The organism is Capnocytophaga sp. HP1101 (assembly GCF_054772415.1).
The window spans coordinates 173,015-285,646 of record NZ_BPUU01000003.1 but is presented as its reverse complement, the minus strand read 5'-3'; the positions used below and the strand labels follow the sequence as shown (position 1 = coordinate 285,646).

The following is a 112,632-nucleotide window of genomic DNA, read 5'->3' as shown; positions in this document are numbered from 1 at the left end:
CAATGGTTATTATAAGTCCCATATTTAATTAATAAATGTTTTTTTAGTGGATTTTATTTTTACTACTTGAGTTAAATCACTCCAGTCCTCAATTCTGAATACTCTTATATCTCTAACGGAATTGGCAAACCATTCGATATAAGCGAGGGCATCTATTGCTAACATTAGATTACCCATATCCTTATTATCAGTTACATAGGTACTCCCTTGTATCCTGTAAAAGTTATATTTCTCAAGTTCTGAAGCTATTTCATAATAAGCATTATTATACGGTTTACCATAATGCTTTTCTAAAGCTGATATATTCATATCAAAAGCTATAGCATACATAGTTTAAGATTTAGAGATTTTGAAGTAATCTTTGATGCCGAAAAAGATACGCCCTTGATTATCTTTGATAGCTATCTCATCTCCTATAAATGGATTTTTAAAGATTTTAATAACAGTGCCTGTTATCCAATCCTTTAGCATAGTTAAATCAGGCGACACTTCTACAACATCACCTACTTTAAATGGGCTTTTTGAGGTTTCTTTTTTCATACAATTTAGTTTTTATATCTCACTTATCACCACAAAAACTATGCCTCCAATGAGGTATTGAGTAATTAAAATCTTTTTTTAGTTTGGTTTTATCTAACACCGAATAGGCAGGTCGCGTTACTTTGCTTGGGAACTCATCGGAGCGACAGGGTAATACTTTACAATCGTTCCCCGATTGAGCTACAATAGCCATAGCAAAGTCATACCACGAGCACACTCCTTCATTAGAGAAGTGGTATACCTCACGTTTGCCTTTATACCAACCGTTCTCTACTGCTTGCACAATAAAATTAGCTAAGTCAGCAGCGTTGGTGGGAGTTCCTATTTGGTCGAACACTACTTTAAGCTCAGTACGTTCAGCACTGAGGCGTTGAATGGTCTTTACAAAATTATGACCGAAACGCAAGGAGTACAACCAAGCTGTACGGATAATGAGGTGTTCAATTCCCGCTTGCTGTATAGCTTGTTCGCCTGCTAATTTAGTACGCCCATAGACCCCGAGAGGAGCTGTGGGGTCGGTTTCAGTATAAGGAGTGTTTTGAGAGCCTCCGAAGACATAATCAGTGGAAATATGAATAAGAGACAAGTTGTTTTCTTTACACACTGTTGCCAGGTACTCTACAGCTGTATGGTTGATAAGCGTTGCGAGCGCTACATCGTCTTCGGCTTTATCTACATTGGTATAAGCCGCGCAATTGACGATAAGCTCGATATTATTATGCTTTACAAAAACACGAATAGCTTGGGCATCAGAGATGTCCAAGCTGTTAATATCCGTAAAATAATAATGACTTTTCTTATGAGGGTTTGCTTGAATTTCAGAGCCTAACTGCCCACTGCCACCCGTTACTAAAACATTCATTTATTAGTAACTAACGGCATAAGCGTTATTATCAACCTCTACACTTTGTTTATCGCGAAAGTTATTATATAATCTGTTTACATCAGCTTTGTACTTATCGGGCACATTATTGCCATAAGTTTTATTAAGCTCTATAAACTTTTGTTTTAATTCAGGAGTAACTGCAGTGTTAAAGTTCTCCATATACAAAATCTGTTCTACTAATTTTACAAATTCTTCCATAGTTCTATAAATGTTTAATCATTGTTTGACGAGGCAAAAGTATAAATAAATTTGCAATTGACCAAAAAATAGTTATTAATTTAAATCAACAGGTTATTAACAGAGTTATCAACAGGGGAGGGTAATTGGAAAATGAGAGAATTAAAAAAATGAAGCGGGGAATTAGTCGGAGAAACTCTGAATTTTAGGTGATGCAAGCTATACGACAGATGACGAATCAGCGAGTGATAGATAAACGATGAACGGCTCTACATCGGCTCTACAATAGACGATAGGCGAAGGAAGAGCGAAGGTAAGATACTAAAAACATCCCCCCCTACCCCCCTTCAAAGGGAGGAATAGCGACGCAAAGATGAACAAAAGACGGTGCGAGCCGCACAGGCAAATGAAAAAAGACGAACAATGGACGAAGGAAAGACGAACAAAACATCCCCCCTACCCCCCCTTCAAAGGGGGGAATAGCGACGCAAAGACGAACGAATAATAAATGTAAGGTGAATATAAGATGAAGAAAAAGAGATTGAAGGTAACTTCGATAGGGAATTAAAAAATATTGTTGGAGTTTATAGTATTTTTATTATCTTTGCCCTCTGTAAAATTTCATTAAAACATTCATTAAAAAAACATTCATCATTATGGGAATTTTTGACAAACGTGAGAACTACAAACCTTTTGAATATCCTGAGGTTATGGAGTTTGTGAACGCTATGCACAAATCGTTTTGGGTACACTCAGAAGTGGAGTTTACTGCGGATATTCAGGATTTCAAATCGGAGTTAACACCTGTGGAAAAAGAAGCTGTAAAGCGTGCTTTACTGGGGATTGCGCAAGTGGAAGTATCGGTAAAAACGTTTTGGGGAGACCTTTATGACCTCTTTCCCAAACCTGAGTTCAACGGATTAGGCGCTACTTTTGCCGAATGTGAATTTCGCCACAGCGAGGCTTACGCTCGTTTATTGGAGGTATTGGGTTACAACAACGAGTTTGAGAACTTATTGGAAGTGCCTATCTTTAAAGAGCGTAGTAATGTGCTGAAAGAGTATTTAGCGAAAAATCGTGAGAACGCTATGGAACGCATTCTGTTCTTCACCCTTATTATTGAGAATGCGTCGTTGTTCAGTCAGTTTGCTACTATTCTTTCATTTACGCGTTTTAAAGGGTTCTTGAAGAACGTTGCAAATATTATTGCGTGGACATCGGTGGACGAACAGTTACACGCTAATGCGGGTATTTATATTCTGAAGAAGATATTTGAGGAAAATCCGGAAATGAAAGCTAAAGCGGAGGAGGATGCGACTTCTTTCATCCGTAGCTATATTACTTTGGAAGACAAGATGCTGGATTGGATTTTTGAACAAGGGGAATTGGAGTTTTTCAGCAAAAAAGACTTGTCGAACTATATGCGTTATCGTTTGGACGACTCGCTTACGCAATTAGGCTTAGGGAAACCTTTTGGTATTTCGGGCGAAGAAGCAAAACCGATGATGTGGTTTGAGGAGGAAGTGTTTAGCAATGAGCTTGACGATTTCTTTGCAAAACGCCCTACTGCTTATACTAAACACGACAAGAGTATTAGCGAAAACGATTTATTTTAGATAAGAGATAAGAGGTAAGGAGTAAGTACCTTACTTCTTATCTCTTACTTTTTACTTTTTATTTATGAATAAACCTCATTATATGCTTCTTGATGGGTTGCGCGGAGTGGCTGCCCTAATGGTACTTTGGTATCACATCTTTGAAGCTCACGCAACTTCACCCATAGACCAGACGGTAAACCACGGTTACTTGATGGTAGATTTCTTTTTTGTGCTTTCGGGATTTGTGGTAGGTTATGCTTATAACGACCGTTGGGGAACAATGAGCATAGGCACTTTCCTCAAACGCCGTTTGATACGCTTGCACCCAATGGTTATTTTTGGAGCACTACTGGGGGCGGGACTATTTTATTTACAAGGCTGTGAGGCTTGGGACGTGAGTCGTATATCGGTAGGGGCACTGATAGGAGCTACTTTGCTGAACCTATTGATGATTCCGGCAACACCCAGCATTGAGGCACGAGGTATTGGGGAGATGTATCCGCTAAACGGGCCTACTTGGTCTCTGTTTTTTGAGTATATGGCGAACTTACTTTACGCTTTTGTTTTGCGGTTGCTCTCGACAAGAACTCTAGCTTTTGTTGTAGCGATTTTCGGTATTAGCTTAGGTTACTTAGCTATCTTTGGCGATGATGGTTATTTGGGGTACGGCTGGAGTATGACCTCTATAGGTACGCTGGGTGGTAGCTTGCGAGTGCTTTTTTCTTTTGGTATGGGACTACTACTTTCGCGTGTGTTTAAACCTGCAAGAGTGAAATACGCCTTCTGGATAGGAGCGGTTCTATTAATAGGTATAGCACTTATACCTCGTGTTGGTGGTACCGAGAAGCTATGGGCTAACGGTATTTACGATACTTTATGCGTGGTGCTTATCTTCCCACTTATTGTTTACTTTGCGGCGTCTGACCGACCTAAGAGTGCTTTAACTCATAAACTCTGTAAGTTCTTAGGGGAGCTTTCTTACCCACTGTATATGGTTCATTATCCTTTTATCTACTGGTATTACGCTTGGGTGAAGAATGAACAATTGAGTTTTAGTCAATCGGTTTATGGGGCATTGGCAGTAGTGATAGGCTCTATACTGCTGGCTTATATAGTGCTTAAAGTATATGACGAACCGATAAGAAAGTACCTTAGTCGTAGTAATATAGGTAAGAGATAAGAGGTAAGATTACCCCCGTTCCCCCGAAGGGGGACAATCTGTTAAAACGGGAATGTGTGGCGATTATTGTTGTACAAACCTCCCCCAGCCCCCTCGAAGAGGGGGAGCTGTAGCTACACAAAAGCGATTTTCAGTACAACTTCTTATTTTTTACTTGAATGCCAAAGGTCTATCGGTAGAGAAGACTTGTATGCCTTTCTTTGCCCACTCGAAATACAGATGGTCACCTTTGGTAGCTGCGCGCTTATCTAAGTTTCCTAATGTACCTAATATGGTGGGTATTTTTAGTTGGTTTAAACGTTCGTACAGCTCATCAGGAGCTAAGCGAATGCCTGTGAAAGCCAATAACTTCTCTTTAGGAATACCTGTTTGCAGGATGCGGTTTAGTTCGTCTTCATTACGCACGCTGACCGAAAGGAGCATCTCAGGGGCAACCTTGTGTAAGGCTTCGGCTTGTGCGGTATTATAACTGATAAGCACCACTTGGGCTTCCATCTTCTCTTCGCGCACTAAATCTACCACTTTTTGATAAGAAATACCCTTCTTGAAATCTAACATCAAATAACCGTTGTGGGTTTTACACCAGGAAAGCACATCTTTTAAAAACGGAATCTGAAAGGCAGTTACATTGCCAAACTCGTCTTTGAGTTTTTCAGCACGCAACTGAGCGGTAGTAAGAGCTGAGACGACTCCTTGACCTGTGGCAGTACGTCCTAACTTATCGTCGTGCATCAGGAGTAAATCGCCGTCGGCACTCTCGAAGATATCTATTTCAAAGCTATGCACTCCTTTCTCGGAGAGGTATTGAATGCTTTGTAAGCAGTTTTCGGGATAGCCTTTAAGTTGGTCTCCTCCCCCACCGCGATGGGCAGAAACAATGGGTTTAGAGGCGTAATACATTTGGTTAGTAATCTCCTGTTGAGGGATTACCTGTCCAGTTGAGGGGCTTTTACAAGCCATTGCGAGGCATAAAAGCCATAGGGTGATGATATATTTCTTCATTAAAAACATATTTTTTTGCAAAGATAAACAAAATTAGGAAATTGGAGAGTTAGCAAATGAGGAAATGAGGAAATAAGGGGGTATATAAATAGTTTTTGGACGAGTCGGATTTTTTTTCGGATAAGCCGGATAATTTGGAGGTACGGACGGCACAGATTAAGGGATGTTAAGAGGAGCGGAAGATAGCGAAGAGGGGTGAATGTAAAGGCTTAAAAATAAGGGAAAAATAGGATTTTGTTATATAGAACTGAGGTTAATAAAAAATTATTCGTATCTTTGCAGTTCATAAACTCTGAACAAAAAAGTGGAAAATATACAAGCTATCAAACAGCGTTTTGGCATCATTGGCAATGACCCTAAGCTAAACCGCGCCATCGAAAAAGCTATTCAAGTAGCCCCTACTGATATTTCAGTGCTTATCACGGGTGAAAGTGGGGTAGGAAAAGAGGTAATCCCACGCATTATTCACCAGCTCTCACTGCGCAAACACGGCAAATACATAGCGGTAAACTGCGGAGCTATCCCTGAAGGCACTATTGATTCGGAACTTTTTGGGCACGAAAAAGGGGCTTTTACAGGAGCTACCGCGACGCGGTCGGGCTATTTTGAGGAAGCCGACGGTGGAACTATCTTCTTAGACGAGGTGGGCGAATTGCCACTCACTACCCAAGTGCGCCTCTTGCGGGTATTGGAAAACGGCGAGTTCATAAAAGTAGGCTCCTCGGTAGTGCAGAAGACGAATGTGCGCATCGTGGCGGCTACCAATGTGCAAATGCAAGAAGCTATTAAAAAAGGTCGGTTTCGCGAAGATTTGTACTACCGACTCAGCACAGTAGAAATACACCTCCCGCCTTTACGCGAACGCAAAGACGACATTCACTTGCTGTTCCGCAAGTTTGCTTCGGATTTTGCCGAGAAATATAAAATGCCGCCTGTAAAGCTCACCGAAGATGCGGTACACCTGCTCGTAGGCTACCGCTGGAGCGGGAATATACGTCAGTTGCGGAATGTAGCCGAGCAAATTTCGGTACTCGAACAGCGCCGCGATATCAACGCTACCATTTTGCGCTCTTATCTACCTGAAGAGACCACCAGTTTGCCCTCAGTAGTACCCGCACAAGCACGCACCGAGAGCGATTTTAGCAACGAACGCGAATTACTGTACAAGGTGCTTTTTGATATGAAATCTGACCTGAACGACCTGAAAAAACTCACCCTTGAACTCTTGCAACACGGCAATTCCGCCCAAGTGCAACAGGACAATGAAGGACTCATTCACCGCATTTACGGCTCAGCCGATGTGCGCAAAAGCGACTCGACCCCTCCTTCGTACGCTTTCTTACCCATAACGCCTGCTGAGAATGGTATTTTGCCTCACGAAGAGGTATATGATTACGAGGAAGCTAATGAAGAAGAGCGCTTTTCACTCCAAGAGCAAGAACGTGAGATGATACGCAAATCCTTAGAACACAATGGCGGAAAGCGTAAAGAAACTGCTAAGGCTTTGGGGATTTCAGAAAGGACACTGTATAGAAAGTTGAAGCAGTATAATATGATTTAGGTTTTAGACCACAGGCATTGTCGCAGACTTTGTGAAAGTCTAAGGACTTTGATAAAGTATATAAATCTAATAATCAATTGCTTTTGTCGTCTGTTCTATAAGGGCGTTTGCCAAACGCCTACACAAAAATGCCTCCTTGTTAATTATTAATTGTGAATTGTTAATTATTTAGATGAAATCATATAAAATAGGTGTTATCGGGCTGGGTTATGTGGGGTTCCCCTTAGCCTGTCTCTTTGCTAAAAAATACCCTACCGTGGGCTTCGACCCTTACGAGGCGCGCATTGCAAGCCTCAATATGGGTGTGGATACTACAGGCGAAATCAGTAGTGAGATGCTGAAAGAGCGCCTCGCTATCCACCTCATTTGCACGGCGAAGGCAGAAGATGCTAAGGATTGCAACGTGTACATTGTGGCTGTCCCTACCCCCATCGACCTCTACCAGCAACCCGACCTTACCGCCTTGCGCGAAGCGAGCACAACCGTAGGTCGTCTGCTCAAAAAAGGGGATATAGCAATCTATGAATCAACGGTGTATCCTGGGGTGACGGAAGACGAGTGTGTACCTATTTTGGAAAAAGTATCGGGGTTGGTATTCAACCGCGATTTCTTTGTGGGCTACTCGCCTGAGCGTATCAACCCTGGCGACAAACAGCATACGGTGGAGAATATATGCAAAATCACCTCGGGTTCAACCCCCGAAGTGGCCCAGGAGGTAGATGCGCTGTACAATTCGGTGCTCACAGGGGGTACTTACTTAGCTTCGTCAATCAAAGTAGCCGAAGCTGCCAAAGTGATTGAGAACGCCCAACGCGATGTGAATATCGCCTTTATGAATGAGATAGCGAAGATATTCAATATTTTGGACATCGATACTAATGCGGTGATTGATGCCGCCAGTAGCAAGTGGAACTTCTTGCCCTTCCGTCCTGGACTGGTGGGCGGACACTGCATAGGCGTAGACCCTTACTACCTCATACAGAAAGCTAAACTACACGGTGTATCGCCACGCTTAATGATGGAAGCCCGCAAGACGAATGACTCTATGGGGGGCTATATCGCCTACCAAATTATCAACCGTTTGTGCTTGCAAGGCACTCCTGTGAAGGATAGCCGCATTTTGCTGTTGGGATTTACCTTCAAAGAAAATTGCCCTGACCTCCGCAATACGAAGGTAGTGGATATTTACCGTACCCTTGAAAACTTTACTAATCATATAGTGGTATACGACCCGTGGGCAGACCCCGAACGCGCCCTTGAAGAGTATGGCATTACGATAGCAACTGAACCACAAAACCTCCCTACCCATAATGATGTAGTGGCGCTTTGCGTGGCGCACCAAGAGTTTCTGCAAATGGATATAGGAAAATACTTAAAAGAAGACGGTATTATTTACGATGTAAAGGGGAAGTTGAAAATCAAGAAGAATGTGTTTAGGTTATAAAAGTTGTATAGTAAAAAACTTTTTTCTATCTTTGTCGCCTAAAATATCCATATACAATGAAGAAAATATACTTGCTAATGCTTTGTGCTTTTCCGTTTTTAGCAAAGGCACAATACACCGAAATTATCAACTCAAACCTCCCTGGCACTTCACAAAGTGCTTATGCAGTAGGAGCGAGAGTGTTGCAATTTGAAGGTGGCTTGTGGTATGAACACAACCACCATAAACAAACAGGCACTTCTATGGACTTTACGGGAGTGAACTATGCAGTGCGCTATGGATTTTATAAAGAAGAATTGGAGGTTATGCTCAACGGTACGCTTGCTTACGACCGTACGACTGCACCTAACAGTACAACCTCTCACTTTGGTTTTGTAAACAATACTATTGGAGCGAAGTATTTGCTCTTTAAGCCAGCTTTCTTAGATGAAAAGCCAAGCATTTACAGTTGGAAAGCTAATAACTCTTTTAGCTGGCGCAATCTCACACCTTCTATTTCGCTTTATGCAGGGGTGAATTTCTTACCAAACAAGCGGTATTACTACGAGGCTATACCTGCACTTTCTCCTAAAGTGGCTGCTATATTTCAAGCAGAGCCTATCCCCCGTGTGGTGTTGGTAGCAAACGGTATCATCGATAGGTTCTTAAGCGGAAAAAACACCGAATACAGCTATTTGTTCACCGTTACCCATAACTTAGACAATGGTTGGTTTAGTATTTTTGCAGAGCATCAAGGTATTCACAGCCAGCATTACAACGACCAGATTACGCGTCTTGGTGTTGCCTTCTTGCTTTCCGATAAAATACAACTCAATGCCGATATGGGCTTTGGCTGGAAAGATACTCCGCAACGCTATATGGGGCTGTTCGGGGCTTCTTATCGTATTGACAATCACAACAGCTATATCAAGAAGGTGCTAAATGAAACAATAGAAACCACCAAAATTAAACACAAGAAAAAACCTAAAAGAAACAGACCTAATGCCATTGATCCTGATTAAAGAACTCAGCACTAAGAAGGAACTTACTGAGTTTGTGAAGTTCCCTTTGTCCTTATACAAAAACCACCCTTATTGGGTGCCGTCTCTCATCAGCGATGAGGTAGCCTCTTTTGACAAAACTAAGAACCCTGTGTTTGACAACGCCGAAGCCTTTTTCTATGGAGCATACAATGAGAAAGGTGAAATGGTAGGGCGTGTGGTGGCTATCGTCAATCAGCACGACCTTAAACAGGGCATAAAGAAAGTACGCTTTGGTTGGCTGGATATGATAGATGACATTGAAGTAACCAAATCCCTCTTAGCAAAGGTAGCCGAAAAAGCCCGTGAGTATCAACTGGAGTATATGGAAGGACCGATAGGTTTTTCGAATATGGATAAAGTGGGATTGCTTACCGAAGGTTATGACCATCTCTCGAATATGATGACGTGGTACAACTATCCTTATTATAATCAGCATTTAGAGCAATTGGGCTTTACCAAAGAAAAGGGCTTTGTAGAGATGGAATTTTTAGTAAAGAACTCAAAACCTGAGCTCTTTAAGAAAACCGCTGAAGCCATAAAGAAGCGTTATGGCGTAAAGTTTATCGACACGCCCACTACTAAAGAGGTGCTCAAGCACGTTGATGCAATGTTTGACCTTTACAACGAAACTTATTCTAAGTTAGCCTCATATGTGCCTATAAGCGAACGTCAGCGAGAGTACTTCAAGCAGAAGTATATTCCTTTCATCAATCCTGAGTACATACGTTTTATTGAAGATAAGGACGGCAAACTGATATGTTTCGCCATTGTGATGCCTTCGTTTTCTAAAGCATTACAAAAGGCAAAAGGCAAACTCTTCCCTTGGGGCTGGTGGCATCTGTTACAAGCCAAAAAACATCACAATACGGTGGAGTTTTACCTCATTGGGGTATCCCCTGAATACCAAAGCAAAGGTATCCCTGCCTTGTTGTTCGACTATTATTATGAAGTGTTCAAACGCAAAGGAGTTACGAACTGTGTAGTCACCCCCGAACTCGAAGAAAACATTGCCATTCAGCAACTTTGGAAGAGTTTTGACCCCGTAGTTTTTGCTCGGCGTGCCACCTTTAAAAAACAACTGATAGAAAACTAATAATATTTCGTAAACTTACCAGTGCAATTTGCACCTGTCATTAAAATGAATTATTTTCTTCCTTTTTTGGCAGTGGTATTAGGCTACTCATTCGTAACCTTTTTTAAACCTGCCCAGCAGCAATACACCAAACTACTACTTTCTTTCAGTGGTGCTTACCTATTGGCGCTTACTGTATTTGTGCTGATACCCGAAGTATATCACTCTCACGATGAGCACACACACGATTTTAAATACATAGGGCTGTTTGTGATAATAGGAGTACTCCTGCAAATTGTCTTGGAGTTCTTTTCGCACGGAGCCGAACACGGTCACGCCCAGCATCCACACCCGCATCAGCATACTACTTTCCCGCTTTCACTATTTATTAGCCTTAGTATACACTCTATTTTAGAAGGGTTCCCGCTATCTCACGGGCACAATCACGACCTTGTGTATGGCATATTTGTTCATAAGTTGCCCGTCGCCATTGTGCTTACCACCTTTTTTATTAATTCAGGGATTGCCAAATGGAAAACAGCACTATTTCTGTTTCTTTTTTCGCTAATGACATCCTTAGGAACATTGCTAAGTAGTACAGTGCCCAGTCTCATTAACTATCACACCGAGCTTTCAGCTATTGTAATAGGTATTTTCTTGCATATATCTACTGTTATTCTATTTGAAAATGCCGAAGGACACCGTTTTAACCTGCTAAAGTTTTTAAGTGTTTGTGTAGGATTTACGGTAGCTTACCTTACATAACATAAAAGGTAGTTAATTTACAACACAAATATAGCTTATAATTAAAATAGCTGCTGTCGCTACCTCATTATCATAGCTAATAAATACAAAAACTATAATTTCTACCCCATTCTTTGGGGTAAAAAACGAAAAAGCTACTGTCGCGAGGTTATTCTTATAGATAAAAATAAAATAAGCTATTAATATTAAAATATAAAATAGCTTGCATATATCAAAAGTATTATTTACTTTTGCCGAATGAAACTTTAACATTAAAAAATCAAAATTATGAGCTTTAAAATTGACATCTCATTACCTAACGTTAGCAAACTCAACAATGATGAGTACGCTCAGTTTATTAAAGGGGTAGTAAAATTAGTGAATACTACCACCGTAGAAAAATTAGGCGTTAAGCCAGAACTTATTTCAGCTATTGAAAAGAATTTAGACCTCCTTACGGAGGCTTCTCGACAAAGCCGATCAAGTAAAGAGTCCGAAAACATCAATCGGTTAGATAAGCAACGTAATGAATTGCTTTCTTATTTACTCTCTTCTTTCAGATTAGGTAAGAAAAGTTCCTTACAAACCCAGAAGGATTCTGCGCAAATTCTTTATTTAGAGTTCAAAAACTATAAAGGTGTTGCCTCTTTGCCTACTCGGCAGAAGTCTCAAGCCATCGATGCTTTGGTTAAAGATTTAGAAAAGCCCGAAATCACTAAACATTTAAAGACCTTAGGCATCTCGCACGCCGTAGCTCCTTTGAAAGAAGCTAACACAAAATACCAAGAATTGGTAGACGTGAGAGCTGAAAACCAAATTAGCAATAAGGTAATCAATGTAAAGAAAGTGCGTAAAGAAACTGATTTGCTTTATAAGGATTTGGCGAGATTTGTTTTTGCAAATCACATTATCAATGCTTCTGCTGAAACCGATAGTTTCACCACCTTATTCAATAAGTTAATTGATGACACTATAAACGCTAACAAACAGCGATTAGCACAAGCTCTTATAACTAAGAAATCAACTAAACCAGCGGGAACTAAAAGTGTTTCAGAATAGTGTTTTCATATAATCTCAATTAGTATTAATTGTTATGAAAAGACTCCTATTTTTGCTATTTCTTTTAGTAGTTGCTTGCCAATCCTCTCATAAAGGGGTTACCTTTACCGAGAGTGACCTTAATATCATTCCGCGACCCCAATCGCTCACTCTGGGTAAGGGTAGTTTCCGGTTTACTAAAGAAACTGTTTTTGTAACCGCTCCTGAACTATATCCTGTGGCGAACTTGTTTGTTGAACGATACGAAAAGGCAACAGGCTTCAAACTTTTCTTTAGAAAGGCAGCTATACAAACGAGCCATATACTGCTTTCTCTTGATAAAGCCCTACCCGAAGAAGGCTATACCCTGGTAGTAGAACCTGAGAAGATTTCTATCACCGCAGCCGACCATAACGGAGCGCTCTATGCCCTCGAAACGTTGCGTCAGCTACTGCCTAAAGAGTTTGAAAGCCCTACACCCATACAAGCCGATTGGGTGGTTCCTACCATTATGGTCAAAGATAGACCTCAGTATGCTTGGCGCGGATTGATGTTGGACGTCTCTCGCCATTTCTTTCCAAAGGAATATATACTGAAAAACCTTGACCGTATGGCGATGCTCAAGCTCAACACTTTTCACTTCCATTTGGTGGATAACGAGGGTTGGCGCATCGAAATTAAAAAGTACCCTAAACTCACCGAAATAGGGGCTTGGCGTGTAGACCAAGAGGATAAGCTATGGGATGAACGCACCCCTAACCCTGCCAATGCCTTTGCCAATCCTGCGACAGCTCCTAAAAAATACGGAGGGTTCTATACCCAAGAAGATATTAAAGAGATTGTTGCCTATGCCACAGCTCGTGGCATTACGGTAGTGCCCGAAATAGAGATGCCTGCCCACGCAATGAGTGCCATTGCAGCTTACTCCGAACTTTCTTGCCACAAACGCCCCATAGGAGTGCCCTCAGGTGCGGTGTGGCCTATCACCGATATCTATTGTGCGGGGCAAGAAGAGACTTTCACCTTTTTGGAAGATGTACTTACCGAAGTAATGGCGCTCTTCCCCAGTAAATACATTCACGTAGGGGGCGACGAAGCTACCCACACCGAATGGGAAAAATGCCTTAAGTGCCAGCAACGTATGAAAGACCATCACCTCAAGAATGTGCACGAACTCCAAAGTTACTTCATCAAGCGTATAGATGATTTCTTAGTATCCAAAGGGCGCACTTTGGTAGGTTGGGACGAGATAATGGACGGTGGTTTGGCTAACAATGTCGTAGTGATGAATTGGCGGGGTATTGACATAGGACGCAAAGCTCTCGAACAAGGCAATCCCGTAGTGCTCACCAGCGATTGCTATATAGACAACTATCAAGGTCTTCCCGACTATGAACCTCAAGCCAATGGCGGCTACCTACCACTCAAGAAACTCTATACTTACAGCTTAGAAAAAGAAAACCTTACTCCAGCGCTACAGAAAAAGGTCTTGGGTACGCAAGCCAATTTATGGGCAGAACACGTGGGTAGCACTGAACATTCTGAATATATGATTTTCCCGCGATTGTTGGCGCTTGCTGAAATCAGTTGGACAGCCACTCACTTGAAGAATTGGGACAACTTTATAAACCGCACCCAAGCATTTATGCAGCGTTTGGATGTGATGAAGGTGAACTATGCCCGCTCTATGTACCAAGTAGTGCCTACTGTTGGAAACAATGAGGGAAACATCTCCCTCAAATTAGAATGTGAAGTCCCCAATGCCGACCTTCGCTATGCTTTGGGAGATATTCCTATAGAGAAAGCTACGAAATACCACCAACCTATTGCGTTGAATCAAAGCACTACCTTTAAAGCAACTGTTTTCGGTGGAAAGGCGACCAACACTATTACCACTGGCGAGGTAATCTTCCACAAAGCTAAAGGCAAAAAAGTGAACTACAGTCCGCAGTATCACAAGAGTTACCAAGGGCAAGGCGACGCCACCCTTACCAATGTTATTCGCGGTACCAAAAACTTTCACGACGGGCAGTGGCTGGGTTGGTTAGGTGATGATGTCACCCTTACCCTTGATTTAGAGCAAGCTACCCAGGTGAGCGAAGTGCGCATAGGCACAATGGACGCTCAGTCGTCAGGTATTTATTTCCCTATAAAGCTTTCCGTAGCCCTTCCCAATGATGGCAAAACCTACCACCAAGTAGCTACGCTTGAGCAACCTTGTGTGGTAAGAGGCAAAGCCGAGTTAAGAGATTTCGTGTTGAAATTCAATCCTGAGGAAGCCCGTTACCTCAAGCTCACTCTTAAGAACGTCAAAACCCCTCCTAAAGGCGGAGATGCGTGGCTTTTTATCGATGAAATTTTGGTATTTTAGAAAAATAATGTACCTTTGTTGCGTAAAAAACGTTAATTATTAATTGATATATATGGATTCAGTAAAAAACTATATTCAGCAAAACAAAGACCGCTTTATTGCGGAACTCATTGACCTGCTCAAAATGCCGTCAATCAGCGCTGACGCTGCCTACTCGCAGGACGTGCTCAACACCGCCGACGCCGTGAAAAAAGCCTTAGAAAAAGCGGGCTGTGACAAGGTAGAAATATGTGAAACCCCAGGTTACCCTATCGTTTATGGCGAGAAAACCATTGATCCTGCACTCCCTACGGTGCTAGTGTATGGTCACTACGACGTGCAACCCGCCGACCCTATCGAGCTTTGGGAATCCGACCCCTTTGAACCAGTGATCAAGAAAACCGACATTCACCCCGATGGCGCTATCTTTGCGCGCGGTTCTTGCGATGATAAAGGGCAGGTGTTTATGCACGTGAAAGCCCTTGAATATATGGTGAAAAACAACGTGCTCCCTTGCAATGTGAAGTTTATGATTGAAGGTGAGGAAGAAATAGGTTCAGGAAGCCTTAGTTGGTTTGTAAAAAACAACCACGAAAAACTCAAAAACGATATCATCCTCATTTCCGATACCGGTATGTTAGCCAACGATACACCGTCTATCACTACCGGATTACGCGGACTTAGCTATGTGGAGGTGGAAGTTACGAGCGCCAACCGCGATTTGCACTCCGGTTTATACGGCGGTGCTGTAGCGAACCCTATCAACGTGCTTACTAAGATGATTGCCTCTTTGCACGACGAGAATAACCGGGTGACCATCCCTCATTTCTACGATAAAGTAGAAGAGCTCTCACAAGCTGAACGCGACGAGATGGCTAAAGCACCTTTCTCACTCGAAGCCTACAAAAAAGCGTTAGACATTGATGAGGTATATGGCGAAAAAGGCTACACCACTACCGAACGTGCTTCTATACGTCCTACCCTCGATGTAAATGGTATCTGGGGTGGCTATACTGGTCAAGGAGCTAAAACGGTAATTCCCAGTAAGGCTTACGCTAAAATCTCAATGCGCTTAGTGCCTAACCAAGATAATCACGAAATCACCGAACTCTTTACCAAACACTTTGAGAGCATCGCTCCAGCAGGTGTACACGTGAAAGTAACCCCTCACCACGGTGGACAAGGCTACGTAACCCCTACCGACACTCCTGCTTACCAAGCGGCGGTAAAAGCCTGCCAGCAAACCTTTGGCAAAGAGCCTATACCCGTGCGTTCAGGTGGAAGCATTCCTATCGTGGCTCTCTTTGAAGAAGAATTAGGTAGCAAGTCTATTCTCTTAGGTTTTGGCTTGGATAGTGATGCTATTCACTCACCTAATGAACACTACGGTATTTTCAACTTCCTAAAAGGTATTGAGACGATTCCGTGGTTCTACCACTACTTTACCACAGGCAACAAGTAAAATATGAACTTTGCCAAAGGTCATAGCACGACACGCTATGAAAACTTTGGCAAAGTTTTTTATTATTAGAAATGAGCTACTTAACAATAAAGCAAAAAAATATTTAATATTTTTCTACCTAAAAATTTGTAGATTTTAAAATTAGTTGTACCTTTGCACCGCAATTAAGGGAAAACATAAGTAATAAATATTCCTCCTTAGCTCAGTTGGTTAGAGCATCTGACTGTTAATCAGAGGGTCACTGGTTCAAGTCCAGTAGGGGGAGCAACAAGGTAACGCACTTCCACTCAAAGCGTTACCTTTTATTTTTAGTGCAGTAATCCCATTTGTAATTATTCAAAAACGACAAGGTAAACGTCAATCTAAAATAATTACATTATGGTTACAAAAACAATGGACGGGTGTAGCTACTCCGAACTATGGGTGTCCCCTGCCAACTGGCAAAAAGCTACTAAAAAAGACTTGGACAAAGATTGGTACGTGCAATGCGTATTCTTTGACCCTCGTTTTGAGAAGAAATACCCTAAAGGCTTCCCATATCGCAAAAAGGCTAATAGACCTAACACGGTAGAAGAACGCAAGGCTATGATTTCTTTTCTTCTTAAAAATATTCCCCAGCAACTTAACAATGGTTTTAATCCTATCCTTAAAAAGTATGTGAGCGTACACAAGGAGGGACTTTACCCTGAATTACACTTTATTGAGGCTTTTAGGCGTGCGTTGGAAATAAAAGTAGGTACTAAAAAACACCTATACGAAATACAATGCGCTATTAATAGACTTGAAAAAGCGTGTGAAGCCCTTGATATGCAGACCGTCAAAATAAAGGACTTGCGAAGGGTGGACTTGAAGCGTATGCTTGATTGGTTGCGACTATCCGACAAATATTACAATAGGTTCGTGATATACTTCTCCAGCCTATATCGTGAGCTGATAGAATACGAATGCTGCGAAAGTAACATTACAAGGGATATATACCCTAAAAAGGTAATAAAGGAGGCTCGTACCATACTTACCGCTGACGAACTTACTAAGGTGAAAAATCACGTCCGATTTATCAATCCTGATTTTTATAGGTATATGATGATATTCCTATATTCAGGGGCACGCAATACCGAGCTTTTTAGATTGCAACGCAAAGATGTAGATTTAGAAAATCGGGAGTTTGTAATACTGCTCGAAAAAGGCGGACAATACAAACGCTGTACAAAGGTAATTTTAGCCCCTGCATTAGAATTTTGGAAAGAGATATGCAATAAGTGCAAAAGCGATAACGACTACCTTTTTGCACTTGATTTTGTCCCTAACAAGAAAATGGGTCATACCGAGATTGTTACCCGCTTTTGGAAGCGACACGTAAAGGATAAATTAGGCATTGAAGCTGATTTTTACGCCCTCAAACACTATATGCTTGATAACTTGGACAGCGATACGGCTATGCTTTTGGCTTCGCATACTAATCAAAATACTACCGCTATCTACCAAGTGAACAAAGCTAAAAGGGAGAGAGAGCGGTTAAAGCAGTTGGATATACAGATATAGAAAAAGCCCCTTAATTGGGGCTTTTATTTTGTAGGTCATAAAATATTAGGAAAATACCTACTTTTACAAGTATTTTTGCTAAGTATTTTTACAAACTTTTTTGCAAACTTTTTTGCAAACTTTTTTGCAATATCAAAATAATATTGTACTTTTGCACAGTCAAATCTACTAATTTTCTTTCTAATCATTTTAACTATAGATATTTAAATAATTATGAGTTATAACGTTATACAAGTAGCCAATTGGCTAATAGAAAAAGCTAATAATACTGATAATGGGGACTTTATAACTAACTTAAAACTTCAAAAGTTATTATATTACTTACAAGGGTATTATTTAGCAGTTTTTGAAAAACCTCTCTTTGATGATGAGATAGAGGCGTGGCAATACGGTCCTGTTGTCCCTAATGCTTATTACGAGTTCAACGCTTTTGGAAAAAACGCTTTGCAACCTACAAGTGAAGGAATTGCTCAATTTACTAATGATGAGGAGGAATTACTCAATGAGGTATTTGAGGTATATAATGACTTCTCTGCAGTAGGGCTTATGCATCGTACCCACAATGAGCCTACTTGGAAAAATACACCTACTGCTAAAGGAAGTGTTATTACTAAGGAAAGAATGACTAAATTCTTTAAAACTCGTGTAAATTGGGATGAGTAAGAAAAAAGTTAAACCAGTTGAAGAAGAAGATAGTGTTGAAAGAAAGTATTTCTACCCTCTATTTTCATTCAAACACTTACAAACATCTGTCTCTTATAAAAACAGTAATGACTCTAAATTTTTTGTGGACTTTTTAGAGCGTTTACACAAGTTGAGTGTTTTAGGCTGGGAAGAAATCAGAAAGTCTCAACGCCACGGTTTTGGAATGGAGAAAATTTCGATAGACAAAATAAAACCTCAATGTCCAAGTTTTATTACTCCTGACATAAAAGAGTTGCACGTGTTTCGTGCCACTGGCAGCAATAAAGTATTTATAGGACTACAACAAGGTAATGTTTTTCACGTTATTTTTATTGAGGCTGATTTTGGAGATGTGTATAATCATTAAAAATAAACTATGAAAAGAATAGTATTATTACTGATTGCCCTGCTCGCTGTGGGGTGCTCGAAAAGTGAGGATAAAATAGTTCCTGATGATTTAAAAGTTTCTTGGACATATATACAAGACAAAGGGGATGAATATAAAGAAAAATATATTAATCTATCCTTTACGTACGATGAATATTTACTAATTGTCATAGAAACAGGATTAGAAAATGGAAAATTTCAAAAGGTATCACGCACTGAAAAAGGAAAGTTTTCATATAGCTACCCTAATCTAACACTAAAAAGTAGTTTAGGGGTTGAAATAAGAGGAATTATTAATGAAAAACGAGACGAACTAACATTATATAATTTTCGTAGCATCCTATTTATTCCAAAGACAAACGATATTACACTTACACATTGATAATAGAAAAGCCCTCTTAATTGAGGGCTTTTCTATTATCTCATTTTAATTCCTCTTGTCTGCATATCACTTAATATTGCCTTAACACCCGTAAGGTCTTTTCGCATATCGTGCAACTGAAAAGTGTTTACTTCAATTCCCGCAAGATGTTTTAACTGTTGAGCCGACATAGCGTGTAAGTTCTTCAAATCTTCAGAAAGGAACCTTGTGCGCTCAGATATTTGCATAACACTGTCTTTTGTTAGTTTTTGAAGCTCTGTCATAAGCCTAAATTGTCCGTTGAGCTCATCGGCACTATCTTGAGACATTCTTGCAAAACCTTTCTCTACTGATTGACGCTGCTCTTTTAGAAAGTCGTAACCTAAATTACTACTCATTTCATTCCAATTTTTTAAGAATTGTTGCATTTCACCGATTTTGCCTTTCATCCTACTGGAAAATTCTGCTATAAGATTCGCAGTAGCATTAGCATATTCTTCACTACTAACACTCCCATCTCCTGCTACTTTGTGCATTTTCTTTTGAAATTCCTTAAAATCTTTCGCAACAAACAACTCATACATCAACTGCTTACCGAGTTTGCTAATAATGTTACCTACTGACTTAGAAAAGTTTTCAAAAGCATCTTCTCCTTTTTTTAACGAATCAACAACACTATCTATTATAGATGTCCCCATTTCCCCAAAGGTTTTATTAAGATATTCATCAAACTTTTTTTGTGCTTCTAATGCTTGTTCATACTGTTGTATGATGGTTTGTAGAGCTTGTTTCCCTGTTCCTTCAAACTCCTTGTTATTAACAATGCTTTTAGCTAAGTTTACATCAAATTCCCCCGCTTTATTAATTAGTTGTGGATACACTGAAAGTAGACTATTATATTCAGTATGAGATTTTTTCCAAAACCAAGCTCCTGTAGTATAACTACCTGTTGCAATTTTAATATTCTCTAAACCAAGATAATCATCGCCTTTCCTGTTAGGTGACCGATATCCATAACTACGGAAACTTGTGCCAGCGTCCTCATAACGTTTTTTTAGATTAAAACCCATTCTGCGCTCTAAATCGTTCCACAGTCTGTTGTATTCTTTTAAATCACTCAAAGCGTTATTGATGTCTTCTGTGCCGAATATAGATGTATTTTCTTTGTGTAACATCTTCTCTTCCCAAAGTAGTCGGTTGTATTCATTCTGTTGGTTTATTTTTGACTGAGCTATTTCTTGTAATTTTTTTTCGTGAGCTAAACGCTCTTTTGCAGCTCCCTCAAACCCTCCTACTCCTAAACCTACAACAGCACCAATAAGAGCCCCCCAGCCCCCTCCTACACTTGCACCCATTTGTGCAAAAGAGAGAGTTTTATTAAGTAAGTTTGCTGTGTTTTGCAAAGTACGTCCTAATTTCTCTAATGATGAGTTACCTGTACTTTGTCCTAATCGCTCAAACTCTTGCCCTAACTGTCCAAATTGTCCTGTGATTGATTGTGCTGATGACAACATACCGTTGAACGCTTCCTGCCATTCAGCGGTATTGGGTTTGGCTTTGAATAGATTTTTGATGTTTGTACCGAGTTTGCCAAAAACGGTATCACTACGCTCGGCTGTCTCTCTTGTTTGTTCAAGTTGCTGGCGTAGGCTTTGGATATATTCTACATTGTCCTTATCGCCCATATCAAGGTTGCTCGCCAACCGGTCTATTTCAGCTTCTGCCTCTGCTATGGTTTGGCGTATTTCCTTGATGGTCTTTTTGCGCATATTCTCAAAGAGTTTAGCAATGGCTGTACCCTCTTTTTTGTAGAGTATATCCAACTTTTTGAGTTCTCGTACTTTTTCATCTTGTGCTTTTTTGACTTGTGGAGCGTCTGCGCCTAATTTAGCTTGCAAAGCGGTAATATCGGCATTGTATTTCTCCTCAATAGATTTACGTTGGTCGGTGTAGGTTTGGTACTTTTCTAATAAGTCCTTATACACTTGTTCTTGCTGAATACGTTGGTACTCTGCATTGGAAGTTAAAAGCACCTTTTCGTTTTCAGCAAGGCGTGCTTTTTCGGCATTGATAGCAGGAGTATTGGTGTCAAAGGCTTGTCCCTTTTTCCATTTGCCTTGTGCTTCTGCTTTTTGTTTTTCGGTTTCGATGAATGCGTTTAGCTGGTCTTCTGAACGTCTTCTAATTTCCTCTTCTTGCTTGTCGTATTCCAATTGAATGATAGCAAGGCGCTTTTCCGCTCCGTCTTGCATTATCTTAATGCGGGCTTCTTCACGAGCAAAAAGGTCGTCTTGAATTTGGCGGTTGTGGTCTCTTTGGGCTTTTTCAGTGTCGAAATCAGGGAGGGTATTTTTAGTAGCTCTTGCCTTGCTACTTCCTGACGGTTTCACTGTGAAGTCGTTGTACTCTTTTTTTGCTTGTTCTAACTTTTCTTTGGCATCAGAGATGGCTTTTTTATAATCGCTTTCAGTTTTATACCCTGATTTGTTGTTGGTAATATCCGATAGTGCCTTTTCAGCATCTTTAACAGCTTTGGCGTACTTCTTAGATAGGTCAGTATAGTTGTAAGTTTGCTCGTGTAACTTGTCGATTTGTCCCTTTAACGCTTGTGTTTGTGCCTGTAACTCTCCTTTATCAAACGAATACCATTCATTACCAAATTTCACCCCGTGAGAAGCCCACTTTTTACCCTCTTTTTCTTGTTTTTGAAGGTCAGCAATGAGTCGCTGGCGGTACTGTAATTGTTGTTGGAGTTCGCTTTCTGGAAGGTTTTTTAAGCTCTTTTTCCAATCAGATACAGCTGTATTTTTGATATCTTTTCTAAGGTCTTTTTCATTGTTTTTAAGCATTGACTCTAAATACTCACGCTGTTCTTTTTCGGTTACACTTTGGTATCCGAACATATTTAACCACCCCATTCCTCTACCAGTGTTGATAGCGTTATTTAATGGTTTTAGGTATGCTTGTGGGTTCTTATTGAACTCTTCTAAGTCCCTTTTAGCTTTTCTGTAATCATTGATTTTATTTATTTCTGAGCGTCTACTATCCTCTTCTGCTATCTCTTTTTTGAGTTTGAGAATATCAGCAAGTTTAAGGGTCTCAATATCGTATTTCTCAAATATTTTAGGGTATGTTTTTATAAGCTCGTCAAGAGCGTTCCCCCTTTCTGTATCTGCGAGAGCTTGGTTATTAACGGTTTCAATAAGCTCATCGACGTGCTGTTTATGAGCTTTTTCACTCTCAATAATTTGTTGCTTTCTATCGTTGTAGTCTTTTGTAGCCTTTTCGGTGGTAGTAATATTATCTCTTAAAAGAAAATACGCAGTTCCTAATCCTATTACGGCTGTTGCAACTAATACGTAGGGGTTTGCCATCATTACAGCATTCAGTGCTCCTGTTGCTACTGTTGCTGTTTTTGTAGCGAGCGTCTGTATGCCTTTTGCAATAGCGTCCTCTTTGGCAGCAATAGCCCACCCCTTAGTAAGAGCAATATTTACCAATACAGCGGTACGATATGTACCATACGTGGCAATAAGCCCTGCAATGAGCTTCCCGACTGTTTGATAATTCTCAACCAAAAACGAGACACCCTGAATTGCTCCTGACACAATACCCTCACTTGATTTACCTATCTCATTAAGCATTTGGTCGAAATTATCACGCAAATTGGATATTTGACCACCTAAACTCTTGCTTTGCTCTGCCATTAGATTATAGAATAGTCCGCCCTCGTTGGTCATATTCTTGATAACAGCTTGCACTTCGGTAAATCCTATCTTGCCAGCGGTAACCATTTCCTTAATCTCGGTTTCGCTCTTACCTACAACCTTGCTTAATTCGGCTATGATAGGTATACCTGCATTCATAAACTGATACAAGTCGTTTGTAAGCAAACGCCCTTGTGCTTTTACCTGTCCGTATACGTGAATAAGTTGCCCCATAGGCACACCAAGCCCTGAAGCCACATCACCCATACGGCGGAGGGTTTCGGTAACTTCCTCAGCAGGCACTTGAAAGGCTAATAGACGTTTTGCCCCCTCTGATACTTCTTGTAGTCCAAAGGGTGTTTTTGCTGCAAGGTCAGTCATTTGCGCCATTAATGCATTTGCCTTTTCCCTGCTCTTGAGCATTGTTGAAAAGGATATTTCGAGCTGTTGGAATTGAGAGCGTACCTCAATTACTTGGTTTACGAAAGCCTTTGCTTGTGAAAAAGTGAAAAACGCTAATGCTCCTTTGGCGAGGGTATCAATAGACTGTTGTAGCTTATTGGTTTCTCGCTGGGAACTTTGCATAGACTCGTTGAAAAGTCGTTGCATTTTATTTAAATCACGTTCTAAATTATCAAGGCGCAAATGTGCCTCAAAGTCCATAGTTCCATTGTTAGTGTTCATTGCTGTAATGTATTAAGATTATAGTAAAAACGCCCCATAAAGAGGCGTTCTTCGTACAACTAAAAAATAAAATCACTTCAAAAAGCGTTTGAGTTTATCGCGTATGAGATAAAAGGCTACCAATAAAACAATGATGATAGCAATAAGATACAAATAGGAGGTTTTTACGTTTCTTGTTTTATGAGAAAAAGTCGTATCAGTAGCCTTTTGGGATATTAATTGCGTGCTTGCAGTTATCGTATTCGTAAGGGTAGCCTTCGCCACTATCTGGCTATTAGAAAGGTTGCTTTTAGTGCTTATCTTCACCTTTCCACCACTGACCCTTATAGTCTCCTTATCTCCGTCCCTAATACGTGTATAAGTCACTTCTTTGCTATTCCCCACGCTGTCCTTGTCACTCTCAACCGTCACCTCATATTCCTGCGAGGTTTGCGTATCGAGTTGCAAGGTTTGCGAGTTTTGCTGAAAAAGAGCCGTACTATCCTTGTACTTTATAATACGCTCCTTTTGCACTTGCTTTTGCTCGGTAGTTGCTACCTTGCGCGTTCTACACCCTAATAGCCCGAGCAATACCAGCGCTAATCCGAGAACTCCAAAAGCTCTGAAAATTCCGATGTAATTATACTTTCTCATAGCCTTCAATAGTTTTAATTACTTTCTTCAAACTATCAGCATAATTTATTGCCGTAGCATACCCCGCTTTTGCCACCTCCTCCGCGAACTTGCGAGGGTCGCTTTTCACTAACAACGCCTTAGCATATCGCTTATTCTTAAAGAAGAATTGTGCGTGGTCAGTAAAACATTCCTCTGGGGTATCATATTTCCTAAACCAATCTTTAACCGTGTATTTATATTTGCCCATATAAGGCACAATCTTTAACACTTGTGGAAACCTATACCCCTCGTTTTTGGTTTTGAGTATTTCAGTAGTAGTTAGTAACTGCTTCTTGTTAGCAGGTGTGTTTGCGCTCGCTTTCACGCCAAAAAACATATTCCCATACACTGCTCCTCCCCAACCGCTCTCTAACGCCGCTTGTGCCAAAATAAAGAGGTGTGAAATACCCGTTTTGCGCTCGGTTTCAAGGGCAAAGGGCTTGTACTGTTTTATAAATTCTTTCGGTGTCATTGTTCGTCTGTTTTAGGGTTTGTTTCCTCTGTTTTAGCACTTCCGCTAATCTCATCGAAGAAATCTTTCAATTTGCCTTTCTTCTCATAGTTGTACAATGCTTTCATTATCCAACTTGGTGGGTATTTGCCCCCCGTAAGTACAAAAACATTCTTTACTATCTTACTCACAGGGTACATCAAAGTCATAAATTGCACTGAGCTTTGAAATATCTTACCCGTTTCCGTTTCGTTAATCGGTATACTTAATATAGATAGCGATACATATACTACTGCTATCACGAGCATAATCGTAGCATTACCCATTAGGAAATCGTGAATATTAAATGTGCCCGCTTTAGCGTGATACACAGCACCTACTACCATATTCAGGAATAATATAAAGCTAATACCTACAAAAAAGAGTTCGTTTTGTTCACGCCAAACTGAAAAGTACGAATATAACATTAGTAGCGGTATGCTCTTTGCAAAAGCTACAAAAAAGTAATATACCCTATCCCTTAGGTGTATCTTATCATCAATGTAGAATAGTAATACCAATGGTGTAGCCCATATCGCAATCTTTATTTTGGCTTTCATTAGCCACTTCAGTAGTTTATTCATTTATTAGGATTGATTTATTAGTTTGTCTAATTCTTTGTTATATTCGGGGCTTTTGTCTGTTATAACCTCTCCTTTCCCTTTTTCTTCAGTAGAATAATATTCAGGTATTACGCTATTGTAGAGCATAATATTAGCAAAGGATATTTCATACAAAGCCTCATTAAATGTTACATTAGGATATTGTTTTAAAAATCCACCGACTATTGCCCAGACGCTGTCGTTTCGCTCACTTTCCTTGTCGGTTTCAGCAGATTTGCCTCGTGTAGGAAAGTGATAAGCATAAAAAAATCGGTGGTCTGCATTTTGCCAAGTTGCTGAATGAATATCGTCCCCACTTCTTGTATGCTTAGTGTATATAGCAATGTATTGGTGAGTTTTTTCAGTTGCTTTTTACGACTTTTAATTATACCTTTGAGCCGTTGCCACAGTGTTTTTTGTGGGTTGGGAGCTCCAAGTATCATAATAGCAAGGGCACGTGCGATATGTTTGCCATACACCGATTTTTGGAATGCTTTACCTAATGCTTTTTCTCGACTCAATTCTTCCATTGGTATATGGGCAATTTCTTGCGATACGAGTATAAGGGTTGCAATGGTAGGTTGTGGTACTTTATAGGTTGTGCCTGCTATCTCAATAGGCGTAGCGATTTGCAATATCGTTTGAGCTGTTTTTTCTTGAATATCCACGTTCTTAAAATTAAAAGATGAAAGGTAAAAGGTAATAGTAGAAAGCTAATTACCTTTTACCTAAATTATTATCCATTATACTCTTTGAGCATTTTGCCTGTTTTAGGCTTGAGAGCGTTGGCAGTGTATTTGATTTTACCCCCTACCTCGCTATCCCACGTTCTTACAGACGAAACACTTGTTTTGTCCATAATAAATCCTTTTGCGCTACTATTCTCAGGGGAGAGACGAAAAGCGTACTGTTTAAGGATAATCCCGTCTTCATCGGGAATTGGCACTACAAGGTCATCTGTTTCATAAATCTCAAACTCAAGTTTGTACTTACTTGCGTTTTTACGGGTGGCTATTACTTCTCCACCCTCAATTTTAGCTTCTTTGGTGTCGCCTTCTTCTGTTTCCAACTTGGTAGAGTTTTCAACAGGTGTAGGCATTGCTTTCCAAGTTGGTGAAGCGGGTAATTCTCCATTTACCAACTCCACATATTCTATTTTGGGTTTCCCCCAACTAAGTATATTTGCCATAATGTTTTGTTTTTTTTTAATTATTAATACTGAAACGCTTATAGAGGATTTGGGCATTGACGAGGTTTTCGGTATTGCTTTCCTCAAAGCTGTTAATGGTTTGTTCTTGCACAAAAAGATATTCATCGGGGGTGCGTTGCACAAGTTTTGTCATAAACTCCTCAATTTCCAAAATACGCGCAATATTCTTCACATTCTTTTGTGTTCCTATATTGATTTTAGGTACATAGAAATTGATATTTACTTTACCCTCTTGTACATCGTGATTGAGACCTGTAAGGTAGCCAATTACACAATCTTCCTTATTGGAATTGTGCGGGCGTGTGCCTTGCAGATACACATCACCTTTGATAAATCTTTTTATTTCGTCCTTGAATATATCAAAAACGTCTTTTTCGATTTGTGTACCTCCTTTTTTCATTACGAATAGAGTTTTGTTAAGATGTTTTTAGCCATTAGCTCGGCAGATGAGAGCACATTAAACCCTTTAGCTTCTACATAAGCAGCATAATTCATTCCTGCAACCACTATAAGCACCAAATCTTTAGGGTACTGGGCTTTTACTTCTTCAATGAGATTTTGGTTAAGGGTTGAAATTCTGCTTTTAGATTTTTCAGAACCATTTAATAGCACTACATAACCTACAGAGGAGCGAAGGTTGCCCGTCCTGTCGGTGTATGCCCCATTATCTCGTGCTTCTCTGATACATCGTTCGCCTACCTCAATGAATTTGTTTATAGCCTCATTGATATACTTTTCTCGAATTTCTCCAAGCCGTATGTTTAAGCGTCCTTGTATCATTTTATACAGTGATTTTGGTTCTACCTACTAAATCGGCGTGCTCAATACTTTGTACTTCAAACTCTCCTAACACCTCATTTTTATTATTAATAAGGCGTACCCTTTTGGCACTGAATACATACAAACCATAATCAAACCACACTGTAAAGGAGCTTTGTGTAAAGGTACTATCTTTAAATACGCCTCTTTGATTGAGAGTATTAGCTACAATGTGGCAAGGTATAGGTTCACTCCATTCAGCCACCCCTGCTTGAGGTATGCCGTCTATGAGACCTCCTCCTGTTATGGTTTGCACTTGTATTGTGCCGTTGTCTAATATCATAAAAATATTACTCTGGGTTTCTTAGAGAGTTCATCTTTAAGTCCTAACCGCTTACATTCGTTGCCATAGAAAGCGATAATATCATCTTTGCTGGCTCGTGATATACTTGTACCGCCCTCAGATATTGAGGAGGGGTGTAAGAGTATTTGAGGTATGAACTGAATGAAAGCGATGTACAATTTCTTCTGCTCTTCGCTTTTGGCTTCACCTTCTAAATCGGGGATATTAAAATCTAAAAGGTCAGCCTCAGTGAGTGAGAGCCCCAAAGAGGCAAACCTTTGACGGAAATAATCCTTTTTAGTCATATTATCCCATTTTAGAAGTGTCAATCACTGCCATACGTTGTGGTGTGGTGATGTTTGGTATCCACTCACAACCATACTCAACAAAACGACCTTCCTCTGTACGGCTGGTAGTGATGAAATGACCACCCTCTAATACAGTATAGGTTTTGTTAGGTACTCGGTCAGTAAGTTCATAAGGCTGATGCCACATCATCTTACCAATCTTGGCAGTAGGGAGCAACGCAATGCGCTCATCGGCAAAAATGTTGGTGCTTGTACCGTCTTCTTTTACTACGTAGTCTTCTACGATACGGAGAGGAGGCAATCCAATACCTGTAAGTAATTGGTTTGCCATTGCTTCGGTAATAATACCGCCAGCCACACCTATTTGTGCGTTACCCAATACCATTTTGTAGGTATTTTTGAACTCATCAGAGGCTACAATGCGCTTGTTGAAAGTGCTACGAGTCATTTCCATAAGTGCAAAAGTGCCTACTTTAGCACGTGTTTCATCAACTATCTTTTGTAAGTAGGCAATGAAATTAGGTTTTTCAGCGGTTGTAGGGTTAAACTTCATCACAGGGAGTTCCATTTCTAAGAGGGCGATACCGTCCTTGTTGTCGTCCAATTTTACTTCGCCCTTTCCTGTGGAGATAAGTTGCCCCACTACATAATCCATACGCTTGTGAGGCGCAAGGGTGCATTGACGAATATCATCAGCAAGGTAGTTGATAATTTCGGTGAGTACAGCAGGTTGTCCTACCCCTGCTTGGTTGTACTTGTCAATGAGTTGTTGCACGATACTAAGGCGTTCGTTGTCCATTTGGAACGAGTTACCTAAATCAGCTACCTCACCCATACCACTACCGAGTGTTTTGCGCTCACGAATAGGCTTGTTTGAGTTCTTATCAATGATAGACCCCATTACCACACCTGTAACCGTACCGATGTAGGTTTTGAATAAACGCGATTTGGTTTCCTCAAAATCTAAATAACGCTTCCACACGATAGTATCAAGGGTAGTTTGCATTACCCTATCAATTACCGCTTTGATGATGTAAGGGCTGTTAAAGAGTTTTTCTAATGTTAAAATCATAGTGTTTGTGTGTTTTTAGATGAACATAAAACGAGCTCCGAGAGTTTCTTTGTCCTTGTCGGATACGGGAGCGTAGAGCTTTTCGGTTTGGATTTCATAAGCCTGACCGAGAGCGGTAACAGTTGCGCCTGCTTCTTTCTTCACACGTGCATAGTTAAGAAAGTTAGCAGGGTTTTTGACTTCCTTACCTGTAGCGTCTTTGGCTTCAAAAAGAGTGTCGCCTGCTTTCACGCCCGCAATAGTGGCGGATAGGGTAAGGGTGTCGTAATCGGCATTGGTAGTGTCGATAGCTGAAATGGTTGCGCCTGCTGTACCATTTCCTAAGTGCATACCGACTTTGACGAGGCTGCCTTTGCGGATTTTGAGAGTGGTGGCACTGATGTTTTCAGACGCCTTTATGCTCTTTGCGACTTTGGCGGTGCGGGTTTTAAAGTCAATGGCGAGGGGAGCGAGGGGTGGAATAAATTGGCCGTCGGCAATATCCTCATCATTGATGTTAAAACCTCCTGCCAAGCGGTAGCCTGTTTTTACATTGTAGAGTTCTTTTTCTACTTCTTGACCTTTGAGATCGTACTTAATTCCTGCTGGCATTTTACTAATGATTAATTGTTAATAATTAATGATTAGCAGCAACTCTTTGAGCTTCTGCTATTTCTTTTGTTCCTTGCTCAATTTGTTTAGCAAGGGCTTCTTCCTCTTTTAGAGGATTGTCGGGGGTGTCAGGGGCTTTAGAGTAAGAAAACCCTAATGAAGCAAGTTCTTGTTTTTGCTTTTCAAAGCCATTGCTTACTTCGACAGTAAGAGCTTCAACGGCAGTATTGTCGGCAAAATCACGCCCAGCGAGTGCTGGTGTGTAGTAGCTTTCAGGAATGTTTTTCTCTTTCATTGCCCTGACGAATTGTTCTTTAAGGGTTTCGGAGGTTCTGCCTCTTTTGAACTCTGTAAAACTGTCTTGCAGTGCATTCAATTTTTCGAGCACAGCATTGATTTCGGAGTTAGGTTGATTGTTGCCCCCCTGTGTAGGTTGCGCACCATCGGCAGGTTCTTTACCCTTTTCAAACTTAGCTTTCCAATCTTCGGCTTCTTTCTTGTATTTTTCACTTTCAGTCTTGAAAGCATTTACCCGACTATCAGCAAATGACTGGAATTGCTTTAACATTGGTTCAGCCCCAGCAATAGCTGGTTCTAATTGATTTTCTTCAGTTACGAAAATGCTTAAATTAGTAGCGACTCCTTCAAGCACTTGCGCGCTCAACCCTAATGCTGCATACTTAGTTTTGAGTGATTGTAAGATTTTTTCTTTAAACATAAAATATTGATTTTTAGTATTATTATTTTATATTGCAAAGGTAAGGGGGATTTGTGTAGGTTGTATAGGTGAAGTTTGTCAAAAATTTAGCATATTTTTGAATAGTCATTTTTTAATGTTTTTTTGGTGATTTAAAAATATTGTTGTACCTTTGCAACGCAAAAGGGCTTAAATGAACTTTTGAAGGGCAATGCCCGCCAGAGCGTAATAGCGGTATAGTATCCCGAAGCTCATTAACTACCTTGAATGTGCATAAATTTAGGGTAGTTTTTTTATTTTAGAAAAAGCCTCTTACTAACTTTCTGTGTTTTCCTACATTAAAATCTTTATAAGATATTTCTAATATATCATTGTTCTTGTTTATTAGTATCATATTACCGAGTTTTTTGTTTTTTCTCTTCAATTCTTCAATAGACTGTATAAACAAATCTGTATTACCTTTCTCTAATTGCAATACAACATTATCCGCTTGTAAAAAACCCTTCTCAATATCTGCTTTTAAAGTTCCTATTTTTTTAGTTGTGCTGTGTTTAAAATCAGCAACTACTAATTTGTTTTTGAAATCTACAATAGCGTCTGCGCTACTCACATTGTCATATTCAGGTAGTAGGGCAACTGATTTCCCTTTGTCATTCAGTGCTTTTGCCATTGCTAATGTATTCTTTAGATTTTCTCCTTTGCCCTTGTGTAAGTCAAACATTACTGTTTTTGCGCCATTAATTTCATTGTGAAAGATTGTTTTCGCTCTGTTATCGTCTATGATTTCCTGTAATAACTTTTGCTTATCGGCGTTGTGCTTTATCTTCTTTAAATGCTCAACAATCACAGGTGAGAAAGGTTCAAAAGATACATAAGTATTTCTACTAAAAGGTTGTATGGCTTGTATAACCTTTTGCGAAACACCCTTACTTTGGCTATCCACTCCCCACAGGAACATCGGCATACTCTTAGCGTTGGTTATTCTATCTTCGTTATTCGCTATCCACTGGGTAAGTTCGTGGTTTATTGTGAGCCCCTTACCTTTGAGGTCGCTTTTAAAAATAGGTATCATATAACAACGGCAATTAGGGTGGTTACCTACCCAAACGAAGCTCTTAGGGTATATACCTTTCATCATATCGCATATTTCACATCCGTGAGGGTGCTTGCTTCGCTTGATTTCGTACCCTGCTACGCTGTCCATTGCTTGCCAGCGTTCTATATCGGCGGTGCGATAGGCAATATTAACCTCAGTACGTACAAGTCGCTCAGCGTTCTTATAGGCTGAACGATACACCCCCTGCCCACTGCGATACTCTTTAGCTTTTTGTGATAATTGTAACACTCCATTTTTGTCGCGGTATCGGCGAAAGAGGTCGTTAGGGTTATTGAGGTATTTTTTAAGTGTGGTTGCAACCTGATGAGCGGGAGTACCGTCGGAAATAGCAAGGTCAAGTGCCATTTCTATTTCAGTACGGTATTGCTTGGTTAAGTTCCATACCCTATCGGATAAGAGGCGTTTTTTCTCAGTGAGGATGATGTTTTGCAAGGTTGCCCTGTCTTTGTTTGTAGCTTCGCTGAATATATCTTTGAATTTATTTTTTGATATATTGTAATGTTTGTCAATATAATAATTTGTTCGATGAGTGAAGGAATGATTGAACCTATCAAAAAGGGCATTTATTTTCTTGTTGAGTACTGGATATAGTTCAAAAGAAAACAATCCCTTTTTGACGGTTTCTAATGTGAAGTATAACGCTACCATTTTGAGCACCTCGTCGAATAGTTTGAGAGCTTTAGCAACGTCTTTTTCAGCCTGATTTTGGTGATATTCATTCCACTGTTCAAAGTTCATATTTGCTAATTATTAAATATGTCTTTTCCTTTTTCTTTTTCGATTTGTGAGATTTCTTCATCTACGCGGTCGGTGATACCTGCCAAAATAACACCCTCTTTGAGAGAGGCGACTCCCCCTTGTACAGCACTAACTGCGTCGGCTATTTTTTCAGTAAGACTGTCAATCATATAAGGAACAATCTCGATATTAACCTGTGTTTTTTTAGCAACATCTGCATACTTAGGCATTAGGCTTACAATTGCGGATAATAGAAAATTAATGCGGCGTTGCAAGAACTCTTCGACCGTCTCAGCGTGGTTACTCACTGCCATATGTGTACCCATAAACATAAACTTAAATGCCTTCCCGCTGAGTGCATTTCCAATACCTTGCAAAGCCTCAAAGGTGATTTGCGGGGTGTTGGTAAGAGCATAACAACGTGAGGTAAGGTTGTCAAACTCTAATTTAGCCATATCGGGAGATTGTTGCCAAGTAAGGTAAGACACTTGAGCATCATTCTCAAGCTGGATTATCTCGCTTCCTGTTCCTTTGTTGCGTGTGCCTACGACTTCGCCTGAAGCTACTAATTTGGGATAGAAATTGTAGTCAAGGCAATCGGCAAAGTTTGATAGGAGTAACTCAAGGCGATTACGGAGGGTACGTATTTTGTCGCAAAGGGGTCGCTCGCGTTTCATATAGATTACGGGTATTTTAGAAAATCCGTGTTTGTACTGCTCTTTTTGTTCTCCATTGATGTAAATAGTTACATTTTGGTTATCAATGACCATTAAACGGGTGGAGGTTATACCTTTGCTATCGGTTTTGTCGTACTCACGTGAAAAGGCGATGAGGTCTCCGTAGTCGTCGTAGTAAGGGTATAGGGTGTCTCCACGAAAGGGAGACCATATCATTGATTTAAGGCGGTAGGTAGGGTTAGAGTCATTATTCTTTGTTGGTTTTACATACCAATACTCAGCTACTTCACACTCGGCAAACCACGAGCGTACAATGCGTTTGTTATCGTATTGCAGTTTGTTACGCTGATGAATGTCTGTAAGAAGTTTTACTAATTCTTCCTGCTCTTTGTTATCGGTATTTGCTGTGATTTTAGGAGGCATTCCAACAGTGAAAGCGGTGTGTATATTGACGATGTCCTGTTCTAAGGGTAGAGCAAGGCGGTTCACCTCTTCATCGTGAAATTTTGCGGGGGTGCGAATAGAGCCGTCTTTATTGTAGGTTGCTTCTTGAGTGAGTACTTTACGCTTTGGGCGGAGTTCGGGGTTTAAAATATCGTGTTGGGTATAGTCCCAATCTTTAAGTAAAAGATTTTTTTCAGGGCGTTTTGCGGGATATTTTTTGAGTTGCGCAATACGCTCAGATACCGGTAATGCAAGTAATTCTTGTAAGGTCATAGCTATTAAGGTTTAGATGTTAGGTATTTTTTGAATTGCCATATTTTTCTTGTATTGAGGTATACTAAGTTTCCTTGATTGCTGTATGCCTCACATTCAAAGACAATATTGCGGTATGCTTTTTGCCAATTGCGGTAGCAAATGAGCTTTACAAGGAAATCAATTGCATACCAAACAAAGAAAGGTAATATAAGTAGCTCCAATTGCTGGCGCAAGTGAATGCGTTCGTGATTGATAAGCACTTTATCGTACTTATCACTGCCGTTACGTACGAATATGAAAGGATATAGGGTGATTGCCCTATACCCTTTTGGTACGATGAAATTACTTACTCTTACCATTTTCCTTTTCTGTTTTTCCGTCAAGAATGGCGGCGCAAGTTTGCTGAATGTGTTTGTAGAGGTCAATATCCGATACTTGGAAATTGGAATTTTGGACATTGAAGTCGTGGGCGGTAACCGTGCCTTGCAAATAGGGGTAGTTGCCGTTTTTTTCGTTGGTAACTGAAAACGCTACTGCTATGGGATTAGCGTCGTTTTCACTTTCATAAGAGTACATTATTGTTACTCCTTGCACAGTTTCTTGTGCGGTAATGCGGGTTGTTTTTTGAATGATTTGCATAATGTTTATATTTGTTTTATAGTTATTTAATTTTATATTTGTAAACTCATAATGGTATAACGGTCGTGTGCAAAGCGTAATATAACAGCATCTCCCCCGCCCATTTCTAAATAGCCATAATCACCACCGAAAGCATTGCCGTTATTATCTATTAGTATTCCTCTTGAACTGCCAACTAATCTTATCTTTCTACCTCCAACGAAAGGCTCTAATGATATATGTAGTTCAAAAGTACAATGATATACAGATTGTCCACTGTTTCTTGTAACTGGTGTCATTCCTAAATAAGAGAGTTTCTGTTCTATTTGTGTCCAAGAAGGTAGATATATATTTGTATTCCCTGAGCCTATTATATTCCCAAACATAAAATGATGACAGAACCCTATATTGTCAATAATAACATTAGAATAAGCTGTTCCTAAGAATCCATAATCAAAATTAGCGTGAGCTCCAAAACTTACAGTATCACCATTAATTGTCATAGCACGATTATTGTCATATCTACTGAGGTCTATAAAGTCAGTTGGGTGAGGAGGTACATATATATCAACCCCAATAAATTTTGAAGCATCTCCTATTGTCTTTGGTTTTTTAGGTTTCCTATATAGAGCCATAAGAGATTTTGTAGCGGTATATGTGTTTCCTGCAACGCCCCCAAAATATGCATTAATATCGTTATCGTCTTCTCTGTATATTAATCCATCTCCTGTATACGCACTCCCGCTTATTACCTTATTTTCCTTCTCATTCCAATTTTCTGTATATATAGAACCTCTCATCTTTAATCTACCTGTAATTTCTCCTCCTTCCGCTTTTATCTTTTTAGTAATCATTGTTCCATCTTCTTGTACTAAAAAAGCCGATTGTCTACGTCTTTCTTCGGCTTGTTGTGGGGTTTCTATAGGTTGGGTTTTATCGGGTTCTCCTGCCCAAAAGCGTATGCTATCATTAGTTGCCCCTACTCCTGTAATGCCTGCTTTTGTACCTTGAGTATTACCAACTATGAGAGTTCCTGTAGCTACTACATTACCAGCTATTTGTGTGTCGCTAAAGATTTGCGTTTTGTTTTCAAGTTTCTGAATTCGGTCATTTGAATTTTTGATATTCTGCTTTTCAGCTTCGATGAGTGCTTTTGCGTTGTTGATAGCGGTTTTAAGGTCGGTTTGAATATCTGCCATTTTGTTTTCGAGGTCTTCAGGTGCAGGAGACCAATCAGTGGGTTTGTTGCCTCGTTCGAGTTTAATCCATTCTATGGTGCTATCTACAATAACCGTATGAATGGCAGTATATATTTCTATTTTTGTGTTATTAGCAGTATATCCATTCATTGTCAATGTCCAGTTGAATGTAGACTGATAAACACCATTCCCTTTATTTTCTAAGTTGGTTAAATGAACATACCCATTACTATTATGAACTGAAAACCCTACCTTTCCTACTCCTAATTGCCCTTTAAGTGTAAGTGTTACAGTTTCCCCCTCTTTTAAATCAGTAGTAATATCATAAGCAGCAATGAGATAACTATTGTTTGTTATTTTTCTGCCACTATTGCGCAATAAATTTCTTCCGCCTATATTCAATTCATTCACTTTTTGTTGTGCGAATGTTTTAGCTTCTTGTAACTTCTGTTGAAGTTGCAATATTTGTCGTTGTTCGGCTTCGGTAATTTTGCCGTCAGCGGCTGCTATGGCCTGTGTTTTAGTGAGTTCTGCTTGTGCTCGTGCGTATGCTTCGGTAGCAGTTTTAGCGGTTTCAACCTTGCCGTCAGAATATTGTTTAAGTTTATTCTCCAACGATTGCAAATCAGGATTAATAATCTGTTTTATCTCGGTTTTGTTGCCGTCAGTGATTTGTAGGTTTGCTTTGATGTTTATCCTATCGTCTAAAAGCTCGATGTACTGCTGGCCATTACCCGATGTGATTTTGTCGGTTTTGAGCTGTCCGCCAGTGATTTCGGTAAATCCGTTAAGTTTGGCAATACCTCGCTCGTTGTCGTATTCGGAATTGACAGTAGCGTATAGAAAATGATAATAACCCGCTTCTTGTTCTATTTCAATGGTGTTTTCGGATAGGATAAACTCGCCTACTTCATCGTTTTTGCTGGCTTTGATATAGAGATAGTAGGTTTTGCTTTTGTCGTCTAATCGCCCTGATACAAAGGCGGAGATATTCCAATATTTATAGTCGCCTGATGAGTGTGAGGGTGCTATATTGGTTGTTCCAATGGTGTAATGTTTGAGCCAACCGCTGCCCGCGTGTATTTGCTTAGTATTTTTGTCAAAATACAACGTGTGAGGAGCTTTGATAGGGTTTGCCTTGCTTACTACGAAATCGAACTGAGTAGCTTTGTTGCCTACGAGTAACATCATTGTTTGGACGGTTACGGGTAGTATGCTTTTGGTGTATTCGGGGAAGGCTTCCTCGATTTGCTTAATGGTTTCTTGAGCGTCGCGCCAACGGCGTTTGGTGAATGAGAGTGCGCGGCGGTTTAGTTCTCCAAAATATACTTCTTGATTTTGAATTTTGCGTATTTCGGTGGCGAAGGACTGACCTTGTACTTTGTTGGAAAGCTCTATTTGTGGGCTGTAGGGGTTGTTCACGTACTCTTTGAGTCCTACGATACGAATGGGTACGGGGGTGCGCTGAAATTCGTTGTCTGAAAAATTGATATAAGCCCCCATTTTGAGGCGTCCCCCTACGTTTGCCCATTTCTTTTTTGCCCATATGCCGTCAAGGTCGCCCGTGAATGTGAATAGGTCAGCACGATTTTCATAGAGATATTTGCAAGCCTCTTTCATCATCTCCCAACTTGCGCCTGACTTGGTGGCGTTGTCGCTGATGTAGGCGTTAGGCATTTGCATATTGTATACGGAATATTCATCACCTATTGATGGTTTGAATATATCGTTAGGCATAGTAACGCCGTCTTCATCTTTGGGGACGAGGGCAAAACGTTTTTGGGTGTGGTCATAGGTCGATACTTCAAACTCACGCCCTGATAGCATACCGCTTTCAAAGTATATAATCATCTTTTCGCCTTTGATTTGGAGGTCGGAGAAGTTTAGGGCTTGCGGTATGGTGGTGTCGGTAATATCGTAAAAGTTTTTAGCTTTATCTACTTCAAAGATTTGCGACACTGTTCCTTTGCGTTTGGGGTAGATGTGAGAGAGGTCAAGGCTTTGTTCGTTTACAAACCCTGCGTTATCAGCGTTCTTGATTGCTATAGATAACCCCTTGTCATCTGAAAGGAATGTTACGCCCTCATATACGTACTCTTGTGATTTAGGCAGTAATAATTCTTTATTGCCGTACTTGGAGCGGTCGATATTGCGGTCGCCCCCTTGCACGTATAGGCGTGTAATGCGTGATTGCTCATTGTTGCGTGTTACGCCCGTTTTGAAGCCTTTGCCTTTGCCGTATTGAAGTGGTAGGGGATTGTCTTTAAAATATTCTACCTTGTGGAGGTGAATGGTTTTTCCGATGATTTCGTATTCGGTTTCAAAGGCTTTGGCGACCATATCCAACGCTTCTAAGCAGTTGTTATGGTTGTAGCTGATGATTTTTTCGTTTGCTTCTATGCAATTACCAACCTGCCACCCGCTATCTATCATATTGAGACAATCGACAAGGATTTGCACGTGGTAGCGTGGTGAGGCTGTGAATGGGAATTTGAGGGTTTTATCGTTGGGGTTTCGGAATTTGAAATTCTTAAGGTTTGCGCCCTCGCTGTCCATAGTGAGGGTGTACTCAAAGTTGCGTGAGTTGTGTTTGGTGATTTTGGCGGGGGTGTTGAGGGTGTAGCGTTCGCCTTGAAACTCACACCACGCGCCTGTGGGTATATCGGTATAGGTGGAGAGTGAGAAATACAAATTAAGGGTGTGCTCGCCCATTATAGAGCGGTAGCGGTAGCTCTCATCAGTGGGGAGTATATCGAGGTGAGTGGTGTTAAAATGAATTTGCATAGCTTTAGTATTTAGTTGTTAGACAATCATTAGTTGTAAATCGAACTTGCACCATATTAAGGGGCTATCAATATATAGTTCTGTTATTTTACCGTCCTTATAAATACAAGTGTATTTCTTGTTGTTGTATTTGAGGGTTCGTGCGTTGGGGCGTACCAAATCATAAAGTAAGGCGTAATACCCTTTGAAAAAATCAGCAATCGGCAATTGCATAAAGCATTTGAGGGTTGCCACACGCTCCTGAAATACGATGGGTGCATTAGTCGCTATTAGTCCGCTCATAGTGCTATTTTGGGCGGTGTAGGGTGTTTTGGCGTTGCCTGCTGTGATGATTTCTTGCGCTGTACCCTCTAAGAGCGTAATGCCGTACTGGGTTAGGTTTTTGCCGTCAATGTAGGTTTCTACGTTGTAAGCGGTGAGGGCTGGGGGTTGGTAGGTGTATTTTTGTAACGGATTATCATCGGAAAGGCGAATATCGGCTACTATATAATTGCCGTTGGTCTGTACTTTATTAAGTCCTACGAGGCGGAGCTTGTAGGTGCGTTGTAGCTGCTTAAAGGTATAATCGGCATACGCATTAGCGGTAAGGAGGGTTACGAGCTGGCTGTATTTGCTTTCAGGCAGTAATAGCTGTAGGGTGAGTTCCTTTGCTGATAGTTGAGGGCTGTCAAGGTCGTACTCTGTACCGTTTTCCTCTGCCCAATCGCTTTTGTTGGGTACTTTCAGAGCAGGGTATGAGAGTAGGCTGGCGATTGAGCCTTCCACGAGTTGCGCGTTTAGCGTGATTATGTCAATGTTGTTGATTCTCATTAGTAAAATATACCTGTTAAGTCTTTCGGTTTGCGGTTGCGCCCTAAGATTGTTTCTAAGAATACGTATCGGGTGGCATCGATAGCGTGGTTAAAAGCGTCAATCGGAATGTTCAAGAATGTGCCGTTCTTATCTTGTGCGTAGGTGTAGTTCTTAAACTCCTTGATGATGTTTTCACTTCGGCGGGTGATACATATTTCATACTCTAACATTTTGGTTATGCCCTCCATTACTGAGCCTTGCCCTTTGGTTACGGCTATGATGTTATAACCAGCGTTCTTTATCTCTTTCACAAGGCGAGGGTCGGCACTTTCGGAAATGATTTTGTAGGTGCGGTGGGTGCGGAGGGCTTCGATGATGTCGCTGGTGAGCATTTGAGTGCGATAGCATACCTCATCTATATATACCTTGTTATCCAAAAAAGCAACCTCCACGATAGCGGTAGGGTCGTGTGTAAAACCAAAGTCAAGCCCGACAAAGCGTTTTTTTGCCCATATTGGGATTTCGTCTACAAGGGTTACTTTTTCAAAAATAAGCCCCTCAATCATCGCTTGCTGTCCCAGTCCGTAGACTTGCCATAGTGATTTGTTTTTGTGCTGTAGGCTCTCAATCTCATCAATAATAGTTTGTTCTAAAAAAGGGTTATCCTTATAGGTGGATATGAAATGATAGGTACGGCTGTCCTTATTCAACTCGCAAAGCCAGTGGTCATCAGAGAAGGAGGGGTTATAATCGACAATGGCGAATTGAGTAGTACGCATTTTAAGCTGTTGAAACTCGATAAACTTGAGCTCGTTGGCTTCGTTCACGTACAATATATCCCGCTTACGCCCCCTTAACTTCTGTTCGCTATCGGTGGAAAAGAACTCTACCCACGAGCCGTTAGGAAAGGTATATATCATTTCGGACTTGTTCAGGCAGGCTTCATCAAAGGCGTTCATCTTATAGAGTATCTCCTTAAAGTCGATAAATACCGAGCCTTTGAGAGCTGGCAAAGTAGCACGGACGATAGAAAGGCGGGTGCGAGGGTGGGTGAGGCAGTAGATAATGAGCCAAATGAGGATAGTATACGTTTTGGCACTACGGCTTGAACCTTGTGCGGACACGGTTGTAAACCCTTGTTTGATTGCTTCATCTATCTTTAAGTATATTTTAGAGCACTGAATTGTCTTCATCGTTTCGTACTTGTTCTCTTTTGTCGATTATCTCAATGGAAATGCCTTGAGAGAGGGGGTTGCCAGCGGTGGTTACATCTATATTCTCACCAAAGCCCTCTTTGCGCCCTAATGTACTCATTAGGTAGCGTACCATTTGCCCATCGGGGCGTTCTTCCCAGCCTACGATTTTCTTGTTTTCGTCTAAGATAGGAATGCCGCGTGCCAGTACGCGTGAGGTAGCGATACATTCGTCTAATATCTTACCGCGCTGGTCGTCAATCACATCTTGGAAGTCGGTGTCGCTTTTGCCCCATTCGTATACAGTTTTTCGGTTCACATTGAAAGCCTTTGCTATTGTGGATATATTACCGCCTGCTTTTTCGGCTATTTCAGTGAATTTTTTGAGTGTTGGTTTTTTGCAGTTTTTGACTTTCATAGTGATTGTTACTTTTGGGGTGTTTATTCTATCATATTAAGGACGGTTTCACCTTTGGCAAAACGTTCGTCGGGGTCTATTCCTATAATCTCACAGAAAGCAGATTTTGCTTCGTAAGATGAAAAGGATAGGGTAATAAAAGCGTCTTCGTTCTTTTGTTTCTCAATGGCTTTTTCTTTTACTTGCTGTTTCATTTGTTTGACTTGTTCCTTTTTATCCTCGTAGGTAGGCAGTTCTTTTGCTTCTACTTGCGGGATTATAAGGTCGTCAAAGGTTTCTACTTCGGGGTAGTAGTTGTTATCATCAATAACGAAATGAGAAAGTTCGTTTATATCGTAGTCGCTTAATCCTATATCGGTATAGTCTATATCGTTGATGTATTCAGCTACAAGGGAATAATCGGCATGTGTGTTACCAAGAGCTTCGTAGGTGAGTTGTTCCTTTTCTGTTTTTTCGTCAAATTCTACAGCTTCTACTTTTACTTGGTAATCAGTTTCGGGAGTGCCGTTGTACTTGTAGTATATATCCATTGCTTTCATACGCCTATGCCCATCGATGAGGTTGCCAGTGGTTTTGTTCCATTTGATACCTCCGTTAAAGCCTACTTTTTTAAGGTTGGCGAGTTGGTTTTTTATTTCCTTATCGGTATGCTTTTTGGGGTTGTAGGGGTTTAGGTTGATTTGAGAGCGGTTTATGGTAATGGTTTCAGATTGTTTTAGCTGTTTCATAGTCGTATTCGTATAGTTTGCGTTCTACTAAGGGGAACTCGGTTATTATCTTTTTCAGGTCGGAGGGGTAGTTGTGGCGTAGGAATAGCAAATAATGCAGGTCGGTTATATCTGTGCCTGATGATTGGCTATTGGCATACTTTTCAGGTGTGATGAGTTTTTCAGCTTTGATATAATCTATTATATCACTATTCTTGTAGGTAGAAAGGGGATATACTTTTTTGTTCTTTTCATTGATAGCCTCATTTTCGTAGGTGCGCAACATTACACGCCTATTCATACTATCGGATTGCTTAAAGCCGAATGCTGCCCATTCTATGCTTGTTTTTTCTCTTATCTTTTCGGTAAGGTCGGCAAGGGTGTAGGTGCGTTGTTTTTCGTTTTGGGTGTGCCCTAAGTGTCCTGTTTTGATGTATGAGAATACAGAGGAATGAGGTATCTGAATGATTTGCGCTTTTGGGTACTTTTTATTGATGTAGTGCATATATCGTGCTATGTGGTCGAGGTCTTTCACTACGTACATAAATACGCATACTACCTTTTCAAAGTGAGGGTATAGCAAGTTTAGCAAGGCGATACTGTCCTTACCACTCATTGAGTGAAATAGTATCACCTTGCTGGTTTTCTGAGCGATTTGCTCAATGACTTGCTGGGCACGGTTAAGCATAGACTAAAAAAGATTACTTAGCAAAAGAGGCATACAATCTTTGGTTTGTTCTACCATAAGATGAAAGTTTTGCCATTTCATAGTCTTTTTTCGTCTTATAGACTGTTCGTTTACCGTCCGTGTAGCGTACTGCATAAGGTTCTCCCATAATTGAAAAGTATTAAATATTAAACAATAAAAAAAGGTCTGCAAGCTGTTATACTTACAGACCTTTTTAGGCTTGTGATTTGTGGCTATTATAAGCCCTCGTGGCTAACGACTTTACTAATTACAAGTGCAAAGAAAGCAGGTATTTCGTCTAAGTCTTTACCCTCAAACTGTTGCCACTCGTTATCGTAGTCGTGAAAATCAAAGTTTTTAGCTAAAAACTCTATATCGTCTTTAACCATCGAACAAGTGGTAATGCCATCAAGTTCTACTACCAAATTCCACGTTTTGTTATAGTTGGTGAAAAAGATGTGCCTAATATCGTCTCTATAGACTTTATCAAACTCTAATACGCCATTTTCGTCGATACCTTGAAAGTCGGGTTCTTTGAGTTTTTCTTGATATTCTTTGTACTTTTCTTGGTCAATAAACATTGATAGGTATTTATCGGAAAAGGTGCGCATTTCTACTTTTTTAGTGCCTTTGAGAATATCAAGGGCGTTTTCTTTTTTCATTATGAGGTGATACGCCTCAGCTGGTTTGCCGTTTACTTGTATGGTCATATTGTTTTAGTTTTTTTGTGTTAAAATATGCTTTTAGTCTGTAAGTATAACAATAAATCAAAGTACTTGCTTGAATGTGTTTACATTCATTGCAAAGGTACGGTGATTATTGCTATATAGTGCCTTTTGACTTTGTCAAAAGTTTGACATTTTTTTGACGGGTAGCACCCGCAAGCGTTTTAGGGTGTTTTTTATGGTTATTTTGGTAATAAATCCCTCGTGGTTGAGGGCTCTATTTGTCAAATTAAAAATAATAATGTTAAGTGAATAGGGTATGCTGTGCATTGGTTTGTAAGTTCTTTAAAAACTTGTTCACAAAATACACTTGGCCGCGACCCGTCACTTTAGGTGTGATGGTGGTGTGCATTACCCCACCACTGCCTGAGCGTGTACCTTTCTTGAGTTCAAAAAGGCCTTGCTCTATGTATTTCTGATTAGGGATATTGTAATACTCGCCTCGTGTACCTAAGTAATGATTTTCTCTCAACCACTTAAATAGCCTCTTTTCGCCTATCTCATAGCCTTTTTGAGTGATAAGTTTTGCCAATTCACCAATAAGGCAGGACGATTGAGAGCCTATAACAGTGTCAGCAAACAATACCTTGGGGGCTTGTGCTACTAATTGTGCTTGTTGAGCCTCGTTCTCGGCTTGTAGACGTTCTTTTTCTTCTACCTCGATGAGTAACGACTGCAACGCCTCTTTGTAGGTTTTAGGTAAGGCGGGGGAGGTGCTTTGAGCCTCTAACTCAGCCCAACGGCGATTAACCTTAATACGCAACTCGGTGCTGTAACCTGTCATTAAGTCAAAGGTCTGAATTTTGGTGAGACGGTATTCTCGGTAAGTTTGCCCATTCTGTGGGTGGGTGTAGGGGGTCTGCCCAATTTTGGGCATACCCATATTTTCGTAATTTTCATTGAGATTTTCACAATCTCTTAATACGTGGCGGTGCTCTTTACCTGTTAGTTCAGCAATCTCACGGCTTGACATTGTTGCCTCGCCGTTGGCGTTTGGGATAAAATTCATTAACTCTTTCATAGTTACGCACATTTTTGAGTTAATAATTCGTCACAAACTAAGGTAACGCTTTGAAAATACTCACTATCTTCAGGCAGCAACCCTACTAACATTTCAAAGAGTGCCATTACTTTATTGACTTGATTGAGCAAATAAGTAGTGGGCTCATCTTCACTAATGCCGTCGTGAAGTGTTTCGAGTGTATCTCTTAATACTTCTGTTAGGTGCTTTAACTTGTAATCTAACAAGTTATCAGCGGGTTTAATTGACCGCAAAAGGTTTGCGAATCTTTGATTTTGCACAGCGTTACTGTTATTCACGCTTTGTGCTTGGTTTTGGTATTTGAACATTTGTTATAAATTTAACGGTGTGAGTAGGTGCTGTTCAAATACCACGATAATCGTTTTATTTGCTATACATTACTATATAGCTACACCCTCACACCGTGAGTTATTGATTTTTATTATTATCTAATTAAATAGGTATAAAATACCTACGTGATATTTGAACGTTGCAAAGGTACAACAATTTTTTGAAAGTGCAAATTTTTTAAGCACTTTTTTTTGATTTTTTTTTACTACATTGGCAGGATATTGAACTTGTAAAATGAACGCCATTCACCTTTGACGGTATCAAAATAGGTAAATAGATTTTCATTAGGTTTGCGGTGGCTTGTAGTAGGAGGAGTGTTAGCGAGCGTGCCAAAAGCCTGCCTAATTTCGCCATTTATCTTTTTATAGTGAAACTCTACAATGGAAGTTTTCATTTTTGCTTTGAGTTTGATATTTGCCCACGCTTTTTTAAGGCATTCGCTGAATGAAAGTCCAGTTTGTCGTGCAAATTGCCAAGCCAGCGTAAAAACGTTCTTTTTATCGGTGTTTTTCATTTTTGATATTGTTTTAAATTAATTATTACTTATTGTTTGACGGTGCAAAGGTAATTACATTTATAATAACACGCAAATATTTTGTGTTAAATTTTTGTTAAATGTAATTACATAGGTATTTTTATTAGATATTACTTATTATCTTTGCGCCGTTAATCATAAAGGAATATATTATGGCACGTGTTAAAGACAAAGTTTTTCAGATAAGAGCTTCAGAAACTTTTTTGAACCTCCTCAAAGAATTAGCAGACAAAAAAGGAATGTCGCAAGCGAACCTTATTGAGTACCTTGTACGCAAGGAGGCTGATAGTATGAAGCTGAAAGAACAGTTTCAGCAGGAAGAAGCAAAAGAAGGGGGAGAAATAAATTAGTTTTAATATGGAAAATAATCATAACATATCTCACGAAGGTATTTTAAATTTAGGAGGTATTTCTATACCTTGTTATGTGCTTCAAGACGGTACGAGGGTATTGTCAGGACGCGGTCTGCAAGAGGCTTTAAAAATGGTTGATGAGTCAGAAGACGGTAAGCAAACTGCAGGGACACGATTGAGCCGATATTTGAACCAAAAAAGCCTTAAACCTTTCATTTACAAAGACAAGGAGCCGGACCACTTTAATCCTATAATTTGCTATAAAGGTACTCAAAAAATCAATGGGTATGAGGCTACTATTTTAGCCGATATTTGTGAGGCCTTTCTTGAAGCACGTAAATCTATTGTGCTTTCTCCTCGCCAAAGGATTATCGCTGACCAGTGTGAAATTCTTATTAGAGGGTTTGCAAGGGTGGGTATTACAGCTCTTGTTGATGAGGCTACTGGATACCAATATGAAAGAGAGCGAGACGCTTTGCAGTCTATTTTAAAAGCATACATAAATGAGGAGCTTTTAAAGTGGCAAAAGTTATTTCCAGATGTTTTTTATTATGAAATATTTCGATTAAACAATTGGGACTACACTGTTAAAGGTATTCAAAAGAGACCTGGTGTAATAGGAAAATGGACAAATGAGCTTATATACAAGCAACTACCCAAAGGCGTATTAGAAGAATTGAAAAGTAAAACCCCTAAAAGTGCAGAAGGTAATTATACAGCTCGTTTCTTTCAGAGTTTAACACTGATATAGGACACCCCGCTTTGACTGCCCAAATCTATAAAGTTATTGGTTTAATGAACATTTCTAATAATTGGAATGAATTTAAGAGTAACTTTAATAGAATGGTTAATAGAAAGAATGGTCAAACTGAAATAGATTTTGACAGCGTGGAAAATGATGTGTAAAGTCTTTTAATAAAAACTACCGCCTCCAACATTCGTTAGGGGCGGTAGAAAAACCAAATGAAAAATAAATTAAATATATCAAGAAAAAGAGACACTATTCACAACGCTGGATAAGGTCGGACTCTATTTGCTTAAACATCTTGTTATATCCTATGTTTTTGCTCAAAGAGGTGTGGCGTTTGATACAGTAGGATACGTGAGAGCGGGACATATTTAGATACTCTGCTATATCTCCTTGTGAGACTATATCGTGCTTTATAGCAAGTCCGCAGAAGTATTTTAAATTCCAAGTCCTATCTTTAAAGTCTTTTCCTGTTACTTTTTCAATAGATTGTTTTATTTCTTCTAAAATCATATCTTTATAAATTAAGGTTATACATTTTCTTCTATTACTTTTACAAACTCCTCAAATGTGTAACACACCGCGTAGGCGTGCCCTAATGCGGCTACTTTCTTTTGAAAGTCCTTTTGATTGTCGGTTTGTCGGTTGCCTTTAACTTTCATCTCGATATATAGACTCTTACCTTGTGGGAGCATTACTACCAAATCAGCCACCCCTGCCAGTACACCCTCCGATTTTAGGCGTTGCGCTTCACGAACGTTTCGACTGCCACCGTTAGGAACGGCGTAAATAATGAGGTGCGGATATTGGTATCTGAACCAACGCACACAGGAGGATTGAAGTGTACTTTCTTGGAGTTTCATTTTTTATGTTTAAATCTATGCTGCAAAGGTACAAAACATATTAAATAATTCCTAATATTTTTTGTTGTAACTTTTTGATAGTGAGTACTTTGATTGCCGTTTTGTTAAGTAAAAAAGACTAAACAAAAATACTAACAAAAAGGCAAACGCCTGAATATCAAAACGCCTAAAAACAAAAAAGACGAACAAAAGCCCGTCTTATTGGTAAAAATATTTTGTTATATTTATAACTTTTCTATTTTTCTGAGTTTTTCGAGATAGAAATCCTTAATTCGTTGATAATCTACTTCAGTGAACTTGTTGTCTCGCAATCGCAATCGCTTGTGTGTCGCTGCCGATACGCTCTTCTGTATGGCACGTGCTACCTTGCTGTCGGATAATTCCAATTGCTGAATGATATATATTGTTTTGTCGTGTGGTGTCATAATTGTTCTTGTGTTATCATATTAGTACTGTACCATTCCCACGCTTCATCTAAGAATTGTGTTTCTGATATTTTGGGGGCTAACTCCCCTCCTGTTATCTTTACATTGTTCTGAAGTATTATAAGGTTAAAATTCTCTACATCAGTGTATGCATATAACTTCTGAGGTTTATGCACTAATTCATCGTTAAGTGCTACTTGTTGTGTACGCTCTCTAATTACCAATATCAGAGATAAGTAGAGAGGTGAGTAGATAAAATGAAATTTATTAGGTAAATGCTCAGGCTCTGGTTGTAATGCCAATAAGAATTTAGGCATTTTGAATTCGAAAAGTTTGTTTTTGTCCATATTATTTTGTATTTTTGCACCCTCATTTCTAAGGGTTTTTAAATCGTTAGAATTGTTTTAATTTTACAAGTAAGCCCCTAACACTACATTAGGGGCTTTTATTTTGCAATTACTTAGTATAAGTATTCGTAGATGCGTTCGTTTATTGCTTCTTCAAAGTCTTTTAATTCGAACTCATAATCTTCATCGTGAGTTATCTTACCATTAAGAGCTTTAACAATGATATTAGCTAATTCTTCACCGAAGTACGCTTTATTAACCCAGCCTTTGGATTTCCAAGTGCCATAACCTGACCATTGTTTATCAACCTCTATAGTGTAAGGTTCTAATGCTACGATTTGAGATGCTAAATCATCTACAATAGGTCTTAATTCACTTACTGAATAATCACCTTTTCTTTCTGCTAATTTGTTGAATAAATCTTTCATTTTCTTTGAATTTTTAAATTGTTAATAATTGTTCTTGCTTTAATTTTACGGTACAAAGATACGGCAACAATTTTAATTACGCAAGTATTTTGCTTATTTTTTTTTCATTTATTTTGTTATATCTGTAACAAACATGTGTAACCTCTATATAATCAATACTTTATAAATGATATTTTTTTGCAAAAAAAAGAGACAAAGAACTAAAAAAATGTTTTTGCCTCTCGTTTTTGTTGTTAATCTGTATCTATTATTATGCCTATTGCTAACACAGTTAATGGTAACCAAATTAAAATTAGTCCACCTCTTGGAGGACTCCCCCATTCTCTGAAATCAAATTCTGCTGAAATAAAAGCGAACATCAGATACAATAATACGAATATCACTATTGGTGCTATTATACACGCTAATAGTTTGTTTTTCCTATTCTTCATTAGTCAAATCTTTTAATGTTATTACCAAATTCCTTATGTACTTCTATTAGCTTCATCACCAGTCCTTCACGTGCTTTATCGTATTTCTTTGCGAAATAGCTAAACGTGTGCCCCTCCTTAATATCCAAGTGATAGAATGCACATTGCGTACCGATGTTAATATCCTTGAATGTTATCTTGTATCCACGTGCTCTGAACCAAGCGAGGGTGTCGTCCCAAGTGGGGAGAGAAATACATTTCTTATCTCTATTAAAGTTTTCTTCTTTAAATGCAGACATATAAAAATGTAAATATCCTTGAGCCTCTCCCTCATCATAGTAACTATTTGTTTCTATCGTAACATCAAAATCATTTTCGTAATAATGAAATAATGTAGGTTCATTAAACCCTATTCCTTTAAGTTCTTGGGCTATCTCTAAGGGGACAAGCCAAGTGGGGTATTTTTGTGTGCTCATTTTCTTTGTGATTTAGTAATTAAAAACTTTCTTTTTCAACATCTATTGTAATGTTATCCTCATCGAAATACTTAATGATGTATATCGTCTTTCCTTCACGGAGGATAACAGAGGAGGGTAGTTTGCTAATTTGGTTGCGAAAATAATCAAAGGTGTTGTATATGCCTTTTTTAAAAAATCTTACATCAGTTTTTGCCTCACTTAGTTCTTCTTCTAATTTTTTAACTTTTTCTTCTGCTTTTACAGTCATATTGCACAAACGCAATAGCTCTTTTTTTGCTGCTTGAGGGTTTCCGTCAATCCTTTCGCAGATTGAGGAGTAACTTATATCATAATCGTCTATTTCCATTGTATTTTGTGCTTAAATTGTTACACATTCCATTGTTCTTTGGTGAATTATTCATATTCTCTTATTATAGGCTGCTCTATCTCGTACATTATAGGCATTCCTATTTCGGTGGCAATATAGTGCTCGATACGCGCGCCCTTGCTGTCTTGCCAGCCTTGTAGCATATAGATAGCCTTGCATTGTAGCAGGTCTGCAATGTCTTTGGAGATATGGGATTCCCAAGAGTCGTGCTCGGTAAGTCCATTTTCAAAAGGGTTTACTGGTTCATAACCTAATCTTTTCATCGCTTTTGCTACGGCTGCAAAGCGTGCACGGGTTTCGGTGAGGTCTGTACCGCTGATTTTACCTGAGATGTAGATTTTCATTCTTTGATAAATTTACCGTTAATAATTTTGCCTTTTCTGTTTTTGATTTCGTTGTAAGCGAGGTTCAGGCAGGCTTCTAAGGTTGTGCCTTCTAATTCAGCAATGTTATTGAGATACTTAACAATGTAGAGTATATGCGTATAGCAATTCCCAGTATAATTGTGCTTTGACATACGATATTCACTATTAAGTAATTCAATAAGTAGCTTATTCGCTGATAATGCTAAACTCACACAATCCTCATATGTATTATGTTTTAGTGATAACGAATTAATAAAGATTGTGTTAAAATTTTCTTTCCTAAAATAGCAGTAGTTAATCAATGTTACGAGTGTATCGCCTATGGCATCGCGTATGCCTATGCGGTCATTGTCATAACACGCTTTGATAAGTTCGCCGACTTCCTCGTGGGTTTTCAGGAGTTCATCAAAGGGGGTTAGTTGCTCATAGATTTCTCTTTCTTTTGTCCACTGATGAATGAGGGGCACGAGTTCTTGGATTGTTTTCATTTTCTTTGTAATTTTAATGTTATTAGTCAATTTCTACTTCATATGCCCAATCCAAAGCATCTCTTTCTCTTATGTTGTAAGCAAGCCAATCAAATGCTTCTGGATACTTGCTACTTTCACAATCTTCAACAGAAAATCCATAGTCTGCCATCTTATCTAATTGTTCAAATACTTCATCGGAGACTTCTACATCTTCTAAACCTACGGTATAGGTTACTTTTACATATAAATTTTTAATTGTTCTCATTTGTCGATATTTTTAGTGTTAATAATCTTTCCCAAGTATAATACGAAGTACTTTTTATTGGATTCTGCGCCCCATTCAGGTTTACCCGTGCCAAAGCGTATGGTTTTTAATTCTATGGTAAGGCTTGGAGCATCACGAGCATAGCCATTGCGAAAGCATACATTATCATACGATTTTCCTAATAGGCGTTTTGTCCAATAGGGCTTGATTTCACGATACTCTTCGGTTTTCTCGCCCAATAGTATCATATCAAACCACTTCTTCTTTAATGTTAGATGTAAGGTATTCATTTCTTTGATTTTTTAGTTATTAATTCTTCTCTCATTCCCATACAGTAGGAGCGGTAATTGATGTTAGACTCGTGTGTTAGCACATAGTCGTACCATTGCAATATCTTGCCCTTCGACTTATCGTGCTTCATATCGAAGTATATATCCTCGATGTTAAAGAAGTAATCCGATAGACATATAATACCTATGCCTACATCGTAATTGTCGAATTCAAATTGTAGTTCTTGCTTGTCGCAAAACTCCTTAATGAGGTTGCGTGCAGCATACTCGAATAATTCTACTGCTTCTCTTTCTTTTGATAATTGTTTTTTCATTGTTATAATATTCTTTCTCCGTTAATTACATCTAAGTGCTGGTATATCATCTCTGTTAAATCGTTAGAGTACGACTCAAAAGCGTCAATTAGCACCTTGTCGTCTTTCATCGTTTTCTTGAATTGCTTCACAGCCTCCCCACTGTATAGTTTTAGTCTGCGAAATGCTAATTTAAATTCGTGGTTGAACTTTGTATCATCAATTCCGTACATTAACTCATTAAGGCTATCGGCATACGATAAGGCAAGAATAGCGTAATGGGCTATCTTCTCACGTTTAAGCAACGGCTTTATTACTTCCCTGTCGTGCTCAGCAATAGCGATATTCATTAGATTTCGTGCTTCTTGGGGTGTGATATTTAGCCCTCTTGCACGGAGTTCGGTTAGAAATTTGTTACTGCTCATTTTCTTTTGTTAAAATGTTTGACAATTCAATTCCCTGTGTAATGAGGTGGTTGTAAAAGAATTTCAAAGTATCTTCCTTCTTCATTCTCTTTATTCTCCCCTCGCTGTCGGTTTCCCCATTCTGATATTGTTCTAACAATGCTTTGAGGGCGCTAAACTCCTTCTTATCCTTTGCTTTTGTTTGCTCTTGACGGAGTCGCTTCTCTGTTTCTGCTCGCATTAATTGCTTGTCCTTTTCCGTTAGCGTAGCAAAATAAGGCTGTAACACCCCTCGCTGATAGAGCCTGTCATACACAGGCGCAGATACTATTGGTAACCTCTGAGTTTCCTTGTATTCCTCAAAATGCTCAGTGAGCCAATGAATAGTGATTTTTTTTTCTTCTTCTTTTGTCATTGTTGTTTGTTTTTGTGGTAATTGTGAAATGTTAATGTTATGCTCTCGCTGGGTTTCTTGTAGCCATTGGCGATATTTTCCAAGTACCGTACAGATGTAGGACACGTCAAAGAATTGATAATGCTCCGTAACCTCCCCAAATTCGCCACTTCTATCCATTTGAAAGGCTTTGTATATCTCTTGAAGAGATAACCCCGCAAATCGGCTAAAAACAGCGTTCCAAATTTCCTGCTTTTGCAAAGGGTCGATTTCTCCCTTAAGTCCTACAAGAGTAGCAATGCGTGTGAATAGTAGCCCAAATGTAGTGGCTATCACTTCACGGTCGAGCTCTCTAAGGCGTGGGTATTGGTGTACACTTTTAGCTGTCGCCAAAGGTGTGAGCTCCCCAACCTTGCATATTATTTCTAATGTTATCGGCTGTTTGGCGACCAGCGTAGTATTGTGTGCTACCTGCTGGCTGTTGCCTATTGTCTGTAATGATGTTTCCATTTTCATCTAAGTTAATTTGCTTGTTAGCGGTTTGGTGAGGCGCTTGTGTTGCGTGTAGCCAATTAGCCTCAAAACCTTTCCATTGCTTCTGTACGATAATGCTCAGTACGGTGTTTATGCCCTGCCCCGTTCGCTGTACTTGCTTGAGGAACGTGTTAAATGCACGCTCGGTGTTTATTGCTTTCTTTGCCTTGCGTATTTTTAGCCACTCATCTACAAGTTCTGGGGCAAAGCCTTCTGATAGCATTGCCTTTCTGAAATTGAAAGGAGGGGGGGCGGGCGCAACTGGGGGGGAGGTTTCTTTTTCAGCGTTTAAAGGCTGTTCTTTTTTTTCGCCCTCGCCAAATTCCACACACACGCTTTTCTGTTTCTCTTTTTCTAAAAGAGAAATATTATTTACTTTACTTTCTTTTTCTTTATTTTGTGCATTAATGTGCGCATTAATCTTATTTGAAGGTGAGTTAATGTATACATTAACCTCGTCCAACAGCCAATATTGCGATAAATCAATATCTTTACGTCTTTTTGAAGCTTCTAAATAAACCTTTTGAATGTTTTTACTTGTTAGTATATTATACTCACTAAATACAAATCCATCGAAAAACTCATATTTAACAAGTTTCCTAACAACCTCATCAACAAGCCCACCAGATAATCCGCCGAGCCTTGCCAATTTGTTTTTTAAAAGTTCCGAAAACTCCACGAAATACCCATTACGGTATATTTCACAAAGTAGCCGCAACACGATTATCTCTCCTTTTACAGAGAACTCCCCCGAGATAGCCAAAATCTTATCGTTTTCAAAGATTCCAACGTCCAAAGGGAAATAATCTAATCCTTGTTTATTTGGTCTTGCCATTACTTTTAAATTAGATATTTTAAACTTGTTTTCCGCTATTACATTTGCGACATAGCACTGTCAAGTTTTCAATATTATTTAGTTTATCTATATCAAACTCTTTAATACTTGCTTTGAAAACTGAAATGATATGGTCAATCTCTAAGCTATCTGTACTACCGCATATAGAACATTGGTAGTTATACTTTTCTAACAAAAAGTCTCTAACATCTTTTCGTTTTATAAAACTATCTGATGAGTTTCTTAATGCTTTGTATCTTACTTTTTGATTTGAATTTCTAAATTTTAGTCTTGTAGAAAATTGAGGATTCCATTTAGGAAATTCAAGTCCGGTTTTTTTAGGTCTTGCCATAGTCTTTTAATGTTTAAAAAACTCCCCTTACTAACGCCTTGCGCTATGCAAGGGGAGACAAATGAATGATGTATTTAGAATAAGGTTGTTTGATTAAGATCGTCAATCATCCGTTGTAAGTTTCTTTGCATTTGGTTGTAATAAGAAGGCTTGAGTTCTATCCCTATAAAGTTGCGTTTTAGCCTCAAACTCTCGTGTCCTTCACTTCCTATACCTCCAAATGGACTTAATACGGTTTCGCCTTCATTGCTCCACAAATGCAAACAACGCCTAATGGTTTCTAATTGTAAGGGACAAATATGCTTTTCGTCTTTCTCATCACGTGCGCTGGTGTATTGCAAGGTATCGGAGTAGTTTATATCATACCATACTGGCTCGGCGTACTTTTGCCATAAACTTACGGGGAGGTAATTCTCTTGTTTTTCATCAGTATCTTGGTGTGTAATAGGTACAAGATTATCACCTGCATTGCGAAACACTAAGATATAATCAGGAATACCCGTGCGAGACATACTACTGTCTTTTTTGATCGTTTTATGAAGCAATCCTATAGACTTGGTACGGGTCATCTCCACCACTGGGCTCTTCCAAATTGTTATTCTATCGTGGTAAATAAACCCCTCTTTTTGGAAAGACTGAATGAGCATTCCTGAAAAGTCTTTGAGACCGATGTATCCGTCCTTGCCTTTCATTGCGGGCAAGTCCATACAATGTACGGCTACCAATCGTCCGCTCTTTACTACCCTTGCTAATTCTTTTACAAGGAATTGAAAGTGTACAAAAAACTCTTCATAATCTTGGCAGTTACCCATATCACGAATATCATCTGAATAAACGTATAACTCAGCAAATGGGGGGCTGAATATTGAGAAATCTATACTATCGGTAGGGAGTTTAGCCACTTCATCTACGCAATCGCCGTGTATGGCTCTGAATGTAGGTGTTTGCATATTTCTTGGTTTTTAATCATTAATTCTTGCATTTGTTTGAATTGTGTCTCTTTTTCTCTTATAGAACTCATAATGTTCTGCATTGTGTCGGTAGTGATGATATTCACTGTTACATCACCTTTTTTTCCAAAACGATGTGATCGTCTTACCGCTTGGTAAAATCCTTCAAAAGAGAAATCAGGACTCATAAAAGTTTGATGCAGACAGTGCTGAAAGTTTAGCCCGTACTTTGCTATCTGAGGTTTTGTTACTAATACTCTATATTTGCCGTCTACAAAGTCTAACAGCTTTTGCGCCTTTTCCTCTGGCTCATCTTTTCCTGACACTTCTACCGCTCCACGAATACCAGCCGTAACATCCTTGCTTTCATCATTGAGTTTTACCCACACAATATGAGGATCATCATCAGCATTAGCAATCTCAATAGCCTTAGCTATACGTTCTTTCTTAGTACGCCTTAACTCCTTATTAAAGTCAGTAGCCGATACTGCCATATCAGGGAATAACAAACCATTACTAAAATCGTTTTGCGTAATAATTTGATGCTCTTTGTAAATCACCTCTGATAAATCATACCCTTGCATTGGGTAACCTATATCAGCAGGATTGGTGAGCATTACCGCCCAACTCGATACGAACTGGTAAAACTTTTCTACCGCGTGCTTTTTTAATCGCCATTTACTTGTGTGATCTTGATCATTAATAAAGTAAGTAGCGAGCATTCCTAACCTACTTTGATAACCTAAAAATTCTGAATGGTTTGCTAACTCCATAGGGTCGTTTGGCGATGGGGTAGCCGTAAAAGCAAACTTGTAGGGGGTATTATGGAAATACTCAAATAGTTGCTTTTTTATATGCCCCTCAAAGTTTTTCATTATCGAACTTTCATCGACGATCAGCCCTGCATACTCTTGTGGGTTGATATTGTGCAAATTCTCAAAGTTGGTGATCGTTACCTTATCAAGGTCAAACCCAAATTTTTCTGCTTCTCTTTTAGTTTGTGCTACAACCACCAATGGGGCAATGATTAACACGGGCTTATTTGTGTGCCTTACGATTTGGCTCGCTGTTTCAAGTTCCATTACCGTCTTACCTAAACCACAATCCGCAAATACAGCATGTTTGCCTTTCATAATGTTTTGGGCAACTATACGCTGCTGAAAGGGGAATAGTTTAGGGTTCATCGGTAGTGGAGTAAATCCCTTATGCTCCTTTGCCTTTTGCTTCTGCTGCAAAAATTTCTGATACTCATTCATTTTGATTTGAAATTAGAGATTTGATAAAGATTTATGCGCACTCAATCTCATCTCAAATCGGTTATTAATTGCTTGCAGGTGCTACCTGCTTAGCCCCCGCTCACGGCTCGAACGTGAGAGCTTGCCTATCGGGGCGCACAATGGAAAAATTACAATTCTTTTATATTGTTTTAAGGAACTTATTAACAAAATAAACTTGCCCCTTACCCGTTACCTTAGGTGTAATAGTGGTGTGCATTACCCCGCCACTTCCTGAGCGTGTACCTTTCTTTAACTCGAATAGTCCTTGCTCAATGTATTGCTGGTTAGGAATGTTATAATATTCGCCTCTTGTACCTAAGTAGTGATTTTCTCTCAACCACTTAAATAGCCTCTTTTCGCCTATCTCATAGCCTTTTTGAGTGATAAGTTTTGCCAATTCACCAATAAGGCAGGACGATTGAGAGCCTATAACAGTGTCAGCAAACAATACCTTGGGGGCTTGTGCTTGCAGTTGCTTTTGTTGGGCTTCTATCCTCTCGGCTTGTTCAGCTGCTAATCGCAATGCTTCTGAAAATGATTGAGGAATTTGTTGATGTGCTTGTTCTTTTGCTCTTAACTGCTTTTCGCACTCAATAAAATATTGACGAGCCATTTTGCCTCTTTCAGAACGTTGCAACATTGCAATCTCTTTGGCGCAATCCAATGTAAGGGCGTAGTCGTCTAAAACTTTCCTTATAGCACCATTTGGCAATTGTACATTTTTGTACAAATGTTGATAATCAATGTTTTCGGCAAAACCATAATCAAACATACGGCTACACCAAATATCAAATCTCGTTTCAACTTCTAAAAATGTATGCAACTCTCTTGCAGATACAGCACGTTTGCCATTTTGTTCAGTGATTTTAATCAACTCTTGCATAGGTTGATAATTTGTATTTGTTATTTCGTACATAGTTAAATAATTTTAGATGTTAGTAATTCCTTTGAGAAGAAAATGAAGTTATCCAAATTCGTGAAGTCGTCAGCGGTTAGACAACTTGCAATGCAGTCGTCAATCGTCTGTATTTGCCACAAAATAGAGTATAGGCTATCCTTTACCCTGCTTTCAGGCAACTTGTCCATTACCTCATTAAAAAGGTCTAATAGGTGATTTTTCGTTTGGGTAAGATTGTAGATTTTACCCTCCAAATCCATTCCGATGTGTTCTACTTTCGGTAGGATTTCTAAAAGTGAAGTGTGGGCAGTTTTCGCACTGCAAGGCGTGTCTATGCAATTACTGCTATTCATTGCATTAACATTTTCAAAGTTCTTTGGCATTTTACGTTTGAAAATATTTGTTAATAATAAGAAATAAGAAAGGCTATCGCCCTCCGTTCTCGCCAAAGAACAATTACTTACTTTATCAGTAGAGCAATCCGTAAATGGAGTTTGATAGCCTTGTACATTTGCAATACAAGAATTTGCAGTAAAAGCAAAAATCGCTCCTACAAATAAAGTGATATAACGTTCTTTGGCGTTGAACGTTGCAAATGTACGACTATTTTTAAAACTAACAAACATTTTCATTCGTTTTTTTATTGCTTATTTTACTTTAAAACTTACTTATTTATATCTTCACTTTGATATTCAGTGTTTTATAACTTGTTTTTATCCTTGCTTAACAGGTGGAAAAACTTGCTTAATACCCTGTTTTTGCTATCCTTAAATTCTCTTTTTCATAACTCAAAAGACTTCTAAGGGCTTCTATCTGATGCGTACAAGTACGGTTAATACGCTCCAACCAATCTACAAGGAATTGTTCCTCCTGAGCTATACCCTTAACTAAGGCATTTTGAGCCGTTGCCGATAGATATTGCTCTTTTGCTATGGCTATGATAGTCTTTGTAATTTCCAACGTTGTACGTTGGTTGTAGAGGTACTTTGCCTTTGCAAGCATTTCTCCACTACGTGCCAAGTAAACAGATAATGTTTTAATACGCTCCACCATTTCCTCAGGACTATCAGAGCATTCAATTTCTAAATAACTCTGAATATCTTTTGCTTCTTTTTTTAGTGCTTCCATTTTGTCTTTATTTTGAAAGCAATGCAGGACTCGAACCTGCTACTATCCCGATTGATACTTGCTTTTTGTTGTGTTAATTACCTAACATTCACGGAACTCCGCTATTAATTCCTTTGTTTTTTCATATACAACTTCGCCGTTTTCCGTAACTTTACTAACGTAATAATCTATTCCATTTACACCATCAGGTTCTTCATCTTCAAGATGCTCAAATGGACTTTCTTCAAAAATATCCATTGCTTCTTCATAGCTTTCTGCTTCTACAATAGCCGTGTACTCACTTTCTTCCACGTGATTAAATTTAATTACATACTTGTTCATTTTTTATTTATTTTAAATTGTTCTCTAAAAAGGCATTCCGTCATCTTCTTGTGCGGGTGCTTGTCCCATATTATTAAACATTTGCCCCTGCTGATATTGTGGTTGCCCTTGTGGCGGGTACGCTTGTGCTTGTTGAGGCGGTGCGTATTGCGGTTGATGTTGGTAACCTTGGGGATGTTGTGCATAACCTTGGGGTGCTTGCTGATGTTGTTGCGCTACATTCGTGGTTTGAATGAGTTCTATTTTCCAACCTACAACCGTATTGAAGTACTTAACCTCACCTTGCGGACTTGTCCATTCACGTCCTTGCAAGTTAAAGTGTACATTTACCCTCTGCCCCACTTGTAAGGTGTCCAACAATGCGCAATTGCCTTGTGTAAACTGAATGAGGATTGACTGTGGATATTGCCCATCGGTGGTAATTACCAAATCACGCTTCTGAAAGCTGTTTTGCCCTACTGATTCGGTGGCAAATATTTGTTTAATTCGTCCTTGTATTTCCATAGTTATTTTTATTTAAATTTCAGTTCTTACAATCCAACACCCCATACCGTCTTCAATCTTAGAAAATCCTTTGAAACGTTTCTTAGTTAAAGGAGACTCCCCTACATCAATGAGCGGTAATAGTCTATTAACTATTTCGTGGAATGAATCAAAGTCAATGTTAAGTTCATCTAAAAGAGTGTCCTCAACAAGACTAAAGTCACCATCAACATTCTCTACATTTAATCCTGTAATTTCGCAAGCCAAATCCATTACATCATCGTAATCGGCTACAATTCTTTTAATTTTGTTTTTGTTTTCCATTTTTCTTTAATTTTACTTATAAAAACTTCTACTTTTATGCAGCTCTAATACTTTGCTGCTTTCTTTTCTGTTTGTCTCAATAAACGCTCTTGCTTGCTGTATGCTCAGGTGTGTATTGATATTGCCGTATGCGTGCGTATATTCGCCCTTTGCGTGCGCTTCTTCTATCGCTTGTTGTATGTACTCTTCACAGTAATTATGCTCAATAGCGTACAAATCATAACCTTTGGCAGTAATACCATCCAAGTGCGCTGTATCGGTAGCGTGGAATATCTTTTGTCCGTTGTTAAGAAATATTCGCCACCCTACATTTGGCACGTCGTGGTACAGCTTCACTGGCGATACTTTAAACGCCCCGTAATCGTATAACTTACCTACTTCTAACACATCGATATTGTTAATGCCCTCCAACTTGTCTAACAGAAATGCCCCGCAGGCTATTCGCAAGGTAGGTCGCTCAGCTTGTAATCGTTGCAAGGTTCGCAACTTTAAATGGTCGCCGTGCTGGTGAGTGAGTAACACAATTTTCAAAGAACGTTTTACTGCTTCTAAGGCTTTGAGAGAAACGCCACAATCTACCATTATTGCGTTGTCATAAACCACAGCGTTACCCTCGCTACCTGAATTAATTACTTGTGCTTGTATCATTTTCAAATTCTACTACAGCTATTCCATTGACAAATAAGGTTTCACCATAGAGTACTGTTTGCTTTTTTGATTTTGCTTTATACTCTTCTATATTTTTCTTAAATATATCTATAGCCCATTAAAACGATATACGTGTGATTGTCCTAATGTAAAGTAATGTGTTTTCATTTTTATACGTCTTTAAAATCTACCTTATTAGGCTCTTTACTTGTCACTGGTTGTATAGGTTGTGCATTCTCAGTAGGTTCGTTTTGCTCGATAACCTCTGTGTCTATCACCACACGCACTTGAGTCTCTACAACGCCCTGCTCTTCTTGGGTGTACATAGCCCCTAATTGCATTGGGAACGCCTCACGCAAGGCTTGCACTTTGGCTACTTTGGCTATCATTGTAGCTTTTTTGTCGTTCCAGCTACTTTGTTTCTTGTCATATTCGCTAAGATTAACTTTTGCCACAAAAGGCTTTGAGCGGTCTTTTCTGTACACTTTTGCCCACGCTCCTAATATGTCGTCTGTAGGCAGGTGAAAATTACCCTCAACCTCTATTATCTCATTATTTCGTAATAAGATAAGCCCAGCCTCTAAGCCGTCGTAACTTGGATTAGCTTCAGCACGCTTCATTAGTGCTTCTTTGCTAACAATCATTTGAGCAGGATTGTTTCCGAACTTAATGAGGTACGCCTCATTAAGGAAAGGGTTTAATTGGTTGTATTTACAAATACTAATGAACATAGCCACCTCTTGGTCGGTTACCGTTGCATTGCCCCTTGTTAAGTATGAGCGTACGATATTGTAAGATAGTTTAACAGGTTCGCCCGCTACTTTGTACTCTGTTTCTCCGTTTTTTGATTTTGAAGGTTGCGTTTGCAACACTGCTGTTTGTAATGTTTGATTTTCCATTGTGCTATAATATTTGAATGTTATTACTAATGATATACTGTTTTAAGGCTTGTAATTGCTCTCTTGTGTCTACTACGGTAAACGTTGCTTGTAGCAATTCAGGTGCTTGTGTAGGTTCTGCTACTGCTTGCGCTGGTTGCTCTTGTGGTGCTGGTTGCACAGGTACTACTGGTGTAGGTGCTTGCAAGGGTGCTGCCTCTTGTCGTGCTTGTATAAACGCTAATCTCGCTTGCTCTGCTGCTGCTTTTTGCGCCTCGATACGTTGCAACTCGGCTTCGCGCTGTTGCTTGCGATATTGTGCATTGCGTACCGCTGTCGTTACGTCAAGCGTTTGCTTGTACTCGGCAAGTATTTCAGCTTTGAGTTCGTCAGCTTCTGAAAGGCTTTCGATAAATTCAATGCTCTTTGTAACCTCGCCTATAAAGTTTGCCACTTGCTCTTTTAGGCTCTTATCTGAAGCAGAAAGCGTAATATTAAGTGGTAACCGTTCAAAGATGAGGGACTCGGTATTTTGTGCCTTGCATAACTCGGTAAAATACTCTTTGATACGTGCACGCTTGTCGTCTAATAAAAGGTTTTGCACCTCATCAATTTTCGTTTTAAGTGTGATATCTGCCTTGTCATAGTGTACTTTGATATGCTCTTTATACGCCCTTTCAAAAGCCTCGTAAGGTTCATTCACTTTTTCTTTGATGAGTTTGCGCTGTGTCTCAAACGCATCAAGTTCCTTACGTAACATCGTGCGAGTGTTTTTGGCACTCTTTACCGTTTCTTCGGTTACTAATTGGTTATCGAGGTTTAACTCAGCGATTTTAGCCTCAATCTGTTGCCCTACTGCTTTTATTTTCTCATAGATGATAATCGGAGGCTGTTGCAATGTTATTAATTGTTCTTCTTTCATTGGTTTTGTATGTTTAATTTGTTATTTCTTAAAGAAAATGCCGTGCGGTATTGCTATTTTTTAAGTTTTCGTGCTCTCGCACGGCATTTTTCACGTATGAATTAATTGGAGATTTTACTTAATCGTGTGTTAAGAGGTAGTTTGTAGCCTCTTGTTTGTCGGCAAATATTTCGCCCTCAGTAAAATTGTGGCTGTTGCCGTCTTCAAACATCAAACAGTACGATATATTTATATTATCTTGCCACGCTTCTACTTCAATAGTATCTACTTTGGCGGGCACAACACCCCCTAAGTAATAAACATATACATTATTGCCGATGTCGTATTTAATCTGTAATTTCATTGCGGTAAGATTTTAAAGTGTTATGAATATACCTAAATCGTGAGAGGCGCGCTCATCACGCCTATTGCGTTCGTCTTCCCTACGCTCTTCAATAAGTCTCTCATACTCATTCTCTATCTCGCCTACCAAAGTAGCCCATTGGTCATCTGTAGTATTAAGGTATATAGTGTGTTTACCAACAACTTTATATATTTCAGCTTCTGTTTCAAGCTCACCCTGATAGTAATTACCCGATAGGCGCATAGTGTAACAGCCACAAGTCGCTTTTAAATACCACCACCCCTCAGGGGTGTTGTACTTCTCTGGCTTCAAAGCTCCCTTTAACTGATTAAAAATAGCAGTAGGAATTGTTTCTTCTTCGTCTTCTTTCATATCATACTGAAGTAATAGAGGTGATACAAGACCCTGTAATAAAGTTTTGAAATCACTTTTTAAAGGATTAATAAAATCCCTTAAAGCCTCGTTAAACGCCTCTTTTTCAAATGGTTCACAATCGCCAAAGCGCTTGCCGTCTAAGGTTACATAGCCACCAATTAGAAGAATTTGGCTATTTTGTTTGTCTGTTTCCATTTTTTGTTGTAATTTTGCCATCGTAATTATAAAATTATTAGATTAATAAATTTGTTAGGCGACGCTGTGAAGTGTCGCTTTTTTGTTAGCTATTTTGTCGGTAGCGTTCGCATTCGGCGAAAAACTGCGCCTCATACTTTGATATATCTACCACTTTCTTTTGTCTTTTAGAAGACGGCTTGCTACCTTCCACAATAGCAAGCTCGTCATTAGTGCGAATAATCTCATTTGTAAGAGTTCTTATCGCTGATTCAAGACAGAATTTCGTTACCTCAAATTCTTTTATCTTACTTTTTAAGTGTCGTATGCGCTGTTGTTTATTCATACCTTAATATATTATACTTTTAGTCTTTATCACTCACTTTCAAAAGCCTCTTCTTCTGTTAGCTCTATGATTTCAAGAAATTTTTCTCTAACAGCCTCTGAGCTTCTATAAAAGCGGGTGTTGCTCTCTGCTCGCCACTTATGTAGCGTCCATATAGTCTTATTCAAACTATCTTCTAAGGCTCTCATTGTAGCCTTATCTTTCATTTTTTCTTTTGCTTTGTTTGTCAGTTTCATATCTTTTTAGTATTTTTGCCAAGTCAAAACGGCTAAATATTGTTACTATCAGTTTGACGGTGCAAATATACTACAAAAATTAGTATCTACAAATTTTTTACTAACTTTTTTAGTGCTAATTTTATTATATTTTTGTAATTGATTGATTTTTAATAATATATATTTTTTGTTATGAGTAGCTTATCTTTATCAGAATTTGTAAAAAATGCTATTATAGAAGTGTCAAAAGGCATAGATGATGCTATCGAGGAATTAAAAGATAGTGATGTGCTTGTCAATCCCACCTTGCATATGGGTAAGGTGCATATTGATAAGAAAGGATATGAACGTCAGGTGCAGTCAATTGATTTTGATTTAATTGTAACTATTGAAGATAGTACAGATACTACTGGAAAAGACAATAAACAAGCGACAGCTTTATTAAAAGTAGTCTCTTTGTTAAATATAGATATAGGAGGTAAAAGTATCAACGAAAAAACGGAAACTGAGAAAAATACCGTTGTAAATCGGCTAAAATTCTCAGTCCCCGTTTGTTTTAATACTAATGCGCCGAAAGGAGAAAGTCCTAAAGTTAGAGTTTCAAGTATTTAAAACTTTGCCTCGTTTAATTCTTCGAGCTCTTTAAGCTGGGCTTTATTAAGCCCTTGTTGCATAATCACATTTACCCCATTTTCCGCAATAATAATCTTTTTTTCAAAAGAAGTTTTTTTGCTAATAAGAGGAAATAACACTTGATATCCCGCTTTATCTCTGTAAGACATATAAAGCAGTGTTTCCAAGTTCTGAATGTACGTTTTTAGTTCACTTTCTGAAGTCATAATACAAATGTTTAATTTTAAAGTGCAAAGGTATGGAAAATAATTTAAATACTACAAAAAGTAGTATAAAAAATTTAGCTGATAGGCTCAAAAAAGCCATTCGGTACATAAAGGGAAGTACCGAGTACGCAAATCAAACGCTTATAGCAGAAAAAATAGATTTTGGACGAACTAATCTTTCTGCTGCTTTAAATGGAGAGGAAAAGTACCTAACTGAGGGGCTAATCTCAAAGGTTGTAAACGCTTTTCCTGAAATTAATGAGAATTGGTTACTAACAGGCAATGGTGGAATGCTTATAGAAGAGGAAGAAGATGAGTTAGTAACATTTCTTAAGGTAGACCGCAAAGACTACGATATTCCTCTCAGTGATATAAGCGAAAAAACAGGTATACCTCAAAAGACACTCAAAGATTTTCAGTGGGGGGATGCTGAACTATCGGACGAACAAAGAGAAATACTATCTCAATACGCAGAGGAAGTAAGAGAATACTATCAAGAAAACGTTATAGGAGAACCTAAAGGGAAACCTACAGGGTATTATTACCCAGAGGTGAGCGCTTCAGCTGGTTTTGATATAACAAACTTTAATGACGAGACTGTTCGTATACCTGTATATCTACCTGAATTTGGTAAGGATATGACTTTTATTAATGTTTATGGTGATAGTATGTACCCAAAGTACAAAGCAGGGGATATGATAGGAGTGAAACCAGTAGATTTTGTGTATTTAGTTTTTGGACATCCTTACGTGGTGGTATTTGATAATGGAGATGCTAATATTAAGTACGTGCGAAAAGGTTCAGATGATAAACACGTAATATTAGCAAGCGAAAACCCTAAATACGAAGACCGTGAATACCCTCTTAGCATTATCCGCTCTTTTCACGCTGTAATGGGGTGTTTAAATAGAGAAAGAATGTAATACAAAAAAACATAAAACCAATGGAAATAGAAGTAGAACTAAAAACTAAGTTAGAACAACTCTACAGCAGAGTTGAAAGCCTTAAAGACCAAATAAACACCGAAGAGGCTACTAAAAACGCTTTCATTATGCCGTTCCTGCAAATATTAGGGTATGATGTGTTTAATCCTACTGAAGTGATACCCGAATTTGTTGCTGACATTGGTACTAAGAAAGGCGAAAAAGTAGACTACGTGATTAAGAAGGACGACCAAGTAATACTTATTGTAGAATGCAAGCATTGGAAGAAAATGTGGACGCTTATACCTCACAACTTCACCGTTACTACCACGTAACCGACACCCGCTTCGCTATCATCACCAATGGCATTATTTATAATTTTTTTACCGACCTTGAGAAGCCAAATGTAATGGATAACAATCCATTTCTAACTGTCAATCTCGCTAACCTCAAAGACAGCACTATTAAAGAGTTAGTAAAATTTACAAAGGCGACTTTTAGCATTGATAATATACTTGAAAGTGCTGAAGCTCTTAAATACGTTCGAGCATTCAGAAATGAGTTTGAGAATGAAATACAAGAGCCTTCCGATGATTTTATAAAATTGCTCGCTCGTAGGTTCTTTGATAAACAAATTACATCTAACCGATTGGAAACTTTTAATGGGTATCTGAAAAGAGCGATTACCTCATACTTTAATGATACTATCAACGCACGTTTAAAAAGTGCTTTAAACATTAATGAAAAGGAACATCCAAAACAAGAAACAGAAGAAGAACTACAAGAAGACGACAACAGAATTATAACTACTGAAGAGGAAATCGAAGGTTTCCAAATCGTTAAGGCTATCCTTAGAGAAAAACTCCCTGCTTCACGCATTGCTTACCGTGACGCTATTACATATTTCGGCATACTGTTAGACGACAATAACCGCAAGCCTATTTGCCGCCTACACTTCAACGGAATTAAAAAGTATATTGAGTTTTTCGACAAAGGCAAAGATAGCTCAGAAAAGGTGCTTATCGACTCCTTAGATGATATATACCTTTACAAGGAACGACTATTAAATACAATAGAAAACTACGATTAAGAAGAGTATAATACATTTGTATACAATTAGTTACAAGCAAACTTGCCGACAAGGTAAGAAATAGGAAAAATAGCTAAAATCACACTTTTGTCGTTTTGCATATTGTTGATAATAAGAATGTTATAAAATGTGATTTATAACCAGAGCCGACTGTTAATCAGAGGGTCACTGGTTCAAGTCCAGTAGGGGGAGCAACAAAAAAAGCACTTACAAATGTAAGTGCTTTTTTTGTTTTATACCCTTTCCTACAACGCCCATTCTTTAGCGCGGTTATGGGCATTCCACATTCGCTGATACAGTTCATTTGTCTGTAACAACTCGTTATGAGTTCCTATACCATTGATTTCTCCTTTGTCAAACACAATAATTTGGTTAGCTGAAGTGATAGTACTCAAGCGATGGGCTATTACAAATACTGTTTTGTTACGGATAAGAGTATTAAATGCCTGCTGTATCTTGTACTCATTTTCAGGGTCGGCAAAGGCAGTGGCTTCGTCTAAAATGAGGATAGGCGCATTTTTGAGTATTGCTCGTGCCAACTGAAAGCGTTGTTGTTCGCCTCCGCTAAGGTGCACCCCCTGCTGACCGAATAGAGTATTATATCCATCGGGTAGACTTGTAATAAAATCGTGTAGCTGAGCTGCTTTGGCAGCTGCCATTACTTCTTCTTTAGTTTTGTCCATTCCCATACGAATATTGTCGTACATCGTTTGTTGAAACATAAAGCTATCCTGAAACACAAACGATATTTGTTGCATCAGTATATCGGTGGGGAGGTCTTTAATATCAATTCCGCCGATAGTAATGCGTCCTTCTTGGCAATCCCAAAAGCGAGAGAGCAGTTGCCCTACCGTGCTTTTACCCGCGCCTGAAGGTCCTACTAAGGCAGTAATCGTACCTTCTTTGGCTGTAAAGCTGATATTATTGAGCACATAGTTTTCGTTATCGTACGCAAAACCTACTTTCTCAAAACAAATGTCGTAATGGGTAGGCGGTTGGGTGCTATGTCCTTCGGGCAGGTTAGGCTCTTGCAGAATTTCATCTATTTTCTCTACTCCTTGTTCAATGAGTTGCAGTTGCATAGCCATATTGCTAATGGCAAACACGGGACGCATATAGCCTGTGCCTAAGATAAGGAAGAAGAGCATTGTAGCAAGGGTTACCCCATTATGGAAATAGAGGTATAAGCCCAAAGCTAATACGGGCAACATTGCATTGCTGGCAAAGCTCATAAAAATAGCATAAGGGGGCGAACTATGGCGTATCCAATCGCTTACAAAACGGTTAAAAGCTACTACTTTCTTGCCGTATTTCTCAAAACTTTCAGCCGATTGCTGGAATATTTTCATCACGGGCATAGCGCGCACATATTCTACAATGCCTGCACTCATCTCTTCTAACGATTGGTGGTATTGCTGGGTGAGATTCTTGTTCTTCCCGCCAAACATAATAGGAAAAATCAGCAAAAGCACTGCTAAAGGCAAGCAACTCACAAGTGCTAACCGCCAATCCTGACTGAACAAATAGCCCAAAGTGAATAACGGTAGAGCTATTGCCTTTACAAAATCGGGGATTTGGTGAGCGATAAACGTTTCGATGCGCTCTACATCGTCGGAAATAATCTTCTTAAAAACTCCCGAGTTTTTGTTAGACAAATACCCCATTGGCAATACGCCTACCTTTTCGGTAATCGTCTTCCTGAGGTCATAAAGAATATTGAAAGCTGCGATATGCGATAAGATACCCGATAAAAAGAATGCGAGCATACTCACCACAAGCATCACTATGGCATAAATTACATATTGTTGTGCTACTGTGAAGTTGGGTACTTGCTGAGTGAGTTCGCGAATGATATAGAACACCAAAGCGTAAGGTACCAAACTCAACACTGCGTGTATAACGGCTAAAGTGCAGGAGGCAAAGAGTAAAGCTTTGCGCTGCCCTGCTATTTGTAATAATCTTTTCATAAAGTGTGAATTAATAAAAAGTTTAAACCTCCCCCCCTTCCCCCTCCAAAGGGGGAGTTGGTAACGGTCATCATTATATAAATAATATAATCCTTAGAAAATAATAAATTATTTTTTAAACTCTTAACTCTTGATTTATATTGTCAATTGTTTATTGTTTTCCATCCTCCTGCTTGTTGTTGCAAAGTCCAAAGACGTTCATAAATTCCTTTTTGTGCTAAAAGCTGTTGGTGCGTACCTTCTTCAGCGATACGTCCTTCTTCTAACACCAATATTTTATCGGCGTTTTGAATGGTAGAGAGTTTGTGAGCAATCACTACTACGGTTTTATCTTTCACCAATTCTTGAATGGCTTGCTGTATGTAAATCTCATTTTCGGGGTCGAGACTTGCAGTAGCTTCGTCTAAAAGGATAATAGGCGCATCTTTCAGTAGGGCACGTGCGATGCTGATACGTTGCTTTTGTCCGCCTGATAGCCTATTTCCGCCTTCACCTACAGGCGTGTACATTCCTTGAGGTAATTCCCACGCAAATGAGAGCACCTGTGCACGCTCGGCAGCCTCTATAATTTGGCTTTCAGTAGCATTAGGATTACCTACTTTGATGTTGTTATAAATAGTATCATCAAAAAGATAAACCTCTTGAAAAACTTCGCTGATAAGTCCGTAAAAATGTTCTTGTGGTATATGCCTGATATCTACTCCACCAATGGTAATACGCCCCTCATTCACGTCCCAAAAGCGGGCAATGAGCGAGGCAATAGTAGTCTTGCCAGAACCTGAATGCCCTACCAAAGCTACCATACTGTGTTCAGGAATGTTGAAATTAAGACCTCTCAGCGTAGTTTTATTGTCTAAATACGAGAAACCTACATTCTCAAAAAAGATATTGAAATGAGAAGGGAACTCGTTCTTATCGGTTTCCATAGTAGGAGCTTTGAGTACTTCAATTACGCGATTCAAACTTTCGTTCATATAGCGCAACATCAGGTAATCCACCAATACTACTTTGATGGGGTTGTACAAAATATAACCCAAAATCAAGAAGACGATGAGCACTGGTATGGTAATAGTGTTATGAGTAAGATAATACAAACCTAAAGCAAGCATCAACACAAAACCTATTTCTAAGATGGTGAACGAGAGCATTACAAACGGGCCTGGTACGGCTTCTAAGCGGATACTCTTTTTGCGCAAATTATCATAAGCCTTTTCGAGCATTCGGTAATTATTACCTGTAAGACCATAGGATTTTAGGTGTCGTATTCCTTGTACATATTCCAAGAATTTAGCTGATACTTCGTTTCGTGCCTTTACTTGCCCTTTGCTGAGTTCCCATTTATCGACCATAAAAATACCGAGCTTTAAGAATGGTATTACCAGTAGAATGCCAATGAACAAACAAAGGGTGAGTCGCCAATCACAATAGAAGAGGAATCCTGAGAGCATAAGTGTACCGAAAAGAGCGGCCGCTAAATTGCCAAAACTGTGACTGAAAATATGCTCAAACGAGGCAACATCTTGCATAATCACTGAAGCTATTTCGCCGGGGTCGCGCTTTTTGAAGAAACCTAATGAGAATTTTTGGATATGATTACCTAAGCGAATGCGTACTTTTTCGGAAATACCATATACTAATAGGTTGGACGACACAAGGGTGCGCGAGGCAACGAAGAACTGTAACAGGAGTAGGATGCCCATTAGGGCTACCATTTCCCAGATAAGGGACAGATTGGGTTGCAGTTTAAAAAGCTCCCATAATATTATGAGTAATATGCCCGACGGAGCTGTGATAAAACCGTTATGCACTATTTCCCACAGTACGCTTTGCCACGTACTTTTCTTGTTAAAAGCTGTAATATACAGTAAATTGCGAATCATTTTATCAAGTGTTTAATTAACGGGGCAAAAGTACTACGAAGTCTTCTATATGGATTTAATATAAATAGCTTTCTTTTTAATGTGAGTAGATTTTTATAGTCTAACAAAAGTAAATTGTGAATAAAAGTGGAAACTTTGGTAAAGTGTGGTGGAGTCAGATTTTTCGGATAAGTTGGATTTTTCTAGAAATTTTGAGGTGCGATTCGCTGGGATCGTCGGATTTTTCGGATAAGTGGGATAATTCAGAGGTGCGAGGTCGTAGCGCGACAGGTAGTAAAAGTTTGGGAAAGGATATATGAATAACCTCCCCCTGATTCACTTACTCGGCAGTTGCCGACAACCCTCAAAGGGGAGGTTACCTCCCCCTAGCCCCCTCAGAGAGGGGGAATTAGCGACGCAAAAGAGATGTATTAGAGTTTTCAGAAGATAGCGAAGGGAAACGGAAGGGAGTTTTTGGGTAAAAGGTAAAAGAGAAAAGGTAAAATGGGTATGGTTAGCTTATACAAAGCTTATAGGAAGCTTATACGAATCTTGGACGATTGTTATACAATGACTATGTAAAGAGTTGAGAGTTAGTAGTTAAGAGTGAATAGGAAAAAGCCAATAATAGGGTTTTGTGGCAAAAGAAAAGGGAAATGAGAGACGCACGGGCAGGTGGGAAATTAGAGAATTAGGGAATTAGTAGATTAGTTGGAGAGAGAAGTTGGACGGGGAGTCGGACAAATCGGATAAATCTGATAAGTCCCTATATACATACTCTGCTCTTGAGGTTTGCCCCCAAGAGCGGAGTATAGTGATGAAAAAAAACTTTGAAAGTTGATATTATTTTTGTTCTTGTTTAATGAAATGGGATTACCCAATAATCATTCCGGCGATGGTGGCGGACATCAAGGAGGCTAAAGTACCCCCGAGAACGGCTTTTAAGCCGAATTGTGAGAGGGTTTTTCGTTGGTTGGGGGCTAAGGCTCCTATACCGCCTATTTGAATGCCTATGGAGGCGAAATTGGCAAATCCGCAGAGCATATAAGTAGCCATAATGATGGACTTGTTATACATCAAGTGAGGAGCACTTGCCATATCCTTTAAAACACCTAATTGAGTGTAAGCTACAAACTCAGAAGAGGCGAGTTTGACACCGAGTAGTTGCCCCATCAGCATAACGTCTTCTTTGGCGATACCTGCGAGCCACATAACGGGTGAGAAAACGGTTCCTAAAATCATTTCTAAGGAGAGTCCGGTATAAGGGGTGTTTTGAGCGATGATATTGTTGAGGTAAGTATGATCTCCTACCCAATTAAAGAAATAGTTAATCATTGCGATAAAAGCGACAAATACCAATAACATTGCGGCTACATTGGCGGCGAGCTTGAGACCTTCGGTAGTACCGTTGGCGATAGCATCGAGTACGTTAGAGCCGACGTTATCCATAGAGACGTGAGAATCGTTAGAGAACTGTTCGGTTTGAGGGCATAGCATTTTGGAAATCACGATAGCGCCTGGGGCTGCCATTACGGAAGCTGCCAAGAGGTGGCGTGCGAAGAGCAAGCGCATTTGGGGGTCGTCGCCACCGAGGTATTGGATATAAGCTGCCATTACGCCTCCTGCGACGGTAGCCATTCCGCCAATCATTACAAGGAGGATTTCGGAGCGAGTCATTTTAGCTAAATAGGCTTTAATCATCAGAGGGGCTTCGGTTTGACCGAGGAAGATGTTGCCTGTAACCGAAAGGCTTTCGGCACCTGAGATATTGAGCAGTTTAGACAGTGCCCACGCCATACCTCGCACTATTACTTGAATAACGCCTAAGTAGAACAACAAGGAGGTGAGTGCTGAAAAGAAAATGATGGTGGGGAGCACTTGGAAGACGAAGATATAGCCAACGCTGTTGGTATCGACTAAGCTACCGAGGAGGAACTGACTGCCTGCCCTTGTAAAATCTAATATCAGCACGAAGATGCTACCGGCGAAATCGAAGGCGTCTTGTATAAAACCTACTTTTAGGATACCTATAGCAATGGAGAGTTGCAGGGCTAAGCCAATGCCAATAGTTTTCCAATTGATAGCACGCCTATTACTACTAAAAATATAGGCGATAAACAGAAGGGTAATCATACCTACGACGCCACGGGAAAAACTTTCGAGGGAGAAACCTTCGCTGGCGACAGCTTTCATTACGTGTGTAGTGGCGGTTTGTGTAGTAGGAGATTGTGTAGTGTCTTGGGCGGCACTTATGAGTGGTAAGAGGAAGCTAAGGCTTCCGATGGTTAGATTTTTTTTCATTGGTATATAGTTTTAAAAAGTACTATCGCGTTTAGAAATTTCGTCTCTGATGAGAGCTGCCATTTCGTAGTCTTCATTTTCAATGCAGTCATTAAGCATTGTTTTCAGTTCGGGCAGGGCGTATTTAGTATATCTATTTCGGGTACTATCTTCACCATCAACATTATCTAACGAAGGGCTTATGGTATTAGAGGGTTCATCATTGAGCAGAGGGATATAAATACCTGCTTTTTGAATGATATCTCGATAGGTGTAGATAGGGGCGTTGCAACGTAGAGCGATAGCAATAGCATCGCTGGTGCGAGCTTCGATGGTGTATTCTTTACCATTTTTTAGGCAGAGTATATGAGAGTAGAAAATACCTTCCTCTAACTTATAAATCACGACTCGTTTTATTTGGACTCCAAAAGTATCGGCGAATATTTTGAAGAGGTCGTGTGTAAGGGGTCGAGGAGGTACAAGACTCTTCTCTAATTCCAAGGCAATAGATTGCGCTTCAAAGGTACCAATAACGATGGGTAGCTTTAAATCGGTCTCGACCTCGTGCATTATAAGCACAAAGGCATCGTTCTGCGATTGATTGTATGATATCCTTTTTATGAAAAGACGCACTAAATCCATTGGAAGGTTACTAACATAAAATACAAATTAGGGGGTAAAGTTATAACAATTATTTTAACTACAAAAGATTTTTAACATATTTTTTCTTCTTTGTAAAAGAAAAGGCTGTTCAATACAAGATTGAACAGCCTTCGCATTACATAAGATTTTACTTGTTACATTTGTTTGGTAAGAGTATATTCTTTTACCATTTTAGGTTCTTTACCATCTTCACCCACTTGTACGATATTATCGCCTTTGGTAATATAGAAAGATTTGTGATTATCAGCTTTAGAAACGAGTGTAAAACCTTTATCAGTGTGTTCTACTTTACCTTCTTCTTTAGATTCGAAGTTTTTGCTTGCACAGTTTTCTTGTTTTACATAGGTGTCATCGGCATAGAGATGGATAACGGTAGCCATTCCGCCGCAATCGGCAGCAGGAAGAGTACCTACATAAGTAGCTAACAATTGAGGAGTTACCATTTCTTCTACTTTTTCAGCAGCATTCTCCATCATAGTAGTGGTTTCACTTACTACAGTGTTAGCAGTTTGTGAAGGATTGTTTTGGCAGGAGGCGAGCATAAGCACAGCAACTCCCAATGTTAAGATGTGATTTTTCATAAAATATAATGTTTATTTATTTACTTATTCAAAAAGTGTACCAATACTACAGTAAATTCACTTCCCTTTCCTACTTTGGAAGTAAAATGAATGCTACCCCCGTAGGAAAGTACGATGTTTTTCACCATTGCTAATCCCAAGCCACTACCACTGGTTTTGGTAGTGAATTTTGGTTCGAATATCTTTTCTTTATCGGCGTCGGGGATACCCGTACCATTGTCTTTTACTTTTAGAGTAATATCGGTATCGGTTTTATTAAGGCTCACTTCAATAGAAGGGAAAGGTTCGTTTTCGGTAGCTTGTAGCGCATTTTTCACCAAATTGGTAACTACACGACCGAGCTGGTCTTTATCGAATACACTTATAATCTCATCGTGAGAATGGGTGAAGTGAATTTCATCAGAATTAAAGATATCTAAAGTGCGTTTGATAACAGAAACAAAATCGAATTCCTCATCATTTTTAGCAGGCATATTGGTAAGTGCCGAAAAGGCAGTAGAAATATTACTCAATATGTCTATCTGTTGGATAAGAGATTCGCAAAATTCATTAGTTTGTTCAGCGGTTTGAGGCTCTCGAAGAGCTTTGCGTTGATAACTTTGCACGGAGAGACGCATAGGAGTAAGAGGATTTTTGATTTCGTGTGCTACCTGCTTTGCCATATCGCGCCACGCTTGTTCGCGTTCGGATTGCGCCAAAAGGGCTTTGCTGTTCTCAATCTCATCAATCATTCCGTTATAGGCATTTACCAACTCGGTAATCTCGGTAGGGGCAGATTTGAGAAGTATCTTTTCGTTTTGGGAGAGCAAACGAGTTTTCTCTAAACGACCTTCAATGGTTTTAAGCGATTTGGTAATATATTTAGAAATGAAGTAAGCTACCGTAAGGGCAACTACCAAAAGCGAGAAATACACCATCGCTAAGTTGTACAGCGACCCTTTTAAGGCGCGCTCGTTGAAGGTGTCGTTCTCGAAATAAGGAATGTTGAGAATAGCGATAGGCTTGAACTGCAAATCGGTAATATAACTGTAAGAGGTTTGATAACCACGCCCTGCAAATTCGTGGTGCTCAACAAGACGTTTATTGAGTGTAGCGGAAAGCTGATGCAATACATCAGGAGGAATGAAAAACGCATCTTGGTCGGGCGAGAGAGAGGCTTTGGAGCTTTTTAGTAGCACACCATCGAGGTCATAGAGGGCAAAGTTGAGGTTTTGGATATTGGCAATGCTGTAGATATCCTCACGGAAGATAAGGGGTATATAAGGGGTCTCGACAGGGAAAGTAGTTTGCGAGAATACGTATTGTATCTGCATTTTGATTTGGTTTTCCTTGTCGATGAGTCGCTCGTCGTGATATTCAAAAGCCTGCTTTTTATACTGACCAATCATCACAAAGGCTAAGATAGCAAAAGCCACTAACACCAGCAGGGTCATACTAAGGAATATCTGAAATCGGAGGGAATTCTTTTTGAACATATTGTCCCCTTATTACAGGTTATTTTAAGCCTATTACAAAGGCACCGGGATAAGATTTTTTAATCTCAATAAGTTTCTTTTCGGCTTCTAAACGGGTACGGAAGCTACCGAGACGCACCTTGTAGTTAGGAGACTCAAAAGTGAGTAACACAGGGTATTGTTTGTATTTGTTTTTGGCGTCGAGCATTACTTTATTAGCTTCGGTGATGTTGCCGTTATAGATTTGCACTTGGAAAGCGCTCTCGGTGCGGGCTACTTCTTTTTTCAGTTCCATTGCGTCGGCTATATTCTTTTCCTGAGTAATGGTTATTTGTGCATAAGTAGCACTGGTGAGCAATAGCATTCCGGCTATAAATATATTTTTCATCATTGGTATAAAATTAATTCTTTTGTTTTCTTTGGTGTAAGAACCAGTACAATTTACTAAATCCAAAGCCTATGCCAAACAAGGCTATAAAAAAAAGAAATATACTGCCCAATACTTTGACATCAATAGGTTCACTTTGGGGAACATAGAGTATTTGTCCGTTAGCGGTGCCAATAAGCCCTAAGAGCGTAATAAGTAAACTTACCAAAAAGTGGAGCTCTAAGCGTAAGTCTTTCTCGGGTAAAAGCTTCTGTAAACCCCAAGCACCTAATACAATAAATACGAGAACGCCAGCACCTATCCACAAAGCGATATGCTCAAACGATACACCGGTATAGTAAAAGATAGCTTGAGTAAGCACGTAGAACAATGCAGGGAAGACGAGCAAGTTAGGATACCACTGTAAGATTCTGTACCAACGGCTTTCTTTACCCTTAAAAAGAGCCCGCAATGAAGTAAAGCAATAAGCCATACACACAGCTGTTTCTATGGTGAGCAACACAGTGATATTGCTAAGCACTTTAGGGTCGCTGAGCATTGCTTCTAGAGTGGGTTGTGATTGCTCGGAAGCAAAATCAGTGGCAAACCATACAAACAAGAAGCAGATGCCTGCAAAAACGGCTTGTTGCCACAGTTTCCAAAAACTGAGTTTCAACACTACGTTGAGCATTATAAAGACTGTAAGAATTGCTATTACCATATTATATCAGTTCACTGGCTTTACCTATCACTTGTACAGAATCTACTTCATCGTTTTCTTTCCAGTGTACTACCACGCGCTCATCGTTAATAGCGTCTACCTGCTTACCTCTATAATCAGGTTGTATGGGCAGTTGACGGCTAAAGCGCCTATCAATGAGCACCAAAAGTTCTATTTCGGACGGGCGTCCAAAGCTCTGTATGGCACTAAGAGCGGCACGAATACTGCGCCCTGTATAGAGTACATCGTCTATGAATACCACTCTCTTGTTTTCCACGATAAAGTCGATAGCAGTAGAGTTAGCCTCAAGAGGTCGCCCGGTACGCCTAAAATCGTCGCGAAAGAAAGTAATGTCTAACAGCCCTAATGGGATATTATGAATATGGTATTCCTCAGTGAGCAGTTGCACCAAGCGTTGAGCTAAATAAGTGCCACGAGGCTGAAGTCCGATGAAAACCGTGTTTGAGAAATCGTTGTGGTTTTCTATCAGCTCGCAAGCGAGGCGGTGGAGCATCACTTGCAGTTCCTTCTCACCGAGAATTTGTTTTGTATAGGTATTCATTTGGTTTAAAAACTGAGCGTATTTAAGTTGCGTTGGGCATCGGCGTTGCCTTCACTTGCTGCCTTTTGGAAAAAGACTTTGGCATTTGCTCTATCGCCAAGCATATAATAACAAGAAGCCCGATAGTTATTTAATACAGCGTCTACGGGAACTCCTAAGCTCTCCATTTCAGCTATGTCATTAATAGCTTTTTGGTATTGTTGCGTGTTGTAATAACTGATAGCTCGATATCTATGTCCGTCAATATGAGCTGGTACTTTCTCTAAGAATTTCGTAAATACCGGAATTGCCTCGGCATAACGCTGTTGCATATAAAGTTGCATTGCCTCAGAATAAAGAGGGGCAAACTCTTCTACTTGCATACGCGAAAGAATCTTGTTGCGGTTGTTTATCACTTCTTTGTTATCTGGCAAGTACACAATGGCACTATCTAAAGTAGTGCGTGCATCAGCTATTAAGTTATTTTTTTCTTGTAAGTAAGCTAAAGAGTTCCAAGCTTGCACCTCACTGCGATTCCCGCGAAGGGCATCTCTATCTACATCCACGTGAAAACGGTTTTTCAGTATAGTTTTCCACTTAGGTTGTGGCTTTTGCACACTGTCTTTCTCCAAACCTAAATATTGCTTGAGCAACTGAATCGACTCTTGTTCTTTACCCATATTGTTTAGTGCAAAAGTCTCTAAGTTTAGGTTACCGTAGAAATTAGGCTTAATCATTCGTGCTTTATGGGCGTATTTATAAATACTATCGTTATTTTTGTTCTCTTGCATAAAGTATGATACCGCAGTAAAATACTCAGGACGCGCATCATAAGGGTGGTAGTGGATAGAAGCCAATACCTTACGAGCCTCGTCAAATTTCTTTTCATCTATCAAGTAGCGCGCTTTCTCAACATCCACAGGCTCAGCTACTGCCGTCAGATTAGGAATACGAGGATAGTTGCGTATTAGGTAATCCGAAGGTGATTTGGTAGGTCGTACGCCTTGTTGCTCTTCTTTTACCATACGTTGTATTTTAGAGGAATCAAAGTACATACGCTCTACTACCACATTCAAAACCATTGCCACTATAGCTACTGCTCCTATAAACCCTACAACACTCATTGACAATTTGCGCTCTTCTGCTTTTTTCTTACTGAAATACAATACTGCCAAGCCTACTGCTATCCCTACGTAAATACCAAAGAGGGCTTGAATTTCAGGACGGTCTTGAGGAAAGTTAAAGAACGCATCGAACGAATAAGCAAAGAGTCCAAACAATGGTAAGAAAAACCACTGTTCTTGCTCGGGATTCTTGTTTTTATAAGTGCCTCTTAAGAAGTAATAAGCTGCCAAGAGAAAGATAGCTAAGAACGCCAATCCTGCAAAGATACCCGCTTCTGCTGTAAGCTCTAAAAAGTCGTTGTGGTTCTTGTACATATAGATGTAATGCGGACTGTAAGAATTTTCATACTGTAAGAAGCGTACCTTCCAGTTACCAATGCCTACGCCCAACAGTGGGTCGTTCGGGATCATATCGGTAGCAGTAATTACCCAAGCCGTTTTACGCAAGTTGTTACTGGTATTCTCTTGGTTAGCTACCTCAGCCAAACGAGCCCCGAAGCTGGTGCTTTGTCGCACTTGTTCAGGGTATAAATAGTTCTGTACAAACGAGAAAATACCAAAAGCAAGAACTACCAAGCCTACGTGCATCAGTACTTTTACGCCCGTTTCACGGCGTTTTAAGATAAAATAGTCGATAGCACCATACGTGATGAAGATAAGCGTTGTAAGAATAGTTGCTAAATAGAAAGCACGGGTACTCATAAAAAAGATTGCCAAAGTACCGACTAAAACACCTATCCCTCCGATGATACGCAAGGTATTTTTATGAAAATAAAACAACCAGATAGCAAAAGGTATCTTGATAAACATAGCCGAAGCCAAAATATTCTTGTTAGAATACGAGCCTTTGATATTGTAATCGGCACTAATACCCTTGATGATACCTTTTACTCCGTCGAGGGTTACCAAAAAGTCATAACACAAAAGAATAGTCATCGCAACTGCTAAATGTACTAAACTCTTTTTGTTGTAAATTACCAAAGCCGATACCATCCAAGCAGCTGAGAAAGCTGTAAATATCTTAAAGAAGTGCAAAATCGCTTCTTCTATATCAATAGCTTTGGTAAACGAGAGCAATGCCAATACCATTATCAGGCAGTAAGCAATCCCTATTTTATTAGTAAAAAAGCCAAATAGTAATTGTGTGCGTTCTCTGAATTCTTTAATAAAAAACACAAGCCCTACTACTACCAAGTTCAGAATAGCAAAGGTGTAAAACTTTGTAGCATTGGAGTCGAATGCCATCCAGTTAGGGGTAAGTACCGTTACATAGCCATAGGCAATGAGCAAGACACTCGCCAAAAGCTTCATACTTGAACTCCCTTCCTCATTCACTGTGAGGGTAGGTTTAATAGGATTCTTGCTGGGTGTTTTCTTCTTGTTGGGTTTCATCTTATGTATTTATATAATTTTTCAACTAACAATTAATATCTGTAAAAGTCGCTTTCACAATCTCATTTACCTTTTATCTCTTATCTTTTACCTGCTTTTGTAGCTCTTACTGCCCGTGTGGCTCGCACCTATTTGAATCATCTCATACGCCAATCCCGTCTGTTTTACTACGTTCTCGGTACGTTGCGAATGAGTATCAGTAATAAAAAGCTGCCCAAAGTGCTTTTGAGTAACCAACTGCACCAACTGCGTTACGCGAGTATCGTCAAGCTTATCAAAAATATCATCTAAAAGCACTATGGGCGTAATCCCTAACGATTGCTTCAACATTTCAAACTGTGATAGCTTTAAGGCTATCAAAAACGACTTCTGTTGCCCCTGACTACCATACTTCTTCATCGGGTAGCCCTCAATCTCAAAAAGCAAATCGTCCTTGTGAATACCTGCGGTAGTGTATTGCGCACTGCGGTCTCGCTCAGTATTTTCGGCAAGCTGGGTAGCCAAATCGCTTTGGTGCAAACTGCTGTCGTAGTGCAAACTCACTCGTTCCTTACCTCCCGAAATATAAGCGTACTGCTCACTAAAGATGGGTAAGAACTCTTCCATAAAAAGCTGCCGCTTCTCGTAAATGTGTTGTCCTAAAGGAGCCAATTGCTCATCGTAAATGCGTAACGTCTCCAAAGAGAACGCACCGTTTTCTGCCATTTGCTTCAGTAGCGTGTTGCGTTGCAAGAGCGTACGGTTGTAGCGCACAAGCAACTCTAAATAAGCCCTATCCGTTTGCGAAATCACACTGTCCAGAAACTTACGGCGCGTTTCACTACCTTCCACTATCAAGTCGCGGTCGGAAGGTGAAATGAGCACCATAGGGTATTTACCTATATGGTCAGCCAGACGTTCATAGGCTTTACCGTTGTGTTTCATTACTTTCTTCTGTCCTTTTTTAAGGCTACACACTATCTGTTCTTCACGTTCTTCTTGCCGAAACTGTCCTTCGATAAGATAAAACTCCTCGCCGTGGCGTACGTTCTGCACTGCCGAAGTAGTAAAGTAGCTCTTCGCCATACCTAAGTGATAAATAGCATCAAGCAAGTTCGTTTTCCCTACACCGTTATCGCCCACAAAACAGTTAATAGTAGGACTAAAAACATACGCTTGTGACGGTATGTTCTTGTAGTTTACGACCGATATTTGTTTGAGAAACATCATTTGTTAGTGCAAAGGTACGAATAATTTACGAACTACCAAAATTGTCGATTGGGTAATAAAAAAAGAGACGAATAGTGTTCGTCTCTTTTTGATAGATTTACAAAATCTTATTTCCGTTTAAATATAGCGTATGAATCACTAAAATAAACAACGCGAAGGCGAGAGCCTCCATTCTCTAAGATACAAGTGTAGTAATGGCTTGTGTCGCCTCTCTTTTTTATTTTATCTTTTTCGCCTACCTCAGTAAAATAATCGTAATCATCTATTTGAGAATTACAATTATCTCCATTTTTCCAGTGCTTGTAGTAGGTAAACCGGTCATTAGTGATAACAAGTCTTGTCTGTCCATTGCAATTATCAATAGGGGTATCAACGCCTCCTGTTACTATTTTCACGGCCTGCCACTCACCGATGATTGAGTCACCTGTTTTTTCATCATCTTTACACGCAAAAAGTGTAAACGCTAATAGTATCAATAAAATATTTCTCTTTTTATAGTTATTTTTATAGCAATGGTAGATATCAGAATCTACCATTGCTATGATTTGAAAAGTAAATATTATTCCTCTGCTAAAATTACATTAGCATAAGGTTTAAAATACTCACTATTTTTATATGCCTCCAAACTTGCCTTAGGAACATAAATACGAGTAACTTTCTCAAAAGGTTCATTTATTTTAGGAGGATTCATTCCTTTAAAAGTAACAGTTGTTAAACCAGACGGAAAGGCTCGTGCTCCTATATTTTGTACATTTTTAGGAATCGTAACCTCTACCATTACTTTATTATTAAAAAAAGCTCGATCTCCAATGGATTGCAAACTTTCTGGAAAATTCAGCAAAGATATTTGACAACCTACAAAAGCACCTTCTTCAATATCTGTAAGCCCTTCTGAAAATTGAACTGTGGTAAGAGCGGTGGCATTAAAGGCATCTTTCCGAATTACTCTTACTCCTGAAGGGATAGTAATATTTCTAATACCTATACCTAAAAATGCTTCTTTTTCAATAGTTATTAATTGAGTAGGAAGAGTAATACTTTTTAAGTTTTGTGCCTTTGAAAAAGCTTGTTCTCCTATAATCTTTACTTCCCTAAGAGTAGGGTCTGCTTGCATATCTATAGAAGTTGTACTCTCATTCTTCCATTTTACTAAGGTAAGACCATTGGCATTTAACTCATAGTCAGAAGAAGAAGTATCACTATTTTTATCTTTACAAGCAAATAGTAAAAGAGTAGAAAATATCAATAAAACATTTCTCATAGTGATTCTTATTTATAGTTAAAACGTTGTTCTGTAAACATAGTGCGGACTGTTACTTCACGATTGTCTTTTAAGGAACGTACTTTATAACCAATAGGAACAGCTCCTTTTACTAAACTTTCTGAATTAGGCTTTAGCAAAAAGTCAATAAAACTATCATAGTCTCTTACTGATTTAGCTTCTGATAAAGGACCTCCTGCAAGTAATATTACTATATTACTCTTCTTAAAATAACTTCTTTGCTCATTAACACTGCTCACACTTGCTGTACCACCCACTTTGGCAAGCCCTACACTGATACTCGCTTCTATTTTCTTCGTTACCTCTGAAATACTTTCATCAGTTTCAACTAATAGAGTAGCTACACGCCCATAATCTACACTACTGATGTATACAGGTTCATAACTACCTATGTCTTGGATATCTCCCCATTCATTAGCTGATTTAGGATCTATGGTTACATTATAAAACAATTGACGTACTTTTATCAATATATGCTTTTTACTATTAATATTGAGTTCTTTCTGTTCATAACCAAAACTACCTTTTGCCAATCCTTTAAGTACTTCTACTTTTACGTGAATCCCTAAGGTTCTACTGAAACTTTCTTGAGTTGTTACTTCATTAGAAACATACGTCATATACGATGCAACATTATTAAAGTCTACATTTTCAGGTTTTTGGCTTACCAACGTATTTACTTTTTCTCTTACATCACTGGGAGTAGGAATAGCCGTTGCTTTCACTACAGCTCCTGAGCCTTTTAAGGTAGTAGAGAGTGTAACTTCTTTTGGGTTGTTAATTTTTAAATTGGTATATTCTCCTTCCAAAAAAGCTTCTCCATTCAATACACTACCTGGATAAATCACAGCAAGATTAGAGGCGTCTACTATTTCAACAGGATCTAAAGTTTGCTGTACTTTAACAGTTTCAATAACCTCTAACTTGTTTCCTTGCACTCTACCTGTAGGGGTAGAGGCTATTACTTGCTCACCTTGTTCAGGGAACGTTACAGATTTGAGTTCTGACAATTGGTCAGAAAAACTCTTGTCGTCTTTGCTACAAGAAGCTACAAACATAGCAACTGCCATAAGACCTACAAATGTTGTTTTTTTTGAATTCATTTTTATATATTTTTTAATTATTATTAATTAGGTACTTCTCCTTCAACAATCGGTATGTTGTGGTATTCAATAACATATTCCTCTTCTTGAGAACGTTTTCTACTCTGTATAATAGTAATAGTAACAGTAGGTTCTGGCAAAGAAGGAACGCTTCCTATTTCCTCCATTTCTGGATAATAGTCATATTTTTGACCTGCTTTAAATTCTCCTGTAGCTATCTCATTGTTATACTTAATTCGGAAAATTTGATCAGCTCCCGCTGGCGATAAGTAAATATCAGTTTCGTTCTTACCTTGATCTATCTTAAAAATAAAATTACGACGGTTGATTGAGTTAAACTCCAAACTGTACCAATATTTTCTTTTCTTTTTCCCAGTATCTCTCCCGTACGAATAGGCAAAGATCTTTACAGCATTAAAATTAACAGTAGGAAGTTTTAGTTCCCCTACTTTCTGTTTATCTTGTTCCTTTTGTACTATAAAAGGAAGTTGAAAAGACCCGGGCACTAAAGGCTTGAGGTAAAATTTGTGCTTACCCGCTTTTTCAAAAGTGATACGAGGCTGAGTAGCCTTTACTTTTTCACCTTTTGCGTTTTCGAAGTAAAACTCATAATCTACTTGTAGTGATTGATGGTTCTTTTCGGTTGTTCTTGTAGGAATAACTACATAATTACCGCTAAACTGAGTGTCAGTTTCGCTAATAGTAATTGTATAGGGGATATAATCTCCTACAACAATGTTTTTAAGGCTCTTTAGCGGGATAAGATCCTCGCCATTTTCACCAGTAAAGCCATCTTTAATAACGGCACTAAAAGTAGCTACTGAAGGCGTGTCACCTCCATTAGAGTTGTCATCACTCTTGCTACAAGCAATAAAAGCTATTACTAAACTCATAAAGAATAAATGTTTCTTCATACGATTAATGATTTAAGTTAATAATTTTATTGTGAAATATATTTCACAGTTACGGGGCAAAAATATACAAATTTCAATTATCTGCAAAATATTTTGCTATTTCTTTTGTTACAAATGCAACAATTAGATGTAACAATATGACTGTTAGTTTATAAAAATATCATTTTATGTGTATTATAAATTTGATACTCTTCTACTTTTTGAATAATTATGATAGATTGTATGACATCTGATAAAATATATTTATCTTTAATAGTAGCACTAAAAGTCTCACTTGTCACCTCAGGGGCTTTTTTTGAGTATTGTCATCACTCTTGCTACACCCCATAAAAGCTATAGCCAAGCTCATTATAAATAAATGCGTTCTCATATTACATTGTTTTAAATTACCAATCACTTAGAGATTGAAAAACCTTATATAAGAATAAAAGGTTTCTATCACGAGGCGAAAATACACACTTTCTCATTACTCACCAAATATTTCACCCTCTTTTTTGTGTTATATATAACAAAATAATCTCTCATTTTCTCAGTTCGTGTGGTCTGTACCGTCTTTCCGTCGCTAATTTCCCTCTCCCTGAGGGTAGTCAGCCAGCTGGCGTAGCTGAGTATGTGTATCAGGGGGGTGGTTTTCTTCGTCAGTCATCCCTGCCTGTGCGGCTCGCACTTCCCTTTTCTTTCGCCTCAAAACCCTATTTTTAGTATTATTGGTATTATTGTATTATAGTATTAATCAACCCTTTACACAGCTATTGTATAACAATCGTCCAAGATTCGTATAAGCTTCCTATAAGCTTTGTATAAGCTAAGCATACCCACGTCACCTTTTACCTTTTATCTTTTTACAAAAAAGACACTTCCGTTCCATTTCTTTATCTTCCGAAATTCTCAATCACTTTTAATCCTATCAGAAAATTCCCAGCTTCTCCCAGAACTCCAAAGCCCCCCAAACCCTCCAACTTATCCAACAGCTCAAAAACTATTCTCTCCACTACCCTTTTGCTAATTCCCTTATCTTGCCCCACTACCACTTACTCATAAACTAAGCAACCTGTTGCTAAAATCCGTGAAATCCGCAAGGAAATCTTTAAACTATTAAACTCCTTACGTCATTCTCACCTTATCTTAAACTCTTCATAGAAAAAGCAAAAAAATAGCCTTTAAAAAGAATTTTACACAATAAAAAAAGGGCTTGCCTACGGCAAGCCCTTTTATAATATAAAAAACCTAATAAACTACAAGATTACTCAGTAGCTTCAGCAGTAGCCTCTGGTTTAACTTCGGCTGTTGCTGGAGTTTCTTCAGCAGTTGCTTTTTTCCTACCACGACGAGTAGTTTTCTTCTTCGCTGCCGACTTAGCTACATTGTAAGTAGTATTGTAATCTACAAACTCAATCATAGCCATTTCAGCGTTATCACCCAAACGGTTTCCTAATTTAATGATACGAGTGTATCCACCTGGGCGATCGCCTACCTTCACAGCCACTTCTTTGAAAAGCTCAGTAACAGCATATTTGTTGCGCAACTTACTAAAAGCAATACGACGGTTATGTGTAGTATCCTCTTTAGATTTGGTTACCAAAGGCTCTACAAATAGTTTTAAAGCCTTTGCTTTTGCCAAAGTAGTGTTGATACGTTTGTGCTCAATCAGTGAGTTCGCCATATTCGCAAGCATTGAATTTCTGTGAGCAGTTTTTCTTCCTAAATGATTAATTTTATTTCCGTGTCTCATTTTTCCTTAGTTAAAATATCGCAAGAGCGAGTTAATCTTTATCCAATTTATACTTCGAGGTGTCCATACCAAACACTAAACCTTTGTTGGCTACCAACTCATCAAGCTCAATAAGTGATTTCTTACCAAAGTTTCTGAACTTCATCAAATCAGCTTTATTGAAAGATACCAAATCACCTAAAGTTTCCACTTCAGCAGCTTTTAAACAATTAAGTGCACGAACAGATAAGTCCATATCCACCAATTTAGTTTTTAGCAATTGGCGCATATGCAATGATTCTTCATCATAAGTATCAGTTTGTGCTATTTCATCAGCCTCTAAGGTAATTCTCTCATCAGAGAAAAGCATAAAGTGATGAATCAGCGTTTTTGCGGCTTCAGTAAGAGCTTGTTTAGGGTGAATAGACCCATCAGTTTTAATCTCAAAGACTAACTTCTCGTAGTCTGTTTTTTGTTCAACACGATAATTTTCAATAGAATATTTCACATTTTTAATAGGCGTAAAGATTGCATCAGTAGCTATTACACCTATCGCTGCATTTGGTTTTGCATTCTCTTCAGCCGAAACATAACCACGCCCTTTTTCAATAGTAATCTCAATTGTAAAAGAAGCTGAAGTGTCCATATTGCAAAGCACCAAATCAGTATTTAATACTTGAAAACCTGAAAGAGCTTTTTGAAAATCACCGGCAGTCAATTGTCTTTTACCAGAAACAGTAATAGTAGCTGTTTCATTTTCTATATCTTCAATTTGGCGTTTAAAACGCATTTGTTTTAAATTGAGGATAATCTCAGTAACATCTTCTCTTACTCCTGATATAGTAGAAAATTCGTGACCTACTTTATCAAATTTCACAGAAGTGATTGCAAAACCTTCTAACGAAGAGAGCATAACTCTTCGTAATGCGTTACCTATTGTTAAACCATATCCTGGTTCCAAAGGTCGAAACTCAAATCGCCCTTCAAAATCAGATGATTCAATCATTATAACTTTATCTGGTTTTTGGAAGTTGAATAATGCCATAATTTGACTGCTGTCTTTATTTATTATTTAGAGTACAACTCTACGATTAACTGTTCTTTAATATTTTCAGGAATCTGAATGCGTTGAGGTACAGCTACGAAAGTACCCTCTAATTTCTCAGAATTCCAAGTGATCCATTCGTAGACAGTGCTATGAGCCGCCAAAGAATTCTCGATTACGCTTAAAGATTTTGATTTTTCGCGAACTCCTACTACATCACCAGGTTTAAGAGAGTAAGATGGAATATTTACAATATTGCCATTAACAGTGATGTGACGGTGAGACACCAATTGGCGGGCAGCGCTACGAGTAGGAGCGATACCCATACGGTAAACTACGTTGTCCAAGCGAGATTCGCAAAGTTGAAGAAGTACCTCACCAGTGATGTGTTTACTTCTTTTAGCTTTTTCATATAGGTTATGGAATTGTTTCTCGAGGATTCCATAGGTATATTTCGCTTTTTGTTTTTCTTGTAGCTGGATAGCATATTCAGAGCGTTTAGCTCTACGGCGTGCGAGGCCGTGTTGTCCGGGAGGATAGTTTTTTCTTTCAAAAGATTTATCATCTCCGAAGATAGCTTCGCCAAATTTACGAGCTATTTTAGTTTTTGGTCCTGTATATCTTGCCATTTTATAATTTTTAGAAATGAAAGGCAGTTATGAATTAAGGCATTCCTTCGATAACAACTCACCTTTCGTACTTTACTTAGTATTAAAATTAGACTCTACGTTTTTTAGGAGGGCGGCATCCGTTGTGAGGTAGAGGAGTAACGTCAATAATTTCAGTTACTTCGATACCAGTGTTGTGGATGGTACGGATAGCGGATTCTCTACCGTTACCTGGGCCTTTTACGTAAACTTTTACTTTTTTAAGACCTGCGTCAAAAGCGACTTTAGCTGCATCTTCTGCGGCTACTTGGGCGGCGTAAGGGGTGTTCTTTTTAGATCCGCGAAATCCCATTTTACCTGCTGATGACCAAGCAATTACGTCTCCTTTTTTATTGGTAAGAGAAATGATAACGTTGTTAAAGGTAGCTGAAACGTGAGCTTCACCGACAGACTCAACTACTACTTTTCTCTTTTTAGAGACTTTTGCATTTTTTGCATTTTGTTTTGCCATACTTACTACTTATTATTTAGTTGCTTTTTTCTTGTTAGCAACTGTTTTTCTTTTACCTTTTCTTGTACGAGAATTGTTTTTAGTTTTTTGACCGCGCAAAGGAAGGCCGTTACGGTGGCGTATACCGCGGTAGCAACCGATGTCCATCAAACGTTTAATGTTCAATTGGATTTCGGAGCGCAATTCTCCTTCAATTTTATAAGACGCAACTACTTCGCGAATGCGACTGATTTCGTCGTCATTCCATTCGCTTACTTTAGTGTCTTCGTTAACTTGAGCTCTTTCTAGAATTTCTTTAGCTCTACTTTTTCCGATACCAAAAATGTAGGTTAAACCAATAACCCCTCTTTTGTTTTTTGGTAAGTCAATACCTGCAATTCGTGCCATAATTATCCTTGTCGTTGTTTAAATTTAGGATTTTTCTTGTTAATTACGTACAATCGTCCTTTTCGGCGCACAATGATGCACTCGGAACTTCTTTTTTTAATTGATGCTCTAACTTTCATTTTGTTTTGTTTATATCAATAGAGTGCGCAAAAGTACAATTTTTTTTTGTAATAGCCACATTTTTAGCTAATAAAAATTCAAGAGTACTTGTAGTGCACTCGCGATTAAGCACAAAAAATCGTATTCAAAGTATTGAATACAAATAATTTAGGCTAAAAATACTACAAATAAAAAATTCTTAGTTTATGATTGTAATTTCTCACAGACACGGCTAAAAAGGGGTGTCTGTGAGAAATTATCAACCAGAAATATTGGAAGAATTCTCTTAATTAAAACTAATAACGGTAAGTGATTCGCGCTTTACTTAAGTCGTAAGGGCTCATTTCGAGTTTTACTTTATCACCAGGAAGAAGTTTTATATAGTGCATACGCATTTTTCCTGAGATATGAGCAATAACTACGTGACCGTTATCCAATTCGACTCTGAACATTGCGTTAGACAGGGCTTCTACAATAGTTCCGTCTTGTTCAATTGCTGCTTGTTTAGCCATATTAATTAAGATACTTTTCTATTTTTACCTGTTTTCATCAAACCATCATAATGGCGATTGAGCAGATATGAATTTACTTGTTGCATAGTATCAATAGCAACCCCTACCAAGATGAGAAGGGAGGTACCCCCGTAGAACAGCGCCCATTGGTCTTGCATACCGATAATTTTGAGCATTGAAGGGAAGATAGCTACCAAGGCAATACAGATAGAACCAGGTAGGGTGATGAGAGACATAATTTTGTCGAGATAATCACCAGTTTCTTTACCTGGACGTATACCTGGTATGAATCCGCCGCTGCGCTTCAGGTCATCGGCCATTTTGTTTGTAGGGACTGTAATAGCAGTATAAAAATACGTAAATAGTATAATCATAGCTGCAAAAAGGAGGTTGTACCAGAATCCGAATACATCGGAGAAAGCTGCTTGAACGCTTTTTGCGAACTCGGACTGGGAGAGTCCTGCAACGGTAGCTGGGATGAACATCAAAGCTTGTGCGAAGATGATAGGCATTACACCAGCGGCGTTGAGTTTAAGTGGGATGTATTGACGGGCACCGAAGACATTTCTTTGGTTAGCTACACCTCCATCGGCTGTTCTGCGCGCATATTGTACTGGAATTTGGCGTACTGCTTTGATCAAGTAGATACAAAGCAAGACAATGATAAACCAAAGAATTACCTCAATGAGTATGAGGAGAGGACCTCCAGTACCGGTAAGGCGAGAAGCGGTTTCAGACAAGAAAGCGCGGGGGAAGCGTGCGATGATACCGACCATAATGAGGAGGGATATACCGTTACCAATTCCTTTATCGGTGATTTTCTCACCTAACCACATTGCAAAAATAGTTCCTGTTACTAAGATAAGCACCGCAGGTACAATAAAATCGAGCCCCTTACCTAAAAGAAAAGCAGAATCAGGAACTCCTAATCTATTGATTCCGTACAAATATACGGGTGCTTGTACAATACATATTGCAATTGTAAGCCATCGAGTGATTTGGTTTATCTTTCGGCGACCACTTTCGCCTTCTTTTTGTAGTTTTTGAAGATAAGGAATAGCGATTCCCATCAGTTGGACTACGATAGAAGCGGATATGTAGGGCATAATCCCGAGCGCGAATACGGAGGCGTTAGAGAAAGCGCCACCGGTGAAAGCGTTGAGGATGTCGAGCAGGCCGCCACCTGATGTACGAGTAGCCAACTCGTGGAGTTGGGCAGAATCGATACCAGGGAGTACGACGTGAGCTCCGAAGCGATAAACTAACAAAATTCCGAGAGTTAAGATGATACGATTCTTTAACTCTTCAATTTTCCAAATGTTGGTCAGGTTCTCGATAAACTTCTTCATAAATTGAATATTACAAGGCTACAGCTTCGCCGCCAGCAGCTTCGATAGCCACTTTGGCGCTAGCAGTAAACTTATGAACAGATATTTTTAGCTTAGATTTTAGTTCGCCACCTCCTAATATTTTCACCAAGTCGGTATTTTTAGCGAGGTGTAGTTGAACTAAGGTTTCGATATCGACTTTATCGGTAATTTTACCGGCATCAACGAGTTCTTGGATGCGACCCAAGTTGATACCTACGTATTCTTTACGATTAAAGTTTTTGAAACCGAATTTTGGTACGCGTCGTTGTAGGGGCATTTGACCACCTTCAAAGCCAATCTTGTTAGAGAAGCCAGAACGAGACTTAGCACCTTTGTGGCCACGAGTAGCGGTTCCGCCTTTACCAGAACCTTGACCGCGGCCGACGCGCTTCCCTTCTCTGTGAATTGAACCCGCTGCGGGTTGTAGATTACTCAAGTTCATAACTTTGTATAAAAATATTATTTAATTTCTTCGACAGAAATTAAGTGTTTTACCTTATTGATCATACCAAGGATACTTGGTGTAGCGTCGTGTTCAACGGTTCTACCGATACGGGTAAGCCCGAGAGCCTCGAGGGTAAGCTTTTGGTCTTTAGGGCGTTTGATGCTACTTTTAATTTGTGTTACTCTAAGTTTTGCCATAGTTATAATAATTAACCTTTAAACAATTTATCTAAAGAGATGCCACGTTGAGCAGCAACTGTTTTAGCGCTACGCAACTGCAACAAAGCGTCGAAAGTAGCTTTCACCACGTTGTGAGGGTTAGAAGAGCCTTGAGATTTAGAGAGTACGTTGTGTACACCTACGGCTTCGAGGACAGCACGAACGGCACCACCAGCGATTACCCCAGTACCATCGGTAGCGGGTTGCAAGAATACACGAGCTCCGCCGTATTTACCTTTTTGTTCGTGAGGGAGGGTAGTACCATTAAGAGGGATACGCACTAAGTTTTTCTTAGCGTCTTCTACCGCTTTAGCGATAGCTTCGGAAACCTCTTTAGATTTACCCAGGCCGTGACCTACTACGCCGTTTTCGTCGCCTACTACTACGATAGCAGAGAAACCGAAAGCGCGACCACCTTTAGTTACCTTAGTAACGCGTTGTACTCCTACCAAACGGTCTTTTAGTTCAAGACCACTTGGTTTTACATATTCTACATTTTTATATTTCTGATACATAGTTATTAGAATTTAAGTCCGCCTTCTCTAGCACCGTCGGCTAATGATTTTACACGTCCGTGGTAAAGGTATCCTCCGCGATCGAAGGATACTTTTTCGATACCTTGTTTCAAAGCTTTTTCAGCAATAGTTTTACCGACCAATGCTGCTTTTTCAGTTTTAGTACCTTTTTGGGCACTAATTTCTTTATCGCGTGAAGATGCAGCCAACAGGGTAGTACCTTTAGTATCGTCTATGATTTGGACATAGATTTCGTTATTACTTCTGAACACAGCCAAACGAGGTTGTTCAGCAGTACCTTTCACTACTTTTCTGATTCTGCTTTTAATACGTTGTCTTCTTTCTATTCTTGATAATGCCATTGTTCTAACTATTAAGCTGATTTACCTGCTTTTCTTCTCAAGACTTCTCCTACGAATTTAACGCCTTTACCTTTGTAAGGTTCAGGTTTGCGGAAGCTGCGGATTTTGGCAGCTACTTGGCCGAGGAGTTGTTTGTCGTGAGATGTTAATTTAATGATAGGGTTTTTACCTTTCTCGTTAATTGTTTCAAGTTTAATTTCTTTTGGCAATTCGAGAATGATGTTGTGAGAGAAACCGAGGGCAAGATCGAGTTTTTGCCCTTGGTTAGCAGCACGGTAACCAACCCCTACTAACTCTAATTCTTTAGTGAAACCTTCGGAAACGCCAACGACCATATTGTGGACTAAAGCGCGGTATAGACCGTGTTTAGCGTTTTGATCTTTGGTAGTATCAGTAGTTTCAAAAACTAAATGACCATCTTCTTGCTTTACAGCAATGTCTTTAACCTCTTGGGTTAATTCGCCTAATTTCCCCTTAACGGTTACGACGTTATTATTGATAGTAACGGTAACGCCTGCGGGAATATTGATGGGTGCTTTACCTATTCTTGACATTCTTTATTGTCTTTTTATTGATTAGTAAACGTAACAAATTACCTCACCACCGATGTTGAGTTCTTTGGCTTTTTTGCCGGTCATCACTCCTTGAGAGGTAGAGATGATAGCGATTCCAAGGCCGTTCAATACGCGAGGGAGGTTATCAGCGCCCGCGTACTTTCTCAAGCCTGGGCGGCTGGCTCTTTCAATATGCCTAATAACGGGTTCTTTGGTCACTTTGTCATATTTGAGTGCTATTTTGATGGTACCTTGCACGGTAGAGTCATCAAATTTGTAGCTAAGGATGAATCCTTGGTCAAAAAGGATTTTAGTAATTTCCTTTTTGAGTTTAGAGGCAGGGATTTCCACGACTCTATGACCAGCGCTATTTGCATTTCTGATTCTTGTCAAATAATCTGCGATAGGATCTGTATACATAATTTTGTCCTTTTAAATTATTACCAACTTGCTTTTTTTACACCAGGAATTAATCCTTTGTTTGCCATTTCGCGGAATAACACACGTGAAATTCCAAAAGTGCGCATATATCCTTTAGGGCGGCCAGTAAGTTTGCAACGGTTGTGCAAGCGTACTGGAGAAGCGTTTTTAGGGATGAGCTGTAGGGCATCGTAGTCGCCAGCTTCTTTTAATGCTTTACGTTTAGCGGCGTATTTAGCCACCAACTTTTGTCTTTTCACCTCGCGGGCTTTCATTGATTCTTTAGCCATATACTTAGTTCTTTTTAAAAGGTAATCCTAATTCGCTTAATAATGATTTAGCTTCTTTATCAGTGTGAGCTGATGTAACGAAGGTAATGTCCATACCTGCAATCTTGTTGATTTTATCAATATCGATTTCAGGGAAGATGATTTGTTCGGTAACGCCTAAGTTATAGTTACCGCGACCATCGAAACCAGTTGCTTTCACGCCTTGGAAGTCTCTTACGCGGGGTAGCGCAGTGGTGATAAGGCGGTCAAGGAATTCGTACATTCTTTCGCCTCGTAGGGTAACTTTGGCGCCGATGGCCATACCTTTACGGAGTTTGAAAGAAGCTACGTCCTTTTTAGAGTAAGTGGGAACAGCTTTCTGACCTGTAATTTTGGTAAGTTCGTCAACGGCGTAGTCGATTTGTTTTTTATCGGTGACGGCTGAACCTACACCACGGCTCACAACTATTTTTTCAAGTTTAGGAACCTGCATTACGTTTTTATAGCCAAATTCTTGTTTAAGAGCCGCGATGATGCGCTCATTGTATTCTTGTTTTAATCTAGGTACGTAAGCCATATTATATTACTACATTAGATTTTTTAGAGATTCGCACTTTTTTACCGTCGCGCACTTCGAAACCTACACGAGTAACAGTTTTCGTTTTAGGGTCGATGAGTGCGAGGTTAGAAATGTGAATAGATGCTTCTTTTTCTACGATTCCACCTTGAGGGTTTTGAGCGTTAGGTTTAGTGTGTTTTTTCACTAAGTTAACTCCCTCAACGATCGCTCTGTTTTTCTCGCGATCTACGCGTAATACTTTGCCTTCAGAACCTTTGTGTTCACCGGCAATCACTCTTACGGTATCTCCAGTTTTAATTTTTAGTTTCATCATTTACTTTAGTTAAAAATTAAAGCACTTCTGGTGCTAATGAAACGATCTTCATAAATTGTTTATCACGAAGTTCGCGTGCTACGGGTCCGAATACACGGGTACCTCTCATTTCACCAGCTGCGTTCAAAAGGACGCAAGCGTTTTCGTCAAAACGGATGTAAGAACCGTCGGCACGGCGTACTTCTTTTTTAGTTCTTACAACCACCGCAGTAGAAACTTGACCTTTTTTAACGTTTCCGTTAGGGGTAGCTTCTTTGACGGTAACTACAATTTTATCGCCTACAGAGGCGTAACGGCGTTTAGTACCGCCGAGTACGCGGATAGTAAGGACTTCTTTAGCGCCAGTATTATCGGCTACTTTTAGTCTTGATTCTTGTTGTACCATAATTACTTAGCTCTTTCAATGATTTCTACTAATCTCCAGCATTTGGTTTTACTAAGTGGGCGAGTTTCCATAATTCGCACAGTATCACCAATATTGCAATCGTTTTTTTCGTCGTGCGCAACGTATTTTTTGGTGCGCAACACGAACTTACCGTACATAGGGTGTTTTACACGTTTCACTTCGGAAACGACGATAGATTTATCCATTTTGTTGCTTGTAACAACCCCTATTCTTTCTTTTCTTAAATTTCTTTTTTCCATAAGGCAGGTTCGAATTATTGTAATTCACGTTTAGTTAGCTCACAAGCCAATCTCGCGATAGTTCTTCTTACGTTACGTAATTGAATTGGTTTTTCCAATGACGAAATTGCGTGTGCCATTTTCAAATCTGCATACGATTTCTTGTATTCACCAAGCTTTTCTTGTAGCTCAGTTATTGTCAATTTGTTAATTTCAGACTGTTTCATTGTTCTTTAATTAATTTTGATAATCTCTTGCTACAACGAATTTGGTTTTCACGGGTAGTTTTTGAGCGGCGAGACGTAGTGCTTCTTTAGCCACGTCAAAAGGTACGCCACCTACCTCGAACATTATTCTTCCGGGTTTCACTACTGCAGCCCAGTATTCAACGGCACCTTTACCTTTACCCATACGTACTTCCAAAGGTTTTTTGGTAATAGGTTTATCTGGGAAGATTTTGATCCAAAGTTGCCCTTCACGTTTCATATAACGAGTAGCGGCTACACGAGCGGACTCGATTTGGCGTGAAGTGATGAATGCTGAATCCAGCGATTTGATTCCGAAAGTACCATTAGAAAGGAGCGCACCGCGGTGGGCAACGCCTTTCATTCTGCCTTTTTGTTGTTTACGATATTTCGTTCTTTTTGGCTGTAACATCTTTCTTGTTCTTTAAAAAATTACTTTTTGCGACGTGCTCTTTTGGGTGCATTACCCGCGGGCTTGTCATTAGATTTACCAGAGAAGTTTCCGCCAGTAGCTTTTTTAGTCATACCTACGAGGGGAGAGAGTTCTCTTTTACCATAGATTTCGCCTTTCATAATCCACACTTTGATACCCATACGGCCATAAGTAGTGTGAGCTTCGTCAATAGCGTAATCAATATCAGCTCTAAAGGTTGAAAGAGGGATACGACCTTCTTTAAAACTTTCAGAACGTGCCATTTCAGCACCATTCAAACGTCCTGAAATCATCACCTTGATACCTTCGGCGTTCATACGCATAGCAGAAGCGATTGCCATTTTGATAGCGCGTTTGTAAGAAACGCGTCCTTCGATTTGGCGAGCGATACTTGAAGCTACGAGAGCAGCGTCGAGTTCGGGGCGTTTGATTTCAAAAATGTTGATTTGGATGTCTTTACCGGTGATTTTTTTGAGTTCTTCTTTAAGCTTGTCTACCTCCTGGCCGCCTTTACCGATGATGATACCAGGGCGAGCGGTGGTGATAGTAACGGTTACAAGTTTAAAGGTACGCTCGATAATCACGTGAGCAACACTAGCTTTAGATAAACGAGCGAGTACATATTTTCTGATTTTGTCATCTTCAGCAAGTTTATCACCGTAATCATTGCCGCCATACCAGTTAGACTCCCATCCTCTGATAATTCCTAGGCGATTTCCGATTGGATTTGTCTTTTGTCCCATAGTTTATCTTTAGCTTTCTGTGTTAAAATTTTTAGCTCCGAGCACGATAGTTACGTGGTTAGAGCGTTTTCTAATTCTGTGTGCTCTTCCTTGTGGAGCGGGGCGTAAACGTTTAAGGATAGCGCCGCCATCCACGCGGATTTCTTTGATGAATAATCCAGCTTCTTCCAAGTTAGCGTTCTCGTTTTTAGCTTGCCAGTTAGCGATAGCTGAAAGCAATAATTTTTCTAAACGAGCTGCTGCTTCTTTTTGGTTGAATTTCAAGATAGCCAAGGCTTTGTCTACTTGCACGCCGCGTACGAGGTCAGCGACGAGTCGCATTTTGCGGGGTGAAGTAGGGCAGTTATTTAACTTTGCGAAAGCCAAGCTTTTTTTAGCTTCTTTAATTTCGTCTGCTCTTAATTTTTTTCTAACTCCCATAGCCTTAATTATTTTTTACCTTTATTTTTTGCACCTGCGTGTCCGCGGAAAGAGCGGGTAGGTGAAAATTCTCCTAATTTATGTCCCACCATATTTTCAGTGATGTATACAGGGACGAACTGACGACCGTTGTGCACAGCGATAGTTTGGCCAACGAAGTCTGGAGTAATCATAGAAGCGCGTGACCAAGTTTTGATAACGGTTTTCTTACCAGACTGTATATTTTGTTGGATTTTCTTTTCCAAGCTATAGTGAACGTAAGGTCCTTTTTTTAATGAACGTGCCATTTGTTAGTCTCTTATTTTTTTCTGCGTTCTACAATATACTTATTAGATGCTTTGGTTTTAGAGCGAGTTCTATAACCTTTAGCTGGGATGCCTTTGCGTGAACGTGGGTGACCACCAGTAGCGCGACCTTCACCACCACCCATTGGGTGATCAACAGGGTTCATAACTACTGCACGTGTGCGAGGACGGCGTCCTAACCAGCGAGAGCGACCAGCTTTACCAGAAAGCACCAATTGGTGGTCGGAGTTTGATACGGCTCCAATAGTTGCGAGGCAAGTGAGGAGGATCATACGGGTTTCACCAGAGGGTAATTTCACGGTAGCATACTTACCATCTTTTGCCATAAGTTGGGCAAAAGTACCTGCAGAACGAGCGATGTTAGCTCCTTGTCCAGGGCGCAATTCAATACAAGAAATTACAGTACCGAGTGGGATTTGAGAGAGCGGCATTGCATTACCGATTTCGGGAGCAACGTTTTCTTGTCCAGAAACGATAACTTGGTCAACTTTAAGGCCGGCAGGAGCGATGATGTAGCGCTTTTCGCCGTCGGTGTATTGAACAAGTGCGATGAATGCTGTTCTGTTCGGGTCGTACTCGATAGAAACGACTTTGGCATCCACGCCAAATTTGTTGCGTTTGAAATCGATGATACGGTACTTTCTTTTATGACCACCACCAATGTAACGCATGGTCATTTTTCCTTGATTGTTTCTACCACCAGTCTTTTTCAACGGAAGGAGCAAGCTTTTTTCCGGCTTATCAGTAGTAATGGTGTCGAATTCGTTTACTACTCTAAAACGCTGACCGGGGGTAATCGGTTTTAATTTTCTAACTGACATTTTTGTCTAATTGATAAATACTTAAATATTACTATAAAAATCTATAGTTCCGTCTTCAACTTGCACGACTGCTTTTTTGAAAGCGTTAGTTTTGCCGATTTGCAAGCCTGTTTTCGTATAACGAGTAGATCGTTTAGGGCCGTAGTTAAGGGTACGTACGGATTTCACTTTAACGCCATAAGTAGCTTCAACTTCATTTTTGATTTGAATCTTGTTAGCGTCCTTAGCGACTACGAAAGTGTAGCAGTTTCTCAACTCGCCATTTTCGTTAGCTTTTTCTGTATTTACAGGTTTAATTAATACGCTCATTTTCTTCTTATTTTGTTAAAATTGACTCTAAAACTGCTACTGAGCTCTCAGTAAGTACTACATTAGTAGCGTTCACCACTTGGTAAGTGTTTAATTCAGAAGCGGTTACTACGCTGCTTTTGGGTAGGTTACGAGAGGACAAATATACGTTATTATTTGTATTTGGCAACACAAAAAGTGATTTTTTATTTTCGAGGCCTAATGATTTTACAACAGCGGTAAAATCTTTAGTTTTAGGAGCATCGAAGTTTAAATCTTCAACTACAACGAGGGCTTGGTTTTGGAGTTTAGCGCTGAGGGCAGAACGGCGAGCCAAGCGTTTTACGTTTTTAGTAAGTTTTTGTGTATAGTCTTTAGGACGAGGTCCGAAAATACGGCCACCACCCGCAAATACAGGAGATTTTACGCTACCTGCACGAGCTGTACCAGTACCTTTTTGTTTTTTAATTTTGCGAGTACTACCAGCGACTTCGTTTCTTTCTTTAGCCTTGTGAGTACCTTGACGTTTGTTAGCTAAATAGCGTTTCACATCTAAGTATACTACGTGATTGTTAGGCTCAATACCGAACACAGCATCAGAAAGGGTTACCTTTCTACCTGTTTCTTTTCCTTGTATGTTTAATACTGCTACTTCCATTATTTGTGAATAGTTACGTAAGCATTTTTGTGGCCAGGGATGCAACCTTTTACAACGAGAAGGTTTTTCTCAGCAACCACTTTTAATACTTTCAAGTTTTGTACTGTTACCTTTTCAGCTCCCATACGTCCAGCCATACGCATACCTTTGAATACGCGAGAAGGGTAAGACGAAGCACCTACTGAACCGGGTGCTCTAAGACGGTTGTGCTGACCGTGAGTAGTTTGGCCTACCCCACCGAATCCGTGGCGACGAACAACGCCTTGGAAACCTTTACCTTTAGAAGTACCTGTAATATCCACAAATTCGCCTTCGGTAAAGAAATCAACGGTGATAGTATCACCTAATTTGTACTCTTGTTCAAAACCTTGGAATTCAACAACTTTTTTCTTAACAGAAGTACCTGCTTTTTTGAAGTGACCAAGCTCAGCTTTGGTAGCACGTTTTTCTGCTTTGTCATCGAAACCAAGCTGAAGAGCATCATAGCCATCAACCTCTTTGGTTCTGACTTGGGTAACTACGCAAGGACCTGCTTCGATGATGGTACAAGGTACGTTTTTACCGTTCTCATCAAAAATGCTGGTCATTCCTACTTTTTTTCCGATTAACCCAGACATAAAATTAAATATTTGTTATTAAGTTATTACTTGTTATAGGCCATAGGCCTTAGGCCACAGGGGTACAGATTATAAATGTTTCAGGGTCAAAAAATGCCCGAGGCTTTTTAACCCTGAATCATTTTTATCCGTTTTTCCCTAACCCGCAGTTTCGGGACATTTTAGTAAAGTTATCAAACTTTAATCTCTACTTCTACACCACTTGGCAATTCCAATTTCATCAAAGCATCAATAGTTTTTGATGATGAGCTGTAGATGTCGAGGAGACGTTTATGAGAGCTCAATTGGAACTGTTCACGCGCTTTTTTATTTACGTGAGGTGAGCGCAACACAGTAAAGATTTTTTTGTGTGTAGGTAACGGAATAGGTCCTGTAACTACTGCACCTGTTGATTTTACTGTCTTTACGATTTTCTCAGCAGACTTATCTACCAAGTTGTGATCGTAAGATTTTAACTTTATTCTTATTTTTTGTTGATTACTCATTTTTACAATAAATTAGTTGCCTCTGGCGTTTTTAATTACTTCATCTGCAATATTTGAAGGAGTTTCTGCATAATGAGAGAACTCCATTGTTGAAGTAGCACGACCTGATGAAAGAGTACGAAGCGCTGTCACATAACCGAACATCTCAGAAAGAGGGACAAACGCTTTGATTACTTTAGCACCGTTACGGTCGTCCATATTGTTTACTTGGCCACGACGGCGGTTCAAGTCGCCCACGATATCACCCATATTTTCTTCAGGAGTAATTACTTCGAGTTTCATAATAGGTTCCATCAATACAGCTTTTGCAGCGCGAGCAGCTTCTTTGTAACCCAATTTGGCTGCCAACTCAAATGACAATGAGTCTGAATCCACAGGGTGGAAAGATCCATCAATAAGAACAATCTTCATTGAGTCCATTTCAAAGCCTGCCAAAGGACCATTCTTCATTGCTTCTTTGAAACCTTTCTCAACCGATGGAATATACTCTTTAGGAATGTTACCCCCTTTGATTTCGTTTACGAACTCAAGGCCTACTTTACCTTCTTCGGCTGGTTCCATACGGAATACGATGTCGGCAAATTTACCACGACCCCCTGTTTGTTTTTTGTAGACTTCGCGGTGATCAGCTTTACCAGTGATAGCCTCTTTGTATTCTACTTGAGGTTGACCTTGGTTTACTTCCACTTTGAACTCGCGTTTGAGGCGATCAACGATGATATCTAAGTGCAACTCACCCATACCAGAGATGATAGTTTGCCCAGAGGCTTGGTCAGTTTTCACTTGGAAAGTTGGGTCTTCTTCAGCCAATTTAGCGAGAGCCATACCCAATTTATCAACATCGGCTTTAGTTTTAGGTTCAACAGCGATACCAATTACAGGGTCAGGGAATACCATACTTTCAAGTACGATAGGGTATTTCTCATCGCAAAGAGTATCACCAGTTTTGATATCTTTAAAACCAACAGCAGCCCCGATATCACCAGCTTCGATATATTCGATAGGATTTTGCTTATTAGCGTGCATTTGGTAAATACGAGAGATGCGCTCTTTGTTGTTAGAACGAGTGTTCAACACGTAAGAACCTGCATCAAGGTGACCAGAATATGCACGGAAGAATGCCAAGCGACCTACATAAGGGTCGGTTGCGATTTTAAATGCCAAGGCAGAGAAAGGAGCGTCAACGGCAGGTTTGCGCAAAGCAACTTCGCCAGTTTCAGGGTTAGTACCCTCGATAGCTTCTTTGTCAAGAGGTGAAGGCAAGTAGCGGCAAACGGCGTCGAGCATAAATTGTACTCCTTTGTTTTTGAATGATGAACCGCACACCATTGGGATGATAGCCATATCCATTACGGCAGCGCGCAATGCTTTGTGAATTTCGTCCTCGGTAATAGAATTTTCATCTTCCATAAATTTTTCGAGAAGACCTTCATCGTAACCCGCAACTTCTTCGATAAGTTGAGCGCGGTATTTAGCGACATCTTCTTTCATTTCAGCAGGAATTTCTACTACGTCAAAAGTAGAACCAGAGTTTTCTTCGTGCCAAACGATAGCGCGGTTTTTGATCAAATCAACAACTCCTTTGAAGTCAGCTTCGTCGCCGATAGGCAATACGATAGGCACAGCGTTAGATTTGAGCATATCTTTCACTTGGTTGCAAACGTTGAGGAAGTTAGCCCCTTGGCGGTCCATTTTGTTTACAAATCCAATACGTGGCACTTTGTAGTTGTCGGCCAAGCGCCAGTTAGTTTCAGATTGAGGTTCAACACCATCAACGGCAGAGAAGAGGAACACCAATCCGTCGAGCACGCGAAGAGAGCGGTTTACTTCCACAGTAAAATCCACGTGGCCTGGGGTATCGATAATGTTAAAGTGATACTCTTTAGCGTCGGCAGTAGGTTTACCATTTTCAGTAGGGAAGTTCCATTTACAGGTGGTTGCAGCTGATTGGATAGTGATACCGCGTTCAGCTTCTTGTTCCATCCAGTCCATTGTTGAAGCTCCATCGTGTACTTCACCGATTTTGTGCGTCTTACCTGTATAGAACAGGATACGCTCAGTAGTGGTGGTTTTACCGGCATCAATGTGTGCGGCAATACCTATGTTTCTTGTATATTTTAAATCTCTACTCATCGTGTTAATTAAAATCTAAAGTGTGAGAACGCTTTGTTAGCTTCAGCCATACGGTGCGTATCCATTTTTTTCTTCACGGCAGCACCTTCTTCTTTAGAGGCAGCAATGATTTCGGCAGCCAATTTCTGAGCCATTGATTTCTCATTGCGCTTGCGAGCGAAACCGATGAGCCATTTCATCGCCATAGACACTTTACGGTCGGGGCGTATTTGCATAGGGATTTGGAACGTAGCACCACCCACACGACGTGAACGTACTTCAACGTGAGGCATCACATTGCTAAGAGCGTCTTTCCAAACTTCTAATGCCGACTTTTCGTCGTTATTTTTCTTTTGTTCTACAATGTCAATCGCGTCGTAGAATACTTTAAAAGCCACTGATTTTTTACCATCCCACATAAGGTTATTCACAAAACGAGTAACCAATTGGTCATTAAACTTAGGATCTGGTAAAAGGGGGCGTTTTTTAGCCTGTCTTTTTCTCATTTCTTTTTTAGTTAAAAGATTTTGTGTGTTAAATTACTTTTTCTTTTTGTCGGCGGGAGCTGCTTGTCCTGGTTTAGGGCGTTTCGCACCGTATTTAGAACGGCGTTGCGTTCTACCTGCTACACCAGCCGTATCGAGAGCACCACGAACAATGTGGTATCTAACACCTGGTAAATCTTTTACCCTTCCGCCTCGTACCAATACTATCGAGTGCTCTTGGAGGTTGTGACCTTCACCTGGGATGTAAGCGTTCACCTCATTGCCATTAGTCAAACGAACACGCGCTACTTTACGCATAGCTGAGTTCGGCTTTTTAGGCGTTGTGGTATACACACGAGTACAAACACCTCGGCGTTGTGGGCACGAATCCAAAGCAACCGATTTACTCTTCTTGGTAATTCTGGTTCTTCCTTTTCGTACTAATTGTGAAATTGTTGGCATAATTTACAATACTATATATATTTGTTTATTTGTTTACTTATTTAGAAATTAAAGATATTAAGGTTAGAAATTAGCATAAATGTCATATCACCTATACTTTTATACCTATTATCTAATTCAAAGCGGGTGCAAAAGTACAACTATTTTTTGAAACTGCAAAACTAATTGAATGATAAGTGATAAGATGTAATAAATAAGATATAATATACACTAAGAAATTTTCCATAAACAAAACACACAAACAACCGTTGAATATCAAATGTTTATGGGTTAAATACTTGCGAAACACCTTATATTATAACAACTTACACCTCCTTTATTTTTGTTACAAATATCACAAAATAATTTATACTTTTTAATTGAGAAAAGAAAAAATTATGTGTTAGGGAGAAAGTGAAGCGCTTCTACCTTTTACAAAAAACAATAGAGAACCTCTATTTAAGTAACAAATTAGGATTCTCTTAACTCTATTTTTGTGTAGCTAATCTCAAAAAATAGCTCCCGCTGAACTCCATATTTGTTTCTCAAATTTCGTTGTAGGGAAGTACGCTAATAACAGATAGGGCTATAATCTCTATAAAAAATAAAACTTTTCTTTCTGAAAATATAGCACAATACACCAAATATACAATACACCCCCACAAAAGTAACGCAAGGCTAACGAATACTTAATATCATATATTCCTATCACAAGATACTTACCATTAAGTGAAAATTCGTGAGATTCATAAACGACTTTAGCCTTATGTCGAACTCACCCTAACACCCCAATCTCACCTATATTTTTTGGAGATTCTCAGAGCCCTTCTGAAAACTTCAAACCGTTCTACTCGTCCACTCTTGCCCATCTTACACTTTCTCTTTTGCTAATTTTTAAGTTCAATTGCCTATGTGGCTCACTCCCATTTGCTTATTTTCTAATTTGCTAATCTGCTATTTCTCTCCGCCAGTCCTGCTACAGCCTCTCCCCCAACTGTCGCGCTACAAACCTTCCTTTTCTTTCGTCTCGAAACCCTGTTTTTGGCATTATTGGCATTATTATATTATATTATTAATTAATTATTTACACAGCCTTTGTATAGCAATCGTCCAAGATTCGTATAAGCTTCCTATAAGCTTTGTATAAGCTAAGCATAAGATTTCTTCAAACAAAAAAGTAACTTCCTCTGCTATTTGAAGTTTCGTTTTCTTACCTTTAGTTAAACACCAAACATAAAAAAGACGGTGTAAAAAACACCGTCTTTCTTTCCCGTTTTATGTTAATTTTAAACCGTCAAGTTTTTCTACTCTCTCAATGTAGCCCCTAATTGCTTTTCAAAAGCAACTTGTAAGCGTTGCATCGTCTTGTCAATTTGCTTATCAGTAAGAGTTTTATTGTCGTCTTGGAGTACAAAACTAAGGGCGTAACTCTTCTTGCCTTCCGGTAGTTTGTCGCCTTGGTATACATCAAAAAGGTTTACGTGTTTTAAAAGGTCTTTCTCAGTAGCGTAAGCCACTTTATAAAGGTCAGCAAAGGCTACTTTCTCATCAATAAGAAGAGCTAAGTCACGACGTACTTCGGGGTATTTAGCAATTTCTTTGTACACAACTTTATGTTCTTGCACTTGTGCTAAAATCACTTCCCAATATAGGTCAGCTACAAGCACCTCTTGTTTGATACCAAAATCTTTAAGTACTTTGCTCTTAACTACCCCTATCGTTCCCAAAAGGGTCTCCCCTATTTGCCAACGGAACCCTTCGGCACTCACAGCATCATTAGTTTCCAAAGATAAGGCAGTAATTCCTTGTAAACCGAAACGTTCAAAAAGCGCTTCAACAACTCCTTTAAGCTGGAAGAAAGACGTTTTTTGTACAGGAGCTCCCCAATGTTCAGTCTGACTATTACCAGTGAGATAGATCACCAAGTGTTTATCTTCAGTATACTTACCGTCGATATAATGATAGTTCTTACCAAACTCGAATAACTTTAAATCAGAGCGCTTGCGATTGTTATTGTAGGCAATAACTTCTAAGCCTGAAAACACAAGGTTTTTGCGCATATAACCCAAATCGCTGCTAAGTGGATTGAGGAGTTTTACAGCTTGTGCTGGATTTTCGGTATAAGTAGTGATTTCTTTTTCGGACACGAGACTATTGGTCATTATCTCAAAGAAGCCTTGAGCCACCAACTGTTCCGCTGCTACATTTTGCACATTAAGGTCAGTATACTTAGATGAATGCGACATAGTAGCATTCACTTTTTCACTAATAGCAATATTGTTATAGCCATAGATACGGAGAATTTCCTCAATCACATCAGCTTCACGCTGCACGTCTACACGATAAGAAGGTACTAAGAGACCTAAACCGCGTTCAGTAAGCGAATTGACTTTAATATCAAGAGAGTGCAAAATTGATTTAATAGTATCACGTGAAATCTTCTGACCAATAAGCTTATCGACGTTCTCAAAGGCGAGAAACACCTGAAAGTCTTCTTGCTTTTTAGGGTAAAAGTCGATGACATCAGAAGAAATGACTCCTCCAGCGATGTTTTCAATGAGCACCGCAGCGTACATTAGGGCATATTTACAGTCTTCGATATTGATACCGCGTTCAAAACGATAAGAAGCATCGGTATTGATGCCGTGGCGTTTGGCAGTTTTGCGTACGGCTACAGGGTCAAAATAAGCACTTTCTAAGAAGACATTACGGGTAAAATTAGTAATACCTGAGTTTTCACCTCCTAATACCCCTGCTATACACAAAGGCTTTTCGGCATCGCAAATCATAATATCCTCACTGCTGAGAGTACGTTCTACCCCGTCGAGGGTTTTAAACTTGGCTCCTTCTACAGCGTTCTTTACAATCACCTTGCGTCCAATGATATGGTCGGCATCGAAAGCGTGGAGCGGTTGCCCCATACCGTGTAGCACATAGTTGGTAGCATCTACTACGTTGTTTTTAGGCGTGATACCAATAGCTTTCAATTTGTTTTGCAACCATTCAGGCGATTCGGCGACACGCACATTGCTAATGGTTACACCTGTGTAGCGAGGTACGAGTTTTTTATTCTGTACTTCAATATCTATTTTAAGGGAACGGTTATCGACGTGGAATTTGGTAATAGAAGGGGTGATAAGCTCTAAGGAAGTACCTTTTTGCATCAATCCTGCACGGAGGTCGCGGGCTACACCGTAATGGCTCATTGCATCGGCGCGGTTAGGGGTAAGACCTATTTCAAACACTTCGTCGGTTTCTATATTGAAGACTTTTGAGGCAGGGGTTCCTACTTCCCATTTGTCATCAAGTACCATAATACCATCGTGACTTTCGCCTAAGCCGAGTTCGTCTTCAGCGCAAATCATTCCAAAGCTCTCTTCACCACGAATTTTTCCTTTCTTAATTTCAAAAGGTTTGCCTTCTTTGTCGTATAGCACCGTACCAATGGTCGCTACAGGTACTTTCTGCCCTTGGGCTACATTGGGTGCCCCACAAACGATTTGCAAAGGTGCTTCAGCTCCTACATCTACTTTAGTGATTTTTAGTTTATCGGCGTTGGGGTGTTTTTCGCATTCGAGTACGTGCCCCACGACTACGCCTTTGAGCCCGCCTTTAACGCTTTCGAAGGCTTCAATGCCTTCTACTTCCAAACCTAAATCAGTAAGAATCACTGCTGTGTCTTCAGCAGGCATTTCTAACTTCAAATATTGCTTTAACCAGCTATATGATATTTTCATAGTTCTTTTTTTTCAATCTTCAATTAAGTGCCACTAAACTTTGCCAAAGTTTGAAACTTTGGCAAAGTGTATACCCTGCAAAAGCGACTCTTTACGCTTCACTTTTGATTACTGTTTATAACCCTTAGTTATTACAGAGTGCAAAAGTAATACTTTTAGTAATAATCACAAAAAAAGCTATTCAAAAAAATGAATAGCTTTTGAAAAATAATCAGTTTAACCAAAAATTAGTCGTTTTTCTTCTTCAAGTTTTCGGTTACTTGGGCTGAAGCGGTGAATGAGGTAATCATATTATTGAGCATCTCACTACCTGCTTCGGGTGAGTTAGGGAGTAGGATAAGATTACTATTGGTTTGCTGACCTACGGCTTGGAGGGTATCGTAGTGTTGAGTAACCACGATAAGGGCGGAGGCTTCTTGCGAGCTAATGCCTACCTTGTGGAGCACATCTACGCTTTCTACGAGTCCGCGTGCGATTTCGCGACGTTGGTCGGCGATACCTTGACCTTGGAGGCGTTTGCTTTCGGCTTCAGCTTTTGCTTTTTCGACGATAAGGATGCGTTGTGCATCACCTTCATACTGAGCGGCTACTTTTTCGCGTTCGGCTGCGTTGATGCGGTTCATAGCGGCTTTTACTTGTGCATCGGGGTCGATATCAGTTACCAAGGTTTTGATGATGTCATAGCCATAGGTTTCCATAGATTCTTGCACTTCGCGTTTTACAGCGATGGCGATATCATCTTTTTTGACAAACACATCGTCGAGTTTCATTTTAGGCACTTCGGCACGGACTACGTCGAATACATAGCTGGTAATCTGGTCGTGTGGGTATTCGAGCTTATAGATAGCGTCGTATACTTTTTCTTTGATGACCACGAACTGTACTGACACTTTGATTTTGACGAATACGTCGTCGAGGGTTTTGGTTTCTACAATCACATCGAGCTGTTGGATTTTAAGGCTGATGCGTGCGGCTACTTTATCGATAACAGGTATTTTCATTTGCAAGCCTGAGTGACGGATGCTCATAAATTTACCGAAACGTTCTACTGACACGGCGGTTTGTTGGCGCACGGTGAAGAAAGTAGATAGCAAAAATACTAATGCTAAAAAGATTAAAACATAAGGTATATACATAATATGAAACTTTATGGGTTATTTTTCGGCTACAAATGTATATTCTTTTTTTGAATTGTGCAAGAAAAATGAAAAAATTAGTTGCGAGGTCGTAGCACGAAAGGCTGGTGCGAGCCGTACGGGCTATAAGGGGGAGTTTGGACGAGTCGGGCGAGTTGGACATTTCAGACTTGTTGGAGAAACTACGGAAAACTCTGAGGGTCTCAGAAGGGAGATTAGGAAGAAGAAAGATATCGGAGGAATTCAAAAGAGAGGAGGAGGTGATTTTGGTGAAAAAGGGCTATAAGAAGGGTACGCTTAGCTTATACAAAGCTTATAGGAAGCTTATACGAATCTTGGACGATTGTTATACAAAGGGTGTATAAGTGGTTGATTAATACTGTAATACAATAATACTAAAAATGCCAATAATAGGGTTTCGAGACGAAAGAAAGAGAAATAGGCGATAGGCCTTAGGTCATAGGCACTAGGAGATAACCTCCCCCTAGCCCCCTCAATGAGGGGGAATGTGGTGACGGAAAGGAGAAGGGATAATTAGGAAACTAGCAAATTTGGAAATGAGAAAATTGGGAGGTGTGGGGTCTTGGCATAGGCAATAGGGGATAACCTCCCCCTTTACACATACCCAGCTGTCGCTGGCTACCTCCAAAGGGGGAATGTAGTGACGGAAAGGAGAAGAAATTGCGAGAGACGAATGACAAATGACGAAAGGTGAGGCGATGGAAAAGTTTATGGCGAATAGCTATAAAATAGAAAAAGCTACCCCTCGAAGGTAGCTTTTCCTATTTAAGCAATAAAAATTATGTTATGAAAGATGTTATTTTAGACATTATTCAGTAGGAATACCATCGGCTTGTGCTGGCCAATATGGATTTGGATAAACAACCGAAGTGGCTATATTGCCGCCTTTGGAAGTACGCAAGAAGTTCTCAAAACCAATAGGTGATAGGTAGTGTGCTTTTGTCCAAGTAATACCATTGTAATACAAGTTATTTTGTTGTATAATTTGGTAAGGACGAATGTACACGCTCAATGTTTTTGCCGATATATTAGGGCTAGCAGCAGGTAAAGCTATTAATTTAGAAGTGCCATCAGTATTCTTATAAGTATCCTTATCATACATACTTGTCCAAAGATTCATTCCTTCTATTTGATAATTGCGGAGCTGATCCATAGCGCGCCAACGACGAAGGTCGTTATTGCGCATTCCCTCAGCTATGAACTCACAACGGCGTTCACGACGAATATTATACAAAGTAGCATCTACCTTTTGCCCTGCTGAATAGACCGCCCAGTCGTTTTCTTTGGTAAGGTCGGTAGCGGCTATAGTAGCACTATAATCCTCACTCACTCCAGCACGAGCGCGTAAAGCTTTCCAATAACGGCTAGCATCATTATCAAGGCTATTGTTTTTTACATAGCAAGCTTCAATATAGTTAAGGTAAGCCTCAGCGGCACGGAATACTATACAACCTGTCTCAGTAAGCACTGCATCGGTAAGGTACTTAGCATCGCCATTCAATCCTTTTTTTACGTCGTATCCTGTTACCGATTTTCTTTCAACTATTGAGTTGATAATGTCAGGATAGTTATTCACTTGCTGAGTAACAGCCAAATAATCACCTGGTACACGCATAAAGAGTTGCAAGCGCTCATCTCTGTTTACTTTTACAGTAGTAAGATCGGTATCACCTTGGTAGCCAGAGCCATTGGCGTAAATAGGTAAACCGTTTTTCATCAAGAAAGCATCTACAAAACCACGTGTATAGCCACTGTTACCACCACCAGTCAAGAAACCATTGGTATAATGTCCTACACTTTTTTCAGCACTGTACTGTCTCCAAAACAACACTTCTGAATAGCCTGATAGACTATTGTCTCCATACATTTTGAAATAAGGATTACTAAATACATCAGCACCAGTAGTATTGTGGTTATTGGTTACTAATGGAAAGGCATCGGCTACAGCTTTGGCAGAAGCCATTGCTTCTGTCAAAAAGTAATTAATTTCAGTGTCTATGTTAATAGAAAATCCTGATAAGTAAGGTATATTAGCTCCTGGCCAACCAGCACCTCCTGGCACATGGGCTGTACCTTTGTGATATTTGAGCCAAGTACCTTCAAAAAGAGCTACACGCGAGCGGAAAAGCTGAGCAACTTCTTTGCTGATACGGTTTTTACCTTCCACAGGACTTGATTTTAATAAACTGATAGCTTTGTCTAAATCTTCTAAGATAAAGCGGGCTACCTCATTGCGAGGGCGACGTTTGGAAGCTTCTATTAGCTCGTCTTCATTATCGGGAAGTACTGTTTTTACAATAGGAAAATCTCCGTAATATTCTAAACGATTAAAATATTCATAAGCTCTCAAAAAGTAAGCTTCTCCCAAATAATGTTTGATATTAGCAGGATTTCCTACTACTTTTCCTTCCTCTATTTTTGGGGTTACTTCTGCTATAAAATAGTTGATAGCTCTGATATTCCCAAAAGCATACCCATCAGTTCCAGTAGGTACGTGCCATTGCCCTTTTAGCCATGCAACATTAGGATTTCTATCAGCTTGGTTATCAGTACCATTATCTGCTTTGAAACGCCCTATACTATATCCTCCGTGAGTAGGAAAATTATAATAACTAATGGTATACGCCGCCATATCCGATTCGGTATTGAAATACTGTTGAGGAGTGATGTTTGATAATGGCTCTCTATCCAAAAACTTATTACATCCTATAAGCCCTACCGAAAAGGTAGCTATGATTATATTTTTATATATCTTTTTCATCGTATTAGTCTTTTAGAAGGTTAAACTTAATCCTGTTGAAATCACTCTTGAAAGAGGGTATAGCTTACCTTGTCCCCAAGAACCTCCATTGGCTTCTGGGTCGAATATCTTAGAGAGTTTGGTAAAGGTAAATACGTTATCGGCTGAGATATAAATTCGCAAATTGTCTATACCAATAGTTTTCATAATATCAGAAGGGAAGTCGTAACCTAATTGTATATTTTTCAAACGCACATAGGCTGCATTTTGTACCCAACGAGTTTGACCCACAAAGTTCTTTCCTCCACCGTCCATAGTAGGACGTGGATAATACGCATCTACATTAGGACCAAAAGGACTATCAGTACCTTCGGGACGGAAGTAATCTAAATGTTCTTTAAAACCTGCTGATTGCCATACGTTTTGGTTAGCTCCTCTAAAATAAGGAGAGTCGTTGAAGATTAAATCGCGCTTCCCTGTACCTTGCCAAAACATACTGAAATATACATTTTTGTATTTCAAATCAACAAGTAGTCCAAAATTATAGCGAGGAGTAGTGTTTCCTATAATTTTTCTGTCACCTGGGTCATTCACAGTATTAGAACCTCCGTTGATTTTACCATCACCATTGAGGTCTTCGTACATTATATCACCTGCTGCCCAGTTGTTCCCCAAAGCACTTTGGTCGTGTGTTTTTAACCATTCGGTCATCTCGGCATCACTTTTAGCAATGCCACGTGTTTGGTAGCCCCATATTTCACCTAAATACTGTCCTTCGTAATAATTTCCTAAGGAGTTATTCTTGTTAGGGTATTTTGTAACTTTTTGACGGCTGTCGGTAAGATTAGCTTTAATGTTGTACGAGAAATTCTCGCCTATTTTGTCATTCCAGCTGGTTATAATTTCAAATCCGTTTGACACCATATCGGTATTGTTGATACGAGCAGGAGCTGTACCTAATACAGGAGGCAGTTGAGGGGCAGGACCTACCATATTATAGGTTTTACGGCTAAACAATTCAAAAGTAAACTTAAAACGGTTTTTTAAAGCTGTTAGGTCAAAACCAGCATTCCAAGAAGCTACTTTTTCCCAGGTAAGAGTAGAGGCTATTAACCCTGGAGCGTAGGCTGTATTGGTCTTATCTCCATTGAGTAGCCAATTACCATTGTTAGCCCCTATATTCATTGTTTGATAGAAAGGATACCAGCTATCAGTATTTTGGTTACCCAATTCTCCATAAGAACCTCTTAGCTTAAACTCACTTACCGCTTCGCCAAATTTACCAAGGTGTCCCCAAAAGCTTTCTTTGGCAATATTCCAACCGACAGAAGCTGAAGTAAACAAGTTCCAACGTTGGTCGCGCAAGAAACGGCTACTACCGTCATAACGAGCATTCACTTCCAATAAGTATTTGCTGTCGTAATTGTAGTTGAGCCTACCAAAGAAACCTGCGGTCGACCAGTGTTGATAATCTCCACTTACATCATCATTCTTTCCTCCTGTAGTGTTGAGTGAAAGAGAGTTTTTGCTGTATATCTCGTCGCGAGAAGCAGAAAATTGACGTGATTTGAATAGCTCTGATTGAAAACCTGCTAATGCAGTAACTGTATGTTTCTTAATCTCTTTAGTATAAGATGAATATATATTAGTATTAAAGAAGTTGTAACGAGCTGCCCATTCACTTACTTTTGAATGTCCAGCAGGGGCTTCCCCATCGCGTGAAATAGGAATAGGTTCACCGTGTAAACCATATTTGTAGATAGGCAAGTAGTACCAATTATTAAAGATAGTAGAAGTGCGGTAGTTGAGCTCTACATTGGTTACCCATCCTTTTATAGGATTGAATACCAAAGCTAATTGTTGGGTAAGTCCATCACTTTGTGTTTTATCACGACCCTCATTGAGCTGTGCAATTTCATTACCGTTCATATAATGACCATTAGGGTCTTTAAGTGGTAAGGTAGGCCAACGTCTGGCTATGTTGTGGAAAAACAAACCTCCTAAATAAGAAGAACGAGAGAAATCTCTGCGACTGAAACGTGAGTTGTAATTCAACTTTAAATAAGGAAGTATTTGTGCTGATATCTTTCCTTGTGCTGAGTAACGTGACATTTTATCGGTATTATAACGCGATAACCCCTCAGCATCAAGCCAACCTAATGACACGTAATATTGTATCTTTTCAGTACCACCACGAGCTGTAAAATTGTGTTCTTGCGAAGGAGTGGAAGTTCTATAAAACTCTTTAAACCAATCTACATTTGCCCAACTTTGCTTGTAGTCATTCCAAGCACCATTTCCATCTTTGGTTGGGTTCCAATCGGTAGCATCTTTTAGTTTTCCTTCCTTATAAGCCTTTATTTTATCAAGAATACGATCTTCAAATACAGGAGCCCCTCCGTTATTTTTTTGAGCTTCGTTAAAATAGTTAGCAAAATCTTCTGAATCCAACATTTCAGGAAGGCCTACGGGTGAAGCAAGGCGGTAATTAGTACTATAATTCATCACCATTCTACCATCTTTACCTGATTTTGTAGTTACTAAAATCACTCCAAAAGCCGCACGCGACCCATAAATAGAAGCCGAAGCTGCATCTTTCAATACCGAAATACTTTCTATATCATTAGGATTTAAAGTATTCATATCACCTTCCATACCATCTATAAGTACTAACGGACTGGCACTGGATCCTGACCCAATAGTACCTGTACCACGAATATTGAATGAAAGGTTACTGTCCAACTGTCCGCCTCCATTTCCTACAGAGAAGTTCACCCCAGAAACGTTCCCCTGTAGGGCTTGGGTTACGTTGTTTACGGGGCGATTCTCTAATGCTTTGGAATCTACTGAGGTTACTGCACCTGTAAGGTTTTCTTTCTTTTGAGTAGCAAACCCCACCACTACCACTTCGCTGAGTTGCTGGGTATCTTCTTTTAGCTGTACATTAACTGTATAAGAATTACCCCCCCCTACAACTTTTTTAGTTTGGGTAGTAAACCCTACAAAGCTAAACTCGAGCACATCATCTGTTTTGGCTTGGATTTGGTAATTACCGTCAAAATCAGTAGATGTACCGTGCGTAGAGCCTTTAACCACTACGGAAACACCGGGTAAAGGCGTTTTTTTATCGTCAGTAACTTTACCTTTTACTGAGATGGTTTGTGCCATAAGAGTTGTTAAAAAGCAACCTAACACAAACATAACAAATGTTAAATACTTTTCTTTCATAAGTTTGGCTATTAAATGAAATTTACGGCGTAAAAGTACAACTATTTATTATACTTACCAAATAATTATAGCTAATATTTTTAAATAATTTTATATAATTCCTTAAATAAAGAGGATAATCATATGAATTACAATACATAAGGAGAAAATAAAAGAAAGTGTATTTATTATTAATTTTAACACTTTTCAAAAGAAAAAGGAAGAAAGTGTGAGGTCGTAGCACGACGGGCGGAGAAAATGAGAAAATGAGAAAATGAGAAAATGAGAGAATGAGAAAATGAGGGAATTTGGAAATGAGTAAAGGAGTAAATATTATTAGTTTATTCAACTTTGGCAAAGTTTAAGATGAAAAAGCGATGTGTTGGGACTGTTAGGAGGATTCGGAAGGAAACAGAAAAGAGCGGAAGAGGAAAGGGAGAGTTTTTGATGAAAAAAGGCTGTAAGATGGGTGGGGTTAGCTTATAGAGAGCTTATAGGAAGCTTATACGAATCTTGGACGATTGGTATAGAAAGGGTATATAAATAGTTGATT

General features: G+C 39.4%; 135 protein-coding genes, 1 tRNA gene and 1 pseudogene (1 of these 137 running past the window's edge). 20 read left to right on the top strand and 117 right to left on the bottom strand.

Annotation, left to right across the window (positions count from 1 at the left end):
• The 5 genes in view from RCZ04_RS02365 to RCZ04_RS02345 are tightly spaced (at most 19 nt apart) and all read right to left on the bottom strand, a layout consistent with a single transcriptional unit that may run on beyond the window.
• Positions 1-22, bottom strand: partial view of a LemA family protein gene (locus tag RCZ04_RS02365; RefSeq protein WP_009410846.1) — the 5' end (the start) only. It extends 542 nt beyond the left edge of the window; 22 of the gene's 564 nt are visible here — the first part of the coding sequence; it begins with the start codon at positions 20-22; the stop codon falls past the left edge of the window.
• 2 nt (positions 23-24) lie between these two features.
• Positions 25-330: a virulence protein gene (locus RCZ04_RS02360; RefSeq protein ID WP_460484341.1), complete on the bottom strand. Its 306-nt coding sequence runs from the start codon at positions 328-330 to the stop codon at positions 25-27.
• A 3-nt stretch (positions 331-333) separates the two neighbouring features.
• On the bottom strand, positions 334-540 hold the full coding sequence (locus RCZ04_RS02355; RefSeq protein ID WP_460484340.1) for a hypothetical protein: 207 nt from the start codon (positions 538-540) through the stop codon (positions 334-336).
• A 19-nt stretch (positions 541-559) separates the two neighbouring features.
• Positions 560-1,402, bottom strand: coding sequence for an SDR family oxidoreductase (gene rfbD, locus RCZ04_RS02350; RefSeq protein ID WP_460484339.1), 843 nt, complete (start codon positions 1,400-1,402; stop codon positions 560-562).
• Positions 1,403-1,405: 3 nt separating this feature from the next.
• Entirely contained in the window at positions 1,406-1,624 is a 219-nt protein-coding gene (locus RCZ04_RS02345; protein ID WP_460484337.1) for a deoxynucleoside kinase, read from the bottom strand.
• A gap of 635 nt (positions 1,625-2,259) precedes the next feature.
• On the opposite strand from RCZ04_RS02345, the gene RCZ04_RS02340 reads away from it, so the two are divergent.
• Positions 2,260-3,219 carry a ribonucleotide-diphosphate reductase subunit beta gene (locus tag RCZ04_RS02340; RefSeq protein WP_460484335.1) on the top strand — a complete coding sequence of 320 codons (960 nt, stop codon included), beginning with the start codon at positions 2,260-2,262 and terminating at the stop codon, positions 3,217-3,219.
• 64 nt (positions 3,220-3,283) lie between these two features.
• Positions 3,284-4,381: an acyltransferase family protein gene (locus RCZ04_RS02335; protein WP_460484334.1), complete on the top strand. Its 1,098-nt coding sequence runs from the start codon at positions 3,284-3,286 to the stop codon at positions 4,379-4,381.
• Positions 4,382-4,531: 150 nt separating this feature from the next.
• Here the strand turns inward: RCZ04_RS02335 and RCZ04_RS02330 are convergent, their stop codons facing one another.
• Positions 4,532-5,392, bottom strand: a complete 861-nt coding sequence (locus RCZ04_RS02330) for a glycerophosphodiester phosphodiesterase family protein (protein ID WP_460484332.1) — start codon at positions 5,390-5,392, stop codon at positions 4,532-4,534.
• Between the two features lie 295 nt (positions 5,393-5,687).
• On the opposite strand from RCZ04_RS02330, the gene RCZ04_RS02325 reads away from it, so the two are divergent.
• From RCZ04_RS02325 to RCZ04_RS02265, 13 genes are all read left to right on the top strand, one after another.
• A complete protein-coding gene (locus tag RCZ04_RS02325; RefSeq protein WP_460484330.1) occupies positions 5,688-6,944 on the top strand; it encodes a sigma-54 interaction domain-containing protein in 1,257 nt (418 codons plus the stop codon).
• Positions 6,945-7,116: 172 nt separating this feature from the next.
• The gene (locus RCZ04_RS02320; RefSeq protein WP_460484329.1) at positions 7,117-8,388 is read left to right on the top strand and encodes a nucleotide sugar dehydrogenase; all 1,272 of its coding nucleotides are present in this window, start codon (positions 7,117-7,119) and stop codon (positions 8,386-8,388) included.
• A gap of 56 nt (positions 8,389-8,444) precedes the next feature.
• Complete coding sequence (locus RCZ04_RS02315; RefSeq protein WP_460484328.1) at positions 8,445-9,389, top strand: transporter; 945 nt, start codon at positions 8,445-8,447, stop codon at positions 9,387-9,389.
• Complete coding sequence (locus RCZ04_RS02310) at positions 9,370-10,503, top strand: GNAT family N-acetyltransferase (RefSeq protein ID WP_460484327.1); 1,134 nt, start codon at positions 9,370-9,372, stop codon at positions 10,501-10,503. Before RCZ04_RS02315 ends, RCZ04_RS02310 begins: the two co-directional genes overlap by 20 nt.
• Before the next feature lie 45 nt (positions 10,504-10,548).
• Positions 10,549-11,247, top strand: coding sequence for a ZIP family metal transporter (locus RCZ04_RS02305; protein WP_460484326.1), 699 nt, complete (start codon positions 10,549-10,551; stop codon positions 11,245-11,247).
• Positions 11,248-11,514: 267 nt separating this feature from the next.
• Positions 11,515-12,285 carry a DUF6261 family protein gene (locus RCZ04_RS02300; protein WP_460484325.1) on the top strand — a complete coding sequence of 257 codons (771 nt, stop codon included), beginning with the start codon at positions 11,515-11,517 and terminating at the stop codon, positions 12,283-12,285.
• Positions 12,286-12,319: 34 nt separating this feature from the next.
• Positions 12,320-14,635, top strand: coding sequence for a beta-N-acetylhexosaminidase (locus RCZ04_RS02295; RefSeq protein WP_460484324.1), 2,316 nt, complete (start codon positions 12,320-12,322; stop codon positions 14,633-14,635).
• 52 nt (positions 14,636-14,687) lie between these two features.
• Positions 14,688-16,076, top strand: coding sequence for a M20 family dipeptidase (locus tag RCZ04_RS02290; protein ID WP_460484323.1), 1,389 nt, complete (start codon positions 14,688-14,690; stop codon positions 16,074-16,076).
• A 191-nt stretch (positions 16,077-16,267) separates the two neighbouring features.
• A tRNA-Asn gene (locus tag RCZ04_RS02285) sits at positions 16,268-16,341 on the top strand.
• Positions 16,342-16,454: 113 nt separating this feature from the next.
• Positions 16,455-17,618, top strand: coding sequence for a tyrosine-type recombinase/integrase (locus RCZ04_RS02280; protein ID WP_460484321.1), 1,164 nt, complete (start codon positions 16,455-16,457; stop codon positions 17,616-17,618).
• Positions 17,619-17,831: 213 nt separating this feature from the next.
• Complete coding sequence (locus RCZ04_RS02275) at positions 17,832-18,281, top strand: Panacea domain-containing protein (RefSeq protein WP_264860753.1); 450 nt, start codon at positions 17,832-17,834, stop codon at positions 18,279-18,281.
• Positions 18,274-18,669 carry a hypothetical protein gene (locus RCZ04_RS02270; protein WP_460484320.1) on the top strand — a complete coding sequence of 132 codons (396 nt, stop codon included), beginning with the start codon at positions 18,274-18,276 and terminating at the stop codon, positions 18,667-18,669. The genes RCZ04_RS02275 and RCZ04_RS02270 overlap by 8 nt, the downstream gene beginning before the upstream one ends.
• A gap of 9 nt (positions 18,670-18,678) precedes the next feature.
• A complete protein-coding gene (locus RCZ04_RS02265; protein ID WP_460484319.1) occupies positions 18,679-19,071 on the top strand; it encodes a hypothetical protein in 393 nt (130 codons plus the stop codon).
• A gap of 35 nt (positions 19,072-19,106) precedes the next feature.
• Here RCZ04_RS02265 and RCZ04_RS02260 read toward each other — a convergent pair whose 3' ends face one another.
• From RCZ04_RS02260 to RCZ04_RS02125, 28 genes are all read right to left on the bottom strand, one after another.
• Positions 19,107-23,441, bottom strand: a complete 4,335-nt coding sequence (locus RCZ04_RS02260) for a tape measure protein (protein WP_460484318.1) — start codon at positions 23,439-23,441, stop codon at positions 19,107-19,109.
• Between the two features lie 72 nt (positions 23,442-23,513).
• Positions 23,514-24,074, bottom strand: a complete 561-nt coding sequence (locus RCZ04_RS02255; RefSeq protein ID WP_460484317.1) for a hypothetical protein — start codon at positions 24,072-24,074, stop codon at positions 23,514-23,516.
• Positions 24,061-24,567 (bottom strand): glycoside hydrolase family 73 protein, encoded by a 507-nt coding sequence (locus RCZ04_RS02250; protein WP_460484316.1) that lies wholly within the window; start codon positions 24,565-24,567, stop codon positions 24,061-24,063. The genes RCZ04_RS02255 and RCZ04_RS02250 overlap by 14 nt, the downstream gene beginning before the upstream one ends.
• Entirely contained in the window at positions 24,564-25,169 is a 606-nt protein-coding gene (locus tag RCZ04_RS02245) for a hypothetical protein (protein ID WP_460484315.1), read from the bottom strand. The genes RCZ04_RS02250 and RCZ04_RS02245 overlap by 4 nt, the downstream gene beginning before the upstream one ends.
• A gap of 200 nt (positions 25,170-25,369) precedes the next feature.
• Positions 25,370-25,855 carry a hypothetical protein gene (locus RCZ04_RS02240; protein WP_460484314.1) on the bottom strand — a complete coding sequence of 162 codons (486 nt, stop codon included), beginning with the start codon at positions 25,853-25,855 and terminating at the stop codon, positions 25,370-25,372.
• Positions 25,856-25,923: 68 nt separating this feature from the next.
• Positions 25,924-26,376 (bottom strand): hypothetical protein, encoded by a 453-nt coding sequence (locus RCZ04_RS02235; protein ID WP_460484313.1) that lies wholly within the window; start codon positions 26,374-26,376, stop codon positions 25,924-25,926.
• A 16-nt stretch (positions 26,377-26,392) separates the two neighbouring features.
• On the bottom strand, positions 26,393-26,797 hold the full coding sequence (locus RCZ04_RS02230; RefSeq protein WP_460484312.1) for a hypothetical protein: 405 nt from the start codon (positions 26,795-26,797) through the stop codon (positions 26,393-26,395).
• Positions 26,797-27,177, bottom strand: coding sequence for a hypothetical protein (locus RCZ04_RS02225; RefSeq protein ID WP_460484311.1), 381 nt, complete (start codon positions 27,175-27,177; stop codon positions 26,797-26,799). The genes RCZ04_RS02230 and RCZ04_RS02225 overlap by 1 nt, the downstream gene beginning before the upstream one ends.
• A gap of 1 nt (position 27,178) precedes the next feature.
• Positions 27,179-27,499, bottom strand: a complete 321-nt coding sequence (locus RCZ04_RS02220; protein WP_460484310.1) for a hypothetical protein — start codon at positions 27,497-27,499, stop codon at positions 27,179-27,181.
• Entirely contained in the window at positions 27,496-27,804 is a 309-nt protein-coding gene (locus RCZ04_RS02215; RefSeq protein ID WP_460484308.1) for a DUF6706 family protein, read from the bottom strand. The genes RCZ04_RS02220 and RCZ04_RS02215 overlap by 4 nt, the downstream gene beginning before the upstream one ends.
• Position 27,805: 1 nt before the next feature.
• Positions 27,806-28,879: a hypothetical protein gene (locus tag RCZ04_RS02210; RefSeq protein ID WP_460484307.1), complete on the bottom strand. Its 1,074-nt coding sequence runs from the start codon at positions 28,877-28,879 to the stop codon at positions 27,806-27,808.
• 15 nt (positions 28,880-28,894) lie between these two features.
• Positions 28,895-29,470, bottom strand: coding sequence for a head fiber protein (locus RCZ04_RS02205; RefSeq protein ID WP_460484305.1), 576 nt, complete (start codon positions 29,468-29,470; stop codon positions 28,895-28,897).
• A 25-nt stretch (positions 29,471-29,495) separates the two neighbouring features.
• The gene (locus tag RCZ04_RS02200; protein WP_460484304.1) at positions 29,496-30,188 is read right to left on the bottom strand and encodes a hypothetical protein; all 693 of its coding nucleotides are present in this window, start codon (positions 30,186-30,188) and stop codon (positions 29,496-29,498) included.
• A 277-nt stretch (positions 30,189-30,465) separates the two neighbouring features.
• Complete coding sequence (locus RCZ04_RS02195; protein WP_460484303.1) at positions 30,466-32,022, bottom strand: hypothetical protein; 1,557 nt, start codon at positions 32,020-32,022, stop codon at positions 30,466-30,468.
• Positions 32,023-32,027: 5 nt separating this feature from the next.
• Positions 32,028-33,416 carry a phage portal protein gene (locus RCZ04_RS02190; RefSeq protein WP_460484302.1) on the bottom strand — a complete coding sequence of 463 codons (1,389 nt, stop codon included), beginning with the start codon at positions 33,414-33,416 and terminating at the stop codon, positions 32,028-32,030.
• Between the two features lie 5 nt (positions 33,417-33,421).
• Entirely contained in the window at positions 33,422-33,757 is a 336-nt protein-coding gene (locus RCZ04_RS02185) for a hypothetical protein (RefSeq protein ID WP_460484301.1), read from the bottom strand.
• The gene (locus RCZ04_RS02180) at positions 33,741-34,037 is read right to left on the bottom strand and encodes a hypothetical protein (RefSeq protein WP_460484300.1); all 297 of its coding nucleotides are present in this window, start codon (positions 34,035-34,037) and stop codon (positions 33,741-33,743) included. The genes RCZ04_RS02185 and RCZ04_RS02180 overlap by 17 nt, the downstream gene beginning before the upstream one ends.
• Positions 34,038-34,069: 32 nt before the next feature.
• Entirely contained in the window at positions 34,070-37,999 is a 3,930-nt protein-coding gene (locus RCZ04_RS02175) for a hypothetical protein (protein WP_460484299.1), read from the bottom strand.
• An 18-nt stretch (positions 38,000-38,017) separates the two neighbouring features.
• Positions 38,018-38,809 carry a hypothetical protein gene (locus RCZ04_RS02170; RefSeq protein WP_460484298.1) on the bottom strand — a complete coding sequence of 264 codons (792 nt, stop codon included), beginning with the start codon at positions 38,807-38,809 and terminating at the stop codon, positions 38,018-38,020.
• The gene (locus tag RCZ04_RS02165; RefSeq protein ID WP_460484297.1) at positions 38,809-39,984 is read right to left on the bottom strand and encodes a PBSX family phage terminase large subunit; all 1,176 of its coding nucleotides are present in this window, start codon (positions 39,982-39,984) and stop codon (positions 38,809-38,811) included. The genes RCZ04_RS02170 and RCZ04_RS02165 overlap by 1 nt, the downstream gene beginning before the upstream one ends.
• A complete protein-coding gene (locus RCZ04_RS02160) occupies positions 39,962-40,402 on the bottom strand; it encodes a hypothetical protein (RefSeq protein WP_460484296.1) in 441 nt (146 codons plus the stop codon). Before RCZ04_RS02160 ends, RCZ04_RS02165 begins: the two co-directional genes overlap by 23 nt.
• Before the next feature lie 23 nt (positions 40,403-40,425).
• Positions 40,426-41,130 (bottom strand): ParB N-terminal domain-containing protein, encoded by a 705-nt coding sequence (locus RCZ04_RS02155; RefSeq protein WP_460484294.1) that lies wholly within the window; start codon positions 41,128-41,130, stop codon positions 40,426-40,428.
• Positions 41,108-41,797, bottom strand: a complete 690-nt coding sequence (locus RCZ04_RS02150; protein ID WP_460484293.1) for a phosphoadenosine phosphosulfate reductase domain-containing protein — start codon at positions 41,795-41,797, stop codon at positions 41,108-41,110. The genes RCZ04_RS02155 and RCZ04_RS02150 overlap by 23 nt, the downstream gene beginning before the upstream one ends.
• A gap of 13 nt (positions 41,798-41,810) precedes the next feature.
• Entirely contained in the window at positions 41,811-41,945 is a 135-nt protein-coding gene (locus tag RCZ04_RS02145; RefSeq protein ID WP_460484292.1) for a hypothetical protein, read from the bottom strand.
• Positions 41,946-42,033: 88 nt separating this feature from the next.
• Positions 42,034-42,507: a hypothetical protein gene (locus RCZ04_RS02140; RefSeq protein ID WP_460484291.1), complete on the bottom strand. Its 474-nt coding sequence runs from the start codon at positions 42,505-42,507 to the stop codon at positions 42,034-42,036.
• Positions 42,508-42,766: 259 nt separating this feature from the next.
• On the bottom strand, positions 42,767-43,543 hold the full coding sequence (locus RCZ04_RS02135) for a phage antirepressor KilAC domain-containing protein (RefSeq protein WP_460484290.1): 777 nt from the start codon (positions 43,541-43,543) through the stop codon (positions 42,767-42,769).
• 2 nt (positions 43,544-43,545) lie between these two features.
• Entirely contained in the window at positions 43,546-43,872 is a 327-nt protein-coding gene (locus RCZ04_RS02130; protein ID WP_460484289.1) for a hypothetical protein, read from the bottom strand.
• Between the two features lie 227 nt (positions 43,873-44,099).
• A complete protein-coding gene (locus RCZ04_RS02125; protein ID WP_460484288.1) occupies positions 44,100-44,408 on the bottom strand; it encodes an SH3 beta-barrel fold-containing protein in 309 nt (102 codons plus the stop codon).
• 173 nt (positions 44,409-44,581) lie between these two features.
• Here RCZ04_RS02125 and RCZ04_RS02120 point away from each other — a divergent pair, with 173 nt between their 5' ends.
• The gene (locus tag RCZ04_RS02120; protein ID WP_460484287.1) at positions 44,582-44,779 is read left to right on the top strand and encodes a hypothetical protein; all 198 of its coding nucleotides are present in this window, start codon (positions 44,582-44,584) and stop codon (positions 44,777-44,779) included.
• Positions 44,780-44,786: 7 nt separating this feature from the next.
• A complete protein-coding gene (locus tag RCZ04_RS02115) occupies positions 44,787-45,533 on the top strand; it encodes a P63C domain-containing protein (RefSeq protein WP_460484286.1) in 747 nt (248 codons plus the stop codon).
• Positions 45,534-45,782: 249 nt separating this feature from the next.
• Here RCZ04_RS02115 and RCZ04_RS02110 read toward each other — a convergent pair whose 3' ends face one another.
• The 31 genes from RCZ04_RS02110 to RCZ04_RS01960 all read right to left on the bottom strand — a co-directional run bounded on the left by RCZ04_RS02110 (position 45,783) and on the right by RCZ04_RS01960 (position 62,354).
• Positions 45,783-46,043 carry a hypothetical protein gene (locus RCZ04_RS02110; protein WP_460484285.1) on the bottom strand — a complete coding sequence of 87 codons (261 nt, stop codon included), beginning with the start codon at positions 46,041-46,043 and terminating at the stop codon, positions 45,783-45,785.
• Positions 46,044-46,060: 17 nt separating this feature from the next.
• On the bottom strand, positions 46,061-46,393 hold the full coding sequence (locus RCZ04_RS02105) for a VRR-NUC domain-containing protein (RefSeq protein WP_460484284.1): 333 nt from the start codon (positions 46,391-46,393) through the stop codon (positions 46,061-46,063).
• 224 nt (positions 46,394-46,617) lie between these two features.
• On the bottom strand, positions 46,618-46,818 hold the full coding sequence (locus tag RCZ04_RS02100; protein ID WP_460484283.1) for a hypothetical protein: 201 nt from the start codon (positions 46,816-46,818) through the stop codon (positions 46,618-46,620).
• Entirely contained in the window at positions 46,815-47,165 is a 351-nt protein-coding gene (locus RCZ04_RS02095) for a hypothetical protein (protein ID WP_460484282.1), read from the bottom strand. The genes RCZ04_RS02100 and RCZ04_RS02095 overlap by 4 nt, the downstream gene beginning before the upstream one ends.
• Before the next feature lie 113 nt (positions 47,166-47,278).
• Entirely contained in the window at positions 47,279-47,593 is a 315-nt protein-coding gene (locus RCZ04_RS02090) for a hypothetical protein (RefSeq protein ID WP_460484280.1), read from the bottom strand.
• Positions 47,594-48,023: 430 nt separating this feature from the next.
• Positions 48,024-48,479: a hypothetical protein gene (locus RCZ04_RS02085; protein ID WP_460484278.1), complete on the bottom strand. Its 456-nt coding sequence runs from the start codon at positions 48,477-48,479 to the stop codon at positions 48,024-48,026.
• Positions 48,480-48,498: 19 nt separating this feature from the next.
• A complete protein-coding gene (locus RCZ04_RS02080; RefSeq protein ID WP_460484277.1) occupies positions 48,499-48,828 on the bottom strand; it encodes a hypothetical protein in 330 nt (109 codons plus the stop codon).
• A 47-nt stretch (positions 48,829-48,875) separates the two neighbouring features.
• Entirely contained in the window at positions 48,876-49,193 is a 318-nt protein-coding gene (locus RCZ04_RS02075) for a DUF4406 domain-containing protein (RefSeq protein ID WP_460484276.1), read from the bottom strand.
• Positions 49,190-49,702, bottom strand: coding sequence for a MazG-like family protein (locus RCZ04_RS02070; protein ID WP_460484275.1), 513 nt, complete (start codon positions 49,700-49,702; stop codon positions 49,190-49,192). The genes RCZ04_RS02075 and RCZ04_RS02070 overlap by 4 nt, the downstream gene beginning before the upstream one ends.
• Before the next feature lie 22 nt (positions 49,703-49,724).
• A complete protein-coding gene (locus RCZ04_RS02065; protein WP_460484274.1) occupies positions 49,725-49,949 on the bottom strand; it encodes a hypothetical protein in 225 nt (74 codons plus the stop codon).
• Positions 49,946-50,239 carry an ASCH domain-containing protein gene (locus RCZ04_RS02060; RefSeq protein ID WP_460484273.1) on the bottom strand — a complete coding sequence of 98 codons (294 nt, stop codon included), beginning with the start codon at positions 50,237-50,239 and terminating at the stop codon, positions 49,946-49,948. Before RCZ04_RS02060 ends, RCZ04_RS02065 begins: the two co-directional genes overlap by 4 nt.
• Positions 50,236-50,553, bottom strand: a complete 318-nt coding sequence (locus tag RCZ04_RS02055) for a hypothetical protein (protein WP_460484272.1) — start codon at positions 50,551-50,553, stop codon at positions 50,236-50,238. Before RCZ04_RS02055 ends, RCZ04_RS02060 begins: the two co-directional genes overlap by 4 nt.
• A 2-nt stretch (positions 50,554-50,555) precedes the next feature.
• Complete coding sequence (locus RCZ04_RS02050; RefSeq protein WP_460484271.1) at positions 50,556-50,957, bottom strand: hypothetical protein; 402 nt, start codon at positions 50,955-50,957, stop codon at positions 50,556-50,558.
• Positions 50,947-51,723, bottom strand: coding sequence for a hypothetical protein (locus RCZ04_RS02045; RefSeq protein ID WP_460484269.1), 777 nt, complete (start codon positions 51,721-51,723; stop codon positions 50,947-50,949). The genes RCZ04_RS02050 and RCZ04_RS02045 overlap by 11 nt, the downstream gene beginning before the upstream one ends.
• Positions 51,710-52,699, bottom strand: coding sequence for a DUF4373 domain-containing protein (locus tag RCZ04_RS02040; RefSeq protein ID WP_460484268.1), 990 nt, complete (start codon positions 52,697-52,699; stop codon positions 51,710-51,712). Before RCZ04_RS02040 ends, RCZ04_RS02045 begins: the two co-directional genes overlap by 14 nt.
• Before the next feature lie 19 nt (positions 52,700-52,718).
• Entirely contained in the window at positions 52,719-53,051 is a 333-nt protein-coding gene (locus RCZ04_RS02035) for an HNH endonuclease (RefSeq protein ID WP_460484267.1), read from the bottom strand.
• Positions 53,052-53,125: 74 nt separating this feature from the next.
• On the bottom strand, positions 53,126-54,001 hold the full coding sequence (locus tag RCZ04_RS02030) for a DNA-methyltransferase (RefSeq protein WP_460484266.1): 876 nt from the start codon (positions 53,999-54,001) through the stop codon (positions 53,126-53,128).
• A complete protein-coding gene (locus RCZ04_RS02025) occupies positions 53,959-55,257 on the bottom strand; it encodes a hypothetical protein (protein WP_460484265.1) in 1,299 nt (432 codons plus the stop codon). The genes RCZ04_RS02030 and RCZ04_RS02025 overlap by 43 nt, the downstream gene beginning before the upstream one ends.
• Before the next feature lie 160 nt (positions 55,258-55,417).
• Positions 55,418-56,161 carry a phage antirepressor KilAC domain-containing protein gene (locus RCZ04_RS02020; protein ID WP_460484570.1) on the bottom strand — a complete coding sequence of 248 codons (744 nt, stop codon included), beginning with the start codon at positions 56,159-56,161 and terminating at the stop codon, positions 55,418-55,420.
• Positions 56,162-56,196: 35 nt separating this feature from the next.
• Entirely contained in the window at positions 56,197-56,802 is a 606-nt protein-coding gene (locus RCZ04_RS02015; protein ID WP_460484263.1) for a hypothetical protein, read from the bottom strand.
• 118 nt (positions 56,803-56,920) lie between these two features.
• Positions 56,921-57,304, bottom strand: a complete 384-nt coding sequence (locus tag RCZ04_RS02010) for a hypothetical protein (protein WP_460484262.1) — start codon at positions 57,302-57,304, stop codon at positions 56,921-56,923.
• An 81-nt stretch (positions 57,305-57,385) separates the two neighbouring features.
• Positions 57,386-57,625, bottom strand: coding sequence for a hypothetical protein (locus RCZ04_RS02005; RefSeq protein ID WP_460484260.1), 240 nt, complete (start codon positions 57,623-57,625; stop codon positions 57,386-57,388).
• 24 nt (positions 57,626-57,649) lie between these two features.
• Positions 57,650-58,129, bottom strand: a complete 480-nt coding sequence (locus RCZ04_RS02000; RefSeq protein ID WP_460484258.1) for a DUF3127 domain-containing protein — start codon at positions 58,127-58,129, stop codon at positions 57,650-57,652.
• A gap of 12 nt (positions 58,130-58,141) precedes the next feature.
• Positions 58,142-58,432 (bottom strand): hypothetical protein, encoded by a 291-nt coding sequence (locus tag RCZ04_RS01995; protein ID WP_460484257.1) that lies wholly within the window; start codon positions 58,430-58,432, stop codon positions 58,142-58,144.
• A gap of 12 nt (positions 58,433-58,444) precedes the next feature.
• A complete protein-coding gene (locus tag RCZ04_RS01990; RefSeq protein WP_460484256.1) occupies positions 58,445-59,080 on the bottom strand; it encodes an MBL fold metallo-hydrolase in 636 nt (211 codons plus the stop codon).
• A gap of 170 nt (positions 59,081-59,250) precedes the next feature.
• Complete coding sequence (gene bet / locus RCZ04_RS01985) at positions 59,251-59,979, bottom strand: recombinase family protein (protein WP_460484255.1); 729 nt, start codon at positions 59,977-59,979, stop codon at positions 59,251-59,253.
• Positions 59,980-59,983: 4 nt separating this feature from the next.
• Entirely contained in the window at positions 59,984-60,880 is an 897-nt protein-coding gene (locus RCZ04_RS01980) for a DUF1351 domain-containing protein (RefSeq protein WP_460484254.1), read from the bottom strand.
• Between the two features lie 118 nt (positions 60,881-60,998).
• Positions 60,999-61,223 carry a hypothetical protein gene (locus tag RCZ04_RS01975; RefSeq protein ID WP_460484253.1) on the bottom strand — a complete coding sequence of 75 codons (225 nt, stop codon included), beginning with the start codon at positions 61,221-61,223 and terminating at the stop codon, positions 60,999-61,001.
• A gap of 12 nt (positions 61,224-61,235) precedes the next feature.
• Positions 61,236-61,814, bottom strand: a complete 579-nt coding sequence (locus RCZ04_RS01970; RefSeq protein ID WP_460484252.1) for a hypothetical protein — start codon at positions 61,812-61,814, stop codon at positions 61,236-61,238.
• A gap of 64 nt (positions 61,815-61,878) precedes the next feature.
• The gene (locus RCZ04_RS01965) at positions 61,879-62,118 is read right to left on the bottom strand and encodes a hypothetical protein (protein ID WP_460484251.1); all 240 of its coding nucleotides are present in this window, start codon (positions 62,116-62,118) and stop codon (positions 61,879-61,881) included.
• A 29-nt stretch (positions 62,119-62,147) separates the two neighbouring features.
• On the bottom strand, positions 62,148-62,354 hold the full coding sequence (locus tag RCZ04_RS01960) for a hypothetical protein (RefSeq protein WP_460484250.1): 207 nt from the start codon (positions 62,352-62,354) through the stop codon (positions 62,148-62,150).
• Between the two features lie 171 nt (positions 62,355-62,525).
• On the opposite strand from RCZ04_RS01960, the gene RCZ04_RS01955 reads away from it, so the two are divergent.
• Positions 62,526-62,945 carry a hypothetical protein gene (locus tag RCZ04_RS01955; RefSeq protein ID WP_460484249.1) on the top strand — a complete coding sequence of 140 codons (420 nt, stop codon included), beginning with the start codon at positions 62,526-62,528 and terminating at the stop codon, positions 62,943-62,945.
• On the opposite strand, the gene RCZ04_RS01950 is transcribed toward RCZ04_RS01955, so the two are convergent.
• Positions 62,942-63,172, bottom strand: a complete 231-nt coding sequence (locus tag RCZ04_RS01950) for a hypothetical protein (RefSeq protein ID WP_460484248.1) — start codon at positions 63,170-63,172, stop codon at positions 62,942-62,944. The two genes, RCZ04_RS01955 and RCZ04_RS01950, sit on opposite strands and share 4 nt — an antisense overlap.
• A 32-nt stretch (positions 63,173-63,204) precedes the next feature.
• Here RCZ04_RS01950 and RCZ04_RS01945 point away from each other — a divergent pair, with 32 nt between their 5' ends.
• Both RCZ04_RS01945 and RCZ04_RS01940 read left to right on the top strand, forming a co-directional pair.
• Positions 63,205-64,095, top strand: a complete 891-nt coding sequence (locus RCZ04_RS01945) for a S24 family peptidase (protein ID WP_460484247.1) — start codon at positions 63,205-63,207, stop codon at positions 64,093-64,095.
• 20 nt (positions 64,096-64,115) lie between these two features.
• Positions 64,116-65,185 (top strand): annotated as a pseudogene (locus tag RCZ04_RS01940) (type I restriction enzyme HsdR N-terminal domain-containing protein).
• A 245-nt stretch (positions 65,186-65,430) separates the two neighbouring features.
• Here the strand turns inward: RCZ04_RS01940 and RCZ04_RS01935 are convergent.
• The 51 genes from RCZ04_RS01935 to RCZ04_RS01685 form a co-directional block, all read right to left on the bottom strand.
• A complete protein-coding gene (locus RCZ04_RS01935; RefSeq protein ID WP_460484246.1) occupies positions 65,431-67,152 on the bottom strand; it encodes an ABC transporter ATP-binding protein in 1,722 nt (573 codons plus the stop codon).
• 143 nt (positions 67,153-67,295) lie between these two features.
• Positions 67,296-69,032 (bottom strand): ABC transporter ATP-binding protein, encoded by a 1,737-nt coding sequence (locus RCZ04_RS01930; protein ID WP_460484245.1) that lies wholly within the window; start codon positions 69,030-69,032, stop codon positions 67,296-67,298.
• An 852-nt stretch (positions 69,033-69,884) separates the two neighbouring features.
• The gene (locus RCZ04_RS01925) at positions 69,885-71,312 is read right to left on the bottom strand and encodes a NupC/NupG family nucleoside CNT transporter (RefSeq protein ID WP_460484244.1); all 1,428 of its coding nucleotides are present in this window, start codon (positions 71,310-71,312) and stop codon (positions 69,885-69,887) included.
• A gap of 12 nt (positions 71,313-71,324) precedes the next feature.
• Positions 71,325-71,933, bottom strand: a complete 609-nt coding sequence (locus tag RCZ04_RS01920; RefSeq protein ID WP_460484243.1) for a bifunctional nuclease family protein — start codon at positions 71,931-71,933, stop codon at positions 71,325-71,327.
• Between the two features lie 155 nt (positions 71,934-72,088).
• Positions 72,089-72,535: a copper resistance protein NlpE N-terminal domain-containing protein gene (locus RCZ04_RS01915; protein ID WP_009417407.1), complete on the bottom strand. Its 447-nt coding sequence runs from the start codon at positions 72,533-72,535 to the stop codon at positions 72,089-72,091.
• Positions 72,536-72,555: 20 nt separating this feature from the next.
• Positions 72,556-74,010 carry an ATP-binding protein gene (locus RCZ04_RS01910; protein WP_460484242.1) on the bottom strand — a complete coding sequence of 485 codons (1,455 nt, stop codon included), beginning with the start codon at positions 74,008-74,010 and terminating at the stop codon, positions 72,556-72,558.
• Between the two features lie 19 nt (positions 74,011-74,029).
• On the bottom strand, positions 74,030-74,380 hold the full coding sequence (locus RCZ04_RS01905; protein ID WP_460484240.1) for an SPOR domain-containing protein: 351 nt from the start codon (positions 74,378-74,380) through the stop codon (positions 74,030-74,032).
• Positions 74,381-74,390: 10 nt separating this feature from the next.
• The gene (locus RCZ04_RS01900) at positions 74,391-75,077 is read right to left on the bottom strand and encodes a hypothetical protein (protein WP_460484239.1); all 687 of its coding nucleotides are present in this window, start codon (positions 75,075-75,077) and stop codon (positions 74,391-74,393) included.
• Between the two features lies 1 nt (position 75,078).
• Positions 75,079-75,639 carry a bifunctional pyr operon transcriptional regulator/uracil phosphoribosyltransferase PyrR gene (gene pyrR / locus RCZ04_RS01895; protein WP_460484237.1) on the bottom strand — a complete coding sequence of 187 codons (561 nt, stop codon included), beginning with the start codon at positions 75,637-75,639 and terminating at the stop codon, positions 75,079-75,081.
• Positions 75,640-75,644: 5 nt separating this feature from the next.
• Positions 75,645-78,134, bottom strand: a complete 2,490-nt coding sequence (locus RCZ04_RS01890) for an O-antigen ligase family protein (RefSeq protein WP_460484235.1) — start codon at positions 78,132-78,134, stop codon at positions 75,645-75,647.
• Between the two features lie 87 nt (positions 78,135-78,221).
• Positions 78,222-79,340, bottom strand: a complete 1,119-nt coding sequence (gene recF, locus RCZ04_RS01885) for a DNA replication/repair protein RecF (protein WP_460484569.1) — start codon at positions 79,338-79,340, stop codon at positions 78,222-78,224.
• 110 nt (positions 79,341-79,450) lie between these two features.
• Positions 79,451-79,819, bottom strand: coding sequence for a lipocalin-like domain-containing protein (locus RCZ04_RS01880; RefSeq protein ID WP_460484233.1), 369 nt, complete (start codon positions 79,817-79,819; stop codon positions 79,451-79,453).
• A gap of 83 nt (positions 79,820-79,902) precedes the next feature.
• Positions 79,903-80,604: a leucine-rich repeat domain-containing protein gene (locus RCZ04_RS01875; RefSeq protein ID WP_460484232.1), complete on the bottom strand. Its 702-nt coding sequence runs from the start codon at positions 80,602-80,604 to the stop codon at positions 79,903-79,905.
• A gap of 8 nt (positions 80,605-80,612) precedes the next feature.
• A complete protein-coding gene (locus tag RCZ04_RS01870) occupies positions 80,613-81,728 on the bottom strand; it encodes a thiol-activated cytolysin family protein (RefSeq protein ID WP_460484230.1) in 1,116 nt (371 codons plus the stop codon).
• A 23-nt stretch (positions 81,729-81,751) separates the two neighbouring features.
• The gene (locus RCZ04_RS01865) at positions 81,752-82,642 is read right to left on the bottom strand and encodes a hypothetical protein (RefSeq protein WP_460484229.1); all 891 of its coding nucleotides are present in this window, start codon (positions 82,640-82,642) and stop codon (positions 81,752-81,754) included.
• 1,243 nt (positions 82,643-83,885) lie between these two features.
• Complete coding sequence (gene rplQ / locus RCZ04_RS01860; protein ID WP_460484228.1) at positions 83,886-84,374, bottom strand: bL17 family ribosomal protein; 489 nt, start codon at positions 84,372-84,374, stop codon at positions 83,886-83,888.
• A gap of 31 nt (positions 84,375-84,405) precedes the next feature.
• Positions 84,406-85,398 (bottom strand): DNA-directed RNA polymerase subunit alpha, encoded by a 993-nt coding sequence (locus RCZ04_RS01855; RefSeq protein WP_460484227.1) that lies wholly within the window; start codon positions 85,396-85,398, stop codon positions 84,406-84,408.
• A 23-nt stretch (positions 85,399-85,421) separates the two neighbouring features.
• The gene (rpsD, locus tag RCZ04_RS01850) at positions 85,422-86,027 is read right to left on the bottom strand and encodes a 30S ribosomal protein S4 (RefSeq protein WP_460484226.1); all 606 of its coding nucleotides are present in this window, start codon (positions 86,025-86,027) and stop codon (positions 85,422-85,424) included.
• Positions 86,028-86,115: 88 nt separating this feature from the next.
• The gene (gene rpsK, locus RCZ04_RS01845) at positions 86,116-86,517 is read right to left on the bottom strand and encodes a small ribosomal subunit protein uS11 (RefSeq protein WP_460484225.1); all 402 of its coding nucleotides are present in this window, start codon (positions 86,515-86,517) and stop codon (positions 86,116-86,118) included.
• Positions 86,518-86,529: 12 nt separating this feature from the next.
• Positions 86,530-86,904 (bottom strand): 30S ribosomal protein S13, encoded by a 375-nt coding sequence (gene rpsM, locus RCZ04_RS01840; protein ID WP_460484224.1) that lies wholly within the window; start codon positions 86,902-86,904, stop codon positions 86,530-86,532.
• Between the two features lie 2 nt (positions 86,905-86,906).
• Positions 86,907-87,023: a type B 50S ribosomal protein L36 gene (gene ykgO / locus RCZ04_RS01835; RefSeq protein WP_002676536.1), complete on the bottom strand. Its 117-nt coding sequence runs from the start codon at positions 87,021-87,023 to the stop codon at positions 86,907-86,909.
• A gap of 276 nt (positions 87,024-87,299) precedes the next feature.
• Positions 87,300-87,515 carry a translation initiation factor IF-1 gene (gene infA, locus RCZ04_RS01830; protein ID WP_002675066.1) on the bottom strand — a complete coding sequence of 72 codons (216 nt, stop codon included), beginning with the start codon at positions 87,513-87,515 and terminating at the stop codon, positions 87,300-87,302.
• A gap of 5 nt (positions 87,516-87,520) precedes the next feature.
• A complete protein-coding gene (gene secY / locus RCZ04_RS01825; protein WP_460484223.1) occupies positions 87,521-88,864 on the bottom strand; it encodes a preprotein translocase subunit SecY in 1,344 nt (447 codons plus the stop codon).
• A 10-nt stretch (positions 88,865-88,874) separates the two neighbouring features.
• Positions 88,875-89,327, bottom strand: coding sequence for a large ribosomal subunit protein uL15 (gene rplO, locus RCZ04_RS01820; RefSeq protein WP_460484222.1), 453 nt, complete (start codon positions 89,325-89,327; stop codon positions 88,875-88,877).
• A 17-nt stretch (positions 89,328-89,344) separates the two neighbouring features.
• Positions 89,345-89,527, bottom strand: a complete 183-nt coding sequence (gene rpmD, locus RCZ04_RS01815; protein ID WP_460484221.1) for a 50S ribosomal protein L30 — start codon at positions 89,525-89,527, stop codon at positions 89,345-89,347.
• 11 nt (positions 89,528-89,538) lie between these two features.
• The gene (gene rpsE / locus RCZ04_RS01810; protein ID WP_460484220.1) at positions 89,539-90,063 is read right to left on the bottom strand and encodes a 30S ribosomal protein S5; all 525 of its coding nucleotides are present in this window, start codon (positions 90,061-90,063) and stop codon (positions 89,539-89,541) included.
• A gap of 5 nt (positions 90,064-90,068) precedes the next feature.
• On the bottom strand, positions 90,069-90,425 hold the full coding sequence (rplR, locus tag RCZ04_RS01805) for a 50S ribosomal protein L18 (protein WP_460484219.1): 357 nt from the start codon (positions 90,423-90,425) through the stop codon (positions 90,069-90,071).
• 11 nt (positions 90,426-90,436) lie between these two features.
• Entirely contained in the window at positions 90,437-90,979 is a 543-nt protein-coding gene (gene rplF, locus RCZ04_RS01800; RefSeq protein ID WP_460484218.1) for a 50S ribosomal protein L6, read from the bottom strand.
• A 21-nt stretch (positions 90,980-91,000) separates the two neighbouring features.
• A complete protein-coding gene (gene rpsH, locus RCZ04_RS01795; RefSeq protein WP_460484217.1) occupies positions 91,001-91,399 on the bottom strand; it encodes a 30S ribosomal protein S8 in 399 nt (132 codons plus the stop codon).
• Positions 91,400-91,419: 20 nt separating this feature from the next.
• On the bottom strand, positions 91,420-91,689 hold the full coding sequence (gene rpsN / locus RCZ04_RS01790; RefSeq protein ID WP_460484216.1) for an uS14 family ribosomal protein: 270 nt from the start codon (positions 91,687-91,689) through the stop codon (positions 91,420-91,422).
• Positions 91,690-91,693: 4 nt separating this feature from the next.
• On the bottom strand, positions 91,694-92,245 hold the full coding sequence (gene rplE / locus RCZ04_RS01785; protein ID WP_460484215.1) for a large ribosomal subunit protein uL5: 552 nt from the start codon (positions 92,243-92,245) through the stop codon (positions 91,694-91,696).
• Between the two features lies 1 nt (position 92,246).
• Positions 92,247-92,561, bottom strand: coding sequence for a 50S ribosomal protein L24 (rplX, locus tag RCZ04_RS01780; RefSeq protein WP_460484214.1), 315 nt, complete (start codon positions 92,559-92,561; stop codon positions 92,247-92,249).
• Positions 92,562-92,577: 16 nt separating this feature from the next.
• Positions 92,578-92,946 (bottom strand): 50S ribosomal protein L14, encoded by a 369-nt coding sequence (gene rplN, locus RCZ04_RS01775; RefSeq protein ID WP_002675043.1) that lies wholly within the window; start codon positions 92,944-92,946, stop codon positions 92,578-92,580.
• 2 nt (positions 92,947-92,948) lie between these two features.
• On the bottom strand, positions 92,949-93,206 hold the full coding sequence (rpsQ, locus tag RCZ04_RS01770) for a 30S ribosomal protein S17 (RefSeq protein WP_002675041.1): 258 nt from the start codon (positions 93,204-93,206) through the stop codon (positions 92,949-92,951).
• A 14-nt stretch (positions 93,207-93,220) separates the two neighbouring features.
• On the bottom strand, positions 93,221-93,412 hold the full coding sequence (gene rpmC, locus RCZ04_RS01765) for a 50S ribosomal protein L29 (protein ID WP_106099184.1): 192 nt from the start codon (positions 93,410-93,412) through the stop codon (positions 93,221-93,223).
• A gap of 10 nt (positions 93,413-93,422) precedes the next feature.
• The gene (gene rplP, locus RCZ04_RS01760; RefSeq protein WP_460484213.1) at positions 93,423-93,842 is read right to left on the bottom strand and encodes a 50S ribosomal protein L16; all 420 of its coding nucleotides are present in this window, start codon (positions 93,840-93,842) and stop codon (positions 93,423-93,425) included.
• 20 nt (positions 93,843-93,862) lie between these two features.
• Positions 93,863-94,606, bottom strand: coding sequence for a small ribosomal subunit protein uS3 (rpsC, locus tag RCZ04_RS01755; RefSeq protein WP_460484212.1), 744 nt, complete (start codon positions 94,604-94,606; stop codon positions 93,863-93,865).
• A gap of 9 nt (positions 94,607-94,615) precedes the next feature.
• Positions 94,616-95,026 (bottom strand): large ribosomal subunit protein uL22, encoded by a 411-nt coding sequence (rplV, locus tag RCZ04_RS01750; protein ID WP_460484211.1) that lies wholly within the window; start codon positions 95,024-95,026, stop codon positions 94,616-94,618.
• A gap of 8 nt (positions 95,027-95,034) precedes the next feature.
• A complete protein-coding gene (gene rpsS / locus RCZ04_RS01745; protein ID WP_460484210.1) occupies positions 95,035-95,313 on the bottom strand; it encodes a 30S ribosomal protein S19 in 279 nt (92 codons plus the stop codon).
• Between the two features lie 11 nt (positions 95,314-95,324).
• Entirely contained in the window at positions 95,325-96,152 is an 828-nt protein-coding gene (gene rplB, locus RCZ04_RS01740; RefSeq protein ID WP_460484209.1) for a large ribosomal subunit protein uL2, read from the bottom strand.
• A gap of 21 nt (positions 96,153-96,173) precedes the next feature.
• Positions 96,174-96,461, bottom strand: a complete 288-nt coding sequence (gene rplW, locus RCZ04_RS01735) for an uL23 family ribosomal protein (protein ID WP_460484208.1) — start codon at positions 96,459-96,461, stop codon at positions 96,174-96,176.
• A gap of 7 nt (positions 96,462-96,468) precedes the next feature.
• Positions 96,469-97,098, bottom strand: coding sequence for a 50S ribosomal protein L4 (gene rplD, locus RCZ04_RS01730; protein ID WP_460484207.1), 630 nt, complete (start codon positions 97,096-97,098; stop codon positions 96,469-96,471).
• Positions 97,098-97,715: a large ribosomal subunit protein uL3 gene (gene rplC, locus RCZ04_RS01725; protein WP_460484206.1), complete on the bottom strand. Its 618-nt coding sequence runs from the start codon at positions 97,713-97,715 to the stop codon at positions 97,098-97,100. The genes rplD and rplC overlap by 1 nt, the downstream gene beginning before the upstream one ends.
• A gap of 173 nt (positions 97,716-97,888) precedes the next feature.
• Positions 97,889-98,200 carry a small ribosomal subunit protein uS10 gene (rpsJ, locus tag RCZ04_RS01720; RefSeq protein WP_460484205.1) on the bottom strand — a complete coding sequence of 104 codons (312 nt, stop codon included), beginning with the start codon at positions 98,198-98,200 and terminating at the stop codon, positions 97,889-97,891.
• Between the two features lie 12 nt (positions 98,201-98,212).
• Positions 98,213-100,333, bottom strand: a complete 2,121-nt coding sequence (fusA, locus tag RCZ04_RS01715; protein WP_460484204.1) for an elongation factor G — start codon at positions 100,331-100,333, stop codon at positions 98,213-98,215.
• Positions 100,334-100,341: 8 nt separating this feature from the next.
• Entirely contained in the window at positions 100,342-100,818 is a 477-nt protein-coding gene (rpsG, locus tag RCZ04_RS01710; RefSeq protein ID WP_106095968.1) for a 30S ribosomal protein S7, read from the bottom strand.
• A gap of 33 nt (positions 100,819-100,851) precedes the next feature.
• On the bottom strand, positions 100,852-101,259 hold the full coding sequence (gene rpsL, locus RCZ04_RS01705; RefSeq protein WP_002675007.1) for a 30S ribosomal protein S12: 408 nt from the start codon (positions 101,257-101,259) through the stop codon (positions 100,852-100,854).
• A gap of 1,283 nt (positions 101,260-102,542) precedes the next feature.
• Complete coding sequence (gene pheT / locus RCZ04_RS01700) at positions 102,543-104,975, bottom strand: phenylalanine--tRNA ligase subunit beta (RefSeq protein WP_460484203.1); 2,433 nt, start codon at positions 104,973-104,975, stop codon at positions 102,543-102,545.
• Positions 104,976-105,202: 227 nt separating this feature from the next.
• A complete protein-coding gene (locus RCZ04_RS01695; protein WP_460484202.1) occupies positions 105,203-106,111 on the bottom strand; it encodes an SPFH domain-containing protein in 909 nt (302 codons plus the stop codon).
• A gap of 829 nt (positions 106,112-106,940) precedes the next feature.
• Entirely contained in the window at positions 106,941-108,893 is a 1,953-nt protein-coding gene (locus RCZ04_RS01690; RefSeq protein ID WP_460484201.1) for a RagB/SusD family nutrient uptake outer membrane protein, read from the bottom strand.
• 12 nt (positions 108,894-108,905) lie between these two features.
• Complete coding sequence (locus RCZ04_RS01685; protein ID WP_460484200.1) at positions 108,906-112,100, bottom strand: SusC/RagA family TonB-linked outer membrane protein; 3,195 nt, start codon at positions 112,098-112,100, stop codon at positions 108,906-108,908.
• Positions 112,101-112,632 lie beyond the last annotated feature (532 nt).

Coding starts and splice junctions, on each gene's coding strand:
- RCZ04_RS02360 (WP_460484341.1), bottom strand. CDS start 330: ATGTATGCTATAGCTTTTGATATGAATATATCAGCTTTAGAAAAGCAT.
- RCZ04_RS02355 (WP_460484340.1), bottom strand. CDS start 540: ATGAAAAAAGAAACCTCAAAAAGCCCATTTAAAGTAGGTGATGTTGTA.
- rfbD (WP_460484339.1), bottom strand. CDS start 1,402: ATGAATGTTTTAGTAACGGGTGGCAGTGGGCAGTTAGGCTCTGAAATT.
- RCZ04_RS02345 (WP_460484337.1), bottom strand. CDS start 1,624: ATGGAAGAATTTGTAAAATTAGTAGAACAGATTTTGTATATGGAGAAC.
- RCZ04_RS02340 (WP_460484335.1), top strand. CDS start 2,260: ATGGGAATTTTTGACAAACGTGAGAACTACAAACCTTTTGAATATCCT.
- RCZ04_RS02335 (WP_460484334.1), top strand. CDS start 3,284: ATGAATAAACCTCATTATATGCTTCTTGATGGGTTGCGCGGAGTGGCT.
- RCZ04_RS02330 (WP_460484332.1), bottom strand. CDS start 5,392: ATGTTTTTAATGAAGAAATATATCATCACCCTATGGCTTTTATGCCTC.
- RCZ04_RS02320 (WP_460484329.1), top strand. CDS start 7,117: ATGAAATCATATAAAATAGGTGTTATCGGGCTGGGTTATGTGGGGTTC.
- RCZ04_RS02315 (WP_460484328.1), top strand. CDS start 8,445: ATGAAGAAAATATACTTGCTAATGCTTTGTGCTTTTCCGTTTTTAGCA.
- RCZ04_RS02310 (WP_460484327.1), top strand. CDS start 9,370: ATGCCATTGATCCTGATTAAAGAACTCAGCACTAAGAAGGAACTTACT.
- RCZ04_RS02305 (WP_460484326.1), top strand. CDS start 10,549: ATGAATTATTTTCTTCCTTTTTTGGCAGTGGTATTAGGCTACTCATTC.
- RCZ04_RS02300 (WP_460484325.1), top strand. CDS start 11,515: ATGAGCTTTAAAATTGACATCTCATTACCTAACGTTAGCAAACTCAAC.
- RCZ04_RS02295 (WP_460484324.1), top strand. CDS start 12,320: ATGAAAAGACTCCTATTTTTGCTATTTCTTTTAGTAGTTGCTTGCCAA.
- RCZ04_RS02290 (WP_460484323.1), top strand. CDS start 14,688: ATGGATTCAGTAAAAAACTATATTCAGCAAAACAAAGACCGCTTTATT.
- RCZ04_RS02280 (WP_460484321.1), top strand. CDS start 16,455: ATGGTTACAAAAACAATGGACGGGTGTAGCTACTCCGAACTATGGGTG.
- RCZ04_RS02275 (WP_264860753.1), top strand. CDS start 17,832: ATGAGTTATAACGTTATACAAGTAGCCAATTGGCTAATAGAAAAAGCT.
- RCZ04_RS02270 (WP_460484320.1), top strand. CDS start 18,274: ATGAGTAAGAAAAAAGTTAAACCAGTTGAAGAAGAAGATAGTGTTGAA.
- RCZ04_RS02265 (WP_460484319.1), top strand. CDS start 18,679: ATGAAAAGAATAGTATTATTACTGATTGCCCTGCTCGCTGTGGGGTGC.
- RCZ04_RS02260 (WP_460484318.1), bottom strand. CDS start 23,441: ATGAACACTAACAATGGAACTATGGACTTTGAGGCACATTTGCGCCTT.
- RCZ04_RS02255 (WP_460484317.1), bottom strand. CDS start 24,074: ATGAGAAAGTATAATTACATCGGAATTTTCAGAGCTTTTGGAGTTCTC.
- RCZ04_RS02250 (WP_460484316.1), bottom strand. CDS start 24,567: ATGACACCGAAAGAATTTATAAAACAGTACAAGCCCTTTGCCCTTGAA.
- RCZ04_RS02245 (WP_460484315.1), bottom strand. CDS start 25,169: ATGAATAAACTACTGAAGTGGCTAATGAAAGCCAAAATAAAGATTGCG.
- RCZ04_RS02235 (WP_460484313.1), bottom strand. CDS start 26,376: ATGGCAAATATACTTAGTTGGGGGAAACCCAAAATAGAATATGTGGAG.
- RCZ04_RS02230 (WP_460484312.1), bottom strand. CDS start 26,797: ATGAAAAAAGGAGGTACACAAATCGAAAAAGACGTTTTTGATATATTC.
- RCZ04_RS02225 (WP_460484311.1), bottom strand. CDS start 27,177: ATGATACAAGGACGCTTAAACATACGGCTTGGAGAAATTCGAGAAAAG.
- RCZ04_RS02220 (WP_460484310.1), bottom strand. CDS start 27,499: ATGATATTAGACAACGGCACAATACAAGTGCAAACCATAACAGGAGGA.
- RCZ04_RS02215 (WP_460484308.1), bottom strand. CDS start 27,804: ATGACTAAAAAGGATTATTTCCGTCAAAGGTTTGCCTCTTTGGGGCTC.
- RCZ04_RS02210 (WP_460484307.1), bottom strand. CDS start 28,879: ATGATTTTAACATTAGAAAAACTCTTTAACAGCCCTTACATCATCAAA.
- RCZ04_RS02205 (WP_460484305.1), bottom strand. CDS start 29,470: ATGCCAGCAGGAATTAAGTACGATCTCAAAGGTCAAGAAGTAGAAAAA.
- RCZ04_RS02200 (WP_460484304.1), bottom strand. CDS start 30,188: ATGTTTAAAGAAAAAATCTTACAATCACTCAAAACTAAGTATGCAGCA.
- RCZ04_RS02195 (WP_460484303.1), bottom strand. CDS start 32,022: ATGAACTTTGAACAGTGGAATGAATATCACCAAAATCAGGCTGAAAAA.
- RCZ04_RS02190 (WP_460484302.1), bottom strand. CDS start 33,416: ATGACCTTACAAGAATTACTTGCATTACCGGTATCTGAGCGTATTGCG.
- RCZ04_RS02185 (WP_460484301.1), bottom strand. CDS start 33,757: ATGGTAAGAGTAAGTAATTTCATCGTACCAAAAGGGTATAGGGCAATC.
- RCZ04_RS02180 (WP_460484300.1), bottom strand. CDS start 34,037: ATGCAAATCATTCAAAAAACAACCCGCATTACCGCACAAGAAACTGTG.
- RCZ04_RS02175 (WP_460484299.1), bottom strand. CDS start 37,999: ATGCAAATTCATTTTAACACCACTCACCTCGATATACTCCCCACTGAT.
- RCZ04_RS02170 (WP_460484298.1), bottom strand. CDS start 38,809: ATGAGAATCAACAACATTGACATAATCACGCTAAACGCGCAACTCGTG.
- RCZ04_RS02165 (WP_460484297.1), bottom strand. CDS start 39,984: ATGAAGACAATTCAGTGCTCTAAAATATACTTAAAGATAGATGAAGCA.
- RCZ04_RS02160 (WP_460484296.1), bottom strand. CDS start 40,402: ATGAAAGTCAAAAACTGCAAAAAACCAACACTCAAAAAATTCACTGAA.
- RCZ04_RS02155 (WP_460484294.1), bottom strand. CDS start 41,130: ATGAAACAGCTAAAACAATCTGAAACCATTACCATAAACCGCTCTCAA.
- RCZ04_RS02150 (WP_460484293.1), bottom strand. CDS start 41,797: ATGCTTAACCGTGCCCAGCAAGTCATTGAGCAAATCGCTCAGAAAACC.
- RCZ04_RS02145 (WP_460484292.1), bottom strand. CDS start 41,945: ATGGGAGAACCTTATGCAGTACGCTACACGGACGGTAAACGAACAGTC.
- RCZ04_RS02140 (WP_460484291.1), bottom strand. CDS start 42,507: ATGACCATACAAGTAAACGGCAAACCAGCTGAGGCGTATCACCTCATA.
- RCZ04_RS02135 (WP_460484290.1), bottom strand. CDS start 43,543: ATGAAAGAGTTAATGAATTTTATCCCAAACGCCAACGGCGAGGCAACA.
- RCZ04_RS02130 (WP_460484289.1), bottom strand. CDS start 43,872: ATGTTCAAATACCAAAACCAAGCACAAAGCGTGAATAACAGTAACGCT.
- RCZ04_RS02125 (WP_460484288.1), bottom strand. CDS start 44,408: ATGAAAAACACCGATAAAAAGAACGTTTTTACGCTGGCTTGGCAATTT.
- RCZ04_RS02120 (WP_460484287.1), top strand. CDS start 44,582: ATGGCACGTGTTAAAGACAAAGTTTTTCAGATAAGAGCTTCAGAAACT.
- RCZ04_RS02115 (WP_460484286.1), top strand. CDS start 44,787: ATGGAAAATAATCATAACATATCTCACGAAGGTATTTTAAATTTAGGA.
- RCZ04_RS02110 (WP_460484285.1), bottom strand. CDS start 46,043: ATGATTTTAGAAGAAATAAAACAATCTATTGAAAAAGTAACAGGAAAA.
- RCZ04_RS02105 (WP_460484284.1), bottom strand. CDS start 46,393: ATGAAACTCCAAGAAAGTACACTTCAATCCTCCTGTGTGCGTTGGTTC.
- RCZ04_RS02100 (WP_460484283.1), bottom strand. CDS start 46,818: ATGACACCACACGACAAAACAATATATATCATTCAGCAATTGGAATTA.
- RCZ04_RS02095 (WP_460484282.1), bottom strand. CDS start 47,165: ATGGACAAAAACAAACTTTTCGAATTCAAAATGCCTAAATTCTTATTG.
- RCZ04_RS02090 (WP_460484280.1), bottom strand. CDS start 47,593: ATGAAAGATTTATTCAACAAATTAGCAGAAAGAAAAGGTGATTATTCA.
- RCZ04_RS02085 (WP_460484278.1), bottom strand. CDS start 48,479: ATGAGCACACAAAAATACCCCACTTGGCTTGTCCCCTTAGAGATAGCC.
- RCZ04_RS02080 (WP_460484277.1), bottom strand. CDS start 48,828: ATGGAAATAGACGATTATGATATAAGTTACTCCTCAATCTGCGAAAGG.
- RCZ04_RS02075 (WP_460484276.1), bottom strand. CDS start 49,193: ATGAAAATCTACATCTCAGGTAAAATCAGCGGTACAGACCTCACCGAA.
- RCZ04_RS02070 (WP_460484275.1), bottom strand. CDS start 49,702: ATGAAAACAATCCAAGAACTCGTGCCCCTCATTCATCAGTGGACAAAA.
- RCZ04_RS02065 (WP_460484274.1), bottom strand. CDS start 49,949: ATGAGAACAATTAAAAATTTATATGTAAAAGTAACCTATACCGTAGGT.
- RCZ04_RS02060 (WP_460484273.1), bottom strand. CDS start 50,239: ATGAATACCTTACATCTAACATTAAAGAAGAAGTGGTTTGATATGATA.
- RCZ04_RS02055 (WP_460484272.1), bottom strand. CDS start 50,553: ATGAAAAAACAATTATCAAAAGAAAGAGAAGCAGTAGAATTATTCGAG.
- RCZ04_RS02050 (WP_460484271.1), bottom strand. CDS start 50,957: ATGAGCAGTAACAAATTTCTAACCGAACTCCGTGCAAGAGGGCTAAAT.
- RCZ04_RS02040 (WP_460484268.1), bottom strand. CDS start 52,699: ATGGCAAGACCAAATAAACAAGGATTAGATTATTTCCCTTTGGACGTT.
- RCZ04_RS02035 (WP_460484267.1), bottom strand. CDS start 53,051: ATGGCAAGACCTAAAAAAACCGGACTTGAATTTCCTAAATGGAATCCT.
- RCZ04_RS02030 (WP_460484266.1), bottom strand. CDS start 54,001: ATGCAAACACCTACATTCAGAGCCATACACGGCGATTGCGTAGATGAA.
- RCZ04_RS02025 (WP_460484265.1), bottom strand. CDS start 55,257: ATGAATGAGTATCAGAAATTTTTGCAGCAGAAGCAAAAGGCAAAGGAG.
- RCZ04_RS02020 (WP_460484570.1), bottom strand. CDS start 56,161: ATGCAAGAGTTGATTAAAATCACTGAACAAAATGGCAAACGTGCTGTA.
- RCZ04_RS02015 (WP_460484263.1), bottom strand. CDS start 56,802: ATGTTTGTTAGTTTTAAAAATAGTCGTACATTTGCAACGTTCAACGCC.
- RCZ04_RS02010 (WP_460484262.1), bottom strand. CDS start 57,304: ATGGAAGCACTAAAAAAAGAAGCAAAAGATATTCAGAGTTATTTAGAA.
- RCZ04_RS02005 (WP_460484260.1), bottom strand. CDS start 57,625: ATGAACAAGTATGTAATTAAATTTAATCACGTGGAAGAAAGTGAGTAC.
- RCZ04_RS02000 (WP_460484258.1), bottom strand. CDS start 58,129: ATGGAAATACAAGGACGAATTAAACAAATATTTGCCACCGAATCAGTA.
- RCZ04_RS01995 (WP_460484257.1), bottom strand. CDS start 58,432: ATGGAAAACAAAAACAAAATTAAAAGAATTGTAGCCGATTACGATGAT.
- RCZ04_RS01990 (WP_460484256.1), bottom strand. CDS start 59,080: ATGATACAAGCACAAGTAATTAATTCAGGTAGCGAGGGTAACGCTGTG.
- bet (WP_460484255.1), bottom strand. CDS start 59,979: ATGGAAAATCAAACATTACAAACAGCAGTGTTGCAAACGCAACCTTCA.
- RCZ04_RS01980 (WP_460484254.1), bottom strand. CDS start 60,880: ATGAAAGAAGAACAATTAATAACATTGCAACAGCCTCCGATTATCATC.
- RCZ04_RS01975 (WP_460484253.1), bottom strand. CDS start 61,223: ATGAAATTACAGATTAAATACGACATCGGCAATAATGTATATGTTTAT.
- RCZ04_RS01970 (WP_460484252.1), bottom strand. CDS start 61,814: ATGGCAAAATTACAACAAAAAATGGAAACAGACAAACAAAATAGCCAA.
- RCZ04_RS01965 (WP_460484251.1), bottom strand. CDS start 62,118: ATGAATAAACAACAGCGCATACGACACTTAAAAAGTAAGATAAAAGAA.
- RCZ04_RS01960 (WP_460484250.1), bottom strand. CDS start 62,354: ATGAAACTGACAAACAAAGCAAAAGAAAAAATGAAAGATAAGGCTACA.
- RCZ04_RS01955 (WP_460484249.1), top strand. CDS start 62,526: ATGAGTAGCTTATCTTTATCAGAATTTGTAAAAAATGCTATTATAGAA.
- RCZ04_RS01950 (WP_460484248.1), bottom strand. CDS start 63,172: ATGACTTCAGAAAGTGAACTAAAAACGTACATTCAGAACTTGGAAACA.
- RCZ04_RS01945 (WP_460484247.1), top strand. CDS start 63,205: ATGGAAAATAATTTAAATACTACAAAAAGTAGTATAAAAAATTTAGCT.
- RCZ04_RS01935 (WP_460484246.1), bottom strand. CDS start 67,152: ATGAAAAGATTATTACAAATAGCAGGGCAGCGCAAAGCTTTACTCTTT.
- RCZ04_RS01930 (WP_460484245.1), bottom strand. CDS start 69,032: ATGATTCGCAATTTACTGTATATTACAGCTTTTAACAAGAAAAGTACG.
- RCZ04_RS01925 (WP_460484244.1), bottom strand. CDS start 71,312: ATGAAAAAAAATCTAACCATCGGAAGCCTTAGCTTCCTCTTACCACTC.
- RCZ04_RS01920 (WP_460484243.1), bottom strand. CDS start 71,933: ATGGATTTAGTGCGTCTTTTCATAAAAAGGATATCATACAATCAATCG.
- RCZ04_RS01915 (WP_009417407.1), bottom strand. CDS start 72,535: ATGAAAAATCACATCTTAACATTGGGAGTTGCTGTGCTTATGCTCGCC.
- RCZ04_RS01910 (WP_460484242.1), bottom strand. CDS start 74,010: ATGTTCAAAAAGAATTCCCTCCGATTTCAGATATTCCTTAGTATGACC.
- RCZ04_RS01905 (WP_460484240.1), bottom strand. CDS start 74,380: ATGATGAAAAATATATTTATAGCCGGAATGCTATTGCTCACCAGTGCT.
- RCZ04_RS01900 (WP_460484239.1), bottom strand. CDS start 75,077: ATGGTAATAGCAATTCTTACAGTCTTTATAATGCTCAACGTAGTGTTG.
- pyrR (WP_460484237.1), bottom strand. CDS start 75,639: ATGAATACCTATACAAAACAAATTCTCGGTGAGAAGGAACTGCAAGTG.
- RCZ04_RS01890 (WP_460484235.1), bottom strand. CDS start 78,134: ATGAAACCCAACAAGAAGAAAACACCCAGCAAGAATCCTATTAAACCT.
- recF (WP_460484569.1), bottom strand. CDS start 79,340: ATGTTTCTCAAACAAATATCGGTCGTAAACTACAAGAACATACCGTCA.
- RCZ04_RS01875 (WP_460484232.1), bottom strand. CDS start 80,604: ATGAGAAATGTTTTATTGATATTTTCTACTCTTTTACTATTTGCTTGT.
- RCZ04_RS01870 (WP_460484230.1), bottom strand. CDS start 81,728: ATGAATTCAAAAAAAACAACATTTGTAGGTCTTATGGCAGTTGCTATG.
- RCZ04_RS01865 (WP_460484229.1), bottom strand. CDS start 82,642: ATGAAGAAACATTTATTCTTTATGAGTTTAGTAATAGCTTTTATTGCT.
- rplQ (WP_460484228.1), bottom strand. CDS start 84,374: ATGAGACACGGAAATAAAATTAATCATTTAGGAAGAAAAACTGCTCAC.
- RCZ04_RS01855 (WP_460484227.1), bottom strand. CDS start 85,398: ATGGCATTATTCAACTTCCAAAAACCAGATAAAGTTATAATGATTGAA.
- rpsD (WP_460484226.1), bottom strand. CDS start 86,027: ATGGCAAGATATACAGGACCAAAAACTAAAATAGCTCGTAAATTTGGC.
- rpsK (WP_460484225.1), bottom strand. CDS start 86,517: ATGGCAAAACAAAATGCAAAAAATGCAAAAGTCTCTAAAAAGAGAAAA.
- rpsM (WP_460484224.1), bottom strand. CDS start 86,904: ATGGCACGAATTGCAGGTATTGACTTACCAAAAAACAAAAGAGGGGTT.
- ykgO (WP_002676536.1), bottom strand. CDS start 87,023: ATGAAAGTTAGAGCATCAATTAAAAAAAGAAGTTCCGAGTGCATCATT.
- infA (WP_002675066.1), bottom strand. CDS start 87,515: ATGGCTAAACAAGCAGCAATTGAACAAGACGGAACTATTGTAGAAGCC.
- secY (WP_460484223.1), bottom strand. CDS start 88,864: ATGAAGAAGTTTATCGAGAACCTGACCAACATTTGGAAAATTGAAGAG.
- rplO (WP_460484222.1), bottom strand. CDS start 89,327: ATGAACTTGAGTAATCTACAACCCGCAGCGGGTTCAATTCACAGAGAA.
- rpmD (WP_460484221.1), bottom strand. CDS start 89,527: ATGGCAAAACTTAGAGTAACACAAATTAAAAGTAGCATCAAACGCCCT.
- rpsE (WP_460484220.1), bottom strand. CDS start 90,063: ATGTATCAGAAATATAAAAATGTAGAATATGTAAAACCAAGTGGTCTT.
- rplR (WP_460484219.1), bottom strand. CDS start 90,425: ATGGCATTATCAAGAATAGAAAGAAGACAACGTATTAAAAGCAGAATC.
- rplF (WP_460484218.1), bottom strand. CDS start 90,979: ATGTCAAGAATAGGTAAAGCACCCATCAATATTCCCGCAGGCGTTACC.
- rpsH (WP_460484217.1), bottom strand. CDS start 91,399: ATGTATACAGATCCTATCGCAGATTATTTGACAAGAATCAGAAATGCA.
- rpsN (WP_460484216.1), bottom strand. CDS start 91,689: ATGGCTAAAGAATCAATGAAAGCCCGCGAGGTGAAAAGACAAAAGTTG.
- rplE (WP_460484215.1), bottom strand. CDS start 92,245: ATGGCTTACGTACCTAGATTAAAACAAGAATACAATGAGCGCATCATC.
- rplX (WP_460484214.1), bottom strand. CDS start 92,561: ATGATGAAACTAAAAATTAAAACTGGAGATACCGTAAGAGTGATTGCC.
- rplN (WP_002675043.1), bottom strand. CDS start 92,946: ATGGTACAACAAGAATCAAGACTAAAAGTAGCCGATAATACTGGCGCT.
- rpsQ (WP_002675041.1), bottom strand. CDS start 93,206: ATGGAAAAAAGAAATTTAAGAAAAGAAAGAATAGGGGTTGTTACAAGC.
- rpmC (WP_106099184.1), bottom strand. CDS start 93,412: ATGAAACAGTCTGAAATTAACAAATTGACAATAACTGAGCTACAAGAA.
- rplP (WP_460484213.1), bottom strand. CDS start 93,842: ATGTTACAGCCAAAAAGAACGAAATATCGTAAACAACAAAAAGGCAGA.
- rpsC (WP_460484212.1), bottom strand. CDS start 94,606: ATGGGACAAAAGACAAATCCAATCGGAAATCGCCTAGGAATTATCAGA.
- rplV (WP_460484211.1), bottom strand. CDS start 95,026: ATGGGAGTTAGAAAAAAATTAAGAGCAGACGAAATTAAAGAAGCTAAA.
- rpsS (WP_460484210.1), bottom strand. CDS start 95,313: ATGGCACGTTCATTAAAAAAAGGACCTTACGTTCACTATAGCTTGGAA.
- rplB (WP_460484209.1), bottom strand. CDS start 96,152: ATGTCAGTTAGAAAATTAAAACCGATTACCCCCGGTCAGCGTTTTAGA.
- rplW (WP_460484208.1), bottom strand. CDS start 96,461: ATGAGCGTATTAATTAAACCTGTAAATACAGAAAAAGCTAACGAAAAT.
- rplD (WP_460484207.1), bottom strand. CDS start 97,098: ATGGAAGTAGCAGTATTAAACATACAAGGAAAAGAAACAGGTAGAAAG.
- rplC (WP_460484206.1), bottom strand. CDS start 97,715: ATGTCTGGGTTAATCGGAAAAAAAGTAGGAATGACCAGCATTTTTGAT.
- rpsJ (WP_460484205.1), bottom strand. CDS start 98,200: ATGAGTAATCAACAAAAAATAAGAATAAAGTTAAAATCTTACGATCAC.
- fusA (WP_460484204.1), bottom strand. CDS start 100,333: ATGAGTAGAGATTTAAAATATACAAGAAACATAGGTATTGCCGCACAC.
- rpsG (WP_106095968.1), bottom strand. CDS start 100,818: ATGAGAAAAAGACAGGCTAAAAAACGCCCCCTTTTACCAGATCCTAAG.
- rpsL (WP_002675007.1), bottom strand. CDS start 101,259: ATGCCAACAATTTCACAATTAGTACGAAAAGGAAGAACCAGAATTACC.
- pheT (WP_460484203.1), bottom strand. CDS start 104,975: ATGAAAATATCATATAGCTGGTTAAAGCAATATTTGAAGTTAGAAATG.
- RCZ04_RS01695 (WP_460484202.1), bottom strand. CDS start 106,111: ATGTATATACCTTATGTTTTAATCTTTTTAGCATTAGTATTTTTGCTA.
- RCZ04_RS01690 (WP_460484201.1), bottom strand. CDS start 108,893: ATGAAAAAGATATATAAAAATATAATCATAGCTACCTTTTCGGTAGGG.
- RCZ04_RS01685 (WP_460484200.1), bottom strand. CDS start 112,100: ATGAAAGAAAAGTATTTAACATTTGTTATGTTTGTGTTAGGTTGCTTT.